This window comes from Corynebacterium choanae (assembly GCF_003813965.1).
GTDB classification, from domain to species: domain Bacteria; phylum Actinomycetota; class Actinomycetes; order Mycobacteriales; family Mycobacteriaceae; genus Corynebacterium; species Corynebacterium choanae.
Genome location: NZ_CP033896.1, coordinates 2479878 through 2595220 on the forward strand (window position 1 = coordinate 2479878; position 115343 = coordinate 2595220).

Here is a 115343-nt window from a genome sequence, read left to right on the forward strand (position 1 = left end):
ATGCTTGAAAAAATGCAAACACTTACTTGATGTCGACGTCGACGCTAGCCGGAAGATCGATGCGCATCAGGGCGTCAACGGTCTTCGGGCTCGGATCGAGGATGTCGATGAGACGCTTGTGGGTGCGCATCTCGAAGTGCTCGCGCGAGTCCTTGTACTTGTGGGGGGAACGAATAACTGCGTACACGTTCTTCTCAGTGGGCAACGGCACCGGGCCAACAACGCGCGACCCTGCACGGGTCACGGTTTCAACGATCTTCTTTGCCGAAGCGTCGATAGCTTCGTGATCGTAGGCTTTGAGCCTGATGCGGATTTTTTGTTCCGCCACGTTTTCCTCTTTCCAGCATCTCCACATCTTCCATCACATCACTGAAGCTTCGATGATCTCAGCAAGGCTTTTCGCTGCTGTGTCATCTTTCGAAGTTATGGTGATGCGCTGTGAGCGGTGGGGATAGCTCGCTTTCGCATTCTCTATAACGTTGTCCGAACCCGCAGGGACGCGGTGGATGCCGGTTGCAACGCCAGTTGTGATATCAAATTCACCTCAAGAGGAATTCCGACTGCCACCGAACCCGATTGCGGGAATAGTATTTCCCGCGGGTTTGGCAGGGCGCCCATCAGTGAAGGGTAACAAGCTTCACGGGGCGACCACATCGCGGTTTCGGAACGAGCCGATTCACACGATGACGGATGAGGTTGTTGTGAACAAACGCCACCAGCTAGCGCTGATGTGGAGCGGTTGTGCTCCGGACCGTTTTTCTACCTACTGCCGCTGTGTACTTGCCATCCACCTGATTCATTGCGTCCACTACCGTGGGGTCGATCCTTGCTGAACAGAACGTCGCCGCTCTCTTCACCGAGGACGTATCGGATGATGGGGTCATCTTCCGATGAGGTGTGATGTTCGCTAAGCCAGCGTCGATGCCTGCAGTACAGGCAACAACAGCGAACCGGTTGAGACCAGTTCAACGAGGCTGCACTACTTCATGACGTGTCAAAGCAACCCGGCAATTAAAACACACGACGTGGGAAAATTCAAACCGTTCCGACCGCAGACGTGTGAAAGATCACACCAGTTGCATATCTCACGAAACCCAACCAAAAACTGTGCGCTTCTGCGGCCGCATCGCAGGAATCAGCGCCCGATAACCGAGTTGGTCGGCACCGCTACTCAGCAGGCGTTGAGCAAGGGTTTACGGAAAAGCGTTGCCGCCACCGACAGCGGCGTACTCCCGCCACCTCGAGTGGACCTGAAAAGATCTGGGGAGACCTGAGGGAATCAGGGGATCTACCAATGATCGCCAGGCTGCCTCCCACTAGGAACTGTTCCAGCCGCTGGAGGTTGCGTGCAAGAGATATGGTATCCCGCTAGCGTGAGCAACCAGCAGACAGCTTGGCTTATCTCGCATGCAAGCGATATGCAGCGATTGCCAGCGCGTTTGCCGAGGATTGGTCACGGGTGGGGCCAAATGCCGCAACCCAGCACTGCTTCCGGTTATGGCGCACCTGCAGGAACGTCACAGTGGCCTCGAAGAGATCGTGTTGATGGAATGAGGTGATCTCGACGCTGCGCCCCAATGCAGCAAGGGTTTGCGTGATTGCCTGAACTGGACCGGTTCCCGTGAAACTATGCGAGCTATGAGTCCGTCCGTGTGGGGTGGGGATCGCAATGTCCATCGAATAAGCGATCCGTGCACCACGCAACGGCGTGGCTGCGATTTGGGTTATCCGCCAATCCGGAGTTGGCGAATACACGGTTTGAAAGGTGTGCCAGTCCATGCCGATCGCTTCTTGCCGAAAGTCTCGCGGCAGGCGAATCCCATAGGTTGCCTCGAAGGGATCGTGAGCAGGCGACGCAGCGCGATAGCGGTGCGGATCGGTGAAGGTGCGGGGCTGGTAGCCGACAGTGTCGGCAACTTCCGTCCACAGTTTGGTGAATTCACCATTGATATCGAAGCCAACTTCGATTGGTGTGGAGGGACGATGTTCGCGAGTGGGGGTTGCGGTGTTTGCGGTGTGCATGGTGAAGACGAAACGCTTTCGGTTCAATTGCCGCCGCCGGCCGCTGCAGGATGCGGCTGGGCGTGACTACCTGGGTTTGGATTGTGAACCGACCGGCTTCTCCACGGCGTTGTGCTGCCCGCTCAACCCGGTGTGGGGAGCTGCTGGGCTTGACCGCCATGGTGTTACTTGTCTTACCGACTACTGCCCCAGTGGAGGGGTCAGTTCGGATTAACCTCCACAGGGGTACGTAGCCTTGAGCACTCGTTGTAGTGCCCGCTTCCTAAGTCGCGTCATGGCAGCAAGTGTAAAGTGACCTACGTCGCATTAGCAAGCGTTAATGTGATGAAGTTTTGCTTGTGGGGGTAGCGCCGGCGCCCGCGGCACAGTAGCTAAAGTTCCCAATATATGGAATTGCACTGCATATTTGACACGACCGCCACCAGCAGCGTCCCGCCATTATCCCGGATAGTGGAATTTCTATCCCTGTCGGCGGGGGTAGACGCTCCCTGCTTGATGTGAACCATATTGCCTTGTTTTTCCCACAATGACCTCAATCACCGTTGCACCCTGGTGAGCGCATCGGCGATGCAACCTAGGCATTCCACCTTGACCACCGCGGCGGCGTCCTGGGCAAGTCAGACTGATTACTCCAAGCAGCTTTCCCCTTTTGTCACTTAAGACACCGACGAGCTTCAGTAGCGCTGCACAGTTCCCGAGGGCGGCGTTCCCAAGTGAGCGCCCAAGTTGATAGCGCGGCGCACACCACCGACCGTCAACCACCCGTTGGCAACAATTAGGTCACAATTTCTTTCCTGCCCGTGTTTACACCGGGTGGAATTGTCCACACCCCCATGCGATCGCGACCAACCCCCACAGCAGCTACCGCATCCGCGCAGCACAGCGGGGCTATTACAGCAGGATATTTCATGCTTTCAGCAAGCCAGAGGGTGCGTACACAGACTGGCAGAAGTGTTGGTTAATTCTTGCAATCTTGTAACAGTGTTCGGCGTCACGCACATCGAAGGCAAAACTGGCCTACTATCGGTTTAGTGCCTGCGGAATGCGTTCCTGCATTTCGACCCCTGGCAAGCCATACGGCTTCCGATAGCGGAAGCAGATGTCCTTGGCCGCAGGGGGTGTGCCGTATCTGGTTGAACGCAACCTTTCACTGTGGAGCGATCGACCGCCGCTGGTGTGCATACTTGATGAACACTTGCGGCGTTGGTTATTACCCGGCAGGTTGTGTCGTTGCAATCTTTAGCCTTGCTGTTGCAGGGACGCATTGCAGCCGACGATCGGCAGACGCATCAATCGTCGTATATCACGAATCTTTCCAACGAGGAGAAAAACACATGAGCGAAAACACCACCGCCAAGGGCAAGGATCTCGCTGTTGATTCGGCTTTGAACACCGATCATGGCCGCACCCACATCGAGGACGTTGTCGTTTCCAAGATTGCTGGCATGGCGGCTCGCGAAGTGTCCGGCGTGCACGCACTCGGCGGCTCCGGCGCCCGTATGGCTGGCGCTATCCGTGACGCATTGGGCACCCGCACCAATGTGCAGCAGGGTGTCTCCGTAGAGGTTGGCGAAACCCAGGCTGCAGTCGACGTTGCCATCGTTGCTGAATACGGTGTTGCCATCCACGAGCTGGCTGAAGCAATCCGCAAGAACATCATCAACGCTATCGAGCGGATGACCGGTCTGGAAGTCACCGAAGTCAACGTTACCGTGCACGACGTGTACCTGGATCTTGACGACAACGACGACGAAGAGGATCGCCCAGAGCCACGTGCAATCGAGGCTGAAAAGGCTGAACTTCCAGCTCGCGTCAAGTAGTAAAGGATTACCCTCGTGCGCGATGACCTGCTCAACCGCGAACAAGCCGAAGCCCTCCGCGACGATATTGTCGCCCTCGACGGGGTAGCTGGTTTGTACGGGGGACAATTTGGCGAGATTGCGATGCTGTTTGCCGGCGCTCGTGTCCGCGGCCTGCATATCACCGACGATGACCAGGACAATCCACGTCTCGCGGTGTATGTCATAGCCGACTCGAAGCATCTGCAACCAGTACAACAACTTGGCGAAACGGTGCGTACCGTCGCAGGGAAGCATTGTGATCTTCCCATCGATGTCACCATCAGCGACGTGGTGTAACGCATCGCAGCTACAGGCAGTGCCGATCCCCGTCAGCGGATTAATGAATACAGCAGCTGTGCCGTAAAGGTTGGCTGCTGTGTGCAGCTTCCACCGACGGGGTCGTGTCACGCTCGCCTCCCGCACTGCCGCATCATGTTGTGCATCCTTCAGGTTTCACCGCAGCGGGAATGCTCCAAGCCAGTGCGGGATTTATCCTTTTCCATCTTCCTACCCCCTAGCCGTGGTAGTGCTGCCGCGGCCACCGTGGAAGGTGCCAACCTTCATGGATGCGGTGTGTATCAAGCGGGGATAGACACCAACCGACCACCTGGATATTGCTCACTGTTTTCGTGGGCATCATCCAATTCGAGGCGTATTTCAGTGCGCCCCGCCGGTCTCTTCATCATCCACCCCATACCATCTGGTTTTTCCGCAGTAGTAAAGAGAAGAGTGTCATGAACAACTACACTGCAATCGGCTTAACAGTCGGCATTGCCCTAGCCTTCGCTGTGATCTTAGGTGGCCTGCCAGGGTTCCTGTGGCTGCTGCTGTTCACCGTTATTGGTGGACTGATCGGTGCACACTTTGACGGCCGTCTGGATCTCGGATCCATTATCGGCGGTACTGGTCGCGGCGGCAAAGGATAGGCCTTAACACACAATGACATCTCAACGCGATCGCGGGACGCGCAAGCAACCGCCATCGAAGGGATCACCGTCGGCTGGCGCAAAGAAGCTGGAAAAGCTGATTGATAGCGCCGCTGAGCCACAAGGGCCGAAAGCCCCGAAGGCGACGCAACCGTCGTCGTCGAGTGCAGGACTTGTGACCACCGGTGAATCCCTCGAATTCGGCAATGCTGCCGTGCCCCCTATTACAGCTGCCACTGCGAGGAAGAATACCGACCCGAATACGAAGGTGCCTGCTACCCCGCAAGCATCCTCGTTCAGCGGGCATGTTGACCCGAAAACAACTGGAGCTGCCCCGGCCACGGATAAAGCAACTCAGCATGCCTCGACGAAAACTCAGCCGGCTGCGGGAGTAAGCGGCGACACCGCTGCCCGCCCGGCACCGGCAAAGTCGGCTATACAACCTGCACCGAAACCGGAAGTTTTCGAACAGAAGACAGTGAGCAAACAGGCACCGGCCGCCGCAGCAGATAACGCTGCCAAGCCGGAGCCGAAACCAGGCGTCTTTGCACAGAAAACTGTGGTTCCACCGGTGAACGACTCCAAGGCTGCACGCCCTGCTGAGAAGGCTGCAAACTCTTCTGCCAAGGCGGGTCGGGCTGCTGCAGTACCGGCGGCGCAAGGTTCCGCGGAACCGGCGCCGAAGCCGCACGTGTTCGAGCAGAAAACTGTGGTGTCTGAGCAAGCTGGCCGAGCTGCCGTGGACAAGACTCCCCCGCAGCCGGCTGCGAAACCTGCAGCATTCCAGCCGCAAACTACGCTTCCACCGGCCGCTAAAACCGAGACTCCGGCAGTCACACCGGTGAAAGCTGTGCAACCTGCGGCACAGATCACCCCACCGGCAGCCGACGGCGCTGTCGATTTCCCGGCGTTTAGTAGCCAGGACGTCGACACCTCCAATCGGCAGATCAAAATCTCTGAGCGAACCATGGGCAAAGTGGTTGCTGCTGCAGTGCGGTCTGTACCAGGCACGATCACTCGGGAAGCCGGAATCGATAAACTTACCGGCCGGGCGTTGCCACGCTACGACATCAAACTTGATGACGACGGCGACGCTATTGCAATCGATGCGTTTATTGCTGTCGGCTGGCCGGCACCAGTTGCCAAGGTTGCCGAGAAAACCCGGGAAACCATTATCAACTGGGTTGCGGATATGACCGATGTGCCAGTGGTACATGCCAATGTCACCGTCGCCCATGTGGAACCTGGTCATGATCGGGTCACTGTCGCCGAACTAGAAGCGATGAACACCCATCCGCAGCTCACCCCGGTGACAGTGGAACACCAGCGACCAGCAGTGCCGGTAGTGACCCAGCCTTGGGATATCACCCCGATTGCGGTTAGTGGTAACGCCGCCGACAGTGTGCGTAGCATTGCCCAGCTGCCCGCACCGGAACTGTTACCGTTTAGCGCCGGCAATGAGCCGGTGGTCGTCTCGCCGACGGTGCGCAACACCGCCCCGCAGGTGCCGGTGACCACCCAGCCCGCTGCTCCCCTGCGGCCAATTGTTGTGGCAGACACCGGCGACTTGTCACCTGTGACTGTCGCCGCCGAGCAGCCATTGAAACCGGTGGTTACTGCCCCGCAGCAACCGTTGAAGCGGGTGTCCCGGAAACCAACAATGCGCAGTGTCGCTGTCACAGTGAAACCGGCGATCCCGCTGGCGGAGGTACGCACCCACCCCACCCCACTGCGTCGGGTAGTGCAGCCTGCTGCCACTCCGGTGCGCAAAGTTGCTGATCCAACCCCGCATCGGCTGCAAGAGGTGAACCTTCCAACACCTATTCGTCCCGCAGAGATCACGGTAGCGAAAACACCGAAGTTGCGGACTCCTGCCGCTGCCCCGCTGCGCATGGCGCAAATCAGTGTGCCTGATGGGCACAAAGTCGCCCATCCGCAGGCACCAAAGGCACGGAAAACCCGTCCCGTGGCTGTGCACGAAACACCGTTGAAAACTGTTGCGGTGGTCTCGAAGGCACGCCCAGTGACCCCGGAGGTGCCACCACCGCTGCCGCTGAAGCCGATCACTATTGATTCGCATGCTGCTCGTCGCAACCGTGCACTGCGGCGCAAAGGAGGAAACCGATGAGTACCCCTGCGAAGCCAGAACCCATCGGCCAGCAGCAGGTCGGTGCCCCGGCTGCCCGCTGGCTGGTGCTGTGTCTAGGTATTGTGCTGCTCGCGCTCGCCGGTGTCGCCGGTCGGGAATTGTGGGTGCGCTACAGCGACACCACCCAGCCGTCCTGGGCACGTCCAGTAACCGACTATATTGGCAATCTCACCTATCAGCAGTGGATGCTGTACGCCGGCATTGCTTGCCTCGTCGTGGCACTGCTGCTGCTCATTGCGGTGTTTAAGCCACGTCCGAAAACCCACCGGCCGCTCGTTGATGCCAACCAGTCGGTGTGGATGCGGCCAGTTGATATCGCCCGAATGTGCTCTGCTGCAGCGGAGCATGTTCCCGGAGTTGAGGCTGCCACCACCACGGTGAAGCCACGTTCAATTACTGTTGCGCTCACCGCGGATGCGAACGATCAAACTCTCACCGATCGTGTCGGCCGGGTACTCAGCCCGCTGGTGAAACAAGTCGCTGGCGAACCAGAGTTGAAACTTTCCGTCACCCACAATGAGGAGGCTCAGTCATGAGTCGTGCACTTGCAGCCGTTGACCGGCTCATTGTTCTGCTGGTCGCCCTCGGGTTGGCATTCCTCGGCGGCTGGTCGATTCTCTACTATCTCGGTAATCCTTACGCGATTCAACTCGCCGAATTCAATAACCAACGCATTTGGCGGGAAGCCCCCGACCAGGAATGGTTCAAGTGGGTTCTGCTTGGCATTGTGATTGGGGGGCTGCTGCTCGGCGGCTGGATGGTGTTGGCGAACATTCGCCGTAAGCGTATCGCCCAAGTCAACAGTGACGATGCTTCCACGGCAGAGGGTCGTATCCGGTTTAATATCACCGATATTGCCTCTGCAGTGGCCGGCCAGCTGGAACGCGATCCGAAGGTGAACAAGGTGAAAGACGTCGTGTTGTTCGATCGGGGCCGTCCGACGATGCAGTTTACGATCTCCGCCGAGCCGGATGTGCCGATTGCAGCGTTGCGCAGCCAGATTGATCAAGCTGAGCGCGATATCCGGGAGGCTATTGGCACCGCCGACATCGACAGTGTGTATCGGATCCATCTCGAACCGGTCGCCCGCTAGTCGAACTCCTGCGAAATCTCACAGAAAACCGAATAAGACCCCGGTTCGTTTCGGTGACACCCCGCCCGTTTGGCTTTCCCTGCTCTTCACTCTTCTAGCAGGGCTGCAGCCTCCTCGGGCGGGGTGTTTGTCTATCCATCCGACTTGGTGGCCGCCTGCCTGCTTTCGCCCAGGTTTGGCGTGAGCGCAGCACCACACCTGTGTGTTGCTGTCTTTAGCGCCGGCTGGAATGATGACATCCGTTCGCTATCCTTCCCAAAAGCACCGTTTTCCCATTTGGTTATGAGCCTTCCACTATCCCCGTTTCCTGTGGCAGCAATCAGCCGCGGCTTACCGATTGCTGACGCCTACGACGACATAGCGCAAGCCTTGAGCACGCAGCGCGGCTGCATTATTCAGGCGCCACCAGGGACAGGCAAAACGACGGTGGTGCCTCTTCTGGTTGCGAACTGTGTCGCCGAACAGCATACTTCCGGCAAAGTGGTGGTGGTTGCCCCGAAACGGGTCGCGGTAACTACTGCTGCCCGTCATGTCACCGATCTTTGCTGCAGCGCCGCCACCGAAGCCACGACCGCATATCCATCTATGGTTGGTTATGCGGTACGTGGCGATAGCCGCCGCGGCACGCATATTGAGTTTGTTACCCCTGGGGTGCTGCTGCAGATGCTGGCCGCTGATCCGTCACTGACCGGCATTGCCGCTGTTATCGTCGACGAGGTACATGAACGCACCCTGGCCATTGATCTGATTGTGGCGATGCTCAGTGATCTGTTTCAGCTGCGCGACGATCTGCTGCTGGTGGCAATGTCTGCCACCGTGGATACGTCGGCGTTGGCGAGTCTGCTGGGGCTGCCGGTGGTGGTCACCACTGCACCTATCCACGAGCTCACCATCACTTATGCGCCGCCACCGGCACATATTATTCGCACCGCACTGTCCCGGGAGATGCTTGCCCATATGGTGGACGTTACGGTGCAAGCAGTGGCCACCTATCCTGGATCGGTGCTGGTGTTTCTGCCGAGTCGCGCCGCTGTGACAACCGTTGCAGCGATGCTGCGCGAACGGGTTGCCGCCACCTTACCGGTGTATTCGTTGCACGGCGGTATGACCGCCGCGGAGCAGGACGCTGCCCTGCACGACGCGCAGCGTCGTATTGTGGTGGCCACCAATATTGCCGAGTCGTCGATCACGGTGCCGGGGGTGCGCACGGTTGTCGACTCTGGTCTGGTGCGGGTTCCGAAACGGGATCATTTGCGTGGCATGAATGGTTTGGTGACCACGACCGCCGCAAAGGAAGAAATCACCCAACGGGCTGGTCGTGCCGGGCGGGAAGCTGCCGGCCAGGTGATTCGCTGCTGGCCCGCACGGGAGACCGCCAGCCTGCCGGCGACCCGTCCCCCGGAGATTCTCGCCTGTGATCTTTCCGCGGCCATGTTGCAAGCCGCCTGTTGGTCTAATCAGGGTTTGGCAGGGCTTTCTTTACTTGATCCGCCACCGGTTCGTGCCGCTGAGCAGGCAATCGCTACCCTGCGGGATCTCGGTGCCGTGCAACAGTCCGCTAACGGTACCTTGACGGTTACTCCGCTTGGCCGCCGGTTAAGCCAACTTCCCGTCGATCCCCATTTGGGTTGTGCACTGCTGCGCTATGGTGCTGCCGCTGCCCCGATGGTTGCCGCGCTACTGCTTGATATCAGTGGGGAACTACCACCCCACAGCCACCAACATTCTGCTGCAGTCGCCAAAGAACACAGCAGGGAAACTCACCGACTAGCCCGGCTTGCCGGAAAACAGCAATCCGGCACACCAACCCCGGGTGCTGTGGTGGCCACCGCGTTTCCTGCCTTGGTGGGCTATCGGGTCGATGATGAGCAGTATTTGCTTGCTTCCGGCACGCGCGCCAGATGCACGATTGTGCCCGGCAGTCAGTGGATTGCTGCCGGCAGTGTGCGCCTGGTGCAGGGAGGTGATCGTCGACAGCCGGCGGGGGAAGTCGTTGTCGACAGTGCTAGCCCCTTGACTAAGGAAATCCTCGACGATCTGGGGATGGTCACCACTGAAGACCGCCTCATCATTGACGGCACCACTATTCGTGCTGTTCGTGAGCAGCGCGTTGGTGCAATCGTGCTGCAAACAACCCCGATCAGTGTCGACGAGCAACAGTGTGCAGCATTACTGCGGGAACAGGTTGCCACCCACGGTTTGTCAATCTTCCCCTTTGACGATACGGCCACCGCATTACGAGACCGGATGCAGTTTGCCCACGACCACTATGGTTCACCTTGGCCGGATCTGCGGCGCGGGGTGGATCCGGCCTATGTTGAACAGGAAATCGCAGCCATTGCCGCCGGTGCTGCCCTTAGCGGAATACCCATGCGGGAGATCCTCACCCGCTTGTTACCGTGGCCGGAGGCGCAACAGTTTGACACGCTCGTCCCACCAACGGTGACGGTGGCCTCCGGGCGGAAGATTCCGGTGGATTATCACGGTGATCGACCGATTTGCCGTGTGAAACTCCAAGAGTGTTTCGGCATGACCGAAACGCCGCTGATTGGTGACATGCCGCTGCAGTTTCATTTGCTGTCCCCGGCGGGCCGCCCGGTAGCGATCACCGATAATCTGCAGCGGTTCTTCCAAGGACCCTACACCGAGGTTCGTAAAGAACTGCGCGGCCGGTATCCGAAACATCCCTGGCCCGAACATCCTACGGTCGCTGATGCAACAGCGTTGACGAAGCAACAGTTGCAGCGACGTTCCACACCACACTAGTCGCGAGCAGCGGAACACCGCTTGCCACGGGCCCCGTGACGCTCCTTGGCCATCCCAGCCGAAGGGCAGCACGCCCTGCCCTGTTGGGCAACGGTCACAATCCTGGCCAGCTGGCCGAATCAAGGGCGATGAGATGTGCATCTGGACATCCAACGCACGATCAACTCGACAACCGGCTATGCCTGCCATTGCCGTGGGTTTCGGTAGCAGGGAAAGCCGAAGCGTTTATGATCGTGAACAACGAGGATACGCCCCCTAACCCGGAAATACACCAAAACCCCGAGTCCTGTACGGATTCGGGGTTTTGATATAAGCGTTTACGTCGCCCAACTCATGTTGGTGACGATCACTGGGTAATCAGATGATTACTTGGTGATCTTGGTAACGCGACCAGCGCCAACGGTGCGGCCACCTTCGCGGATAGCGAAGCGCAGACCTTCGTCCATGGCGACCGGCTGGATCAGGGTGACGGACATGTCGACGTTGTCGCCAGGCATAACCATCTCGGTGCCCTCAGGCAGCTTCACAACACCGGTAACGTCGGTGGTGCGGAAGTAGAACTGCGGACGGTAGTTGTCGAAGAACGGGGTGTGGCGGCCACCTTCATCCTTGGACAGGATGTAGACGGAGCCTTCGAACTCGGTGTGAGGGGTGTAAGCGCCAGGCTTAGCAACAATCTGACCACGCTCAACATCGTCACGCTTCAGGCCACGGAGCAGCAGAGCAGCGTTGTCGCCAGCTTCTGCGGAGTCCAGGAACTTGTTGAACATTTCGATGGAGGTAACGGTGGTCTTCTGGGACTTCTCACGGATACCGAGGATTTCAACTTCCTCGTTCACGTTGAGCTGACCGCGCTCCACACGACCGGTAACCACGGTACCGCGGCCGGTGATGGTGAAGATGTCCTCGATAGGCATGAGGAATGGCTTGTCGGTTTCGCGAACTGGATCCGGGATGGAGTCGTCGCAAGCCTGCATGAGGTCAACGATGGACTGAACCCACTTCTCGTCGCCTTCGAGAGCCTTCAGAGCGGAGATCTGGATGATAGGAGCATCCTCGTCGAAGTCCTGGTCAGCCAGGAGTTCACGGACTTCCATTTCAACGAGCTCGATGATCTCGTCGTCAACGTCCGGGGAGTCACACTTGTTCAGTGCAACGAGGATGTAAGGAACGCCAACCTGGCGAGCAAGAAGCACGTGCTCACGGGTCTGCGGCATCGGGCCGTCGGTGGCGGCAACAACGAGGATTGCGCCGTCCATCTGAGCAGCACCGGTGATCATGTTCTTGATGTAGTCAGCGTGACCCGGGGCGTCCACGTGTGCATAGTGACGCTTTTCGGTCTGGTACTCGACGTGCGCGATGTTAATGGTAATACCGCGCTCTTTCTCCTCAGGAGCCTTGTCGATGGAGTCGAACGCAGTTGCTTTGTTCAGATCCGGGTACTTCTCAGCCAGAACCTTGGTGATGGCTGCAGTCGTGGTGGTCTTGCCGTGGTCGACGTGACCGATGGTACCGATGTTGACGTGCGGCTTTGTACGCTCGAACTTCGCCTTTGCCACTGTTTGTCCTCCTGGACGTTCAGGTGGCTACGACTTTCGCAGCCACATAGGTGGTTGTTCCGCGCTCCAGACGAATTTTGGCACACTGGATGCGCGGTATTAAAGATAATGCCAATTAGTGCATACTAGGAGCAGCGTCGCGAAATTTCAAGCCACCCTGCTCCAACACAGTACATGCTGCACAAATAGGCCACAGCACGGCAGTAATCCTGCTCTGAGCTACCCCCGTCGGTGATGCGTCGACGTTTGGGCAGTGTTCATGCGCTATGGCGGCACATCACCAGCCTAGCGCCCAGTGCAGACAAGCACCAACTACCACCGTTTTTCCACCCGTAGCGCAGTCACGTTCCCAGGACTGCGCCAATCACATCACCCGACTGCGCACATGAGGAATACAACAGCGATGTTCAGCTTCCCCGCGTATTGGGCGCTACAGGCAACAACACCGTGCGCTTTCGCTTCGTTTTCGGCGCGGCTCGTTAGCCCTCCCTGGGTTGGGATCCCCAAACAGCTGCCACCTCCCCACAAGGCGCAAATGGGCAAGCCTGCGACAACGACTCCAAATCCATGTCGGCTCGCCAGGGATGGGGGCGACAAATACGGCACCATCAACCGGTTGCTATACAGCAAGCAGAAAGCGACTTCTGCTCTTGTGTAGGTTCACATCCACAAACCTGCATCGGGCCACCCCTGCACCACAGCACACCAGCCTGCACCACCAGACAGGTAAAGCGCACAATGAACGACCAGCCACTTGACAGTGAACACTTTTGTTATGGCACCAGTAAAGAAGTGCCCTTTCCAGCAGCGTCAAGCCATGAGGGTGCTGCGCGAGCCATCAAGAGATAGTTCGCTGCCGCAGGACAATCGGGAACCCGTGTCGGATGATGAACACGAACACCATGAAGGTTCACCACTACCCAACTGTGTGGCGGCACTGGGGTAAAGAACTACGAGGTGATCTTTCTGGCCGGAAAGCTGGTTGTATGTGATAGTTCGGGGCGAACCGGGGAAGGTTCGGTGATCTCTGAGCGACCACCAATTGATGACGAACACATGAGCTTTTCCCTAAGCACCCTTACCTTTTGTTGCAGAAATCACAAGGTAGACGGAACCAGAATACTGCCGTGCGAGCGGCACGAATATTTCGACAATGCTCTCCTGGTTCCGTTGAATCGACTGACAACCAAACAAACAGCGACTGATTATTGAAGAACATGTCACGATAAACACCACACCGTCAGGGATAAATCTCGCGATGGCAACACACTGCGCTGCTGTGTCTGTTTCGCAACAGACGAGGCTGTGTTCGCCACCAATGAGAGGACAGTTCGCCGCATCATCCACGCAAAAGACGCTGCCTCTACCGACGCGCGGAAACAACAGCCTCAAACCAGCACCACTGCAGGCAGCAACGCTGCGCCATGGCTTCTCCTCTTTTCCCTAACCACAACCCCGTTAGCATCCACCGCGGTTATGCACATGTGGTGCTGAACGTGCCCTGTCGGCTATAGTCTTGTTCTCAGTGCAGTCGTGCACCGGGGTCAGTGAAAGTCTGAACCGGCGGTTATAGTCCGCGACCCGAGACACATGTCGAGGTGGAGCCTGGTGAAATTCCAGCACCGACGGTAAAAGTCCGGATGGTAGGAGCACGACAATGTGCAAGTGTTGTTGAACTTCATGACAGATTGATGGTTATCACCTCTTGTGGCAAGCAAACCTCTTGCGAACCTGGGAGGTGTTATCACCGCCATCGCCTAGCGATCATCACTGCGAGTAAACCCTGTTGTCGGTGCTGGTATCAACCATGCACCGGTTGCGGCAAACTCACCTGTGTGGTGCGACAGACGTCTGCGCAGCAGTGAGCTGCAGGTCGTCACCGCCGCCACTGGGCGTGCGATGAGCACTGGTAAGGCAAGTATCCTACTGAGTGCGCATCTTGCAACGCGCCGGATCGATGATGGGCACGCTGGGTCACTCGGATTATGTTCATGAGCGATCAATTCAACAACGATTGTGCATTTGTTCCCGGTGCCAATGATGAACGAGTGAATCGTAAGCTAGGCATGCAGGAACTTTACGGAATTCGACGACACGTTGTGTCAGCATTGGGGGTGCTGACACTCGTTGTCGTGTGGGCAATCCTCGCCGCCGTGGTTGGCAACCATGCTCTGCTGCCCACCCCACAGGCCGTTGCAGGACGCCTTGTCCGCGATATGACAAATCCGGTGTTTCTTTCCGCGGTGCGCACCACCGTGGTGGAGGCAACCGTGGGCTGTGTGGTGGGATCTTTCTTCGCGCTCATCTTGGCGTATGTCATTTTCAAAAACGAGTATGTGGCCGCCGCGTTCGCGCCAATCGTCGCTATCTCTCAGGCAATCCCGAGTGTGGCCATCGCCCCACTATTAGTGATTTGGCTGGGCTATGGGGTGTTTGCGATCAGTGTGCTCTGCGCGCTCATGGTGTTTTTCCCGATTCTGGTGACCGCCGTCTTAGGGTTCGAATCCATGCCGCGCGACGTCCTGGAGGCGGCGATGCTCGACGGGGCGAGCGGCTGGTCCATGCTCCGATTTATGGAGGCACCACTTGCCCTCCCAGCACTACTCGCGGGACTTCGTACCGGTTTTACTCTTTCAGTAATCGGTGCCGTGGTTGGCGAATTTGTGATGGGCGGCAGGGGTCTTGGCGCCCGGCTGTCATTGCAGTCGGCTGCCGCTGACATGACCGGGTTATTTTCCACTGTCACAGTGTTGTGTTCACTGGCTGCGCTAGCCTTCGCCACAATCGCGATGATTGAACGGCGAAGTGCAATTGTCCAATCTCTCAGCCAGAAAGTGAAGTAACCGCATAATGGTTTTCCCACGTTATTCTCAATCTTCCAACCGCCGCACCACCCTTGGTGTCCTGCTGTGCGCCGCCGCCCTCGTGGCAAGCGGCTGTTCCGCAAGTGACGAACCAGCAGCGCAGACCACTGCTGACACGGCAGCCGCTGCGACTTCGACGAGTTCGAACACTGCCACCAAGGCGACCACTGGTGAACAAACAGCGACGATTGGCCTGACCTATATTCCGAATGTGCAATTCTCCCCGGTGTATGTTGCCGATGAACGCAACTACCTGCCAGCAGGGGTCGACTATCGCCACCATGGTCAAAATGAGGGGCTGTTTACTGCACTGTTAGCCGGTCAGGAACAATTCGTTGTCGCCGGCGCTGATGAGGCGGCCGCTGCGGATAGTGATGAACTGCAGGTCATCGCCCCCTACTATGAACAGTTCCCGGTGGTGGTGATCGTCCCTGGCGACTCACCAATTCACACCATGGCTGATCTAAAGGGCAAAAAAGTTGGTATCGCCGGATTCTATGGGGAAACCTGGTATGGCCTCGTCGCAGGTCTCAAGCAGGTGGGACTGACCCCTGACGATATTGATATCCAAGAAATCGGCTACACCCAGCAGGCGGCACTGTCGACCGGCAAGGTTGATGCTGTTGTCGGGTTCTCGAATAATGACTCGGTGCGGTTTGCGCTGGCCGGGTTTGCCACCCGGGATCTCACCCCGGAGGTGCAGTCGCTGCGCGCCGCATCCTTGATTACCACCAAGAAGTTTGCGGCCGAACATCCTGAACTCACCGCCAAAACGGTCGCCGCATTGTTCCATGCCTACGAGGATCTCATTGCCGATCCGAACCTCGGTGTTGCTGCCGCGGAAAAGCTCATTCCTGAACTCAACGAGCCAGAGCAGAAGGAAGCCGCCGCACAAACCATGGATGCGACTGCCCCACTGCTGCCAAGCAAAACAGTGGGTTGCTCTGGCCTCACCGCGACGCAAGGTGAGGCGCTTGTGGCCGAGCTCAACACAATCGGGGTGGACACGCCGAAGGTGGTCCCCCAAGAGCTGCTCACCGATGCCTACTGCGGTGATGTCTAGTACCCGTCGCCACGGGCCCGTGTCCTGACAATAGGCTTGTTTCAATACCTACTTACGCCTCAACGCCGCCTCCCAGAAGATTGCTCGATCGCAGTTTCACAGGAGGCGGCGTTGCACGATATGGTCGCTCGTTGCTGATTCAGCCGAACGTCCACGGAAGATATTCGCTTCGCTTGCACGGGCTACATTGCATACCAATCCAGCCCAAAGTGATTCAGTAACGGTTCAATGGACTGCACGCCCGCAATTTGCTTCTCAACATTCCAATAAGTAACGACACCAACAGAACGCCAAGTCCCGTCGCTGTGCAGACTAATCACGGGCGCCCCGTAGTTCTCTTTAGCTCGGGCGGCGGCAAATTCGAAATACTCCGTGTCAAGATCGGCCCAATTGGGAATCCCACATGACAAAGCTTCCGCACCGAAATAGCAAGTGTAAAGCCCACCTTGATAGACACTGCGGATCGAAATGGACCTTTTCACTTCCGGTTCAATCCCTAAGTCTGAACTAATCTGAACCCGGGTATTGCTAATTTCGAGCAGATTTAGGCGATGGTAGCTTTCCCCAAAGCCATCAACCACACGTCCAACGGGAACGAAAGTCCCATCGTAGAGTTGAATGGAAAGTTCATCCCCAATTTTGCCGCACAGTTCTGGGATTACCACGAATTCCCGCTGCGGATCATCTTTGAGATAAGTGAAAATACCTGCTGTGCAACCACCGGAAAGCCCGTAAAGCGCTACCCCAGGGCGCAACTGGTCAGTACGAGTCTGGTCTCGATCTTCGACGCGAGTCGGACGGGGCTCTGGCTGTGGATGTGGCTGAGGTTTCGGCTTGGGCTTCGGCTGTGGTTCTGGCTCCGGTTGCGGCTGTGGTTGGGGTTGAGGCTTCGGCTTGGGCTTCGGCTGTGGCTGAGGTTTCGGCTGTGGCTCGGGTTTAGGTTGCGGTTGGGGCTCGGGCTGCGGTTGCGGCTGTGGTTGTGGCCGTACCTTGACCGGATCACCTGCCACATATCCACCGGTATCAGCAGACATTGAAGAAAAAGCAACTGCTGGACTTGCAGCTGAAAGACTTAACGTCACCGCACTGACAGTCGCCGTGACAAGCCGAACCCAGCGAGGGGCGCGGGAATCTAGATCCTGAGTAAACAATATTCTTCCTTCAATCAAGTACGAAAACGGAACGTGTGTGGCTACGCGGTTGGCAGACAACTACCCCGTATAGAAGACGAGATTCCAAGCTTTCACCAACTGGGCTATTTCCGCGGCAGAACCAATATCAGGTTCCGAATCCCAACCACCGGAAACCACACCGACGGGATACCACGTAGTTCCTTTCAAAATGAACACCGGACCGCCGGAGTCGCCATGATCAGCCGGGGCATACGAAGTAAACTTCCTGCTATTTTGGTACACCCCGTCAAAGTCGCCACAGGAAATGCCAGTGCGATAGCCGAGTCGGCAAATTAAGAGGTCATCCGTATGAAGACCCTCTTGACGCAGATTCACCACACCGCCGAATCTATCGTCGACAAGCTGGATATTCGGACGGATTGGTGCACGGGTATGAGTGATATCGACGAGTGCCAGATCATCCGTGTCGTCGTTTTTGCTCCAGACCGTCTCCCCGAGCAGGACCTCTGTGCCCTCCGGATTGCGCCAATAGACTTGTTCACCGACATCTGCACAATGCCCAGCCCAGATCATGTAGGCACGACCGTTCGCCGTGACAAAGAAGCCTGCGGAACAACTTCCTGTATCGGTGTGCAGCTTGGATCCTGGCGTGACAAAATCACCACGCTCGAGGAACCGCCAGTCGGAACTGTTGTGATACCGGAATCGTTTTTCTTTCTTCGGTGGTGTCTGGCCACCATCCGCTGGTGGACTGTACGGATCACCGGGTTGGTAGTCACTACCGGCTGACATGGACGATAAGGAGACAAGTGCCTGCCCAGCAGCCTCATAGTCGGCGGCTTCTTGGGCGCTTGCAGTCGGGTGGGCTACTGTTGTGACGGCGGTGGCTGTGGCAAGGATCAGTCCAGCCACCCTGCTAACAACGCGATATTGACGCATGAATACTCTTCCCAAATCTTCGGTGTAGAACATGTTGAGCAAAACCACCCCGCAACAGGTGCAACAGCCACAGCTTCTGCGTGCACGTGGAATACCGGGCACTTCGAGTGTTGGCGGGATGGGTGTTGACGGATTGAGCTGGCACAGCCGCCATGCTTCCCTCATGGCGGATTGCGGCACGACCTGGGAGAACTTCTTCGTCCCGCAGGCCAAAACGAGCCAATCCTGCACTATGTTCGACGGTCTACACCCCCTGCAGGTGACCAGTAATGACACAGGTGTGATTTAGTTCATGTCTATACTGCACTTAGAGTTTCTTCAGTACTGCAATCCTTAGCAATGTCATCCCCCGCGGGTCAACTAACCCTTAGGACGTGACACAGCAAAGGCCCCACGCAACGAGGTTGCATGGGGCTTATCCGCTTGCGCACTTTGCACTTTTTTAGCGTTTTCGGCGGGTGTGTTTGGCTGCTGTGTCTATTGAGCGGGCAAGATAGCGAACGCTCGTGCCGGGAATCCGGTACCGCGCGCCGGCTTCGGCCACGTGGCGACAATTATCGCACCAGTAGCTGGAACTTGGTCGAGGTTGGTGAGCAATTCGATTTGCCACTTATCCTGCTGCAGCAGATACAGCTCGGTGGGAAGTGATCCGCCAGCGACCACCTTCCCCAAATCAGTGTCCGTAGTCTCGTGGCCGATTGCGGCAATACCTCGCTGTTCAACGAGCCAGGTTACTACCTCAACATTCCACGCCGGATAGTGAAAGACCCCATCCGCATCGGGGTTAAAGACTGCCTGTTCATCCGGCCAGCGCTTTGACCAGTCGGTGCGCAGCGCAACAAAGGACTGTTCAGGAATCGTGCCGTGCTGCTCTTCCCACGCCTCAAGGTCAGCAATGCTCGGGGTGAAATCAGGGTCTGCGGCTGCCTGCTTATGAAAATCTAAGACCACCAGCGGCAACACCATCTCATCGACTGGAATCTCGTCCAGTGTGCGAGCACCGGCAACAAAATGCACTGGCGGATCAACGTGGGTACCCCATTGCCCAACCACGGTGTATTGGTCGACGGTAAATCCGTGTTCCTCGACAGTAAACAGGGTGGTTCGCTGCTCATCGGGCAGCATGTGGAACTTGGGTTGTCCGGCATGGAAGGTGTGCGTTAAGTCGACGCGTCGGTTATTACGAATTTCCGCTAGCAGCGGCCACAGTGATTGTTGCGACATAATAGACAGCTTAGTCTATCGTCCTGTACAGTATCAACTCTAACTATTGAACCGCTTAGTGCACTTGTATTTTCTGCTGACTGTTGGAGGGAGGGTTTCCTGCCGCTGATCTTTATTACGCTGAAAATCCCCATCGGCATACCCGATTGTGGTCACCTGGTGAACAACAGCAAGCCGCACCAGGTGGTAAACACCAGGTGCGGCCTCTGCCGTGAAAGGCTTATGGAATTGTGGGTGTAGAGCTCGTGATGAGGCGCGTTGAAAAACGCACCACATCACCAAGGGTTAGCTGTTGCGGCGCTTCCGGGCGAAGACCAACAGACCACCCAGCACCATCGCCAGCAGACCGGCCACACCAACACCTGTGACGTTGGCACCAGTGACCGCGAGCACAGCATTCGACGCACCGTCACGAGCAGGCTGCTTGACAAGCCCCTTAGACGGACCTGGTACCTGATCAGCAGGTGCAGGAGCCGGAGCAGGTTCCACCGCGGGTGCTGGTGCACCAGGCAAGAACTGGCCATTGACCATGGCCACCAAATCAGGATTGTTGGCAATCAGGCCAATGATCCCAGCCAGGGCACCCAATCCGAGCACGACCGGCAGAATCGAACCGGCGGACGAACCACCAGCAGAACCCAGCGATCCCTTGATCTTGGAGGAAAGGCCACCATCTTCTTCCGGTTCCCCGTCAGCAATCGCCTTCACCGAATCCTTATCAACGAGATCTGCGATACCGTTGCCGTTTTGATCGGTGATCCCTGGATCAGCGATCCCGTCACCGTCTATATCTTCAACAGATCCGGCAGGAACATACGATTCCGAATCGTTGTTCAGGCCATCTTCGTCATTATCCTTGTCACCATCGGTCTTCCCGGTGTTACCGGTGTCCTTATCGAACGGATCTAAACCAGCTGCGATCTCATCGGAGTTATTCACCCCATCGCCATCAATATCCGGATCCTGCGCATTCGGAATACCGTCACCATCAAGATCACCCTCCGGTGCAACAGCTGCCGCATCGTAGATGATGAAGTCTGCCGTGACATTCGAAACACGACCATACGTGAAGGTGACGATCACCGGTACCTGCAGCGGTGCGGCCTCATCGTAAAGATCAGCATCGTTGGTCACAGTCAACACCACGTCGCCATCAGCGTCCACCGTGGCAGTAACCCCTTGTGGCGCGGTCCACGACGGATCGATGACCACATTAGACACCGTTTCAGGCAGTGCCCGAGTAACTGACTTCTTCTCGACAACCAGCACGTTCTTTGCTGAGGTGTTCGCCCCCGTAGCTGGACGGGCTACCGCGATCAGACCGTAGTGGACCTGAGCTTGCACCACATCAGAGACACCATTGCCATCCTTATCGGTGATCCCTGGATCACCCATGCCATCACCATCGGTATCGGTAACAGGAATGTCCTTGCCAGTATCGTCCTGCTTGACCTCGGACTCGGTAGCGTTGTCAATTCCGTCACCGTCGGTGTCTTTCTTGCCATCATCAGAAGGCTGACCAGTTTCCCGATCATTCGTGGTCGGATCATAAGGATCAAGACCCGCAGCCTGCTCATCGGAGTTATTCACCCCGTCACCATCAATGTCGGGATCCTGCGAGTTCGGAATCCCGTCACCATCAATATCACCGTCACCGGTGGTATCAACCGTGTCGTTCAGATCAGTGATATCCGGATTGCCATCGTTGTCACGATCAGTGACACCTGGATCAGCCATCCCGTCACCATCAGTGTCCGTTACCGGCAGATCCTCACCATCCTCGCCCTTCGGCACGAACGACTCCTCGGCATTGGACTTGTCGTCACCGTCAGCGTCTTTCTTACCATCATCAGAAGGCTGACCAGTTTCCCGATCATTCGTGGTCGGATCATACGGATCAAGACCCGCAGCCTGCTCATCGGAGTTATTCACCCCGTCACCATCAATATCCGGATCCTGCGAGTTCGGAATCCCGTCACCATCAATATCACCGTCACCGGTGGTATCGACCGTGTCGTTCGGATCAGTGATATCCGGCTTGCCATCGTTGTCACGATCAGTGACGCCAGGATCAGCAATACCGTCACCATCGGTGTTCGTTACCGGCAGATCCTTACCAGTTTCCGGATCCTCCGGCACGAACGACTCATCAGAGTTCTTCTTACCGTCACCGTCGGCGTCTTCATCACCATCACGGGTGCCGTCACCATCGGTGTCCGGGTTAAACGGGTCAAGACCCGCTTCTTTCTCATCGGAGTTGTTCACCCCGTCGCCATCAATGTCGGGATCCTGCGAGTTCGGAATCCCGTCACCATCAATATCACCATCGGGACCTAAGTTGTCGATGATATCTGGCACGCCATCTTCCGGATCAGTATCGGTGACATCAACATCCCCCATACCGTCATTGTTTTCATCAGTGACTTCTATATCAGAACCGTCCGGATTCTGTGGCACCTCGGACTCTTCGGTATTGGTTTTACCATCGTGATCAGTGTCTTCTTCACCGTCAGTCTGGCCATCGCCATCGGTATCCGGATTTGTCGGGTCGAGGTCTGCTGCGATCTCATCGGCATTGTTTACCCCGTCACCGTCGATGTCAGGATCTTTGGCATTCGGTATGCCATCATCATCAAGATCCGCTGCCGGGTCGATGACTACGACCTTCACCGGAACCTCGTCCTCGGTGCCGTCAGGGTAGGTCACCACAATGATCGCATCCTTGGTTCCCGGGGAATCAGTATCAACCGGTGTTGCGAAATCGAAGGATGTACCGTCGGGCAGCTCGTCACTGTTGCCGATACCGCTCGCGGCATCAGGGCTTCCCCCGAGCTCAGTGGCGATGGTTTTTCCAGTAGGCGCATACTTGTCAGCATCCGTGACAGGGGTAACGGTGACGGTAACGTCACTGGTCGTGGTGTTGCCAGCCTTGTCCGTCACCGTGATCGTGACCGTATAGTCGGTGGATTCCTCCACATCAGCTGACTTGCCGGTGAGTTTAATCTCACCGGTTTGCGGATCAACCGTCGCCGTTACCTCACTGGGCAGACCTTCAATGGTGACGTCAAGATCAGCGATGCTTGTGACATCGTCACTGACCTTGCCGATTACCGTTCCTTCAGGAACCGGCTGGCCGCCGGCTAGCGTGACATTGTTGGTCTCAGAAATTGTCGGAGCAATTTTGTCTGCGACAACCGACACCGGGACGACAATGTGATCCTTCGAGCCATCCGGGTATGTCACGATGACTTCGGCGCTGAATTCACCAGCCTCCGAGGTGTCTACCGGCTTGGCGAATTGCGCCGTCGTACCTTCGGGAAGCTCAGTAAAGTTGGCTATGCCATCTTTTGCCTCCGGGGTGCCACCAACAGGAACCTCGATTTTTTGAGCCGTCGGTTCGTTGCTGTCATTGAGCTGCTTTGTGACGTTCACCGTAACTGTTGCAGTTGCCTCGTTGCTGTTACCAGCTTCGTCAGTAACCGTAATCGTTACTTTGTAGTCCGTGGTCTCCTTTAATCCGGTTGGTGTTCCGTAGAGGGATACTGCACCGGTTTCTGGATGAACCTTAAAGCCCACACCATCGGGTAACCCTTGCACAGTGACCTGTAACTTGTCGTTGGCGGTGACATCGTCGCCTACTGTGGCAATGACAGCATCGTCGCCGATGGAGCTCCCTGCGGTGACTGAGACATCGGTGACGTCCGTGATGGTCGGGGGTTCATAATCCCGAGTATCCGAAGACTTCGGGTTTACAGTGACTTTGACCGTTTTTTCAGTAGTGTTTCCAGCCTTATCCGTCACCTTGATCGTGACCGTATAGTCGGTGGATTCCTCCACATCAGCTGGCTTGCCGGCGAGTTTGATCTCGCCGGTTTCCTCGTCGACAGTGAAATCGACCCCCTTGGGCAGGCCGGTGACTTCGACTGTGAGATCCTTCGGATCAGTCGTGTCGTCACTCACCGTGGCAATCACGGTATCGGCGGGTACATCGCGATCACCGGTTAACTCGATCCCAGGTTGCGAATCAATCGTTGGCGGTTGGGTATCGACTTTTGCACCCTCGGTGCTCGGATCGGTGCCGTTATCGACCGGATCGGTCTTGCCATCAGGCCCATCGACGTCAGAAGTGCCACTATCGGTGTAGCCATCCCCACCAACTTCTTTATCACCGTCTGCGGCATCCCCCACAACCGTGGCTGGAATCTTCGTGGTGATCACCGTGCCGTCGGTCAGCGGTTCTTTGAACGTGATAGTGATCGAGCCGTCATCGTTGGTAACAACAGAGTAGTCCTCATCGACGGTGAGCGGCTGCCCGTCCTTGGTGAGCTGCGGGACTGCATCCTTATCGAAAGGCGCATCCGGATCGGGTTTGATGGTCACCGTCGCACCAGCGGCCGTATCGCCGTTACTTACCGTCGAGGTTGCCTCGTAGGTCACCTTTGTATCAGGGGTAACGGTGTCATCCAGCGCGGATCCATCCGGCTTGGTGATCTTCACCTGCGTGTCGATGGTGCCATATTGGGAGACATGGAAGGTCGCACCAGCAGGGCTTGCAGGCTTGCGTCCCGCTACTGGTTCAGACGAGCCGTCGGCATAGGTGATGGTTACTGGGATCGTGACATCGCCAGCGGGGAAGTCCGCACCTGGTTGGAAGGTCACTTCCCCGGTGGTCTCATCGAGCGTAACCAGTGCTAGCTGCGGATTTTTCGCGGCCGCATCCGCATCGGCGGTCACCCCGTCAGGCAGCTCCCCTAAGGTGTAGCCGGTGATGTCGTCCGCGGGTGCAGGTTCGCCATTGGCGTCGACAACCTGTGGGGTTGCAGCGGCTTGCCCACCAGGTTTGACGGCCGCATTAGCGTCCATCGTGTCAGCAATTTTGCCAGTGTAGGCCGGGATATACGCCTGCACCATACCACTGATAGCGATGGCAACTTCGCACGACGGCAAACCGAAATCATTTTGTGCCACCACAGCCAGCACATACTTGTCCGGGGTGATGCCGAGCTTCGAGAGCGTGTCGTCGAAGTTGACAGTGAACTTACCGTTTTCATCCGCTTCACCGGTGCCGATGACAATAGTGTCAACCGCCGCATCGGAACCATCCTCTGGGACGGCGTCCGGCTTCGGGTTTGCGACGATGGTGATCTTTGCACTTGGCGCCGAGGTGCCGCTGAGAGCAGTATCGGTGTATTGAATCGACGCAGGATTACCGTCGGCGTCAACCGAGGTAATCGTCGGCGGCGGAGAGGAAGGCACTGCATAGAACGCATTCGACTCACCAAAGCGGAGGGTCTTTTCCGTGCCGTCTCGATCGATGCCGGTGATCCACGTGTAGGCACCACCGTTGACCATCTCAGGACCGCCACAGGCAATCTGCCCGAGCTTCTCCATACTCAGCGGGGCATCAATAACAGTTGCGTCACCAAAGGCGTTGAGCGAGTTCGCCTCGAACACGCGCGTGTTCGCCTTGTCGAAAATATTCTTCGGCGGATAGTAGTAAACGCCAGGCTGTCCTTCTTTTTCCTGGCGGATGGTGATGACCACTTCACCGTTATTTTCCTTGAACAGCTCTGGGTCGAGGATAATTGGCTCCGCCAACGTGGTCTGATCATTGTTCACGGAACCGCCGTATGGCACTGTCGTCTGCCAGACAATCACCGGACCGGTGAGCGCGTTAATGGTGTTTTCGTCGAGCTTGACGTGGAAGTCGAGCGGCTTCAACCGGCTACCGAACCCCATTGTGTTCAAGCTGAAGGTACCGTGTGAGCGAATCTGTGCGATGCGCAGCTGCGTGGTTTGCGGCGTTTGCTGCTTTCGTTGCTTGCCATCTGGATACATGGTGTAGCCCATGTAGTCGAAGTTGAGCGTGTTAAACGACGGAGCAACCAGCCAGTCGTTGTAGGCATAATTGCTGTTCGCATCATCCAAATCGATGGTGGTGGAGCGGTTGATCGAGTTCGGGTCAACAACGCTTGCAACCTCAAACGACGAGTTGCCCTGCCACCGGGCCTGCGCCCAGAAGGCGTTATCGCCGGTCTCGGCGATAACTTCGTCGATCGGCTTCTTTAAGGTAACGACCACGTCCGCGGTGTACTTTGCCTGCTCACCTGGCGCGAAGGGGAACACGCCCCAGTTCCCGCCGAGGCGCCAGCGCTGATCAGGTTGCGCATCGAAGGTGGCGTAGTCATTGTGGGCGTCGTTGACGAAACGCCACACGTTATCTTCGTTGGCGTAGGGGTCTTTGACATCTCCCTCCGGCTCACCGCTTTCCCAGTTAATATTCGCTGGAGTCTCAGGGGTGATTTTCTCACCAAGCCGCTCATAGGCGATGACAACACCAGTACCAGCGTTCGCCTCGTTTTGCTCTTTCATCGTGATGGTGTCGATGTAGGGAGCAATGCGCGGATCGAACCGTAAATAGATCCATTTCACGCCTTTTTGGAAGGTACCAAACGGAGAGAACGCGGCACGGTAGTTCACCAGCATGTTGAAGCTGTTATCGCTTAACTTGCGGTCATAGGAGATACCGGAGGCCATCAGGCTCCTGTTTGTAGAGATTTCCGTGTTGGGCGGCAGTGGCCAATAGCTGGCGTTGGGATTGTCCGTCGGGAAGGCATTGTCCTCGGCGGCGGCAACAGCTGTACCGAAGGGGTTCAGCGATAGCGGCCCTGGCGCAACAGGGGCGACAACAGAGAACGCCAGCGCCACCGAAGAGGTAGCTGCAGCGAGGCGTACCCGTCGCATACTGTGCGCCGTCAGACCGACTCGGGCTTGTCGTGGTGCGTGCTTCATAGCGATTCAGAGAACCTTTCACATGGGAACGTCACCTTCCCGCACCTTGCATCCAACTTGGGTTGGGAAGGTCGCCGCACTGGCCAGTGTCTCGGCGAGCTAAGTTTCCAAAGCATCTCGAATACTCACGCAGCCGTGACCAGCACAGCAGCTATCTATAGGCTAAGACAAAATGGTTTCTATATCCGCTCACATTCCTAGCCGAATCCCCTTAAGTAATATCCTGATCAAACATATTTTGCCCCCAAAAGAACGTTGCGCCCTCCATCCACGCAGGTGACACCGAGGAGTTGTGATGTTCATCAAAGTCGAGAGCCCGGCAGCAGGCGGGGGTGGAAAAAGTTCAGGAAATCCTTACTCAAGCATAAGGAAACGGGTCGCGAGCTCGCACAAGCGCATACGATCTCAGCAAACTAGCCGACAATCCGGAACCACTACCGGAAGTGGACACCATGGCAACATGACTGGAATAGCCGTGGCAAGCAACCTCACAGCAAGCAGTCAGCAAGCGCCAAACCATGCTCCCGCGTCGACCACGGGACGACAAGGCAGCGTGGCTGTTTGTTTGACCCATCTTGGGGTGAAATGAGGATTGCTGCCGGTTCAAGTCGGCCGTGATGCCTGCGACTGCGACCCCGGTTAGTGCGGTACTAGCCAACGGCGTCACCAACCACCGGGGTCACAAGGACGCGAATAGAGTGCTACCAGAGCTAGAACAACCTCTTCCGCAGGAAGATGAAGGGCAGACCCGTGCCCCCTCGGCTTCGTACCCCAAACGAATTGGAAGTGAAGGTGTCTGGCCGTCGTTGCTACTATCTCGATTGCGTTAAAGGTGCTGGCCGGCTGCGGCACCCATACACATCACCTGGTATCACTGTTGCGACTCTTGCCACCGATGGGCAGGCAAGATGAGAATGCACTGTGGAGACAAGAAAGCCGCAGCGCCCATTGGCTTGCAAAAGAACAAGCAAATGGGCGCTGCGGCCTGCTATTGAGTTGTTTGATCCACTTCGCCGGGTAGCGCACCCGGTCGGAGGTTATCCTCGCGCCGTTACCAGTTTCCGGTGTGCACCAGCTGGTGCCGGTGCACACACGCTGTTATTCGACTGCGAGTTACAACTACTTGCCGGTGCGTTCTGCGATGATCTCCGCAGACACGGAGGAAGGCACCTCAGCGTAGGAGTCGAAGAACATCGAGTAGTTGGCGCGACCCTGGGTCTTGGAACGCAGGTCACCAACATAGCCGAACATCGAGGACAGCGGCACCTTCGCCTTGACCAGCTTGGCACCAGCGCGGTCTTCCATGGAGTGAACCTGGCCACGGCGAGCGTTGATGTCGCCGATCACTTCACCCATGTACTCTTCAGGGGTGATGACCTCAACGAGCATCACTGGCTCGAGCAGGACTGGCTTTGCCTTGGCAACAGCTTCCTTGAGCGCCTGGGTACCGGCGATCTTGAAGGCCATTTCCGAGGAGTCCACTTCGTGGTACTGGCCGTCGAGCAGGGTGGCCTTGATGTTCACCAGCGGGAAGCCAGCGAGGTAGCCGTACTGCATTGCGTCCTGGATACCAGCGTCGACGGAAGGAATGTATTCCTTCGGCACGCGACCACCGGTAACGGCGTTCTCGAACTTGTAGATTGCCGACTCGCCTTCCTCAAGGGTCTCGAGATCGGGCTCGTATGGCTCGATGGCGATGATGACCTTTGCGAACTGACCCGAACCACCGGTCTGCTTCTTGTGGGTGTATTCGAGCTTTTCGACCGGCTTGCGGATGGTCTCGCGGTAAGCCACCTGCGGTGCACCAACGTTTGCTTCGACCTTGAATTCCCGCTTCATACGGTCGACGAGCACGTCGAGGTGCAGCTCGCCCATACCGCCGATCACGGTCTGGCCGGTTTCTTCGTCCAGCTTCACGGTGAAGGTTGGGTCTTCTTCAGCGAGCTTCTGGATAGCCAGGGACAGCTTCTCCTGGTCAGCCTTCGACTTCGGCTCGATCGCAACCTGGATCACCGGATCCGGGAAGTCCATCGATTCGAGGATGATTGGCTTCTGGATGTCGCAGAGGGTGTCACCGGTGGTGGTGTCCTTCAGACCGATGAACGCGTAGATGTGACCGGCGCGTGCTTCGTCGACCGGGTTCTCCTTGTTCGCGTGCATCTGGAAGAGCTTACCGATGCGTTCTTTCTTGTCCTTGGTGGAGTTTTGCACCTGGGCACCAGGGGTAACCACACCGGAGTAGACGCGCACGAAGGTGAGCTTGCCGAAGAATGGGTGGGCGGCAATCTTGAAGGCCAGCGCGGAGAATGGCTCGTCAGACGAAGGCTTACGAGTCATGTCTTCGCTCTCGTTGCCGACAGCGTGACCGTGCACCTCGCCGACGTCCATTGGGGTCGGCAGGTAGTCGATGACCGCGTCGAGCAGCGGCTGGATGCCCTTGTTCTTGTAGGCGGAGCCACACAGTACCGGGTAGACCTCAGAGGCGACGGTCATCTTGCGGATGGCGGTCTTGATCTCTTCGACGGTGAGTTCTTCGCCACCGAAGTACTTGTCCATGAGTTCTTCATCAGACTCTGCGACAGTTTCCAGCAGCTTTTCGCGATATTCTGCAGCCTTGTCAGCGAGATCTGCAGGGATTTCTTCGTAGGTTGGTTCTGCACCGACGTCAACCTTGCCGCGCCAGGTGATGGCCTGCATGTTGATCAGGTCAACAACGCCGTCGAAGTCGTCTTCAGCGCCGATTGGCAGCTGCAGTACCAACGGCTTGGCGCCGAGGCGGTCGATGATGGTGCCAACGGTGTAGTAGAAGTCTGCACCCAGCTTGTCCATCTTGTTGACGAAGCAGATACGTGGCACGTCATACTTGGTGGCCTGACGCCACACCTGCTCGGACTGCGGCTCCACACCTTCTTTACCGTCGAAGACGGCGACAGCACCGTCGAGCACACGCAGGGAGCGCTCCACCTCAACGGTGAAGTCGACGTGACCTGGGGTGTCGATGATGTTGATCTGGTTGCCGTTCCAGAAACAGGTCACGGCAGCGGAGGTAATGGTGATACCGCGTTCTTTTTCCTGCTCCATCCAGTCGGTGGTCGACTGGCCGTCGTGGGTTTCGCCCACTTTCCGGTTGATACCGGTGTAGAACAAGATACGTTCGGTTGCGGTGGTCTTGCCGGCATCGATGTGCGCCATGATGCCGATATTGCGGACCTTATTCAGGTCTGTAAGCACTTCTTGTGCCACGGTGTACCCCAAACATGTTGGTAGTCAAACAGCGCCGGGGCGCTATTTGTAAGGTTTAACGATTGTTGTGTTTGCCACGTCTTGTTCCCCGCACTGTCAACAGCTGCTCCGCAGGATCTCCGCTTGGTGATGCAGTCGAAGCTGGGTGCGAAACATTGTGGGGGTGGAAGGCTGTGGCGCTCACACTGCAGTGGTCGCTACTGCGCGCCCCGCGTGTGATAGACCTTCGTGCATATGGACTAAAAGGGGCGTTCGTCGCCGCGGGCATGCGCGGTGAAACGACGCTGGGTGTGGACGGTTTTCTACCCGTTCACAGCCTACCGTTTCCCGCGGCTGATATGCCACCACGTGACGAAGCCCCCTTTGAGCGAAAAGTGTGGTACTTCGGCTCCCCTGGTTGCAGCCCTGTGCCGGAACACACCGGCTAACAGTGCGGGTTCCGCACCAGTTATCTGGGTGTTCTCTCAGCCTGCTGTGTCGGCTGCCACCGAGGGGAATGTCCATACGCGTCGGCGCTACTACCAGCGGTAGTGCGCGAATGCGCGGTTGGCTTCTGCCATCTTGTGGGTGTCTTCGCGACGCTTCACGGAAGCACCAAGACCGTTCGACGCATCCAGGATCTCGTTGGCGAGACGCTCAACCATGGTCTTTTCCCGACGCTGCCGGGTGAAGGTGACCAGCCAGCGCAGTGCCAAGGTGTTTGCGCGACCCGGGCGAACCTGCACCGGCACCTGGTAGGTGGCGCCACCGACACGGCGGGAGCGAACTTCGAGTTCTGGCTTAACATTGCCGAGAGCCTTCTCCAAGGTGCCAACCGGATCGGTACCGGTCTTTTCCTTGCAGATCTCGAGTGCCTGGTAGACGATCCGCTCAGCGGTGGACTTCTTGCCGTCCAGGAGAACCTTGTTTACCAGCTGCGAAACAATTTCGGAACCGTACACCGGATCTTTAACGATCGGGCGCTGGGGAGCTCTGCTCTTACGCATTGGTTACTTCTCCTTCTTTGCGCCGTAACGGGAACGTGCCTGCTTGCGGTCCTTGACACCCTGGGTGTCGAGGGAACCACGGATGATCTTGTAGCGAACACCCGGAAGGTCCTTCACACGACCACCACGCACCAGCACCATGGAGTGCTCCTGCAGGTTGTGGCCTTCACCTGGGATATAGGCCGAAACCTCGATACCGGAGGTCAGGCGCACACGGGCAACCTTACGAAGCGCCGAGTTCGGCTTCTTCGGGCTGGTGGTGTACACACGGGTGCACACACCACGACGCTGCGGGGAACCCTTCAGCGCGGCGGTTTTCACCTTCGCGGTCTTGTCATGGCGGCCCTTGCGGACCAGCTGCTGAATTGTTGGCATTAAACCATCTTTCATGTTTGGACAGCCCACTCTTTTCAGCCAGGTAGCGCGGGGCAGCTTTGCTGCCCTGGCATACCTCGCGCTAAGCGGATGCTGTCGTTGAAACCTGGTACGAGCTTTCCGTTCCAGCCACACCAGCAGACGATGCTCGTCGCGGTGACGCTCACCCTGCAGTGCAGGTAGAACGGGCGGAGCTCTAGCAAAGGACTGCGAGCAACAATGATCCCGCTGGGGCAAGCCTCCAGCGGGAAACTTTATCTGCCGCGTCCACCACGGATTCCGTGTCTATGAACTGCCGAAAGTCTCGAAGAAAATAAATGTCCACGGTGCGCGCCACCTGCACCAGCTCTCAAAGAAGCTTGCGCTATGTGCCACACTGCGGATCTCATGCGCACCCGGAACTGGGTGGACACCCAGTAAGTAGTGCGCAACCTTGGTCTATGGAAGTGTTTCCAGCTACAAAACCGGTAACGGTTTATAGAAAACACCTTCCAGCTCATCGACCCACAAATTGCGGTGCCCATAAGCCAACGTCAAAGATTACACGATTGCCCCGCCACGCAGCAAGCATGTACTTCTCGACACCCACAGCCTGTGCTACCCCTGCCCCACCCATCACAGCCCGCACCCCTTACCCGCACGCCTTCCGCACGAGCGAACAAGCGGCAACGGGTTGGGCTCACCGCGGCTTGAAGCAATGCCGCAAAACACTACAACCATCAACACCTCCGGGACGCCGATTGTCAGTGCACATCCTTCAAAACGGCAATGCCAACCACCGCAGCAAGCAGCCACATCCCCAGCCTTGCCACCGGCGGGCAGGCTGCTTGCCGGGAGCGTTATTCCAGGCCATCACGTGCCACATCCCCTTACCAGCAGGCAGCACTAATTCGGGCGACTGCCAGCTAGGGTAACACGGCACCGAGTGCGCCGACGCGATTTTTCAATCTGCAGGGCACCGCGCAGTTTCCGCACTTGCCATGCTGTGTGGATTGATTGGTCGACACTGGAAGGCCGTTCTGTCGACACGGGAAGGTAGAGCTTTTAGATGTAACAAGCCAACTTCGGGTGAGGTTGCTTGCTTACCGATTGCTGGAGTGGATTAAGTATGGAAGCCAACGAAACTCAATAAATCGTTGCTTTTGACACAACACTCACCCTTCCCAATGGCGGCCACGAACCCAAGACACCACCAGACGATGGGAACATATGTAAAACATCACATTGACAATTGTTCGCTTTCGCGCCACGATGAAGTGGCAATGTGATCCGCCGGACATCACTGTTCGGTCGGTGATAGAAGTCATAAGTAGTTACAGGTGTAATCCACCCGAGAGCTGAAGGAGAGCTGATGAGCACCACTTCCACCCCACACATCAAGCCGGAAGGCGCCCCGATTGCAAAAACCATCCTGCTGCCCGGCGATCCACTGCGTGCCAAATTTATCGCCGAGACCTACTTGGAAGATGCAGTCCAATTCAATGCTGTGCGTGGCGCCCTCGGATTCACCGGCACCTATCAGGGTCACGAGGTCTCGGTAATGGGCTCAGGCATGGGTATTCCTTCCATTTCCCTCTACGCCTATGAACTCATCCACACCTTCGGTGTGGAAAAACTCATCCGGGTTGGCTCCTGCGGCAGCCTGCAAGCAGACCTCGACCTCTACGATGTGGTGGTTGCACAGGCAGCATCGACTGACTCAAACTTCCTCTCCCAGTACGGCCTGCCCGGCACATTTGCCCCGACCGGCTCCTACAAGCTGCTTGCCGCATTTATGGAACAAGCCAAAGCTCACAACGTCACCCCAACGGTTGGCAACGTGCTGAGCTCAGATGTGTTCTACAACGCCAACGATCAGGCTAATGACCTCTGGGCGAAGATGGGTGTTTTGGCCGTTGAAATGGAAACCGCCGGCCTGTATGCCGTGGCCGCTGCCGCTGGGGTTGACGCCCTTGGTGTCTTTACCGTTTCCGACAATATTGTCACCGGCAAGCAAACCACCCCGGAAGAGCGCCAAACCGCGTTTACCACCATGATGGAGCTGGCCCTGCCGCTGGCAGCCCTCTAAGTACCGCCAGCTCCCTACCGAATACCCGCGAAGCCGTACTGCTGTCACCGCCCACCACCGAAAACGGTGACCGCCAGCAGTTCACAACCATGGGTATCTGATCGATTCAGCCTAACCCGGAACCAGCATGCCTGTTCCGGCGAGCCGCAGTTGAGTGCACACCTACCCCACTCCCGCTGAACGCTTGTCGGAACATGGGCTGCCGAATTCCGTAGCCCTATGAACGCTGATCTTTTAAAAGTTTTTCAATCTCCGTCAGCTGCGACGCGCCCGACCCTGACCGCCTGCCGGAAGTGTTCCTTTGCACCCTCAGGAGTCGACTTATTGGTGTTTGCTGCCCGCAGACCTGCCCTCCGGCAAGGAGCAGCACCCCGTCACCTGTACGGCACGTCGCACACCGTATTCCCTGCAAAGGAAGTGTCTACACATGTCAACGACACGCCGCACAGCCACGCCGAGCCGCGCCGCAGCAGACATGCTCAACCCCAAGGCAGCCGTACCTGTGCTGCTTGTGAGCTTCGTATTCTGCCTCGTTGTCGACAATGGTTTTAAGTTCATGTCGAAGCCAATCGCCGACGATCTGGGGCTGACTGCAGCAACGGTGAGCCTGCAAGCTACCCTTGCCGGCATTGTTATCGGCATCGGTGCGGTGGTGTATGCCGCGCTCGCGGATGCCATCAGCATTAAAAAACTGCTCTATGTCGGTATTGGGTTTATCGTCGCCGGTTCCCTGCTCGGGTTTCTCTTTCGCGACAACTGGCCACTGGTGTTAACTGGCCGCATCGTGCAAACCTGCGGCCTCGCGGCTGCCGAAACGCTCTACGTCATCTATGTGACGAAGTATTTATCGAAGAAGGATCAAAAGACCTACCTCGGTTTCTCGACGTCCGCTTTTCAAGCAGCACTGTTGATAGGGGCGCTCACCAGTGGGTTCATTGCCACCTATGTGTCCTGGACGGCAATGTTTTTAGTTCCGCTCTTGCTCGTTGTCACGGTCCCCTTCATCCATAAGACCATCCCAGAGACTGCAGTCTCCAAGACGAGCCTCGATGTCATCGGGCTGTTTCTCATCGCTGCTGTGGCAACCTGCGTGATTTTATACACCCAAGCATGGAATCCTGTCTGGCTTGTGCCGATCGTCGTCGGCATTGCCCTGTTTGTCCTCCATATTCGCCGCAATCCGAAAGCGCTCGTCCGCCCAGAGTTTTTCACCAATGGCCGCTACGTGTGGGCATTGATCCTCGTACTCATTGTCTACTCGGTGCAGCTCGCCTACATTTTCCTTTTCCCATTTGCGGTCTCAACCCTGCACGGCCTCGAGCTTGACCAGGCATCACTGCTCATCGCCCCCGGCTATGCGGCAGCCGCGATCGTCGGCGCACTCAGCGGCAAGATCGGCAACTATCTCACCAGTCGACAAACCATTATGGTGGCACTCGGACTCATCATCGCTTCGCTGATTCTTGGTGCCCTCTTCGTCGAGACCTCAAAGACGATGCTGATCATCTCGATTGTCTTCTTTGCGGTCTCCTTTGCCCTGCTCTACGCACCACTTGTCTCGACCGCGATCGGGAATATCCCAGCTGAAAAATCCGGTATCGCTATCGGCTTCTATAACCTCACTATCAACCTCGCCATCCCGGTGGGTATCGCCTACACCGCAAAACTCATGGATATGAAGGTTGCATTTTTCCAGGGGCTCTCGTTGGCCACCACCGCGGAGGGCGGCCACTTCGCCACGGTTCTGTGGATCATCGCACTGGTTGCCATCGCCGGCACCAGCGCCTATGTCGTCGCAGATCAAAAAATGAAAGCCGGCGAAAAGCGCACTGCGGTAGCCGGTCGTTAACCCTGCAACGCCACAGGTATATCGGGAAAGAGTGTCACGAACTCTTCACACGTGGTTGCGCGGAGACTATCTTGCAGGCCAGCATCACTGTGATGCTGGCCTCTTGCCATTTCGTAGCCTGCGCCTTACCGCAAGAACGCTATCTTGAACTGACAATATGAGCACCAACCCCGGCGGATACTCCCACCCAGCGCAGCCTGCCGGGAACTACAATGTCGAGGTAGCTGCACTGGCGCACCGTTACACTGTTGCACTTTCGCGCAGTTGCTCAGTTACTCAGCGCCAGATTACATGCCTTCTGCGATCGCACCTGCGAACTAGCGCCTTACCAATGGCCTCCCCACCGGACTGGCGCCAGGCAACCGCACAGTGCCGCTCCCGCCACCACACCCGAACCCTGTATCCCGCTGGAAATACGATGTGCACTGCCCTCTGCTTGACCGTTGATAATGCGTTCTACTTTGGCCGGAACTTAGATCTCGACATTGATTATCATCCACAACTCGTCGTCACTCCGCGCGGCACCGAATTTTCCTTCCAAGATGGATCGACCAGGACACTTCCCACTGCCTTGGTTGGTATGGCCATCGTTGAGCACGATCAGCCGCTCTACTTTGAAGCCAGCAACGAGCACGGCCTCTCGATGGCGGGATTGAACTTTCCCGGCAATGCGGTCTTCCACCCCAAGGCGGAAGACTTGACCAATATCGCCCCGTACGAGTTCATCCCTTGGGTGCTCACCCGCTGCCGAAGTGTCGCTGAGTTTACAGCGCAGTCGAAGCATCTCAACCTTATCGACAAACAGTTCTCCGACCAGCTTCCCAACGCCCCACTGCACTGGATTATCGCCGACCGGAAACAAGCAGTCGTCGTGGAGAGCACGGCCGATGGACTACACCTATACGACAACCCCTTCGGGGTGCTTACCAACAACCCACCATTTCCCTTCCATCGGGATAACCTTGCTCTTTACCAGCAGTTGACCACTGCCTGGCCAACCAACACGCTTAGCCCAAATGTTGCACTTCCCCCGCCGGGAGTTGGCGTCGGATCTTTTGGCCTGCCCGGGGACACCACCGGCCCTTCCCGATTTATCAAAGCTGCATTTCTCAAGGCCGCCTCTGAATCCGCGCCGATCGTGACGAAAGACTCTGCGATCCAACAATTCTTCAGCATCCTCAACCAGGTGGCGATGGTGCCAGGCGCAACACAGACCGCCACCGGCCAGTATGAGTACACCTTGTACTCGACCTGCTTTGACGCAGCAACGAGCACTTTGTATTACACCACCGCCACCGGCAGTCAGATTTGCGCGTTACGCCTTGCCGATCTTCCCCTTGATGGCGCCAACCTCCTGTGTTTCCCCCAGCAGCGCACACCCCGCTTTGCCATGCACACCATGCTAGATGCTTCTTTGCAAAAAACAGTGAAACAGTAGCGTTTATCTGCATTATTCTATACGGAACAGTTTTGGGTAATCGAATAGCGTTGGAGCAATGTTTGTACCCCTCAGCCGAGGTCGAGCACACCTCCACCTTCGGGATGCCAGAAAATCTCCATTGCCTTGGAAAAGGCCTCGACACACTGGCGAAACACGGAACCCACAGGGGATTGACAATCACGAAGGCCGAGCGTTTCATTTTGCGCGCCTTGAGAAAATTAATGCACCCCACGCAGCACGTCACAGGCAGCCCAATGTTCGCCACCCAATGGATGACGAATACTCAGCCTCCCGGGCTTACCTGCAAGCCATCCGAGGGGTTTGCCCTCCGTCAAGCGGAAGGTTTCGCAGCAATTTAACGTTGGCCTGGGCAATTAGCGCATATCAGCGAGGGTGCGCTGCTGTGCCGCTACCACGGAAGGAATCCGCCAAGCTTGGAATCATCATCGACATTGACTCGTGGGTGTTTGCTTTCAATAGGATTGAGCACATCCCTGACCTCAGCGGAAGTGTATTTAACTTACTGCCAGTCCTTCAAGCGTCCTCATAGGACTGGTCTCAATCAGGTCAGGCCTCTTCAATCCCCGACATCGTCGAAGCGTTCATGCCCGATTTCTGCCCGATCGGGTATGTCACAGTTAGCGACTTTTCCGATGAAAACAGCGCGGTAAAGCAGCAAGTCCCTGTACCGGAGTGGTACAGGGACTTCGTGTTGTAACGAGTACGCCGTGCAGTTCGCTCCACACCGAGCATAGACGGGGTGTATTGATCTACCTCGGCAACAAACCTGAGGAACCGGCAAACACCTCCGGCAGCGGTGGCAAGGCGAACGGCACAATAATCGGATGTGCCGGATCTAATGGGTTATGTAGCACGGTTTGCTGTGGTGCTGGTGCAGGTGCGGGTTGTACAGGTGCAGGTGCCGGTTGTGCGGGTGCTGGTGCAGGTTGCACCGGCGCAGGAGCATTGTTGACTGGCGCCTGTGCAGCCTCAGTGACTGCACCACTGCCGTTGACCACACCACATGCGACAGCCCGAGCAATTGCCTGCTGTGCACCATGTTGCAGGGCTGCTTGATATTGTTGGCGCTGCGCAGGAGTTAAACCGCCCGCGCGACGCTCCAGTGTTGCGATCTGCCCCGCAATGACTGAGCCCGATCGCGCTTCGAGATCACCCCGGGTTTTCGCAACACCCCCACCACCGTAGGAAGCGAACTTTTCACGCACAGTCGAGCACGGTGCAAATGATGCCAGACTTGCCAAGTTATTGACCTTGTTGACGGCTTCATTGACTTTCGCCTGATCCCCGGCGTGTGCGGCCGGCAATCCACCAAGCAGTAGTGTCGAAACACTCACGGCCACAGCGGCCACTCGTAACGATGCTCGCATATGTCTTCTCAGTCCTTACGTGTTACTTGTTTATCTTCTGCAGCCTGATGACAGCAGTATGAATTTGTCGGCGACCTGGAAAACCTCGTCGGTCACCGGTCGCACCAGCCTACCGGCGTTGCATACTGATTACTAGTGTCACTATCAGCACGCCAGGTCGTCGGAAAAGAATCGCACCTGCACCGCGGGATGAAGGAATCGACCAGGTCGGAATTGCCACCGAATGGCGACACTGCTACCAGCCACGTTCATATTGCGGCGGAATCGGAAGTTCACTGGGATGTAATCCCAGCGTCATACCGGCGTGGATTGGCCAGGTTGGTTCACGGAGCAGGACTCGCCCAAGGCTGACTGCGTCAATGTGGTCGTCATCAACCAGTATTGCGGCTTGGTGCGGATCGGTAATCATCCCCACCGCGGAGACAACAATATCCTCCTCTGCCAAGGCTGCACCGATCGCTTGCGCGAAGGGAACCTGATAGTTTTTCGCAGCGGGTATCGGCTGATCAATGGGGATCCCCCCGCTTGAGACATCAACCCACGCGAGTGCGCAAGCATCATCAACAGCACGAACACAATCGATGACTGTTTCGAGGCTGACCCCTTCTGGCACCCAGTCACTAGCAGAAACCCGCAAACCGATGGGGCCGGTAAACGTCTCGCGCACCGCTGCTGCCACCTCACAGTGGATGCGGTATCGGCTTGCGGGACTATCCCCATAACCGTCGGTGCGCGTATTCGTCAGTGGGGAAAGGAATTCGTGTAGCAGATATCCGTGAGCACCATGGATCTGTACGATATCGTATCCTGCAGCTTCGGCTAGTTCTGCAGCCCGCGCAAAATCCGCTACCACCCCACGGATACCATCGCTCGTCAACGGCTGCGGCAAGCCAAGATTGGCTGCAAGTGGAGTATCACCAGGGCCGACAACTGTCCACCCACCTTGGTCTAACGGCATAACCCCTGTGCCATTGCCAGGATGCGGTGGATAGGTGCTCGCCTTCGCCCCCGCGTGGGCGAGCTGCACGCCAGCTAGTGCGCCATGGGCGTGAATAGCATCAACGAGTCGCCGGTGCCCCTCCACGAGGGCTGCTGTTGCGACTGGATCTTCGCACTCCCACAGTCCAAGATCCGCCGGGGAGATCCTGCCGACTGGATTGACTGCAGTCGCCTCCACTAGCACCAATGACGCCCCACCGGCCGCCAGCGTTCCATAGTGCTGAATATGAAACGGCTGCACTTGGCCATCTTGGCCGGTAGCCGAATACATACACATCGGGGCGACGAATATCCGGTTGCGGGCTTCCAAAGCCGGAATACCAGGCTGAGTACGAAACGTGAGTGGCTCAAACAGTGTAGTCATGACTGCCACGTTACCTTGGCTCCTGCGCGACGCTGGTGGTGTGTTCGAAGCGAGACAGATGCAACAAGCAGCTAGCTGATGCCATGGCCTTTATGCTTCCTGCAGAGCACCCGTGATACGCACATACTCGGCAGGCCGTCTTGTGAGCGCTACGTGAGAGTCTGTGCGGCGCGTTCAATAGCCGTGATCTGCTGTTGCAAACCTGCGAGATCAGCCACCGTGGTCGTGTGTTGTAACGTAGCGGCCAGGTCACGCAACTGACCAAGAGCATCTTCGCCGCGAGTCACAGATCGACTCACCGACGCGACGACGCGCTCCACCGCCGGGTCGAGGGTGCGTGCAGTATCACCAGTAAACTCATCCCGCCAGCCAGTCATGAGCTGCTGCGGGATGGCCATAAGCTTGGCAACATAGGTGATGTGCTCAATCAGTGCAGCTTGTTGGCTGCTAAATCCTTGTGCCGCTACCTGCACCTTTTCCAAGATCGCATCCAAACACTGTGCCAAGGTGACAAGAGCTACCGCCTGCCGATCAAATTGTCCGCCGCCGGCAGCAAGTTCATGAATAAACCGGGTAATCATCTCCATTTGGAGGCGGATCAGCGACAGCGAGACTTTCATCTCCCGGGTGAGCGCATCGAATTGCTCGAGGCTGACATAAAACTTCTCCAGGCGCGGCGTCACCGAAGCCCGCATATGTGACCACACCTCCAAGGGCATGAGATCATCCGGGGACAGACCACTACCGGCGGTGGCATGGCGCTGAAGTTCGCTGGCAAACTCGGTGGCCTGTTCCACCTCGGTGCGTAAGCTGCGGACTGCCTTATGTAACAGCCGGGAGACTTCATCCGCCCCGGAGAGCGCAGTAGACCAGTCACTTAACGCATCCACAATGGCTGGCACCTGCTCGGCGATGACAACCGCACTGCCGGAAAGCTCACTGGTGTCAATTTCGGCGGCAAGAGTAGACACCGCACTGCGGGCAGCAACCTCCCCTGGAAGGATCTCTGCCTGGAACGCCGCATAGGAATCAAATCCTAATTCGGCTAGCTCGTCACCGAGCTGCTGAAAACCTGCGATCGCCGCGTTTGCTTTGCTGGTACCCGCCGCCCGCAGCTGCTGTTCGGTTGCTGAAACCCGGTCGTACACCTCGCGCACCGCCGCAAACACATCCTCCATCATCGGGCGGGTTCGCACCGATAAATAGCCACCCCCAGGCATCGGTGTGACGGTCGCAAACACATCATATTCACTCCCGTCTTTGGCCAAGTTTCGCACATAGGCGGCAAACGGCTGGCCGGCTTGCAGGGTTGTCCACATTCCTAAGAATGCCGCCCCCGGCATTGCCGGATGCCGAATAATGTTATGCGGTGCACCGACGAGTTCTGCCAGCGGGAACCGGGACAACCGGACGAACACCGAGTTGGATTCCCCAATGATCCCTTTCTCATCGGTGGTTGAGAAAAACATCTCATCAGCGCGCACTTCATGTTGTGCACCAGTGGGGGTGGTCATTGCAGCCATCCAAAAACAGTCAGGGAAGGATCAAAAAAGGGGGAACGCCGCACGTCAGCATGATGCATTGGTGTTGTGCGAAAATATGCGGTGACCACGACAGTAACCTGGGGCATCTGTGTTCACACACAGTGCACCCACGAATACCCCCGAATCACCGGTTCGCACATATTCTACTCCCCGCTGAGCGCTCATATTCCAACCTCCCCGGGGTGTGTATCTGCGGATGGACGGGGGTGGGTGGGACTGTTGCTTGGGCTCGTCGTGCAGGGGCATTGAGCAGGCGAACCATGATCGAACTGTTGCCGCACCCTGAACTGTTTGCCAATGCCAACAACCCAGGTACCCGTCCGCAGCAGCGAGGCTGCTCCAGCAGTGGGTACCTGGGTTGTGAATTGCACGGTGATAGGTATTGTTCGCCGTGCTGCAAAGCAGGTTTCAAATGCATTGAAACCATGGTGTGTTTGCTGCTACATCTCATTGCCCTTCCTGCGGCGGGCTGCTACCAGCACTAGGCCGATAACCATGAGCAGGACTGCGAGCAAGGACAATGTCCCCACATTTGCACCGGTTTGCGCCAACAGTCCAGAGCGGCGCGGTTCTGGGCGATCAGGACGAGGCTCCGGCTGCTCGACTTCTGCTTCCGGGGTGGGCACAGCAGTCGACACAATCGGTGGCACCGGCACACCAGGTAGCTGTGCCAGCACTGGAAGCATGCCGACAACTGGAACCAACACAACCCACCACGGGCTTTTCGAAGATGAGGCACTGGATACAGGTGGCTCACCTGGTGTGGACGGCTCGAGTGGTTCTGTCGGCTCCGTCGGTTTCGTCGGCTCAGATGGTTCCGGCGACGGATCGACTGGTTTGCCGGTCATCACATACAGCGGATCATTGTCGGACAGTGCATTATGTTGCGAATCGGTAGCGGAAACCGTTCCTGCCACATGATCCGTATTCCCCGGCGCGACGGTGATAGTTAGCGCTGCGGTGACCTGTTGGCCGGGGGCAAGCAGCAATGGCAGATTGTGTTCATCATCGCTGAACACAATTTCGCCGTCGCCGGTGACCCGCAGCATCAGCCCTGGTTTCGCTGCAGCCATCTCCGGTGTTGCCGGGTTGCCGTCGCCGTCGCGCAGGATAAATACTTGCCCGGGTTTCAGGTCTATACCGGCCCCGGTGATGGTCGGCACAATGCCTGAGATACCTGTTTGTCCAGTGTTGGTGATCTGCAGGGTGACGTCCACTGGGGTGTCGGCTGGTATTTGCACCGCAGTGTCGTCGGTTTGGCCGTCACCGTGGCCGTCGGTGTCCGCCGTTGGCTCCCCGATATAGAGCTTCGTGGTAATGCCGGCTGGGGCGGCAGGACGCTGCTTGGTAAAGAAGTCATCCCGAGCAGTGACTGTTTCCCCGGTGCGCGGATCGGCTGCTTCCACTGTGATGGGGGTGTTGTGGCCGATTTGGGCACTGTCGACGCGCAGGTTGCCAGATAGTTCATAGCGTGGCGGAAGTGCGAGAGCCGGCAGGGTTTCCTCCGCGGAGAGGATAATGTTGCCGTCATCGGCTACCCGCAGAACCAGTCCGGTCACCGGGGTTTGCGCAGTGGGGATTGCAGTCACCGGCTGACCGGTGTCGTCAAGAATCGTCAATGCAAGGGTGTCAAAGTTCGCACCGGGCACTTCCACGGTGATTGCCGTGAGGGGGCCTTCGCCGGTGTTCGTCAGCTTGAAGTCGACGGTGAAGTCTTCCCCGGGGGCTAGTTCCACAGCGGTTGCCGGTGTTTGCCCGTCGCCGTCGCTGATTGATCCGTCGAAGATTTTCGCCGTCAGCTGTGGTTTCGGGGCGTTGAGAGCCACAGTGGCTGTGGACTCGATTTTGGTGACTTTCGCATTGCGGTAAGAGCCTTGCACCGTGGCAGTGTTGTGCAGTTGCAAACTGCCATCCTCTGGGAGGCTGGCGATCTCGGAGGCGACACAGGTGGTTGTTGCTCCCACTGGGAGTACTCCTTCGCCGCTCAGCATCGCCGGATCGTCACAGGTGAACTTTCCGCCGCGATCCAAGATTTGATCGTCGCTGATGCGGATCTTCTCTACCGGGGTGGTGCCGATATTGCGCACCGTGATGGTGTAGCGAACGGTCTCCCCGGGGGACACCTGCTGGGTTGCGGCAACCTTTTCGATACTCAGTGCCGGGGTGCCGGTGCTGATGCTGTGCTGCGACTCGTTCGAGATGACAGGTGGCTGTACCACCCCTTCGCGGCCATCTTCGTTCGAGATCGCCCGGCGCGGCACATTGGCCACCACTGTGGCAGTGTTGTCCACCCGACCGGTGGCCACATCGTCATCGGTGACGGTCAGTGGCGCGGATTCACACACCATGGTTGCCCCGACTGCCAGGTCGGTGGCAGGACAAGTGATTGCAATACTGCGCGATGCGAGTAGCGCATCGTTGATCGTTACGTCGGTGACATCCACCGTGCCTTCATTGGTGATCGTGAAGGTATAGACCACCGCATCGCCGGCCAGGTACACCGTTTGCGGGTCTTTGACCTGTTTGACGAGGGAGATCTTCGGCTCACTGGCCACCGGTGCGGTGGCGGTAGCACTGACCGGGGTAGCCTGTTTCGACCCGAAGGTGGCTTCAGCGGTGGCAGTATTGGCAATCGCATCAAACCGGTTCACATCATCTGCACTCACTTTGCGGACAAGCGTGCAGTTCACTGCGTCATTCGGCTGAGCCAGGGTAGCACCTGGGCCGTCCCCGTAGACGGCAGGGTCACTGCAGTGCAGCTGATCTTCACCAACCTCGGCGACCATGGGATCAATGAGTTTCACCGCGGTGGCCGGGGTGGTGCCGGTATTGACGATCTCAATGGTGTAGGTGATCGTGTCACCGGCTACCAGCTGGGTGCCGGGGGCGATATCACTGGTTTTCGTAATCGTGATCGCCGGATAGCCGGTGACGACTTGGGCGGTAGCGCTGGCGGTTGGCCGCTGGTCTACCGGGGTGGTGTCGTCTTGGGCAGGGCTCAGCCCGGTCACTGTGGCGGTGTTGGCGACAGCCTGCCGGGTGACATCGTCCGCGGTGATGGTGTAGCGCAACACCGGGCAGGTGGCCTGCTCCCCCGGCGCGAGACGATCCGGGGTGCAGGAGTGCACCGTATCGTCGATGAGCGGATCGGTCAGGGTGACATCATGGATGGTGACATCACCGGTATTCGTCACCACAAACTGGTAGGCGACTTCATCACCTTCGGCGTAGATCGACTGTTTGTCTTGCACGGTCTTTTCCAGGGTGAGCGCGGCCTTAGTGCTGGGGGTGACCCTAGCGGTCGCTGTCGCCTCTACTGAAACTGGCTGCCCGGTTTCGACGGTGGTTGCAGTGGCAATGCCGTCGCTTTCCGCGGTGACAGTCGCCGTGTTTTCCACTGGTGTTCCAGCATCTACCTCATCTTGGGTGAGCAGTCGGCTTGCCGTACAGGTGATCATTTCACCGACGGCTAGATCCGCGCCGGTTGCCGGATCGGTTGCCGCCGCCGCAGAGCAGGAAAGCTCATCGGCGCTAAACCACGGATCGGTGACGTGTACCTTGTACAGGTCGGTGTTGCCGCTGTTGGTGGCGATGATGGTGTAGGTGACCATGTCGTCAGCGCTCACACCGGTTTGTGGTGTCGCGGTTTTCGTCAGACTGATTGCCGGGGTGCCGACAGTGACCGTGACCTCACTGCTGTCGGTGACTTGTCCTTGCTCGTTGACACCGTCGAGATTTGTGCGATCAGTCGGGGTGGTGGCGGTGACGACTGCCTCGTTGAGCAGTGCACCATGTTCCCGCTCCGCGTCAGCGGCAGTAACCGTATATACCGGGGAGGTGCAGGTGGTGTGCTCCCCGGGGGCGAGCGTGGTGCGCTGGCAAACAATGCCAGCAGCGGCGGCAGCAAACAGCTCATCGGTGATGGCAATATCATGCAAGCTCACCAAGCCGGTGTTGGTGACGGTGAAGGTGTAGACGATCTCGTCACCGGCCACATACTGCTGTTTCGCTGATTCCGGCGCCACTTCCTTGGTGAGGCTAATCCCCGCCTTGGTGGCGTTGTCCACCTTTGCGGTGGCTTGCACCGCAGTGGTGCGGGCAGGATCATCCGTGCCCGGATTATCCACGGCGCGGGTCACTGCAGCAGTGTTGACTGTCTGATTATCCACCCCACCATCAACCTGGGCTTGGGTGATCGTTGTCGACGCGAAACATGTCACTGTGGAACCGGCGGCAATATCGCCGATGGCATCCAATGCGGTGCCACCCGCAGCGGGACGCTTCCCGGCCTGCCGGTCGGCTTCGCTGACATTGGCATAGCAGGCCGCATCAGCTGCATCAGCAAGCAGCGCATCAGTGACCTGCACATCGTGGGCTGTCGCATTGCCGCTGTTGGTCACCACCATCGACCATTCCACCACACTGCCCGCCTGCACCTGTGGATGCTCCAGGTCACCGGTAGCACCAGCAACAATCCGAGCAAATTTCGCAATGCTCATCGCCGGGCTGCCAGCCTGGAAGGAAACCTCGGCCGGCGGTGAAGTGACGACTTCCCCACGAACCGGCTGGCCTTTCGCAGTTGCCGTATTGGTCACCGTGTGCGTGGCTGCGGCGGCAGCAGCATCCGCCGCCGTCACCACATAGTCGGCGCGGCATTGCGCCGACTCACCGGCAGCTAACCCAGGCTTGGTGAGCTGCTTATCACAAGTAATCGTTGTGCCAGCTTCAGCCAGCATTGGATCATCAATGGTGATATCCCGCACCGTAAGCTGACCGGTGTTTTCCACCGTGAACACATAATGCACCACGTCACCTTCGGTGTACACCGGCTGTGCAGCGTCGATGGCTTTCGTCAAGGCAAGTTCCGCGGTTTGCACAAAGTTCACCACCGCAGTCGACCGATCCGTTGCCGTCGCCTGCCGGGTTTCCGCCGCCGAATATGCCTCGTTGACCACGTTCGGGCCGGCATCCACATCCGCCTGCGTCACCATCATGCCGATATAGCAGGTGGCCGACTCCTCCGGGGCAAGCGAAGCACCCGCCGGGGTGAGAATATCTTCATGATCCGGACAGTAAGCACGGCTTGCCGTCGCCTTTTCCGGATCACTATCCATTCGTGCCTCGAGCATCTGATCTTCCAAATACACGCCCGTCACCGGCACTAAACCAGTGTTGGTCACGGTCAACTTGTAAATCACCTGATCCCCTATGGCAAACCCGCCGGTTTTCTCGTTGACCACCGACTTATCCAGGCTGATTTCTGGTTTCGTCACCAGGTGACGCACCTCATTCGAAGAACCAGCTGGTGGCGCCGCAGTAAAGGAGCTAGTTGGCCACTCCGAGCTAAACGTTGCTGTATTCGCAATCGTGGTATCAACATCGGCATCAGTTACTGACATCACCGGGGATTGGCAGGTGTGCACTGCTGCCGGCGCTAAATCAAACGGCGGACAGAACGTCGCCGGATCAATCCCTCGCCCGCTAAGCAGCTCATCGGCCAAGGTGATGTTGTGTAACGTCACTTTGCCGGTGTTGGTGAACTTGAAGTGATAATTAATCTCATCGCCGACAACCAGCGGACCGTCCACGGTGGCAGAGCTGGATTTCTCCAGGGTAAGGCCACCTTCCTGGGTGCCGGTAACCTTTGCGCTTGCCTGCGGCGATTCATACTCAGTTCCGACTGCATCGACACCGACTGCGGTTGCCGTGTTCACATGCTCCACGCCTTGATCAATCGCTGCCTGCGGGAATGCAAAACTCACCAAACATACCGCTTGCGCATCTTCCGGGTTTGCCTGCGAAGCAAGCCAACCAATCGACTGCTCGGTGTCGGTGTCTGCCAGCAGGAAACCGTTGACACCATTGTCATAGTCGACCACATCGTGGCCAAGCCGCGGCACAATCGGGCACACCAGTTTCTTGGCGCCCCACTGCTGCGCGATCGGATCCTTGATTGCAACCTTGTCAATCGGGGCGGAACCAACATTGGTCACCGTCATGCGGAAGGTCACCACATCATCTGGCTGCACATTGTTCAGATCCACCCCTTCGGTAGGCACGACAACCTTCTCCAACTGCAGCTTTGGGCGACCGGTGGGAAGTGTCACCGTGGACGATGCACTGCGTACTGCATTATTCGTTGGGCTTTTCCCAGTTGCCACAGCCGTGTTGACCAGCTGACCAACCTTTTCCGCTACCGCATCAGTGTCGGTTACCGTGTACGTGCCAGTACAGGTCAGCGACTCCTGCGGCTGCAGCACCCGAGTGTCACCGGCACACGTAATACCGTTACCGCCGGGGAATTTTTCATCTTCCACGGCAACATCGTGCACAGTCTGATTCCCGTTGTTGGTGATCACAAAGGTGTATGGCACGGTGTCACCCGGCAGCAGAATCGCTCGTGGCGCAGCCGCGGTTTTCTGCATCTCCAGGCTGGGCGCCGGCGCCGGCGGAGTGACCGTTGCCGCATTATCATCTGTGCGATCTTCCGCTTCAGTGACGGTGACTAGCTGCTCTTTGTCATCGACCAGCTGTTTCGCCTGAGCGGTGACAGACACCGTATTCACCAGCGGGTGCTGGGCATCAATATCATCCTGGGTATAGGTTATTGTCGCCGAACAGATCACCTGTTCGCCGGCCGCCAGACTGATCTTGCCATTACCACCAACAGCTCCCTGGCTGGCCGCATCAACGCAGCGCTGCACTTCCAAATGCTGCGCACCCGCATCCCGCCCGGTGAGCTCATCGGTGATGGTCACCTGCGTCAGGCGCACATCCCCGGTGTTGGTGAGCGTAATCCTAAACGGTATGACCCCACCGTTTTCCAACGAGCCTTGCGTCGTGTGACCAAAGGAATCAGCACCAGTTGCTACTTCCTTTTTCACTTCGATCGCTGGCTGGGATGGGCGGGGCTGCACTGCGGCTTCCGCGGTTGCGCTCTGCAGCAGAGTGGGCACCAGGTCGCCGTTGTCATCACGCCGCATATAGCTGGGCACGGCTGCGGCAACATTGACTTCCTTGGTTTGGTTTTCCAAAAACTCTTTCGAAGCAATGAACTGGCCGCGACAATAGATGACCCCATTCGGTGCCACGGTCGGGATGGTCACCACCGCATCGGTGGCTTTCGTCGCATCCAACCCGTCCTTGTTCTCCGCGCACACCAGGTTGATCACAGTTTCCGCGGCGCTGAACTTGTCACTAATCGCCACATTGTGCAAAGTCACATTGCCGGTGTTGGTGAAGGTGATAAGGAATACTGCCGCATCCCCCACATGCAGATCAGTGGAGTTTTCCAGCTGCTTGTCCAGTGTGAAACTGGGATCAGCAGTGTGCACCGGTATTGCTGCCGACGAGGTTTCCTCTAGTGGGGTTTTGCCGAACATGCCAGTGATTTTCGCCGTATTGTGCAACGGCTCCTGGTTGTCAATATCGGCTTGGGCGACGGTATAGGTGACGGTACAGGAATACTGTTCTCCCACTGCCAAGGTTGTCCCATCAGTGGTCAGCAGTTGCGTGCCGCTGCGCTGTTTCCCGGTCTGATCAGTAATCACACACACCGGGGTGACGTTGCGGCTGCTCGCCCATTCGTCGTGCAGGCGCACCCCGGTTAACGGCACATTGCCGTTATTCGAACCGTTGATGGTGAACTCTGCTTGATCGTTCAGATTTCGCGGGGTGTCTGTTGTTGGCGACTTGGTGATCGTCAGCGAAGGGTTTGTTTGGATGACCGCAAAATCCACATGTGGCACATTTTGCTGTCCGCCAGGTGCTTCCGGCCCGGGGACGGTAAACGTCTTTGTAACAGCAGTAAAAGGATCCTTGTCGTCTACTGCCCCGTCGATCAAACCGGATGCTGCTATCGGCTGGTCAGCGACAGTGGCCGGGGTGAACATGAATGCTTGCTGGAATCGTTCCCGGGCTGCCGGATCATCCTTGACTGTCATCTGCACCTGATAGTTCCCGGGGCGCACCTTCGGGAAACGATATGTGCCATCACTTCCCAGATTGACAATCAGTGGTGAACCTTCGCGGTCGGGCTTTCCCGTGGTTGGATTCACCAGCAGCGGACTGCCATCTGCAGCGAGCAGCTGCACTTGCACATCACCCGGCTGCAAGGTGGTGACTTTCGCGGTCGAGTCATCAAGTTCAGCATCAGCTGCTGCACTGTCTGGCAGCGAAAACAGGGCGCCGCTGATCGCGGAGGCCACGTTGATCGACTGCCGGTCACAGTTGTTGTCGGTGCGACCCGCCGCAATATCGTCGGGAGTTTTTTCCGCACACGAATCCCCCGATGGCACCGACGCCTGCTCCCGGGTGGTGCCGAAGGCAACATTGTGCAGCACCCCTACCGGGTCGCCGGTGACCCGCAGCTTTAAAGTTACTTGTGCCGGTATCCGGGAACCGTCCGGAGCTTGTGGATTGACCACACCCTGATCGTCCATTGGACCTGGGAACCAGGCAACTTTCGCAGTCGGGGTTTGCGGAATGACTCCATCGTCGGCGGCGGCAGCTACTGCCGCATCAGCAACCGGATCGTGATAGTCGGAATACACTTCGCCGACAGTGTTCAACGCCCCAGTTTCATCCGTGCCTGTCATCACTTCGACAAGCTCTAATCCAGGGGGAATAAAGTCACGAATCATCGGCGACTCCAGCATCACTCCGGGTACTTTCCCGGTTACGGTGATCCGGAACAGAACATTATCGCCCACCCCGACAAGATAGCTATCGGAATCGGCGCCGTCGATTGCGTTTTTCGCAGCAGAAAAGGTTCCATCAACATCGGGCAGCAGCAGCGACTTGTTGATTTTGTATTCGGGCACATATTTCACCCGTGCCGCAGCCGGGCTTAACGTGCCCAGATCGGTGTTGGTTTTGCCGTTACTTGCCCGGAAGGCAACCCGGTTGATGGCAATGTCGCTATCGCCGATCCCGTTGCCGGAGACATCATTGGTGGGCATTGTCATCGGCACGGGAATATCGAACAGCCCTGAGATTGGTTCCTCGAACGCAATACGGAAATAGCGGATCTTCGACCAGCCGTCAGCAGTAGCATTCACTTCCTCGGCGGTGAGCCACTCCCCTTCCCGGGCATTAAAGGCGGTGCATTCTTGGGCTTCAGCTGGGAAAGGACCTTGCTTGGCTTCCGCCATCTCCGGGCGGCAAGGGTTACTTGAGGTCGAATAGTGGATTGTTGCCCGCGGTGCGCGCCGTTCCCACTTTTGTAGGTCTTCGTTAAATAGCGACTGCACCGGTATTGCAATCGGCCCGGTGAGAGTTGGCACCAGCGTGTTGTCGTTGACGGCGGTGGATGTCACCTTCCCCGTTTCCTGGTCGTAAATTTTGTGTGTGCCGGCGGTTGCTTCCTGGGTGGCGGCTTTGCTGTTGATCGGCACCCATGACTCTTCGGTCGGCAGCGCATCGTAGAGCACATAGTCGGTGTATGGCACCGAACCGTCAGTCCCCACCCGCAGGAAGAAGGTTGCCTGCTGTGTTGCCCACGACGTGTCGGCCACCCCTTCTTGTGGGGCAAGTGCAGTGGTGCGGGTGTCCCGCGTCGGGTCTTTATCACCCCAGGCATATTTTTCAATCCGCGACTCGGCAAAGTCGAGCACCGTCAACGAACCATCAGCCTGCACCCAGCGTTTGCGTTTCGTATAGGCGCTGCGGGCATCCTCACATGCTTGCGAATCAGGATCTTCAACACAAAGCTGAGTTTGCTGCTGGCAGTTCGCCGGATTGTCGCGGCATGCAGCAACCAGTTCCTGCCAGCCGATGCCATAAGGGTTCGCTTGGAAGGTGGAAGATTTTGCCAGCCCCTGGTTCGGGTTGGCGGTGGTGACCATAATGCGGAATGCCGGGAATTGGGATTCCAAATCGGGATTGCTATATGTTCCACCCAATGCGCCCGTGCTGGTGACCGGAATGGTGAATTGGCAGGGGCGGTTTTCTGACTTGCCTGGCACCACCACATTGTCCGGGGCGGTAAATCGCCACAGTTGCCCACCGGAAGGGGATCCTTCCGCCAACAGTTCCCACTGCAGCAAGCCCGGATTGTAGGCAACCTTGCCCGGCTCCAGTGTCGCCTGATCGTTGCATTCTTGCCAATTTTGATCGGCAAGCACCGACGGATCCAGCGAAAAACCCTTCGGCACACTGATATAGCCCAACGGCGGGAAGGCTTCTTCGCTGAGGTTATACAACGCATAGCGAATATTCGAACTCACCTCAGGTCCGGTGATCGTGGGATTATCTACCACGACGAGCCCTGTTTTCGGATCTGGCAGATTCTCATAAATATTGAGCATCGTGCCAGCCTGCAACTTGGTGTCCGTGCCATCTGCTTCCTTGTAGGTGATGGTCACATCGTTGGCTGCGTCAACATAATCCAGCCGAGTATCATCGTTTTGCACATACAGTTCGTCGGGGATTGTCACCCGGTGATACGACCGCACGGTGAGATATTCATCCGATGGCACGCCCTGGACGACGGCGGTAAAGTGCACCGGTGCAAACCCAAGATCATCCGGGATTTTCAGGGTGGCGTTGCCGGCATTGCTAGTCTCCCCGGCAAGGACAGGCAACTGTTTCGATTGGCTGCGGTCTGCGTTAAAAACCGTAAACGTCACTGTGGGGCGGGAATTCGACTGCATCCACTGCGGCTGCCCATTATCGCTGGCTACCTGCTGAAAGTTGGTCACTGCGTCGACTTGGAACTTCGTCAACGCTAAGTGTTGTTTGTTGTCGCCGCCGGGAACTGTGCATTTATCCGATTGGAAGGCGCGCTCCTTATATTGCAGACACTGCTGAATGCGGGCCTGGTCATCGATGAAAATATCATTCGTGCCGGGGCGCTTCGCCCGAATATAGAACTGGATGTCAGTGTTGTTTTTATTTTGCTGTCCCGTGCCACCTTTGCCGACACTGCCTTGCGCAGTGCGCACAGTGATGTAGCGTTCAACGGGCTGCGCAACCCCGGGTGCGTCACTGGCCAGCTTGGTGCCGTCAAGATTATGCAATGAATCCGGATCAAGCTTCACCGTATTGGTAATGCGTGTTGCATTAGCTACCGTGTCGTTGACTTTGGCGGTGTAGGTAATTTTGGCGACCCGCTCACGGCTGAGCGCCGCATCGACTGATTTATCAATGTCGATGGTGATTTTTCGGGTTTCCGGATCATAGTGAATATAGTCGGCCGACAGCTCCCGGGCTTTGATAACTTTGCTGTACTCTCTTGCATCCACCGCCTGCTCATAGGTAGCAGTCGTGCCCGGGGTGAGATCCTGGTTGACGATGGTGATCTCTTCTAAGCCTGCCGGGATTTCATCAACAATTGTGCCGGTGTAGCCGGTCACCCCCAGCCCATGTTCGCGCACATATTCGATGGTGTACACCACCCGCTGGCCGGGTACGGGGATCTGATTCGACACACCCTTTTTCAGCGACGTTTTGGGTTTCCCGGTAATCGCGGTGTGGATCGTGCCTTGGGTAGTGTTCCCGTTTAACGTGGCAGTCCACGGAATATCCGCTTTAGCGGCGAAACCTGGATGGTCGACGGTTTCCCACGCCGCTGAGGCGGTGACCAGCCCATCGGTACCAGACTTGGTATAGACCAGCACCGGATGGTCACTGTCGGCATTTTCCACGGTGAAGCCGCTACTAACCAGTGGTTTACCCCCAACACCTTCGGGTCGCTGCAATTGAATTCGTAAGCCTTGACAGCTCACCGAACAGTTCAGGTTAAAAGTCACCGCCAGTTGGGATCCAAGTTCGGCAGTGGCGTCGCCGGTGGTGATCTTCACCCCGTCAATATCGGCATGAGCCACCGGCGGCTCGGCGACTATTTGAATGCCGGCGACTGCAAGCACCAAACTACAGAGCAGGGCGAGCAGGCGCCGCCCGGCGAATGCCGGGGGCGATTGCAATGGTTGCGAAGACCGGGTGAGGGGAAACATACCAGGTTGGCTTTCTAACAAACAGGGTTATGGAAATGGAAAACCTGTGTGTACATATCACCTATTTCGCAGTGCCACCAAGATGACCGCAATATCCCCTGCTTACCTTGGGAAATATTGGAATGTGGTGCGGCGAATGTACACACAGTGCTTCAGCTGTGATTCACCCCTGACATTACGCCGCACACGGGTTTTTCTCAGGTGTTTTAAATCATTTGCAACCCCTGGCAGGTGAGGTACAAATCGTTATACCCCTTTAGTTTCTATGCTGTATTTGTTTCCTTCCACCATTCCATACTGTGAAACTATTAGTGCGAATCGGCAAACTTATCGCCGGTGATATTGGTGGTGGGTGATAGCGCCCGCCACCCTGGTGGTGCAGGACATAAAAAACCACCCGGGGCGGCACGTCGAATAGTGTTCGACCTGCCGCCCCGGGTGGGATGTGATGCAGTTATTGGTTATTGCCAGCAATCGCACCGTCCGCGGTGGAGGTGCAATGCCCCCACCGCGGGCGAATGATGCGGTGTGTGGCTGTGCTAGCTGTAGTCATCCAACGGCACCGCAGCCCCGGTGAAGTCGTGGGTGAAATCATCACCGTAGACCGAGTCACCGAACGATGGCACCGTGTAGGAGGCGTTGCGGGCACGCTCGGTGGGCTTGACCATAATGTTGCGATACTGGGAGATACCAGTACCGGCTGGGATCAGCTTACCGATGATGACGTTTTCCTTCAGACCAATGAGCTGATCCGAGCGGCGGTTAATCGCCGCATCGGTAAGCACGCGGGTGGTCTCCTGGAAGGAGGCCGCCGACAGCCACGACTCGGTTGCCAGCGATGCCTTGGTGATACCCATGATCTCGCTGCGAAGCTCGGCGATCTCCAAACCAGCCTTGCGGGCTTCCGCATTGGCCTGCTTAGCGACAGCCAAATCGACCAACGTGCCCGGCAGGAACTCGGTGGAACCGGATTCGATGACGGTACCGCGCCGCAGCATCTGGCGGATAATGATTTCGATGTGCTTGTCGTGAATCGCCACACCCTGTGCCCGGTACACGGCCTGCACTTCGTCGATGAGGTGCTGTTCCACACCGCGACGGCCTTGAATTTCCAGCACGTCATGCGGATCAGCAGGGCCGCGCAGCAGCCGTTCACCAAGTTCCACATGGTCGCCGTCTTGCAGATGCCGTTCGATCATGGCCTCCGGGTTGGATTCCATCGGCACCCGTTTCATCGCCAGACCCTGCCGCTTCGACAGCTTCTCGTAGACAACATCGTCGCCACCATCATCAGGGGTGATAGTCAGCGTCCAGAAGTTGCCTTCATCTTCCAGCTTCACCGTGCCCGGAACAGAGGCGATCGGTGCCTTGTTCTTCGGCACACGAGCTTCGAAGAGTTCCTGCACACGCGGCAGACCACCGGTAATGTCACCACCGACACCACCCTGGTGGAAGGTACGCATGGTCAGCTGGGTACCCGGCTCACCAATGGACTGGGCGGCCACAATACCGACAGCTTCGCCGATATCAACCTGCTTACCGGTTGCCATGGAGCGGCCGTAGCACTTCGCGCACACACCCGTAGCAGTCTGACAGGTGAGCACACTGCGCAGCTTCACCGTCTCCGCACCGGCCTTGACCAGCACATCGACTTCTTCTTCACCCAGCTCGGTACCAGCGGCAAGCACCACTTCACCGTCGCTGTTGGTGTAGTCAACTGCCAGCACCCGACCATGCACTGAGGTTTCAATAAGGTCGTGGCGACGGTAGCCGACGGTGACCCCGCTGGCATCTTGTACCGGTACCGCGACTGGCACCTTGACACCCTGGCGGGTTTCGCAGTCCTCCTCGCGGACAATAACATCCTGCGCGACGTCGACCAGACGACGGGTGAGGTAACCCGAGTCGGCGGTACGCAGCGCCGTATCGGCCAGACCCTTACGGGAACCGTGCGAGTTGTTGAAGTACTCGAGCACCGACAGGCCTTCCCGGAAGGAGGTCTTAATCGGGCGGGTGATGTAGTCACCCTTCGAGTTCACAACCATGCCCTTCATACCGGCCAGCGTCCAGATCTGACGCATGTTACCGGCCGCACCAGACTTCACGATCATCGGAATCGGGTTGTCATCCGGATACAGGTCTTCCACAGCCTTACCGACCTTGTCGGTGGCGTTCTTCCACAGTTCCACCAGACGGTCGTAGCGCTCCTGCTTGGTGAGCTTGCCCTCCTGGTAGTACTTGCGTTCAATCGCCCGGGCTTCCGCCTCATACTCGTCCAAGATCTCCGACTTGTTCGGCAGCACGAGCACGTCCGACATAGAGATCGTCACACCGGAACGGGTTGCCCAATAGAAGCCGGCATCCTTCATCTTGTCCATGGTTTGTGCCACGGTGATCATCGGATAGCGGGCAGCGAGATCGTTAATGACATCGCCGAGCATGATCTTGTCGGTGCCACCGCCCTTACGGACCATCACACCTTCCAGATATGGATAGTTCCACGGCAGCAGATCATTAAACATGATCCGACCCAAGGTGGTCGACGCCAGCCAGGTTTGGCCGCGCTGCCAGCCATGCTCAAACAGCTCTGCCTCGATCTCTGCAGGTGGGCGCAGATGCGAGATCCGCACCTTAATCGGGGCTTGCAAACCAAGCACACCCCGGTCATAGGCCATGATTGCCTCAGCAACAGACGAGTACACGCCTTGGGCAGGGGCGGTGTCGGTTGCCGGCTGGTAGGCACCCTGGCCACCAACCTCATCAGGCTGCTTTTCCAAGGTGAGGAAGTACAACCCAGTGACCATGTCCAGACGTGGCATCGCCAGCGGCTTACCGGAAGCAGGCGACAGAATATTATTCGAAGCCAGCATCAAAATACGGGCTTCAGCCTGCGCTTCGGCGCTAAGCGGCAGGTGGACTGCCATCTGGTCACCGTCGAAGTCGGCGTTGAACGCTTCGCAGGCCAGCGGGTGCAGCTGGATCGCTTTACCTTCCACCAGCACCGGCTCGAAAGCCTGAATACCCAGGCGGTGCAGGGTAGGTGCACGGTTGAGCATCACCGGATGCTGGGAGATCACTTCTTCCAGCACCGACCACACCTCAGGATGGTGACGTTCCACCATCCGCTTGGCGGACTTAATATTCTGTGCAGCAGCTTTTTGCACCAAGCCCTTCATCACGAAAGGCTTGAACAGCTCGAGGGCCATCAGCTTCGGCAAACCACATTCGTGCAGCCGCAGCTGCGGGCCGACAATAATCACCGAACGGCCAGAATAGTCGACACGCTTACCGAGCAGGTTCTGACGGAAACGACCCTGCTTACCCTTGAGCAGATCCGACAGCGACTTCAGGCTGCGGTTACCAGGACCGGTCACCGGACGGCCACGACGACCATTGTCAAACAGCGCGTCCACTGCTTCCTGCAGCATGCGCTTTTCGTTATTAACAATGATCTCCGGGGCGCCGAGATCAATCATCCGCTTGAGACGGTTATTGCGGTTGATAACGCGACGATACAGATCGTTCAAGTCCGAGGTCGCAAAACGACCACCGTCAAGCTGCACCATCGGACGCAGCTCTGGCGGGATCACCGGAATACAATCCAGCACCATAGCTTCAGGCTGGTTTTCCGACCGCTGGAATGCAGCCACCACCTTCAGCCGCTTCAGGGCACGGGTTTTCCGCTGCCCGGCACGACCTTCCCGGATGACCCGGCGCAGCTCTTCCGCTTCCGCATCGAGGTCAAAGTTCTTAATGAGCGTCTGGATTGCTTCCGCACCCATACCGCCGGTGAAATAATCCTCGTAGCGGTCAATAAGCTCAGCGTAGATCGTCTCATCGGGGATCATCTGCTTCGGTGCCAGGTTGACGAAGGTGTTCCACACCTCGTCCAGACGGTCAATCTCCCGACCGGCACGCTCCCGAATATGCTGCATTTCTTTCTCGGCAGCATTTTGCACCTTGCGGCGGGCGTCAGCTTTCGCCCCGGCGGCCTCCAACTCGGCTAAATCCTGCTCGAGTTTCTGGGCACGCTCGGCGATCTGGTTTTCCGCCTCAGCCTCCACATCCTTCTTCTCCAGCAGCATTTCTGCTTCCAGAGTCGTCAGATCATTGTGGCGGGCTTCCTCGTCAACACTGGTAATAATGTTCGCCGAGAAGTAGATGATCCGGTCAAGATCCTTCGGAGCCAAATCCAGCAGATACCCCAACCGGGAGGGCACACCCTTGAAGTACCAGATATGGGTTACCGGGGCGGCAAGCTCAATATGGCCCATCCGCTCACGGCGCACCTTCGACTTGGTGACTTCCACACCACAGCGTTCACAAATAATGCCCTTATAGCGCACCCGCTTGTAGCGGCCACAGGCACATTCCCAGTCGCGGGTAGGACCGAAGATCCGTTCACAGAACAGACCGTCCTTTTCCGGCTTCAAAGTACGGTAGTTGATGGTCTCCGGCTTTTTCACTTCGCCTTTCGACCAGCGGCGAATATCGTCCGCGGTGGCCAGGCCAATCCGGAGTGCGTCGAAGAAGTTGACGTCGAGCACAGTAGTGTACATTCCCTTCCCCCGTGTTCACTGCGCTGCCGCATAGTGTGCGCAAACACATTGTTGCGGCAGCATCCGTGATACGGGAGTATCGGTGCTTCCACCCAGCGAACTGTTACCTATGCACGGGAGAGATTCTCTCGTGCTGGCAGCTGTGCTGGGGAAAGCATCATTTCTTAAAACCGAAGGTTTTTCAGCAATATTGAAAACAACTTGAGGTTGAAACAGCGACAAATATCGCCTGGTGTTCGCTTGCCCGCCACCCGGGAGTGGTGTCCTCGAACCGAGGGAGTGTTCCGCCTTGCGTTGCAAGGACACCGATCCCTGTTAAGGGGCAGCAGCCACAGTGTTAAGCGATATCTGTGTCAGCGCGCTCATCGCGGGAAAGGTTAATCCCCATCGACGCGCCCTGATCGTAGTCATCTTCATCCGTGCCCAACTCCATTGGCGTGCCGTCAGCTGAAAGCACTTCCACGTTGAGACACAGCGACTGCAATTCTTTCAGCAGCACCTTAAACGATTCCGGAATACCCGGATCCGGGATGTTTTCACCCTTGACGATCGCCTCATAGACCTTCACACGACCAACCACGTCGTCGGACTTGATGGTGAGCAGCTCCTGCAGGGTGTAGGCAGCGCCATAAGCCTGCATTGCCCACACCTCCATCTCGCCGAAACGCTGGCCACCGAACTGGGCTTTACCACCAAGCGGCTGCTGGGTGATCATCGAGTACGGACCAGTTGAACGGGCGTGAATCTTCTCATCGACCAGGTGGTGCAGCTTCAGGATGTACATGTAGCCAACCGACACCGGGAAGGGGAACGGCTCGCCGGAACGACCATCCATCAACGTGGCTTTACCGTCAGCGTTGACCATGACATCGCCGTCCCGGTTCGGCAGCGAATTCGCCAACAGGCCAGCCAGCTCTTCATTGGAGGCACCGTCGAACACCGGGGTGGCGGTCAGCGAACCGGCCGGCACATCGTAGAGCTCTTCGGGGAGGGTTTCGATCAGCTTGGCGTTTTCCGCCACAGCCGGATCGACATGCCAACCAGCCGCAGCCAGCCAGCCCAAGTGAGTCTCCAACACCTGGCCGATATTCATACGACGCGGCACACCGTGGGTGTTCAAAATAATGTCCACCGGAGTACCGTCCGGCAGGAACGGCATATCTTCCTGCGGCAGGATCTTACCGACCACACCCTTGTTACCGTGGCGGCCAGCGAGCTTGTCACCGTCTTGGATCTTGCGCTTCTGCGCCACATAGACCCGGATCATCTCGTTGACGCCAGCTGGCAGATCATCCTCGTCGCGGGTAAAGCGACGCACCCCGATCACCTTGCCGGTTTCACCGTGCGGCACCTTCATCGAGGTGTCACGCACTTCGCGGGACTTCTCGCCGAAAATTGCGCGCAGCAGACGCTCTTCTGGGGTGAGCTCTGTTTCACCCTTCGGGGTGACCTTACCGACGAGAATATCGCCGTCACGCACATCCGCGCCGATACGCACAATACCGCGCTCGTCGAGGTCTTTGAGCACCTCTTCGGAAACGTTCGGGATCTCCCGGGTGATCTCTTCAGCACCAAGCTTCGTATCGCGAGCATCGATTTCGTGCTCTTCGATATGAATCGAGGTCAAAATATCTTCTTCGACCAGCCGCTGGTTGAGGATAATAGCGTCCTCATAGTTGTGGCCTTCCCATGGCATAAACGCCACGAGCAGGTTGCGACCCAGCGCCATTTCGCCGTCTTTCGTACCCGGACCATCCGCGATGACCTGGCCGGCCTCAACCCGCTGCCCGATCTCCACCAGCGGAACCTGGTTGTAGCAGGTGCCCTGGTTGGTACGTTCAAACTTGCGCAGCTGATAGGTTTCCCGCTTGCCCTCATCACCCATGATGGTGATCTTGTCAGCGGAAACATCCTCCACCGCACCGGCAAACTTCGAGATAATCATGTCGCCGGCATCATAGGCGGCACGCAACTCCATACCGGTACCCACATAGGGCGACTCGGAGCGCACCAGCGGCACAGCCTGCTTCTGCATATTCGCACCCATGAGGGCACGGTTCGCGTCGTCGTGCTCGAGGAACGGAATCATCGCGGTACCCACCGACACCATCTGGCGCGGAGAGATATCCATATAGTCGATGCGGGAGGCGTCAACCACCTCAATGTTGCCGCCCTTCATCCGGACAACAACCCGATCCTCGGTGATGTGACCATCCTTGTCGTACGGCGTATTCGCCTGTGCAACAATGTGCCGATCTTCCTCGTCAGCAGTGAGATAGTCAATCTGGTCAGTGAGCTGACGATTCTCCACGCGACGATACGGCGTTTCAATGAACCCGAAGGCATTGACCCGAGCATAGCTCGACAGCGAACCGATCAGACCAATGTTTGGCCCTTCTGGGGTTTCAATCGGGCACATACGGCCATAGTGCGACGGGTGCACGTCACGCACCTCAATACCGGCACGTTCACGAGACAAACCACCAGGACCCAGCGCGGAAAGACGACGCTTGTGGGTCAACCCCGACAGGGAGTTGTTTTGATCCATAAACTGCGACAGCTGCGACGTACCAAAGAATTCACGGATAGCCGCCGACACCGGACGCACGTTGATCAAGGAGGTAGGAGTGATCGACTCAGCATCCTGGGTGGTCATCCGCTCGCGAACAACCCGCTCCATACGGGACAGACCGACTCGCACCTGGTTTTGAATCAACTCACCAACCGTGCGCAGACGACGATTACCAAAGTGGTCAATATCGTCGGTTTCCACCGGAATGGTCACCCCTGCAGGCGAAACCATCTCGGTTTCACCATCGTGCAGACGCACCAAATATTCAATAGTGGTAGCGATATCTTCCTCAGTGAGGGTCATCAAACCGTCATGATCGCCCCCCAAGCCCAGCTTGCGGTTGATCTTATAGCGGCCAACCTTCGCCAAGTCATAACGCTTGGCTTTAAAGAAGGAGTTATCCAGCAGCGACTGTGCCAGATCACGGGTCGGCTGCTCACCTGGGCGCTGCTTGCGGTAAATCTCCAGCAACGCCTCATCGGTGTTGGCAACCCCGTCATCTTCCAGGGTCGACATCAAAATTGGGGAGAACCCGAAGCGTTCCTTAATCTGCTCGGTCGTCCAACCCAACGCCTTGAGCAGCACCGTCACCGGCTGGCGACGTTTCCGGTCGATACGCACACCGACGGTGTCGCGGCGGTCGATATCGAATTCCAGCCAAGCACCACGCGACGGAATCACCTTCACCGCGTGCAGCGGACGCTCGGTCGCCTTATCGATCGTCTCATCGAAATACACACCCGGGGAACGCACCAACTGGGAGACAACGACACGCTCGGTGCCGTTGACAATGAAGGTGCCCTTGTCCGTCATCATCGGGAAATCACCGATGAAGACCGTCTGGGATTTGATCTCTTGGGTCTCGTTGTTAATAAACTCGGCGGTCACATACAGCGGTGCCGAGTAGTTAATGTCTTTATCTTTACATTCGTCAATCGAGTATTTGACGTCCTCGAACCGCGGCTCAGACAGCGTGAGCTGCATGTTATTGGAATAGTCTTGGATCGGCGAAAGCTCATCCAAGATATCTTCCAAACCGCTGGTAATGCGGGCGTCGTCGCCTTTTTCAGCGCGCTGCTTCTCACGCCACTCCGGCGTGCCGATCAGCCAGGCGAATGATTCTAATTGGAGATCAAGCAGCCCCGGAACCTCAATCGGCTCGGTAATCTTTGCAAAAGAGTACCGATGCGGAGCTCCGGGGATGTCGTGCTTTGACTTGGTCTGGCGGGAGACTGCCAAGATGCGTCCTTCCAGCACCTCAGGCGGCGCGAAGGTTCCCTGCCAATCACACTAATGAGGTTACCGGCGACAACATCGTGTCATCGAAGGAAACTAGCGAGTGCGACCTGCAACGAACCACCGAACAACCGCTGCGAGTGATTAGTGGTCTACATACTGCTGCGCATCCCGTTGGTAAGGCTTGCAGATCTCTACAAACACTCGCCCCACTGCAAGTAGTATCACTTCGCCAGCGTACTGGTTGCCACCTCATGCAATATTGGCTTGGCAACAATGCCAAGAAGGTGGGTGTCTAAAACGAAGTGAAACATCATGCTCACTTCAACCGACACCGCACACAAACCACCCGCATACAACAACCGTCATGGTCGACTAGAGTCTTACAAAAATGGCTATTGCCTGCGGGTTTTTATCACATTACGGGGCAATCAACAACTTTGGCCTTCAGCAGGGCGCACCGGGATTACAGCGCAAACTAGCAGCATATAGCCCCTGCACCTGCCAGTCAAATACTTAAACCCTGTTGCCCCCGCACGGGTTAGCGTCCTGCACGTTGCGGCGAGTATCTGCTGGGTACCTGCACAGGCGACGACGCTGTAATCCCTCACGCATCCCTTGTGCTGTGTGCCTAGCTTCCTTGTGCTGTGTGCATAGCGAACATCCCCGATACACGGCCAACTCCTGATTGCTCACCGATGCAAGCGACACCGCGTTGCGGCATACAGACTATCGTGCGCTTGCCTGAAGCAACCCTACCGTATGGATGCTGCCCGGCGGTGACAACCCACGCCCGTTAAATTACACATCGGTTATTCCCCCGTCCACTTCCCCGCCGCCACCCAGCAGGCACCAGCTGCCGTTTCCACCCTGACCAGGACAGAGAAACTTGCAGCTCAACTGCAAAAAGCGGCTAATAATTCAGGGCTGTGCCGGGTGGCCGGGCGCTGGGCAGGTTCGCGGCCTCACATTAGTGCAAGTTGCGCGTCGCTTGTTTCCGCCCAAACAATCCAAACACCCCGATTAGTCCTAGAATCACGGCAAGCGCACCGCCGGCAGCCAGCAGAATACGGATAGCCAGCAACCCCGCCCCGGTGGGGAGGGTTGCGGCGAAGTCGAGCAGCTCCTGCTGTGACTGGTCACTATTGATCCCGTCGAAGCGCAGCGTCGGGAAACGTTCCTCGCCGTCCACGGTCACATAGGACAGCTGTACCTGCTCCCGCTGGGCGATAATGATGCCGGTTCGATGATCCACGTGCAGCTCCCGCTTCGCCGCATAGTGCTTCAGCACGGGACGAGTCACCCCCGCTGCGGTGGTAACCTGCCCAGTGTTGGTGGGGGAAGCGTAAAACTCGCCCACAATCGAATCAGGGATCGTCTGCGTCCACACATCAATATCTCGCCCGTCGCGGGTAAAGGCATCGGTGCGATTCATCGGGAAGGTGGCACGCAGCGTCGGATCCACATATTGCACTGTGGTTTGTTCAATATCGGCTGGGAATTTGATCGTCAACCCGTGCAATTCCACTTTGGCCGGTGGCATTCCCGGCAGCGAACTGACCACTGTCGGGGAGATCTGCAGGCCAGTGATCCGATTGATGCGATACCCCCAAATGCTGGCATCGATAAGCCCTGCCGGGTCGCCATCGTCAGCCACCCACGCATAGCCGATCCGAACACCGGCCTGATCGGCGGCGAAAGGATCAGCAATAGTGAGATGCCGCTGCATCGTGACCGGTTTGGTGACAAGCTCCTCACCTGCTGCCGACGCTACTTCCGCGGCAGGATCCACAATCGCTAACGTTGCGATCTCTTGCGCCGCCGGCAGCCGGGCGTCCCGGTGTACAAATGCGCCACCTAGGACAGCTGCCGTAATCATGGCAATGCCCAGGCCGAGAACAAACACCGATACCAGTCGGGATTTAGGAAGCATGCGCCATAGTCTACCGGGCAAGGAACCTCTGGGACGATTAGGCAAGCGATCACCGCTTCAGCGAAGGCACCACCATGTACTAGCCCGCATACCGCGCCCGCCGACCGCTGAGGGGGTTGCCCATGCACACCGGATACCAACAGCCATTGCGAAGATGCAGCAATCAAGTCTCGCGACGGTAACGTGGGCAATATGGGGATGCAGCAATGAAGTCTTAAACAGTGTTCGCCAGGTCAGTGGGCTACTGGCGGGCAAGATAGGGAACAAAGCCGGGCACTGCCCGAGTGGGAAACACCATCGGGGTTGCCCGCACTGCTTCCTCCACAGCTTGCACCGACATTGTGGAAGGACCAAGCAGTTGCTGCCAGGCGGAAACATGGTGGGCTAGTCGTGGTGCACGATCAGCAGCCGGCAGTTGCCCAACCCGCAGACAGGCCTCGAGGAGCACCGCCGCCTTATCGTGACGACTATCGTCTGGATGGTCAGCTAAAAAAGCCTCAATATCGCTGCCTAACGCCTCCGCCACCTGACGTATAGCTTGTTCATCGCCGCGCTCAAGATCAGCGATCCCCGTCAAATAGTGGGCGAAGGCCTCCGCTGCGATGCGCGGCGGTACCCCTTCCACATGGCGACTAAACCGTTTGGTGGGGCGAATATGATCTAACGCCGCACGGCGCGCAGCCAAATCTTCAGGCGCAAACACTGCCGTTGCGAGCGTTTCCACCTGCCGGTCGATCGTAGCTAATAATGCTGGGCTGGCGACTTCTGCTGTGTCGTGCCGGGATTCCGTCCAGTTGAGTTTGCCCTGTTCCACCCAAATGAGGAAGGTTAACGCCACCAAAATCACCCCAAGGAGCGCACCAACCGACCACAGCACTGGCGCCAACGGATCAGGTGGCATCTCGGCGGCAGCTACCGTGAACGTCACCGGTGGGCACAGGGTTGCAAGCACAACAGCCTCAATTCTTCTACGGCGAGGAAAACTTCGAGAAAACAGCTACCACCATCATGACTGAAGGGAAAGCAAAAATCACAGTTTGCTCCCCACCCCCACCGGACGAAGTTCCAACTAACGCGCCGAGCTTCATCCCGACCGTCGCCCAATCTGACGCACCGTCCGCATACAAACCAATGGTAGCCACCCACCGGGCAGTACTACTGTGCTGCAGCTAGCAGCAAGCGACAACCCAGACCTTGCAACAACCAGGGTGAAAAAGGCAACACCCCAAGCCCTCCCGAGGAGAACTTGGGGTGAAAGCAACAAGCTTCGCAACTGTATTGCACGCTGTGTTGTCTAGCAACACCAGTGGCAATACTGCGGAAAGAATGCGCAGATTACTTGAGGGAAACCTTAGCGCCAGCTTCTTCCAGCTTGGTCTTAGCAGCTTCAGCGTCGTCCTTGGAAGCACCTTCCAGAACAGCCTTAGGAGCGCCTTCAACCATTTCCTTAGCTTCCTTCAGGCCGAGGGAAGGAACGAGCTCGCGGACAACCTTGATCACGCCGATCTTCTTGGAGCCAGCGTCTTCGAGAACGACGTCGAATTCGTCCTTCTCTTCTTCAGCAGCACCAGCAGCGCCCGGAGCAGCAGCAGCAACAGCAGCAACCGGAGCAGCAGCGGTAACGTCGAAGGTCTCTTCGAAGAGCTTCACGAACTCGGAGAGCTCGATGAGGGTCATTTCCTTGAACGCTTCGATGAGTTCATCGTTGGTGAACTTAGCCATGGTGGCAGTCCTTTCGTGGGTGATATCCGCTGCCGCCGGCTCAAGCCGGTAAACAGAAGATGCTCTTTGCGCGCAACACTCGTGTGCGCCGATGCAGCGGATGAAAGTATATGGGGGGTTTGGGATGGAACAGCATGGTCGCTGTTCCAGGCGACGGTATTAGGCCGCGTCCTTCTTTTCCTGCAGTGCAGCCGCAAGGCGTGCAACCTGCGAGGCAGGAGCGTTGAACAGACCGGCAGCCTTGGCAAGCGATCCCTGCATTGCACCAGCCAGCTTGGCGAGAGTGGTCTCGCGGTTGTCCAGCTCGGCGATTGCACTGACCTGTTCAGGCGTCAGGACGTTACCGTCCATGTAACCGCCCTTGATCACAAAAGCCTTGTTCTCTTTGCCAAATTCCTTCAGTGCCTTCGCTGCGTCTACAGCTTCGCCACCGACGAACGCCACTGCGGTCGGGCCGGTGAGCTGATCGTCGAGTCCTTCGACGCCAGATTCCTTAGCCGCGATCCGAATCATGGTGTTCTTGGCGACGGCGTAGGTCACATCGGCGCCGAGTGCGCGACGCAGCTGCGTCATCTGCGCAACTGACAGGCCACGATATTCGGTGAGCAGCACGGTGCCGTTCTGTGCGAACAGCTCCTTGAGCTCTGCCAAAGACTGTTGATTCTTCGGATTTGCCATGGTTGAACCTCGCCTCCTTCCTTGAACCAATTCGTGTGTGTACTTTGTCCGCCGGGGTTTTCACTCGCGCGTAACGAACGTCGTAACAACGACCCACGACACGAAAAACCCCGTGCAAGAGCACGGGGGCATGTTCTTCCACGAAAGTGGGGTTCTAATGCGCCAAGTAACTCCTGCGTAGGCCGCCTTTCTTGCTTGCAAAAGCAAGGAAAGATCCTTCGACCAAACTTGAGATCAGCAACATCCTTGGCGGTTGCCCACCAATTGCTGGTCTCTTGAGTGGTGACCGACGGTCTTCGGTGATCTTGGACAGCAGGGAATATTCCCTGCCTACAAGTTCAACGAGCAACCATAAACGAGGCAGGCAAGAAAAGCAAACTTCAGCAGCTGGGGTGGACTCGCCGGATCCCCCTCCCTGTTGTTGCACCCCACCCAGTCCGCCGTTGCGCACTGCACTTCCACTCAGCCAAGTAAGGCCTTTACTCTTACTTTGAGAACCGGCACACCTGTCGGTGTTTGCGGCGCACGGGCATAAGCATGTGCATCCTTGACTAGGATGAGTAGTCATGTCTGACAATATTCGTCTTGCTGTCGGCGATGCCGCCCCCGAACTTTCCTTGCCCACCCACGACGGGAACACCTTCACCCTCTCCGAGCACCAGGGAACGCCGGTGATCGTCTACTTCTATCCACGTGCGGAAACACCCGGTTGCACCACGCAGGCCTGCGACTTTCGCGATAATATCGCCCGTTTCCAAGCCGACGGCTATCTCGTCGTTGGGGTAAGCCCCGACAAGCCCGAAAAGCTGGCCGCTTTTGTCGACAACCATGGGTTACCGTTTACCATGCTCTCTGATCCGACAAAGGAAACCATGCGTCAATGGGGTGCCTTTGGCGAAAAGCAAAACTATGGCAAAACTGTGCAAGGCGTTATCCGCTCTACCGTGGTTATCGGCGCCGATGGCACCGTGTCCCATGCTCTCTACAACGTGAAAGCCAAAGGTCACGTCGAGCGCTTGGCAAAGACACTTAAGCTAAGCAGCTAGCAAAACCTCCGGTGGGTGTGCGTTCCACCGCCCACACAGTGCCGCCACTGCAATGTTGCGCACAGCCTCCGGCACCACCACGCACCAACAACCTGGCTGGCAAGCACCTATGTTCCCCTGACGGTTATCCATCAACGCCCACTGGCTGCGCCCAAGTGGAGCAGTGCTGCGAGTCGGCTCCACCTTGCGTCTGCATCCATGGGGAGGCGTTGCTGAAGCAGTGTCAGCCCTGCGCAATGCAGCTGGTCGCCTAAGCCCGCATACCCGGTGAGCAGCATACCGGCGAGCCCCTCGCGGTGATCGAAAAACAGATTTTCTGCAACACTTGGCGCACAGGTTGCAACAAACGATGCAACACCTGCCTATTGCCATCAGTTGCAGCAGCGACGCCGTGGCACAAGTTGCACTGGCCACACTAGCCTGCAGTGTTCAGGCTCGCGCGCAGCGTAGCGAGAAGTCACGACCTACCTGAAGTTCTTGCACCCTCCTGCGGCTTGAAAATGCTATCCGATTGCACCCTTCACCCGTGCAGCGGTCACGAGCTCACAAGCCCCTGCCCCGCCAGCCCTAGTCCCCGATTTGGGACGCACTCCCGATCCGCCGATCAGCGTTGCGTTTGCGCGGCAGCTCCGCACGGAAGTTCATGTGTTTCGACCGCGCCAGCCATCACTGTCGCGCCGAGATAAACTTGCAGCAACAATGCGCCGTCCCACCGCTGCTGGCAGCCATAACAAGTCATTCCACAGCATTGTTTCATTGCTGATCGGTGCACCATCACGTTTTTGCGGCCACGCCGGTAACCGTGTGTTCTTGATAGCCCTGCCGTCTCGGCGGAAAATACTGACCCGGGCAGCATGGTTGCACCGTTTCGTATCAACTGCCGCAAGGGGGGAAAGTTTTGCGAGCATCCACCTGAAAAAAGCGTGCCGAGCAGCGTTTTCTCTTCCGCGGTGGCTGGATGGATACCGATGGTTCACCGCAGTCGCAATGGTTTGCAACCGCAGCTCAGCATCATGTAGCGCAGCAGGTTGTATTCTCCGTGGCACGCATACATCTTGGTTGGGGTGAAGAAAATCCCCACCTTCGCCAATACGGCGGAGATGGGGATCATCGCGAGCTTTGTGTAAAGCCCTATGTGCTTGATGCTACAACTGAGATTTACTCGTCTTCGCTCACAGCAGCCTTCGGATCAACCTGAATACCAGGGCCGGAGGTAGCAGCGAAGGTAACCTTCTTGATGTAGGAACCCTTGGAGGAAGAAGGCTTCAGACGCAGCAGCTCTTCGATGAGTGCCTGGTAGTTTTCAGCGATCTTCTTCGCGTCGAAGGACACCTTGCCGAGGATAGCGTGCAGGTTAGCAGCCTTGTCGACACGGAAGGCGATTTTACCGCCCTTGATCTCCTGGACAGCTTTCGCAACATCCATGGTGACCGTACCGGTCTTCGGGTTTGGCATGAGGCCACGTGGACCAAGCACGCGGGCAACGCGACCAACCTTTGCCATCTGATCCGGGGTGGCGATAGCGGCGTCGAAGTCAGTCCAGCCGCCCTGGATCTTTTCGATCAGTTCGTCGGTGCCAACCATGTCAGCGCCAGCTTCTTCAGCCTGGGTGGCCTTTTCACCAGCGGCGAACACGATCACGCGGACTTCTTTACCGGTGCCGTGCGGCAGGGAGACGGTACCGCGCACAAGCTGGTCAGCTTTGCGAGGGTCAACCCCGAGGCGGATAGCCACATCGACGGTGCCGTCATAGGAGGTGTAGGAGGTTTCCTTCACCAGTTTGGCAGCTTGCATTGGGGTGTAGAGACGACCTGCATCAACCTTTTCGGCTGCTGCAAGGTACTTGCGCGAACGCTTGCTCATCGTATGTTTCCTTCGGTTGTTTTCAATGTGCTGTTACTCCTGCAGCACCGCCAACTATCGCAATGCCGCATCGTTGCTAGACACTGCGGTCGGCGCGGGTTACTTCTGCAGGAGATAACAAGGAAATTGTGGTGTGGGTGAAAAGCGACCCCTCCCACGATGTGCCGCAGATCCCTGCGGCTCATTGGTGAAGTCTTACTTGACCTCAATACCCATCGAGCGGGCGGTACCAGCAATAATGCGTGCACCTGCTTCAACGTCGTTGGCGTTCAAGTCTTCCAGCTTGGTCTGGGCGATTTCACGGCACTGATCCATGGTGACGGTGCCGACTTTTTGGGTGTGTGGAACACCAGAGCCCTTCGGGATACCCGCAGCCTTCAGCAGCAGCTTCGCTGCCGGCGGGGTCTTCAGTTTGAAGTCGAAGGAGCGGTCTTCATAGACCGTGATTTCCACTGGCACAACGTTGCCGCGCTGGTTTTCCGTTGCAGCGTTGTAGGCCTTACAGAATTCCATGATGTTGACACCATGGGCACCAAGAGCCGGACCAACCGGTGGAGCCGGGTTAGCCTGTCCAGCTTGGATCTGCAGCTTGATTAAGCCTGTGACCTTCTTTTTCTTCTTCGGAGGCATCGAAGTGTTTCCTTTTCCTGGTTACCGGTAACCGCATCCTTGTGTGAAGCAAACCCAGCCAAGATTCACCACCCTGTTGCCGCGACACACCATCCCTTACCGGGGAAGGTTCATCGTGGCTGCTGTGCGGGTCACTATGTGTATAGGGCTGTGTTTGCGGCAGTTACCGTCCGGATGCCGGGATGACAGCAATCAACTGACTGCTGTGGCCTGGCCACCGGGGATGATGGTTAACGTAAGTGTTTTACAGTTACCGCCAAGCCGGCGATAACCGTACCGTTGATGCACCATGATGGCAGTGCGTTTCCGCGCTTCCACCAGCTGCACACGGCACGATCTGCCAGGATACCAGGTTTAGCGAGGTGTACAAACTCCCGACCAGTAGGTGACGGTCGACCAAAACGCTGACATCACAGGTGGCACCGGTGGGATTACGGGTGCTGGTAGCGCTTCCTGAGAAGCTGCACCGCAATGCTGGGGCGGGAGCTGGAGGCGATCATTGTTCGATGGGATGGTGGCAAGCCAGTGGCCGATCGTCACCAGCAGTGGCACGCTGAGCAGAAGCGCAATTTCGGCGAAGGTGTCACCGGTGACCACCCCCACCCCAGTCGAGCTGTGGGCGGCTGGCTGCGGATCAGGTTGTATCGGTTGGCGGGGCGGGTAACTGTCAGGGGTTGGAGGCGGCGGACTCGTGGGTACTGGGTTTGCCGGGTCGGCGGGGGGATTCGCAGGGGTTGGCACCACCGTAACTGGGTGGCTTGTTGTGGTGGTCCGCTGCGGGCGGGAGTTTTCCACAATGATGGTGTCGCCGACAACGAGTGCTACTGGCAGATAGATCTGTGCCAGGTTGTCTGCGGCTTCCGTTGCCCGCACAGTGTGCTGGTAGCGATAGTTGCCGGTGTACACGGTCAGCGTGTCACCAGGGTTGAACGGTTGTCCACTGGTGGTGACTTGCAGCATGGTGAGCGCCGGATGGGCGGGGTTGACAATGCGCGGGGTGGCCAGCATGTCAGGGATGGCAAGCGGCACCCCGACCTGGTTGCCGCGCTGCGGGGGCGCCCCGTCGCGGTAAGCCGTCGCATAGGCAACAATGCCGTTGCTCATCGGATGGTCAAGGGCAATGTCGATAAATCCGCTGGCGGCTTCTTCCGCATTGACCTGGTGGCTGATCACCCGGGAGCCGACGGTGAGATCGATCCGGTCGCCGACTTCGAAATGTTGCCGGCCGGCACTGGTGATCATCAGCCGATCGGTGCCCACCCGTGGCCGGGTAATAATTCGTGGGGACGGCGGGGCAATCGTGGAAATTGTGGCCGGTATTCCTGGCTGCGGTAGGCGACCTATCCGCCGGATGGCCGGCTGCAGCACACTGCCGGCAGCAAGCGGAGCTACCGCAAAAGTCACTGCACCAGTGTCAATATCGGCCTGGATGATTTCATGCCGATAATGGTTGTGCCCAATGTCGAGCAAAATCTCGTCGTGAAGCCGCAACGGGGTTTGCGGATCGGCAACCACAGTGACTTGATGGGCACCCATGTGCGGCGGTGGATCGATGCGCAGATGTGCCAACGCTTCGGGTGCGACAACTACCGGGCTGCCGGTGACGGATTCATTGCCGCGGGATATCGCCACCTCGACTGGCATGAGTTCCTGCAGCGGATCCACAGTGACCACAATTGGCATGCTGGGGGAATCGTCCGGGATGGTGGTGTGATAGCGGCTGGTGCCCACCGCCACGGTGACCACATCACCAGCCTGCAGGGGCTGCGTACCAACCGTGTGTACCGCCACTGTGGTGGCACCGTATTGGGGCACCGGGTCAATTACGGGGATCGGTAGTGGCCGTTGCTGGGTTGTTTGGTGGCCGGTGAAATATTGCGCCGTCCCGTCCGGATAGTGAACCTGAACAGCACCGTCATCATCGACGGTGAATGTGACATCGGCCGGCAGCTGCGGATTGGCAGCGACAATAGCAGCAATGATCGCATTCCGTGCACTGGCTGTGATCGGCAACCGATCAATCGGGGTTTGCTGCGGCGCCTGTAACGGTCGAGCAGAATCAACCGCCGTATTCAACACCACCTTCGCTGCACTGTCGACGGTACGTGCCGCGGGGAGCGGCGCATCAGCTAGTCCTTCAGCCGGTTGATCGGCAGGATCCACCGCGACCCGCACCGTTGCCGCTGCCCGATCAAGGCTTGTCCATGCATCGCCCACAAATTCCAAAAGGAGTGTCTCTGCCGCGGCAGGAGCAGTCGGCGGGGTGGAACCGGTTGGGCTGGAGTCTGGTGGGGTATCCGATGGTGCGGTCTGGCTACTCACCTGTACCTGAAACAGTTCGGCAGCATTCCCCGTTTGCTGCCAACCGTTTACCGTGCGCCGCAACGCCACAGTCACCGGTTCTTGCCCCGTATCTTGCCGTGCAGAATCGAAGAATCCCGGTGGGGTGATTGTCAATGTCAGCCGGGTCGCCCGTGGATCAATCCCCGCAACCACTACCCCGGTTGTTTTCGGGTGTTCCCCAGTTGGCAGCGGAGTGTCAGACGTGGCCGCGACAAGATTCGGGGTGGCCAGTGGGGCGGCGGCGATAGTGACCGCACAGTCGATAAAGGCCGAGCCAGCTGGCTGCGACACCAGCCACGCCCCTGCGGTGGCATCCTTACCCGCCTGCGGATCCACTGTTGCGGGCAGGGGGCTGCGCCGAACCCCTGCCGGGGCCGTCGCATCCAGCTGCACCGCCGCACATGCAGCAGTCGGGATCCCAAACCGACTAGCTGATGTGTCCCCGGTAGCCATGACACGCACCATCTCCCCAGGGGCAGGCAGCATATCAGCAGCCGGTTCACCAAATGTCACGGTAAACATTTCACTAGCAACAGGAGCACTGCCGGCAGCACTGCCACTAACAGCAAAACCTACCGAGTCATCCCACTGCACAGTCGCGTTTGGCACTCCAAGCAGCAGCCCAAACGCTAACGCGTTCGGGGAACCAGCCGCCTGCAACGTCGTCGTCACTTCAGTGGTGCCGCTGGCGAGCAGCAGCTGTGCCCCAGCATCCGCCACCCCAGTGCAACGCAGCGTTGGCGTTCCCTCCCCGCTACAAGCCAACGGATGCACAGCCGGATGCGCCGCGGCACCCTGCTGCTGCGGATCAGCTTCTTGCGCAGTCAACACCGTCAGCCGCGTGACAGTACCGCCAGCTGCAGCCACCGTCACCACATCGGTTTCATCACTGAGCTGCTCCGCATCAGCAACCACCACCGCCGGGGTGACTTGTGCCCCCGAAGGGAATTTCACTACCAGATCACGCAACGTCACCCGCAACTCGTAGGGGCTAGCGGTAGCTTGTGCAATCCCCACAGCTGGCTCCCCAACCAGCGGATACTGCTGCTCACCGGTGGGACTCATCGCCCCAAATGCACCCCACGTCGGTACCGATTGCGCAGTAATAGGTGCCCCATCGGAAGTACCGGCCAGCGACAAGGTGGCCTGCACTAGCGACCCGCCAGCCAACGGAAACGACAATTGTTGCGGCTGCCCCTGGATCAACCCCGCCCACTCATCGTCGCTGAACGCCGCAAAATCAAGCCAATGAATCTGTGGGGCTAAATATCCAGCCGTGGCACGCTCTAAGTGGACCAGGCTCGCCGTATCGGTGGCGACCACAGCTGCCGGTGCGACCGCCGGTGACGCGGTAGTAACAAGAACTGCCGACACCACAGCAGCACACCACCGTCGACAGTTGACTGCCCACGAGTTAGCAATGATTCTCCTGGCGGAACGCTTCACCCTTTCTATCCAACCATCCCCACTGCACAATCGGCGGCACAATCCCCCCAAAACGGCGACACCACCAAGGAGTGCCCGGTCATGCTCACCGCACAACAACACCCCACCGCTGCTCGACATAGGGCAGCTCAACCCTGCAACAGGGAAGCTGCCACATCGTGGTTCAGCAGGTGGGGTGGGTCAGTGTACGGTGCGGCAGACAGTTGCCGCACAACCCATTCCACAGGGAATGCGTCCAATAGTCCACAAGGAACTAGTTGATTTTTTCAACCTGGTCGAAGTTGAGATCCACCGGGGTCTCCCGGCCAAAGATCGACACCAGCACCCGCAGCTTGCCGGTGGCCGGATCGATTTCGCTGATTGTTGCCGGAACGGTAGCAAACGCACCGTCGAGGATCGTCACCGCTTCGCCAACCTCAAAATCAACCTGCACCGGTGCACGGTTGGACACTGTTGGCTGTGCCACAACCTGCTCGCCGGACTTGTTCACCGGGGTAGCAGCAGCTTCCTCGCCTTCCTGGGCAGGGGTTTCCTGCGGCATGAGGAATTTCGCCACATCGCGTGCCTTCACTGGGGTTGGATGACCCTCGTTGCCGACAAAAGAAGTCACACCCGGGGTATCCCGTACCACCGACCAGGAGCGGTCATTGATCTCCATACGAACAAGCACATAGCCAGGCAGCAGCTTGCGCTTGACTAGCTTCCGCTTGCCGTCTTTAAGCTCCATGACTTCTTCAATTGGCACAACCACGTCATAGATGGAATCTTCCACCTCGAGGGTTTGGACACGCATGTCCAAGTTGGTTTTCACCTTATTTTCGTAGCCGGAATAGCACTGGATGATATACCACTTGCCCGGCAGGCGACGAAGCTCCCGCATAAACGCCCGCAGCCGAGTTTTGTACTCTTCCATTGCTTTATCTTCATCGGAACCTTCAGTGTCACCGAGCGCCGCTGCAGCCTTCGACACTTCGTCTTCGCTAGCAGGCGCCGACTCAACCTCAGTGTCAACAGCTTCCCCGGCGTCGATCGCGGCAAACTCGTCAGCAACTTCTTGCGCTGCTTCGACTTCCGGGTGATCTGCGGCAGCAATTGCCACATCTGCGTCTTGCACCGACTGCTCGTCCACAGTCACCTCGACGTCATTGGCGGTGAGGTCCAAAGATTTGTCGTCACTCATTGATTCATCGCTTTCCACCCGAAACCCGGGACGTCTCATAGCGTTGCCATGCAGCCACCTACCAGCAGCCACAACCTATCGCTGTGGCTTCCTAGCAAAGGCAGCACACCTGTCAAACTTCACAGGTTGTTTAGCAACGCTCACTTTTACCGCCCAGTGTAGACCAGGCTGGGGCAAAAATTTTCCCGCCGTGCTCTTGCAGTGAAGAACAGGGCGGGAATGTTGTTTTTTAAATTCTAAACAGCTGACAGTGGAAACTGCAACTAGCTTAGCGCGGGGTGAGCACCTTCTCGACGCCGATACCGGTTAACGTATCAACACCCCAAACCAGTGCGGTGAGCACGATAAGGAAGGCGAACACAATCGAGGTGTACACCACCATCTGCTTACCAGTTGGCCAAATTACTTTTTTCAGTTCTTGTACCGTCTCGGGCACGTAGTCTACGACCCGTTTACCCAGCGACTTTTCTTTTTCCTCTTCAGCTGCATTAGCTGCAGGAACCGCGTTCTTCGCGGCATACACTTCGCTGGAAGTGGTGGATACACCGGAGACCTGGCGCTTACCAGCTGGGCGCGCAGCACCCACAAGCTCAGGGTTGTGTTCGTCGGACACGGCTCTCCTTTGCGAAAACTACTCGCAGCGTAATTTCCCACTCGGTAAAAGAATGCGCAGGGGCGACAGGACTCGAACCTGCAACCTTCGGTTTTGGAGACCGATGCTCTACCAATTGAGCCACGCCCCTATGCGGTTGTCATTGCGGAATCTCGATACTCAGCAATGAAACCAGAAAGCCACTCTAGCAAACGATTCCACCTTGCGGCGAATCGCAGCATCACCCAGCCAAAGCTGCTGTGACTTTCTCGTCTGATATGAAACAAACGCCGCCCGCCGGTGAAGCGGTCGCGACGCTGAGTTTCTCGTAGCGATGGAGAGAATTGAACTCTCGACACAACGATTATGAGTCGTTTGCTCTACCACTGAGCTACACCGCCATCTGCTATTCAAGCTACCGGAATCGGTGCCATCATAGCAAGAGAGCCCCCTGACAGAATCGAACTGTCGACCTTTTCCTTACCATGGAAACGCTCTGCCGACTGAGCTAAGGGGGCCTAGCTGCAACTTGGAACCTGTCACCTTTTCGGTGACCGCTTTCCGTTGAAGCCTTGAAAAGATTAACCCACAACCGTTAATGAACACAAATCAGCAGGACAAGGCCGCTTTTTAGGGCTTTTATACGGCAAAGAACAGCATACGGTGGATCACATGTCGTGTGGCTTGCCCACTTCGCCAGGAAATTCGCGGGCAAGCAACCGCAAACACTCAAAAAAGTCCGGCAAACGCCGCTAGTGGAGGCATGTGCGCCAACACAGCCACTGACGCCGCCCGCCGCCAAGGCTTGCAATGAGCAGACAGCGAGTACTTCGTGTCCCACCGGCCACTGCACCCCGGAATAGGAGCACGCAGCGATCAGAGAGCAATAGTGTGCAAATTCGACGCAGGTGACTTCCCGGCTCGAAGGTTGGACGCTGCAGCAGGCTCACTGTCAAACACTGACAAACTCGCGTGCGACAGCCCCGCAGAGGCGATGTGACACTCCCCCAACGCCTTCCTTGACGCGCCCTTTCCGATTTTTCGCCTAGACACTCACCAGGCGCACCGGAGACAGGTTTGGCATGTCGGTGATACCACCTACCGTGCCAAGCGTGTTTCGGGCTCGTTCGCTGCAACGCAATGGATTCCCTACAGGTTCACAGAGACTGCAGACGCAGCAAAGCCCGGTTGCTTCTTTTCTTAAGGAAAAGATGCAACCGGGCTTGGTACTGTGCCAGGTGAAGGATTCGAACCTACGTAGGCGAAGCCGACGGATTTACAATCCGCTCCCTTTGGCCGCTCGGGCAACCTGGCGGTGCAACACACATTGTGCGGTGCGGTTACCTACTCTACTATGCCCGCCATGGGATTTTGCAAACCGGCAGGACAAGCCAGGTTTTAGCCGACTCGCGCAACGGTGTATTCCATGACTGATCGCAGCGCTTGCGTGGCTGGGATCGCCGGCAATTTCGCTAATTGTTCCTGTGCGATCTGCATATTGTGCTCAACGACTTGCAACGCCTGTTCACGACCGGTGGACTGATGCAACAATTCCAACACGGTCGCCACCTGCTGTTCGTCGGTAACCGGTCCGGTGAGTATTTGCCGCAGCTGCTCCCCAACCGGGGTGTCTTCCCGCAGCGCATAGAGCACCGGCAAGGTGAAGATCCCTTCCCGTAAATCTGTTCCCGGAATCTTCCCCGACTGGGAGGTGTCGGAGAAAATATCGATGATGTCATCAACTATTTGGAAAATCGTGCCGATAGCAAAACCCAGTTTCTGCAGGGCGGCAGTAGTTGCTTGATCTGCCCCAGCATGCAGCGCACCTAAATAGCCGGCTGAGCCGATCAGCACCCCTGTTTTCTCGTGGATGACATGCATATAGTGCTCTATTTTGTCGCCTTCGCCAGGACCTACGGTTTCCCGCATTTGCCCAGTGACCAGTTGGCCGAAGGTTTCGGCAAAGTGGGCAACAGTCTCCGTCCCCAAGCCGGCCATGACGTGGGAGGCGCGTGCCAGCAAATAATCGCCGGCCAAGATCGCAATCGAATTATCCCAGCGGGCATTCGCCGAGATCACTCCCCGCCGCTTATCTGCTTCGTCCATCACATCGTCGTGATACAACGTCGCCAAATGGGTCATCTCCACCACGCAGGCCGCCTGCAGGACTTTGTCACATCCTGGATTAGGGCCATATTGGCTGGCGAGCATGGCAAACATGGGACGGAAGCGTTTGCCGCCCGCCGCCAGAAGATGAGAAGTTTTCTCGGTGATAAACGGTTCCTGGCCGCGCACATGCTCTTCCAGGAGGGCTTCCACCTGCGCCACACCGGTGTCGATTTGTTGGGCTAGTTGTGGGTCGCCAAAGTCGATGTGGGGGTGGCGTACACCCTGCGGCTCCGGGTTCGCCTGCTGCTGCCTCCCGGCGAGATGGCCGTGTGTCATTGGCGTGGTCGACCTCACTGTGAATGTTGAGCGTTGTCTAAAAAACGTCGTATCTACCGTGTTACTGCCCCTCATCAGCTAGGCCTGCGGCAAGACTGCTGGCCAGCGTTGTATGCCATCGCACCGGGTGTTCGTCGGCTGCTTGAAGGACGGTGCCTCGAAGCAGCCGATATGCCTGGCGAATGACTGCTGCAAGCTGTGGTGATTGCTGCGATGATAGCGGGCAGACTTTTCAACGGTAGACGCGCGCTGTGTTTACCTTACAAGCCCGGTCTAGGTTGGTGCACACTTTGGGTCACCGGCGTGCCCGAATCAAGAACACATCTGGGACAATGAAGGGGTGAGTGGATCTATGTGGCAAGCCGATGTGGTGATTGTTGGATTTGGCCCGGCAGGGGCGGCGGCAGCGATTGCCGCCAGTCGGGCGGGGCTTTCGGTGATCGCTGTAGAGCGCGGGGAATATGGCCGTGATAAAACCTGCGGTGACGGGTTAACCCCGCGGGCAATGACCCAACTTGCCCATCTTGGCCTGGGGGAAAGCATTGGCGACGGTTACCGCAATTACGGGTTGAAACTCCACGGATTTGGCGGCGACGTCACCGTCGCGTGGCCGGACACCGGCCAGTTTCGGGCGGTGGGATCGGCGATGCGCCGCACGCGACTTGATGCGCTCCTTGCTGATCTTGCTGCCGCCCAGCCCGGGGTGACTGTGCACTATGGCACCACCGTGAAAGACGTCACGGTGGTTGATGGGACTTTGGTGGCGGTGAGCTGTATTGCATCGGATGCTGGTGACCACGCTCCCATTACGGTGCGCGGATCGCGGTTTATCATCGCCGATGGGGTGCGTTCCACTGTCGGGAAACTTCTGGGGCGCCAGTGGCATCAGCAGGAGGTGTATGGGATTGCCGCCCGCGGCTATGCGCAAACTCCATGCGCGGATGAGCCGTGGATTCATTCCCATGTGGAGCTTTCCGACGAATTTGGCACCACCCAGCCGGGCTATGGGTGGATTTTTCCGCTGGGGGCAAGCGACGGTTGCGTCAATGTGGGCTGCGGGGCGCTGTCGATTGCGACCCGGAAAGCAACTGTGAACACCAAACAGCTCCTGCGCCACTATCACCAGCAGGTGGCAGCAGATTTTCTCCTGCAACCGGTCACCCAGGTGACGTCGGCGCTGCTGCCGATGGGTGGGGCGGTAAGCAATGTGGCCGGGGCGAACTGGATGCTCATTGGGGATGCGGCGGCCTGTGTGAATCCGCTGAATGGGGAAGGGATCGACTACGGCCTGGAGACTGCCCAGCTCGCCATCGACTTGGCGACCTCCACCAGCGGGCCGCTGACGTACGCGTGGCCGGCGCTGCTGCGCGACACCTACGGCGATGCGTTCGCTATCGCCCGGCGTGCCGCCCGGCTGCTGTGCTATCCGGAGCTGTTGCCGGCGGTAGGACCGATGGGGATGCGTGGTCGGCAAGCCCAGCTGGTGATGCCGATTGCTGCCCGGTTGATGGGCAATCTTGTTTCCGCCGCCGATCGGGATGTGACCAGCTGGTTGTGGCGGCGCAGTGGTCGGCTGGTGCGGCTGGCTACCGCTGATCGGCAGTTGTGGTCAGTCGATCCGGGGTCTGCCCGCAGCTAGTTGGGTCGCGATGTTGTTGTAGCGCAGTGGTCTACTGGGGGGCTGGGGGTACTTCGCCGGCGTGAATGGCAACGATTCCGCCGGTGAGGTTGCGCCAGCCGACGTCAACAAAGCCGGCATCCCACATTTTTTTCGCTAAGGTTTCCTGATTTGGCCAGGCCAGAATCGATTCGACGAGGTAGAGGTAGGCTTCCGGGTCGGAAGAGACGAGTTTCGCGACGCTGGTGAGCACATATTTCAGGTATACGTCGTAGGCGGTGGCGAACCAGCGCTGGGTGGGGGTGGAAAACTCGGTGATGACAAGCCGGCCGCCAGGTTTGATGACACGACGAATCTCGGCGAGGGCTTTGTCTAAGTGTTGAAAGTTCCGGAGTCCGAAGCTGATGGTGACCGCATCGAAGGTAGCGTCAGCGAAGGGCAGGTTCATGCCGTCGCCGCAGACTTTCACCACGTCACGTTTCGCCCCGGCGCGCAGCATCCCTTTGGAGAAGTCACAGGCCACCGGCCAGGCGCCGGCTTGTTGTAGGGCGAGGGTGGATACGGCGGTGCCGGCTGCCAGGTCGAGGATGTCTTCCCCGGGTTGGGCAGCGAGTCGGGCTGCGCTGGTGTTTCGCCACAGCCGGTCGATGCCTAAGGACAGCACCGTGTTGGTGATGTCGTAGCGTTGCCCGACTTCGTCGAACATGCTGGATACTTCGGTTGGGTTTTTCTCTAGGTTCGCCTTTGCCACAGTGTGCGATCCTAGCGAAGGTTGGCGCGAAACGTGGTGTTGGTGGGTCGATGATTGTGTGGCGGGTGTGGTTGCTTAGGTGGTGCGGTGGGGGTGTTGGCGGCGGCGTTTCCACCGTTGGAGGAGGAAAAATGTGAGTATGGTGCCGATGGTGGTGATGCTGGTGGCGGTGGCGGCAACAGGGAGGGTTTGGAGCCAGGAGCGGCCGCTGATTTTTGCCCGCCACGGATAGTCTTTGTCGTAGACTACGCGGACTCGTTGCCCGACGCGGAGACCTTTGGGGTACAGCAGGCCGCCGGGTGGGGATTGGCTGCGTCCTGCTTCGTCGATGAAACGGCCGGTGGTGCGGGTGGGGCTGACACCGGTGATCACCGCTACAGCGGTCGCCGGATTGTTGTTGATGCTGCGGTCGGTGTTGTAGGCGCCGATGACGACTGCGGCCGCCCCGAGCAGGGAGGCGATCCAGAGGGCGACGACGAGTTGTTGACTGCGGTGAATGATCCGCAGTGTGACGTCGCTGCTGTGGTAGGCAATTCCGCCGTTGGCATACATGCGCCGCACCAGAGACAACCTCCTTCTTTGTGTTCGGCAGCTGCTGGCAGGCAACTCATCACAGTCTGCTGAACGGTGTGCTGTGATCGGCTGCATGTGGCAGCTGAGTCGCTAGTAGGCAGCTTATCTGATCGGCTGGCGCACAAGGTTGTTGCTTGCCGGGGGCGAATGCACCGGGAGGCAACTTCCCGGCGTGGCCGGGATTTGGTGGGGGGTGTGACAGGCCGGGTTCGAATTAGGCAGGCCGCATACCCGGATGTGTGCCGAGGGTGCTTGGTTTAGCGGCCGGGGTTGCCGGCGAGCAGCGCATGCAGTTCCCGGCGGCTGTGGCGATCAACCTGGGCTTCAATTACGGTGATCCCAAGTCCGGTGTCGGTGACCTCGTCTAAGGTTTCGATGAGTGCTGTGACGGAGCTGACCTGCCGGTAGTCGTGGCCGAATCCGGCGACAATGGGGGCGAAGTCGATGTCGTGGGCGCAGGCGGCTACTTTTTCAAAGTGTGGCCGGTGTTCGTCAGCACCGACTTCTAATGCTTCGAAGATTGCCCCACCGTGATCGTTGGCCACCACAATGATGAGCTGTTCGATGGGATATTCGTCAAAACCGGTGGCGAGTCCACCGATGTCGTGGAGCATGGTGAGATCACCCAGCAGCGCTATGGTGCGGGGTGCGCGGGGTTCACCGGGGGCGGTGGCTTGCACAGCTTGGGCAATACCGATGGCGTGGGAGACGTTCCCGTCGATGCCAGCTACACCGCGCTGCGCAAAGCAGGCCACTGATTCGAATGGCAGTCCGACGAGGGCTGCGTCACGGATAGGGCTTGATGATCCAAGAAACAGTGTGTCGCCCATGGCCAGCTGGTCGGCGACCGCAGCAGCAACATGGAGCCCGGTGAATTCGGTGGATTTCGCCAGTGTTTCTTTCACCTGCTCGGCAGCAACCGACGAAGCAGCTTGGGTGTGCCGAATCCAGGTGGGGTCGCAGGTGCCGGTGACGCTGAGGGTGCTGCAATATGTGACGTTGTTGCCGTCCGGCTGCAGGGGATGCTTGTCGCTGGTAACTACCACCACCGGGATGGTGTGCTCGGCGATGAGTGCCATCACTGGGCGGTGGAGTGTGGGGCGGCCGACCACCACGATCACCTCGGGGGCAAGGTTGATGGTGTGTTCCCCGTCGCTGATGGGGGTGCTGGCGAAATAGGGTGCGGCAAGCGGATGCACGGGATGCTCCGGGGCGGTCGCGGTGGGTTCCGCGATTGTTGGCAGGATTTCCAACCCGGCTACAGCAGGTGCCCCGTCGCCGGCGATGACCAGCACCCGCTTCGACACGTCCAGCGTGTAGTGGCCATAGTTGTTGGTGTGGTGGGCTACCGTCACCGGTGCCGGCGTGGTGGTTTCCACCGGCGTAGTGCCAAGCAGCGGCAGGTCGAAGCGCACGTTGAGATGCCCAATGCGGGCACCAAGTAACGTGGCAATCACCGCTTGGGCGGCGGTGACACCGCCGGCGGCGATGGCTTCCGCACTGGTGGAAAGAGTGGTTGCAACATCCCCAAACAGATGCTGCTGGTCGATGGTTTGGGACGCGCCCCGCCCCTGCAGGCGGGCAGGCCGGTCGGCGGTGATAATCAGCAGCGGGATGCTGCTCATTGCGGCTTCAATGACGGCCGGGTAACAGTTCGCACCAGCTGTCCCGGAGGTCACCACCACCGGCACGACTTCCCCGCTGACTTGTGCCATGCCGAGGGCGAAAAACGCGGCGGAACGTTCATCGGCACGCACATGAACCCGCACCCGACCTTCCGCTTCAGCAGCGGCAAACGCCAGGTTCAGGGGGGCGTTCCGGGAACCGGGGCACACCACCACATCGCGGATACCTGCGGCTAGCAGCGCATCACATAAATATGCGGCAGCCTGCGGCGAAGAAGCAGTAGACATCATGTGTTTGTAAATCCTTGAACTGTATATAAGAACACTGCGGGCAAGACTGCCCGGCCAAGGTGCCGAGCTGACGAATAGTACTCAGGCGGGTAAGGTTGCCGAACCGGTTGCGGTTGCCCACCCGGCGGGAAGGCCAGGCCACGGTTGCGCGAAGCACCCCAACAGCAGCGATCCACCAGGGGGTAAATCGTGTTGCACGATACCGGGTGTACCGCCAAAACCGGTATCCCCACAGCGATCTGTCGGCAATAACTCTAGTGATCGGCTGGGGGCGTGGCCGCTGCGGCAAGTTGCTGCTGCAACGAAGATAGTGTTGCAGCCACATGTGACCGCCACCAGCTGGTGGTGTCCTTTGCTGCTGCGGTGCGCGCCACGGCAGCGGCCAGCACCTGCGGTGGGGTCACTGGCAAACAGCCCCCCTCAATCATGGTTGGTGCGGTGAGATCGGTAGTAAACATTGTTTGGGTGGCCAGGCCGGCAGCCCGGGAAGGAAGCAGGCTTGCTGCGACAAGTCCGCTATACATTCCCACCCCGGACTCCAGGGCAGAAGCGATTGTCACCGCGATCCCCTGCGCCGCACACAGCTGTGCCAGCGCTAACGTGCGGCGCACACCTCCCAGCGGGGCGACTTTTAACACCACCGCATCCACTCCCCCGGAGCGCACCATCGCCGTCGGATCGTCTTCTAACCGAATTGATTCATCAGCTGCAACAGGTGTGTGAATTCCCAGTTCGCGCAGCCGCTGACGCAGGCGAATCAAATCACTGCTCGCCCGGCAGGGCTGTTCCATATATTCCAATTCGCCGAATGCTTCGGCTGCTTTGACTGCTTCGTCCACAGTCCAGCCGCCGTTTGCATCCACCCGCAGCCGGGCATCAGGTCGCAATTGACGAATCACCGCCAGCCGGGCACAGTCGTCCTGCAGGGTTTGCCCAGGTTCGCTGACTTTCACTTTCAACGTGCCCACATCCCGGTAGCGGTCAAGCAGGGATCGGACTGCGCCAGGTTCCACTGCCGGAATAGTGCCGTTGACTGCAACCTTGTCCCGTCCAGCAGCCGGCAGACCAAGGTAGGCGGCCTCAATTGCGCTGGCCAGCCAGGTGGCTGCCTGGGCTGGGGAATATTCCGGAAATGGACAAAACTCGCCGATCCCTGCATCCCCGGTGATCAGCGCAACAGTGCGGGTGGTGATTCCCCGAAATTTCACCCGCATGGGAAGTTGCGCCACCTGCATGGTGTCGACCAAGTCGACAGGCCGCAGCCCCATGATGCGGTGTGTAAGTTCTTCCGGTAACGGCAGATGAGCAAACTTCATATCTGTGATCCTAGAAGGCTGCACCACATTGTGCGGCAACCCAGCATTGCTGTCTTCAGCAAGCGGCCTGGCACATTGGCACCTGCTGATGCAGACTCATCCCCCGGTTGCCGGCAACAACACCAGTTGGCCGGCTGTTGCTGTATTCCTGCGAACTAGTGCCCGGTGTTGGCCGGCAGGTGCACGGTCTCGGCTAGGGTATGGAGGCATGGATAACGACACAACATCACAGCCGTTTCGCCCAGAATTGTGGCAGCCAGTCGCCGGTTTTAGCGATTTAACCGATATCACCTATCACCGGCTGCGGGGGGAAGGCCGCCAAAGCGGGGTGGTGCGGGTAGCGTTCGACCGCCCCGAGGTGCGCAACGCGTTTCGGCCCCACACCGTCGATGAACTGTATCGGGTGTTGGATCATGCCCGCCGCAGTGCCGATGTCGGCTGTGTGCTGCTAACCGGTAATGGTCCGTCAGCCAAAGATGGCGGCTGGGCGTTTTGCTCTGGCGGGGATCAGCGGATTCGGGGACGGTCAGGATACCGCTACGCGGAGGGGGAAACCGTCGATACGGTAGACACTGCCCGGGAGCAGGCAGAAGGCGGCCGGCTCCACATTCTGGAGGTGCAGCGACTCATCCGCACCATGCCGAAAGTGGTGATCTGTTTGGTCAACGGCTGGGCAGCGGGCGGCGGCCATTCGCTGCATGTGGTGTGTGACCTCACCTTGGCGTCCCGGGAACATGCCCGGTTTAAACAAACTGATGCCGATGTGGGTTCGTTTGATGCCGGCTACGGTTCAGCGTTGTTGGCTCGCCAAGTAGGGCAAAAATTTGCCCGCGAAATCTTCTTTTTAGGCCGCACCTACGATGCGCAAACCATGTATGAGATGGGGGCGGTCAACGAGGTGGTTGACCATGCTGAGCTGGAAAATGTGGGCATTGAGTGGGCAAAAATGATTCTCGGGAAGTCCCCGACGGCGCAGCGCATGTTGAAGTTTGCGTTCAATTTGGCTGACGATGGGATCGCCGGTCAGCAGGTGTTTGCCGGGGAGGCAACCCGCCTTGCCTATATGACTGACGAGGCTGTGGAAGGCCGGGATTCCTTTTTAGAGAAACGCGACCCTGACTGGTCGGCGTTCCCCTACTACTACTAGGTTGTTGCATGCTTGCCGCAGCGAAAACCTGGAAGGTGAATATGTCATGACTCGGATTCTTCGCACCCTGCCGTGCGATCCGCAGCAGATTGCCGACTTGTGTCGGGCTGTGGAGCAGGTGCTCTCAGGCGAATTGTCGGTGGTACCGGTTCCGGCCGGGTTGGATCGGGTAAGTGTGGAGCGAGGGGTAGTGCTGCGGCAGGCGCTAGGTATCGGCCAGCCGATCGATCCAGCCATCGGGTTGGTGATTCCAACTTCTGGTTCGACAGGTACCCCGAAAGGGGCACAGTTGACAGCAGCGAATGTGCAGGCTGCAGTGGCAGCACAGGCCGCCTGGTGTGGCGGCCATAGTCACTGGTTGGCGTGTTTGCCGCTGTATCACATTGCCGGGTTTGGGATTGTGCAGCGCACTGTGGTGGGGGGTACCGCTCTCGAAGTGATGGATGTCAGCGACGGGTTTGATCCGCACCGGTTTGTCACCCACACGCAGGCGCTACAGCAGCGGATTGCCGGCTGCACGAATCAGCGAATGATGGTTTCGGTAGTGCCGCTGCAGTTAGCGAAACTGCTCACCTCGGTGGCGACGATTGATGCATTGCGTGAGTATTCGGCGGTGCTGGTTGGCGGTGGCCGGATTGATCCGGCGTTATTGGAGACTTGCCGGAAGCTGCACATCACTGTGGTGAGCACCTATGGTTCCTCGGAGACCACCGGCGGGGTGGTGTATAACGGGTTTGCGTTGCCGGGGGTTTCCCTCGAGATCGACGATGATGAACAGATTTGGGTGAGTGGACCGACTGTGGCCAACGGCTGGCGGGGGGTTGCCGATGCGGCAGCGTTTCACAGTCGGCCGGGCTGGTATGCCACCGGTGATCGGGGATATTTCGACGACGACGGTGCCCTGGTGGTCACCGGCAGGTTGGATAATGTCATTGATACCGGGGGGTTAAAAATTCAGCCGGAGCTCCTTGAGCAGCAGCTTCTTACCTGCACCGGGGTGGATGCGGCCGCTATTGTGGGGTTGCCGGATGCGAAATTTGGGCATGTGTTGGCGTGTGCCTATCACGGTGACGCGCATCCTTTGTCGCTGGTTGCCGCGTTTGAGGATCTTCCCCGCTGGCAGCTGCCAAAGGTGATGGTGCCGGTCGATCCATGGCCGGTGACCGGTCCGGGGAAAACTGATCGGGCGGCAATAACCCGGCTGCTTGCCGAAGAATATGCCCGTGTGCAGAACCAGCAACGATAAACAACGATAAACAACTATCAGTGCCCATCATTTCCCTATCAGCAAGTTGTTCCGCTAAGAAGTAGCCACCAGAAGACCCTGGTTACAGGGTTACCTCGTGGAGTTACCTCGTGGGGTGGCCTTGTGGAGTTGCCTTGTTAGCTTTGCTGCGTGTGGCCTTGGCTACCCAAGCTGCGGCGGGCGTGATCCCTTCGGCAAGAACACGTTGGGGGCAGCGTTGTTTACACTATCTGGCATGGAATCACCGCAGTCGTCATCCACAAGTTCCTCTGCTGCTGCCCGCATTGCCACATCCTCCGGCGGGGGCTCGTCGGCGTCGGCTGCTGACTGGTGGCAGGCCGCCCGGCCACACACGTGGCCGAATGCGTTCGCTCCGGTGATCGCCGGGCTGGGTGCGGCGGCCGCTATCACTGGCGGGGTGGATCTGGTTCGTGCCGTATTAGCACTGGTTGTTGCGTTGGCACTGATTATCGGGGTGAACTTTGCTAATGATTACTCCGACGGGATTCGTGGCACCGACGGGGCTGATCGTACCGGCCCGGGACGGCTTGTTGGCAGCGGCAAAGCTGCTCCGGGGGCGGTGCGTAACGCTGCGTTTGTCGCGTTTGGGGTGGCTGGTGTCGCCGGGTTCTTGTTAAGTGCAATCACCAGTTTTTGGCTTGTTTTGATCGGGCTGTGTTGTGTGGCGGCGGCATGGGGATATACCGGCGGCAAGAACCCGTATGGTTATCGCGGCTTCGGGGAATTTGCAGTGTTTGTGTTCTTCGGTTTGGTGGCGGTGCTTGGCACCGAGTTCACCCAGGCACATACGCTCAGCTGGGCGGGAGTTGCGTTAGCCACCACAGTGGGGGCAATGAGTGCATCGGTGAATTTGGTGAATAATCTGCGGGATATTCCCACCGATGCGGCAAGTGGAAAAATCACCTTAGCGGTTCGTCTGGGGGATGCCCGCACCCGGCTGCTGTACGTCGCTTTCCAGGTGATCGCCTATGTCGGTGTGGTGGTGGCCGCAAGCCAGCACGGGGTGGGTGTGTTAGCTGCTTTCGCAGCCCTGCCGGTGTCGTTTGCTGCTGCCCTGCCGGTGGTTCGGGGGGCGAAAGGCAAAGCGCTTATTCCGGTGTTGGGGCTTACCGGCAAGGCGATGCTTGGAGTGGCTGTGATTGCTGCGATAGCGCTGTATCTCAGCTAGGCGCTGTTCCCCCCGGTGGTGAAAAATAAGCACAGCGGCAAGCAACGACGGCACCTGCTGCCCCCAATAGGTGAGCGCCAAACACTGCTGTGCCGTGCAACGATATGTGCGCACGCCTGGGCGGCTTTCACAGGTGTTCACACGGCTGTCGTGTTCACCCGGATGCGATTACTGCCGGCCGCCCACGGTTTTAGCTTGTGCACACCGGTTGCTTGGCGGATTATTCCTCGCGGCCGGCGATCTGTTGCTGTACCCAGGCACGATGGGCTTTACGCTGCTCCCCCCACGTCGCCAACTCTTGGGTGACCCGGGCTCGCAATGATTGGAACACAAAAAACGACAACGGGAACGTGACGATCAGGGCAAGGAGCGCCGACATGAGCAGCGGCACCGGGGTGCCGAACAGGCCGGCGAGCACAGCAATGATGAGCCAAAGCCCAAGAAACAACCCGATTCGGGCGACAGTGTAGAGGGCAAGATCCCGCCAGGGGCGTCGCCCCGGATCAGCAACTGGTGCAACTACTTCGTTGTTTTCCACAACGGTTAAGCGTACCTGCGATCGGCAAATGAGCAACTACCCGCAGCTATCCTGCACTGCCCGCATCCCGTTTCGCCTATTGCCCGCCGCGCCGCAACCACCACACGACGATTCGCCGGCCGCTATACTTCCACGGTAACTCGTGTTGCATCCCTGCCGCCGAGAAGCACTTAAGAACATTCCCCTCATCGCAAAGATAAGGCACCATGGGTCGTCTCCTGCTTGTTTTGCTCATCGTTGTCACAGTGATTGTGCTGTATCGGGCGTTTGGCCCCCACACCTTCCAACGCAACGCCATACACACTGCTGAACCGGTGATTAAAGGCCCCGACGATGACGGCGAGTTTATTTGGAAACTCGAAAAAGAACGTTTCAAGCAGCAGCGTGCCCGTGAGCTTGCCGAACAGCAAGCGCAAGAGCGCAAACTTCGCCAGCAACGCCTTGCTGAGTTGCGTCGCCAGCAAGCAACCGGCAGCACCCCACCGGGGGCGAAACCCGGCGACACCCCCTCACCCAAATCAAGTGACACTCCACCGGCGAAACCTGGGAACACACCGAACACCACTCCCGGGGACACAACTGACTCTTCGGCCACCCCGCAGGAGTAGCCACCAAAATCGGCAAACAATCTCCGGGGGATAGCGACAGCGCTGTCCCCTCGACTGTGGCGCTGCTGTGGTGGCTGTCGCACACGGGGATGCACTGGCTGCTGCACAGCATGCTGCAGTAGCAGGCGAGGAAGCGAACACGCCATCACCCCATCGCCCCACCGAACCCGGCTGTTTCCTAGTCTCTGCGACTTCCGGCAGGTAAAAACCACACTCAACCACACGTGCAGCCCTAACAAACCGTGTTTTTCGCCAGTGGCGGACAAACCATGGTGCGGCAGCAACCAATACTCACCAACAAGTCTGGTTAGGTTTGCCTTATTTTTACGGTATTGTAGTGGGCATGAGTGAGATGCCCCACGAGCCGCGTACGGTTGCCGCCACCAACCAGCTGGGACCAAACCCGGCCTGCCGGATTGAAGACATCGGCGACCATGCAGTTGAGATGTTTAAAACCCTGGGCGACCCCACCCGCCTGCAGCTGCTTTATACCATTGCCGCGGCCGCCGACACCGGGATCTGCTCCCACGGCCTTGCAGAGTCGTTAAACATTACTGCACCGACGGTCACCCACCACATGAAAAAACTTATCAACGTCGGCCTTGTGCATCGGGAACCGCGCGGCAAATGGGCGTACTACACAGTCAATACCGAAGACTTCCAGCGGATCCACAACCTGATCGCCCAAATCTGACGGCTGCCACCGATCCTTGCGGCGGCTTGCCACAGTCGCAGCATTAACCACCACGCACATCCAGCAGGCGCCACAAGTTAGCACCGACCGATTACTGCACCAGCTGGGACGTACCAGGGTTTAGTGACGCCCCCGCTGCAGCAACCCCAGCAGATAATCCCCATATCCCGATTTGGTTAACGCTTCCGCCTGCGCCCGTAGCGCCGCATCGTCAATAAACCCCATTCGCCAGGCCACCTCCTCAGGGCAGCCAATCTTCAACCCTTGCCGCTGCTCAATTGTGCGCACAAAATCACCAGCTGCCAGCAGCAAATCAACCGTTCCCGTATCCAACCAGGCGGTGCCCCGCGGCAACACATCAACCCGAAGTTTGCCGCGGCGTAAATATTCCGAATTCACATCGGTGATCTCAAGCTCACCCCGCGCCGAAGGGGTGAGCTGTTTTGCAATATCAACCACCGCATTGTCGTAAAAATACAGCCCCGGCACCGCATAGTGGGTGCGCGGCGACTCGGGTTTTTCCACCAGCGAAGTAACAATCCCCTCATCGTTGAAATCCACCACCCCGTAAGCGGTCGGATCAGCAACCCAATAGGCAAAAATCGCCGCCCCATCAATCGTGGTGAACTGCCGCAGCTGCGTACCAAGACCGGCACCATAGAAAATATTGTCCCCCAGCACCAACGCCACAGCATCGTCCCCAATATGCTCTTCGGCAAGAAGGAACGCCTCTGCTAACCCATTCGGTGACTCCTGCACAAGAAACGTCAGCCGCACCCCAAATTGGGAGCCATCCCCCAGCAGCCGACGAAATTGGTCAGCATCCTTAGGGGTGGTGATCACCGCAATATCGGTGATACCAGCAAGCATCAGGGTGGACAGCGGATAATAAATCATCGGCTTGTCATAGATAGGCACCAGCTGTTTACTCACCCCAAGCGTGATCGGATACAGTCTGCTCCCCGTTCCGCCCGCTAAAATAATGCCTTTCAACAGCGCTTCCTTTTCTCCTACCAGCGATCATCCACAAACTCGCCGGAATGTCACCTGCTCCTGCCTGCTAGGCGTTGTCTTCCGCGTCAGCCCACAATGCCCGCATCTCAGCGGCGGTTTCAACCGCAGTTTCGTAATCAGGCAACAATTCCCGTTCGACAAAATCTTGAAACGCTGGCGCGAAACGATCCTTTTCGCTCAAAATATCCATTCCTGCCGGCCACGCAATGTTGAGCGTGGGGTCGAACGGATTGATCCCATGCTCCACGACGGGATTGTATTCCGCAGTCGTCAGATACATCACCGTGGCGTCGGTGATAGCAGCGAAACCGTGGGCAAACCCGTCGGGCACAAACACACTCTTGCGATTTTCGGCGCTTAACTCGACTGTGGTGTGCTTGCCAAAGGTAGGTGAACCGCTGCGAATGTCAACAATAACGTCAAGAATGGTTCCTGCGGCACAATGCACCCATTTTGCTTGGCCTGGGGGAAGCTCAGCAAAGTGCAGCCCGCGAATAACACCTTCCCGGGAGACGCTGACATTGGCCTGTTCAACACCGAAGGGATAGCCGGTGAGTTCAATAAACTCGCTGGTTTTAAACCATTCAGCGAAACTTCCGCGTTCGTCAGGATGCACCTGGGGGGTGCTGATCAGCACATCGGGCAGGATGGTATCTCGTGCAAGCATGCCCTTGAGTCTACTGGGGTGAACCTGTCAGTGACAGGCCGACACGATCCAAAGCACCCTGTTGGCCAGGTTTGTGTGCTCGACTGGATTGTGCTGATCCTGCCAGGTGCCCTGTCCAGCACAACACGGGCAACGATTCCCTGCCCCGCCCCTGTTGCAGGTTTGTTGCAAACAGACTAGCTGCCGGTGGCATCGCCACCGTTGCCGGTGATCGTTTCGGATTGTTGATAAAACGCCTCAGCCTGCTGCCGGGAATTCGCCCACCACTGCGGATTTTCCCGATACCAGGCAACAGTTTCAGCAAGCCCGGCACGAAAATCCCGATGCTGCGGCTCCCACCCGAGCGCCAGCGTGGACGAGGCATCGATCGCATAGCGTCGGTCGTGACCCGCCCGGTCGGTGACGTGCACATAATCATGGGGATCCGCCCCAACAATCTCCAACAGATAGGCGATCACCTGCGCATTAGTGTGCTCACCATCGGCGCCGATGAGATAGGTTTCACCGAGCTGGCCGGATTCTATAATTTTCCACACCGCATCATTGTGGTCGTCGACATGAATCCAGTCACGCACATGCTGCCCGCTGCCATACAGCCGCGGCTGCTGCCCGGAGAGCAGCGCAGTGATCTGGCGGGGAATAAACTTTTCTGGATGCTGGCGCGGACCGTAATTATTTGAACAGTTACTGATGGTGGCAGCCAGGCCAAAGGAGCGAATATAGGCGCGCACAAAATGGTCTGCGGAGGCTTTCGACGCCGAATACGGCGACGATGGCCGATAGCAGGTGTCCGGGGTGAATTTGTGCGGATCGTCGAAGGCTAAATCCCCAAACACTTCATCCGTAGAGATGTGGTGAAGCCGTTTGCTGTGTCGCACAGCCGCCTCACACACCCCGATCGTTCCTAAAACATTGGTGGTGGCAAACCGCAGCGGATCGCGAAGCGACTGGTCGTTGTGGCTTTCCGCGGCGAAATGCACCACCACATCATGCTCGGCAACCAGCTTATCGACTAACGGTTTGTCGCAAATATCGCCGACTACCAGATCAAAGCGGGAGGGATAGTTATCCGCTAATCCGGCTAAAGATTGCGGATTGGCTGCATAGCCCATGATGTCCAACACCGTGATGGTGCAATCATGCTGGGCAAGACTGCGGTGGACAAAGTTCGAGCCGATAAACCCGGCTCCGCCGGTGACGAGCAGACGCATGGGTTGTATTGTAGGCGGTGGCCACACTGCCCCGGACAACAGCACCGTCCCTGCCGTGTGGAGCACGGTTTTTTTACTAGGCCAGCCGCCCCGTGAATGTTGCGATGGCCAGCAGAATAAGAATAATCCCGCCGGCTCGGGTGATGCGGCCGATGACAGGGGAATCGGCGGCAAGTTTACCGCGCACCAGATGCGCTGCCTGAATCCAGGCTGAATCGCTGATGATGCCAATAATGGTGGGCACGAGAGCCAAAATGATCAGCCCAGGTAACGGTTGCACATCTTGCGGAAGGAAGGTGGGCACGATCGTGGTGTAGGCGATCACCACTTTGATGTTGGTTGCGCCAAGCACAAAACCTGCCAACAATGGCTGCTGCTGTGGGGATGGCCGGTTGCCTGTTGGCTGCTGAGGGTTGGGCTGCGGGTCAAGGTGATGCTTGCTGGTGAGATAACTCAACCCGAGAAGCAGCAGCACCACTGCCCCGGCGATGCGGATTATGAGATGAATAATCGGATAGGTGGAAACCAAACTGCCCAGGAGCACCACCAACACCAGCCCGAGGACGGTTGCCCCCAGCATATGTCCCCACATGGAGGCGAATGCGGCCCGGCGGGATTGGGTCAGTGTCTGGTTGACCAGAAACACAATCGCCGGACCAGGCATAGCGATCAGCACGGTGACTGCAAGCGCCAACGAAAGGCAGGCGGCAAGCAAGGAAGAAGAAAGCAGCATGCGTCTTTCCTTTCGATGGATAAAGATCCGGGATGGTTGGCCGGGCTGGTAGGGGGAATGCGGCAAGCAGACATCTTGCAGCTAGACAACCCTGCTGGTTTTGCCATGTGGGCAGTGTGATGGTTTGCAAGGTGACGGTTGTTCCACTCGCACCTGCCACAGTATGGACCTGGTGCCGCGGCAGGCACCAGATCGGCGAGCCGGTGCCGTCTACACAATAAGGCGGGAATCATCGACTGCAGCCGACGATTCCCGCAAAAGAAAAACGCTAGAGGAACACCACCAGGTGGGGGTGGTAACTAGTTCAATCCGGCGTAGGAGTGCAGCGAACTGACCACCAGGTTAACGAAGAACAAATTAAACACCATCGTGGCGAAAGCCACAATATTGATCCATGCCGCTTTTTGATCCCGCCAGCCGGTGGTTGCCCGGGCGTGCAGGTAGGCAGCATACAGCAGCCAGGTGATAAGGGATACGGTTTCTTTCGCATCCCAGTTCCAGAACCGGCCCCAGGCGGATTCCGCCCACAGTGCCCCCAACACAATCCCCAACCCAAAAATGGGCAGCGCCCAAATTGCGCACTTGTAGGCAATCTCGTCGAGGGTTTGCGCACTCGGCAACGGTTTCACCAGCCGACCGAAGAAGCCGTGTTCCTTGCCGGGGGCTTGCCGAAGCCGAACCAAATACATCAGGCTAGCCACCCCAGAGATCATGCCCACACCGGCCCCAATAGACACCACAGAAACATGGAATGGAAACCAGTAGGATTTCAGCGCCGGGTTCAGCGGTCCTGCGGCGACGGCAAGTTTGGTTCCCCCATAGAACAGCAAAGCAACCACCGGGGTAAGTACCCACGGCCACATGACCAGCAGATTCTTTCGGGCGATCGCTACGGCGGCGATCACCATCGCGATCAGGGTGGTCAACGAAATATATTCGTACAGGTTCCCCCATGGGAAACGGGCAGTTGCCAGGCCGCGCAGCACCACTGATGCACCGTGAATCAGCAGGGCTAGCCACACCAGGCTTTGAGACATTGCGCCAAGCTTGTGGGCTGTCTTCCCGCCGGTGCTAGCACCATTGGTGGTGGCATCCGGTGTGGGACTGTCCAAGACTGTTGTGGTGTGTGCGGCCTGCCGAGTATTGCCCACAGTAGCGGCAGCGGGGCTGCGGCGGACACGGGAAGCAACAGTGTTAGCTTGCTTGCCGTAGTAGATGGCAGCTAAGGCGAGCGCCAGCAGATAGATGACCACCGCGGTTTGATAGGCGAGGTCGGAAAAATGGGCCAGGTTTGTATCAACAGGCATAGACGGTCTTTCTTACGGGTGGTTGTCAGCAACAGCATAGTCGCACTTTCGGGTGCTGTGGCAGTTCGCCACCATTCCCGTCGCACCGTTGCTGTATCGGTGCGCCCCTCTGTGAAACCGATTGGTTCACCTGTTGGGCGAACAGGCTGCGTCAAAATTGTGCGCGACACAAGGTGGTTACTCGTCGTCCTCGATGCGAAGCAAGCGATGCGCCGCCTGTGTGAATTCGCTTCCCCAGCCGGCACGGTCGGTGCGTGCCATACCCCCCATAGTGACAATGGTGGTGCCATCGGTTCCAGGGGTGAGCCGCACCCAGATTCGCCGCCGTTTAATAGATAGCGAACCGACCAGCCCCGCCAAGGTTATCAGGGTGGCGATAAGCACCCAGATCTCGGTGGGGTCGTGACTTATCTGCAGGTTGACGAATTCTTTTGCACCGTTAAAGCGGATCGTTGTCCCGTCATCCAAGGTGACTTCTTCCCCGGCAAGCAAGTTGACTCGTTGAATTTTTTGCAGCGCACCACTGTGAACTTGCCCCATGTCGAGGGCGAAGATGGATTGGCCGCGCCCGGTGTCTAATCCGGTGTCGCCCCGATAAATATCGACCGCAACTGCCGGGTTGCGTAGCGCAGGGAAGGAGGACAGCAAAATATTGCCTTCGTCGCCGGTAAACGCGGCGGTGGGTGCGAACAGTCCTTGAATGGCTAGCTGATGCTGTCGCCGGTCGTACAGATCCGGATACATGCCGGCCGGTGGATCAAATCGTTGCACCCCGGAGGATAAAAAGTAGGTGAGATCGTCGGGTCGAAATTGCACTGTTTGGGTGCGGGTTTCCCCATCCGGCCAAGTGACCGTGAAGGTGGGGGCGAAACCGTGGCCTTGCAAATACACCCGGTTGCCGTCGATTCGCAGCGGATGGTTCACCCGCAGCAGATAAGGCTGCCAGGTGGTGATGTCGCTAAAGACGGCATCCCCGGTGGCGTAGCGGACTTCCGCCCGGAAATCGTCGGCTTGCCCGGTGGCATGATATTCGGCGGTGAAACTGTCGACTTGAACACAAAACGTGTCTAGGTTGGTGCCGTCGACCAGCGCACCCCACCGGTAGTCGTCAAAGTTCGCAAACGCAGTATTACAGAATTGACTGGTGGGATTGTCTTTGTCGGCGATAACAATGACTTGGCCTTCATAGGAGACAAGTTTGCCTAGGCAAACCCCGACGAGCACCCCTACCAGTCCAAGGTGGAACACCAGGTTGGCGACTTCCCGCAGGAACCCTTTTTCCGCCGCAAACGACCATTGCCCGGCGCGGTCTTCTGCGGGGGTGTAGCTGGCGGTGCGCCACTTCGCAAAGAGGTGACGTACTTCGTCTTGTGCTGCGGCCAGATCCGCATCGATAGTGCCTTGCTGATAGTGCGGCAGCCGGGACAGGTTTTTAGGGGCGCGCACCGGCGGCTGCTGATAGGCCTGCCAGGCTTGCACAGTCCGCGGGATGATACAGCCGATGAGGGAGAAAAACAGCAGCACATAGATGGCGGTAAACCACGTGGAGCCGAAAACATCAAACAGCTGGAGTCGATCATAGACTTCGCCAAGCCGGCCGTTGGCGGCGATATAGTCGGCGACTTTCGTTTCATTGACGTTGCGTTGCGGCAGCAGCACACCGGGGATTGCGCCAACTGCCAGGAGGAAGAGCAGCATCAAGGCGGTGCGCATGCTGGTGAGCCATCGCCACGCCCGTCCACTGAAGTGGGAAACCTTGTTCATGTCTGATCTGCTGTTCTTGTTCTATTGAATCGTTGTGTGAATTGTTGGGTTGAAGATTGTTGCCGCTGCGGCACCCCGCCCTCGTAGCAGACGAGTGCATGGAAGGCGATGCCACCGAATGCTGTGTACTGCACTGTGTAGCTGTGCTGTGCTGTGTTGGGCTTATGCTGGGCTGTACTTGTACTGTGCGGAATTAGATTGCCGCATAGGACGCGGAAACTGTCCAGTTCCGGACAATGGCGATGAATTCTGCCCACATGCCGGTCACCAGTGCCACACCGACCAACATCAAAGTGATGCCGCCGATAAGTTGAATGGTGCGTGAGTGTCGACGCAGCAGGTCGACGCCGCGCACCGCCCACAATGATCCTAGTGCGAGCAGCACAAACGGCAGGCCTAGGCCTACACAGTAGCCGATAATCAGCAGGGTGCCTTTCGCGGCGGTGACCCCGGCGGTGCCTGCCGCCACAGAGATGATCGCGGCTAGGGTCGGCCCTAAACATGGTGTCCAGCCAAGGGCAAACACCGCCCCCAACAGTGGGGCACCAATAATGGTGGATAGCCGGCGCGGATGGAACCGCCGTTCCTGCTGCAGGGCGGGGATCCAGCCGATAAATGCCAACCCCATAATGATGGTGATAATCCCGCCGATGCGTTGCAGCAGCTCGGTTTGGACTTGGATGGCGGCGATCGCCCCAAAGACTGTGACTGTTGCTAGCACAAACACGACGGTGAATCCGGCTACGAACAGCAGGGCGGCGGCAGCAACTTTTCGCCGATGGTTGTTGGCCACGGTGAGATTACCGGCAGAGTCGTAGGTTACTTCCGCCCCAACAACCCCGGCCAAATAGGATAAATAGCCAGGCACCAGCGGTATCACACACGGGGAGGCGAAGGACACCAGTCCGGCGATGAGCGCTGCCGCCATCCCCACCAGTAGGCTTCCTGAGATCACCTGGTCAGCAAGCAGCTGGCCGGCGGCAGCAACAACCATCATCAGGCGGTCTCGCTTTCCAATTCGTTAGTGACAGCAAGCACTTCATCGGCGGTGATGGCACGCAAAAATACGGCGGCGACGCGCTGCTGTTTGTCCAACACGATGGTGGTGGGGATCACCGATGCGGGTACCCCGCCGAGGGCGGCCGCGGTTTTAAACGGCGGATCATAGATCGACGGATAGGTTGCCCCATTGTCAGTGATGAAGTCTTGGGCGATGGCACGGGAATTGTCGCGCACATTAATGCCAAGCACACTGCCGCCGTGGCGTTGCAGGGTTTCGTGGATTTCTTGAAGATCATCAATTTCGGTGCGGCACGGCCCGCACCACTGCCCCCAGGCGGAAAGCACAGTGACCCCGCCGGCGAAGTCTTCACTGGCAATGGTGTGTCCGGGATCCATAAGGGATTCGCCGCTAAATGGGGCGATGGGTTTGCGTTCCGCCGGACTGTAGCGGATTTCCAGCTGACCACCGGGGGATGCGAATTGGAATGTTTCCGCGGCGATCACCCCCTCATCGGCTGCTGGTTGACTGCTGCAGCCGGCAAGCAGCAGCAGGGCGGCAGCGGGAGTGATCAATACCCGGCGCGCAAACGTGTGTGGTTGGGGTTGCACCAGCAATCCTGCTCCTTTTTCTACCTGGGGTGACGTGTTCTACCTGGGGTGAGGTGCGCTTGCCTGCCGCAGTGTGCAGGACGGGTGGGGATGGGTGGGTGCCCGCGCCGACAGCGACTTTCCACCATAGCGGATGTTGCTGAGGTGGGGGGTAACGGCGACTGGTGGCAGGCAGCTTTGGCGGGCGGGCTAAATGTGTTGGGCGGGGGCAGAGTAGTACATGTCGCTGATCTGGTCGCCGTCGAAAACAAGGGAGGTCACTGACGCTAGATCGCATTGCCGCAGCGCCGGATTGTGGGCAAGCGGCAGGCCGCGGACGGCGCGTTGCATCATCACAATGGGCAGCTGGTGGGATACACAGATCGCTTCGTGGCCTTCGGCTTTCGCCCGGGCATGGGCGACGGCCTGCTGCATGCGGTGATGAATTTGGGTGTAGGACTCGCCCCAGGAGGGTTCAAGCGGGTTGTACAGCAGTGGCCACAGCCGCGGATTGGTGAGGAGTTCAGTATTCCAGCCGCGGATGCGATGGCCTTGCAGATTGTTGCCGGCTTCGATGAGATTGTCGTCGGTGTCGATGTCAAGACCGGTGATCTCTGCGATGGGGGCGGCAGTTTCTTGTGCCCGCTGCAGCGGGGATGCAGCTAAATAGGTGACGTCAGCACCGGTGAAGGCGCGGGCGGTGCGGGCAGCTTGGCTGATGCCGCGGGAGGAAAGATGATAGCCGGGCAGCTGCCCGTAGAGGATTTTCTCCGGGTTGAACACTTCCCCGTGGCGAACGAGGTGGACGATGGTGATAGCCACGATGTGGATGCTCCTTTTCACGGCTGTGTGTTTGCAAGGGACAACGATGCTGGTGCACTGCTGTGGGAAACCCGCGGGCTGGTGCCCGCAGGTTTGGTGCCGCAGGCTATGGCCGGCGGGCTTGGGCGGCAGCTGCGGCTGCCGCATCCATCGCAGTTTCGATGCGTTGGAAGTCGTCGTCGGTTAATACCGCGGAGACAAACCAGGTTTCAAACACCGACGGGGAGATAAACACACCCCGGTCGAGCAGGGCATGGAAGAAGGCGGGGAAACGCCACGTGTCGGCGGCTTGCATGTCGGCAAAATTGTGGCCGGCACCTTCAGCGAACCGCACCGACAGCATGGTGGCTGCCCGCTGCACATGGTGGGCTACCCCATGTTTGTTCAACGCGGTGGTGACAATATCGGCCAACAGGTCGGCGTTGCGCCGCACCGTGTCATACACCGCTTCGGTGGCGAGCCGCAGCGACGCGGCACCGGCAGCCATCGCCACCGGATTCCCGGAAAGTGTACCGGCCTGATACACCGGCCCGTTGGGGGAGAGTTTTTCCATAATGTCGCGGCGTCCGCCAAAGGCGGCGGCCGGCAGACCCCCGGAGATCACTTTCCCGAAGGTGGTGAGATCCCCAGCCACCCCGTCGACGCCATACCAGCCCTGATAGGAGGTGCGGAAACCGGTCATCACCTCGTCGATGATCAGCAGCGCCCCATGATTGTGGCAGAGTTGTTTCAAAGCGGCATTGAAACCGTCGCGGGGCGCGACTGTTCCCATATTGCCAGGTGCAGCTTCGGTGATCACACACGCGATCGCATCCGGATATTCGGCAAATGCAGCCTCAACGGCGGCAAGATCGTTGTAGGGCAGCACAATCGTGTCAGCAGCTGTCGCCCCGGTCACCCCTGGGCTGTCCGGGTGGCTAAATGTAGCCACCCCAGAACCGGCGGCAACGAGTAGTGCATCCACATGGCCGTGATAGCAGCCGGCAAATTTGATGATTTTCGACCGGCCGGTGAAGCCGCGGGCAAGCCGTACCGCGGACATGGTGGCTTCAGTACCAGAGTTGACGAAGCGCACCTCTTCCACTGAAGTGCGGGCAACAACAGTTTCGGCAAGTTCCACCTCGGCGGCGGTCGGTGCCCCATAGGACAGTCCTTTCGCAGCGGCCTGCGTGACCGCGGCAACAATCTCCGGGTGGGCATGCCCGAGCAGCATCGGCCCCCAAGAGCAGAACAAATCCACATAGTCGTTGCCGTCCACATCGAAGAGATGGGAGCCTTGCGCATGGTCGATAAACCTGGTTTGGCCACCGACCGAACCGAAGGCACGCACCGGCGAATTCACCCCACCTGGGGTGACTGCTTGTGCCCGGCGCAGCAGCTGCGCGCTGCCGTCCACTGTCGCAGAAGTAGGTTTGTTATTCATCACAGTATCCGTCCATTCCCTTGACTTAGTATCCCTTGCTTGACCTGCCACGCCAGAGTGCTGGCATCAGCACACTCTTGCCTCCACTGGCGATACACACTCTTGCCTCCACCGGTAACACGCACCCTGGTGGCGACTACTGCTGATCGATCAACCGGTCGGCTGCCGCCCGGGCATCCGCGATCACCGCCGGTACCCCTACCCCGTGCACCCATGCACCGGTGACCGCCACACCAGGCAGCTCCGCCAGCTCGGCGAGGGCTGCCGCCACAATCTCACCGTGGCCTGGACCATATTGGGGAATACCCCCAAACCAGCGTTGCACAAAAATCTCTTCCACCCCGTCGGCAACCCCATCAAACCCGGTCATGGTCTGCAAATCGGCAAGCGCCCAATCCACCAGCGTATCCTCATCGACCTGCAGCGCTGTTGTATCCCCCAGCCGGCCGAAGGAGGCACGCACCAGCACCCCGTCCCGCTGCCCTAGATGCGGCCATTTCATCGACGAGAAGGTAAACGCTTTGGCGTGCAGCGGCTCGTCGGTGGCCACCAAAATCCCGGAATTATTGGGCAGGCCTGCACCGGTAGCAAACCGCATCGCCACCACCACCGAGGAAGCCAGTTGAATCTGGCGAATATGTTCCACTGCCGCCGGGGCAACCTGTTTCAGCAGCGACGCAGTCATTGGTGCCGGGGTCGCCACCAGCAGCCGGTCATAGCGTCCATCGGTGGGGGCGCCCTGCAGCACATACTGCTCGCCGTCGACGCGAATCCCGGTGATAAACGTATCAAGATAAATATCGCCCCGGATCGCATCCGCCAACGCCTCATACACCATCGTATAGCCGCCGGTAAACGAACCAAACACTGGCCGGGTTTGCGGGGTGGTGTGGGTTTGTTGGGTGCTGCTTGCCCGCCGCATCTCGTCGACAAGTTTGCAGCCAGCCGTCAACGTCACCGGTTTGCCCTGCTCAACCAGGGTGTCAAAAGCTTTCGCTAACTGGGGCACAGTTGCCCGCAGCCCCAAATCGTCAGCATGTGCCGAATACACCCCACCAAGGAATGCGCACACCACATGCTCGACAACCTGCTCACCAAACCGGTCACGCACCAGCTGGCCAACCGAGCAATCCTGGCCAATCTGCCAGTCGATTGGGTCACGCTGCGCTTCGCTGTCAATCTGCGCTGCAGTGTGCTCATCCACCAGCCCGCCAAGTGCGGCCGACGCCGACGGAATCCCCATCATGGTTTGCTGCGGCATCGGATGCAGCTTCCCACCGGAATAAATCAACGAACCTGCCGTTGACGGCGACACCATTGCATCAGCTAGCCCTAGGTCGGTGAAATATTCCACCGCATCTTCCCGGAACGCTAAATATGCTTCCGCCCCCACATCCACCGGACCGGTTTGAAACGGCACCGTCAACAGTTTCCCGCCGATACGCTCATCGGCTTCAAACACGTCAATAGTCGCCGCCGGATCCCGGTCGGTGATCTCTTTGGCGGCTACCAGCCCGGCAAGCCCTGCCCCAATCACTGCATATTTCATTTCATTCTCCATCCCGTTCGCTGCTTGACTTCCCACCGCGTGCGGCATCTACTGCTGGTGAATCATCGCCACCGCATCAGTGATCGCCTGCGGATCAGTTGAGGGCAACACCCCATGACCAAGATTAAAAATATGTCCAGTTGCGTGACCTGCCGCAATCGCGGTGCGTGCCTGTTGGGTAATGAGATTAATCTCTGCCTGTAACGGTTCGGCGCCAGCAAATAACAGTGCCGGATCCAAATTTCCCTGCAACACTTTCGGACCTGCCGCCGCCGCAATCCGGCTTGCCGCCACATCCAACGGGGTGCGCCAATCCACCCCCATCACTTCGCTGCCGGCAGTGGCCATAGCAGGCAAAAGTTCACCGGTCGCCACCCCGAAATGAATCCGTGGAATCATTCCAGCCACCGAATCAAGAATCTGTTTCGAATACGGCAACACATGGGCGCGATAGTCCCGCTCTGTTAAGAAACCAGCCCACGAATCAAACAGTTGCATCGCATCAATACCGGCGCTCACCTGGGTGTGCAAGAACCGAATCACCGTGGTGGTGATCCGCTCCATAAGGGCATGCCACACGCTCGGATCGGAGTGCATCAACGCTTTGGTGCGTTCATGATTCTTCGACGGTCCGCCCTCGACCAGATAGCTCGCCAACGTAAACGGCGCACCCACAAACCCGATCAACGCCTGCGTATCGCTAAGCTCCTCCAAAATCAGGGCAATACCTTGCGCCACCTCGTCAATTTCATGGTCGAGCACCGGCAGCGCGGCAACATCGGCAGCAGTTGTCACCGGATTGGCGATCACCGGACCGCGGCCGGGCACAATATCCACCGCAATCCCGGCGGCTTTCAACGGCACCACAATGTCAGAGAACAAAATTGCGGCATCCACATCGTGGCGGCGAACCGGCTGCATAGTGATCTCGGCAAGCAGCGCCGGATCAAAACACGAATCCAGCATCGCAATGCCCTCCCGCACCCGTCGATATTCCGGCAGCGACCGGCCAGCTTGCCGCATAAACCACACTGGGGTGCGGCTTGGGGTGCGGCCAGCAGCAGCCTCAAGGAACGGGGCGGCAGATAAATTTCGGCGACGGGACTGATCAAGCATACTCACCATAGTGCCTTGGATAGGCACGAAAATGAAACCGGCAATCCCCACTATTCACCCGCCACCATCCCCACATTTCGACGCGACCAGCGTCAACCTTTTGATTGATGCGGCATGAAGGCGGCAGCACACCCGGTCGCTAGCAGCCACCTCACTGCCCGATACGGTCACGAAAACAGTCACGCCAACACCGGGCAGCCACCCCACCAATGCAAGCTTTTATCCAATCCGGCTAGAAGCCCCGCAAAATCCAATTCGGCTAAAAACCCCGCACCCGGTTGGAATGCACCTCAATAATTAGCGAGGAGGCGATCATTGCGACCGTAGCTGCCATCGGATGCAAAATACCGGCGACACTCGCGGTAATCGCAACCCCGTTATAAATCCAAGAAATACCAATGTTGCGATCAACCACCGTCGACACCCGACGAGCCAGCGTCATCAACTCTTGCACCGCGGTGGGATCCGGTCGCAGCAGCACCACATCTGCTTCAGCCACATCAACCACCGTGGTGGAGTTCATCAACACCCCCACATCGGCAACCCGCAAACAATCCAACACCGACTCGTCACCGACAAACGCTAAGGTTTCCCCACCAGCATGCAAACTACGCACCGTCGATGCTTTCTTATCTGGGGCGATACCAGCCAACACCCGATCAATTCCGAGATTGTCGGCGAAGCGGCGCGCCACCGGATAGGTGTCCCGTGACAGCATCACCGTGTCATAGCCGGCCGCAACCAGCCCACTAATGGTGTCTTGGGCATCATCTTTCAACCGGTCAAACAAGGTGATCACCCCCCGCACCTTGCCCTGCCAATTCACCACAATAGGGGTGCCGCCGGCAACCGCCGCAGCAGCAATCCGCCCGTCCAAATCGGACAAATCCCGGGGACGCCACAGCTGTGCCTCTACTGTTTTCAGCGGCTGGCTGCCATCGGGTTGCGGAATCGGAATAGTCACTTTGCCAACATAGTTGCCGTGTTCATCAAAATGGACGTCAGCAACATCAATCCAATGCGGAGTGGTGTCACTACCGGTGGATCGATCGCGCGCCTCCCGGGCGGCTTTCACCAACGCCTTCGATGCAGGATGCTGCGATTCGACCGCTAAAGCACCTGCCACAGCGAGCACAAGTTCAGGGTTTTCCCCCGGGGCTGCCGTGATTGTTTCCACGGCCATCTCCCCGGCGGCAAGGGTACCAACCCGGTTGAAAATAATGGTTTCCACCTCGTTGAGTTGCCGCATGGTTTCCCCATCCCGGATGAAAAATCCATGCTTGACCCCTGATTCGATACCCAACCTGGTGGCGATCGACGTCGATAAGGCAAGTGCCACCGGACCTACACAGCACAACACTGCCAAGGCGGTGGCAAACGCCGAGTTGAGATTGCCGCCGATAAGCCACCACAGCACAAAATCAATCACCGACACACTGATCGCCCCAGGAACCAGCAGGGAGGCGGAACGGGTCGCCAACTGGGCGCTGCGGTTGCCGTAATTATTTGATTCCACCAGCCAGCGGCGAATTGCGGCCAGACGGGTTTGGGAGCCGGTGGCGGACACCCGAATTTTCAACGGTCCACCTTCGACCACCGATCCGGCAAACACTTGCGAGTTCACCTTCACCGGCCCTGATTCCATCCCTGCCATCACCGGACCTGGATGCACCGTTGCTGCGCCACCGATGACCCGCCCATCGGAAGGGATAGTCTCCCCGGTGCCGACAATAATGTCATCACCCACCCGGATCTCTTGGATTGGCCGCATCATCGGCTGGGCGACTTGCGCATTCGTTTCCCGCCGCACCACATTGACTGTGGTATGTGGATCAAACGCCGGCCAATGCTCTTCGTCAAGCAGTGACGCCGCAGAAATCCGGGTCACTAACCGACCAAACAGCAGCAGCACCGTACAGCCGCAGGCAACATCAAGAAACAACTCCCCGGAGGCAAACACGGAGTGTTTCACCGCAAACCATTCCGGGGAGGATTTCCACCCCATCTCCCCGGCAGGGGTGGCGGTCAGCAAAATAATCGACCACAGATACGAGATGATAATCGCCGCCGACGACGCCGCATCCAGCGCAGACATGCCGCGCCGTAAACCAGCAGCAGCCGCCCGGTGAAATGGCCAGGCGCCCCACAACACCACCGGGGTTGCAAGCCCCAGCGACACCCACTGCCAATAGTCGAATTGAAATTGTCGATTATAGGCCATGAGCAGCACCGGAATGGTCAACGCCAGCGACACAATCAACCGGGTTGGGGTGATGAGCGCCCGGGCGGTAAACAACACATCGGTGGGTTCTTGTTCTTTCGGCAGCACCCGCACATCGGGGCGCAAAATACCTTGCTGCCGATCGGCGTGATGCTTTTGCAGCGCGGCCTGCTGCTTCCTGGAAAGGGAACGCATATTCCAGCCGGGGGCGCGTTTATTCGACAACATGTGCCGGCGGGCAGAAGACTCTAACTGTTGCGCCCGACGGCGCAGCGATGAACCAGTCAACCAGGCCCGCACCCCGATGGCATCTAACGCATCAATCAGCGAATTCGGATCAACTGTGTCAGGGGCGGAAATCCACGCAGTTCTCGTGGGATACACCACACTGGCCTGCACCCCATCAATGCTGGTGAGGGCTTGTTCAATCGCCGGGATTTGGCTGGCGCCGTCGATGGTTTCAATCTCTAAAGCAAACGAAGTCCATTCGCGGGGAATGATTTTGCCTTCATCATCAACATCAACAACCCGGGAGGAACCGAGTCCTGCTTGTGCAGCAGCAGCTTTCGCATCGGCGATTGCCTGTTCCACAGCGCTCGCCGCCTGTGTTTGCTCCCCTAGTTCAGCCATGATCGATATCCTTCAACCCGTTTCTCGCCCCTGCCTATACCGCACCCGGCACGGCACTGTAGGTGGTGGGGAATGTTCCTGTTGGAACTTTACTGCAGCGCCGGCTGTCACTTCGAACCGAAGATCCTGCCTGCTGCAGGCCAGTCATAAGTGTTCGAATGATCGGCGGGGGTTTTTCAGCCCCTGGCAGCAACATCCCTGATTGTAGAACCAGCCTGAAACAAAACCAGCTGATCAGGAAAACATAGACAGCGTAAACACCGTCTTACCCTTGCGGCCCTGCCGCGGATCCACCGGGTTGCGGCGACGCACCGGCCGCGGTTCGACGAGGTTGCAGCCCCCTGCTGCGGCTGCGTTGTTCATCTTCGGCAGTAGCGAGTGCTGCTGGACCACAACGTGCCCGAACCCCGGCAGCGGCTACCGCTGATGTGGTGACGTGCCGTGGCTGGCGTCGGTGGTGCCATCTTCCCCATCGATATACGCGGTGACTTCTTTGCGATACAGCAAAATCGCACCGGTGACAGCCAATACACCGACCAGGATCTCGAGGGCGCCTTGCACCACTGTGTATTGCAGCGGCACCAGACTTACCGCAGCAGCTGGGGAGGCAAATTGCAGCATGCCACGGAACGCGAAGAAGCCGGCAAAATATCCGAGCAGCAGTCGATAATTTCGGCTTTTCTTCCCCGGAATACGGATGCGTTGCAGCGCAAATGCCGCAAATCCGAGGATTGCCAAGCTCACCAACGTCGCGACAATAACTGCGAAACGAGCAGCCCACAGTTGGGCGTTTTCACTGAGTTCACCGGCTTGGTTCGACTCTTGCACCAATGTTGCCAACACCGCCGGATGGGTGAGCTGCACTGTGAGGGTAAACAGTTGGCTGAGCACTTCCACAAGCAACACCACCAGCCACACTTGTCGGCCGAGCCGCAACGGCTCGGGTAAGGATGATGGGGGAAGGTGGTGAGACATACAAATCCTTACAACGTCACACTGGTTTCGACACGAACAACGCGAGTCTGTGAACAATACCTAGCAACACCTGTGACCGGAAAGCAGCAAGCCGGCAGCCGCATAGGTTCCGGCTCGCCGGTGCCCAATGGTTTGCTAGTAGGCAGCTCTCAAGGCGGTTACCGGCATCTATCCGGGCACAGGTTGATGGTTATCCTTGCAGGCTGCGGGCAGCAGCAAGAGCAAAATAGGTGAGGATCAAATCAGCACCAGCTCGTTTGATGCCCAGCAAGGATTCCATCATCACTGCCTGCTGATCAATCCACCCGTTGGCACCGGCGGCATGAATCATCGAATACTCGCCGGAAACCTGATAGGCAGCTACCGGCACCGGGGAGATCGCTTTCGCTTGGGCGACAATGTCTAAAGCCGGACCGGCCGGTTTCACCATGACAAAATCGGCGCCTTCGGCAATATCTTGCTCAATTTCTTGCAATGATTCCCGGGCGTTCGCCGGATCCTGTTGATAGGTGCGCCGGTCACCTTCCAAACTCGAGCCGACTGCTTCCCGGAACGGCCCGTAGAATGCGGAGGCGTATTTCGCCGAATATGCCATAATCGCCACATCGTGATGCCCAGCCTCGTCGAGGGCACGCCGAATCGCTGCGATTTGCCCATCCATCATCCCTGACGGGGAAACAATATGGGCACCAGCATCGGCTTGGGCGACCGCCATCTGCTCATATAGCGGCAGCGTGGCGTCGTTATCGACGACAGTTTGCCCAAACCGGTCAGTGTTCAACACGCCACAGTGACCGTGGTCGGTGAACTCGTCCAAACAGGTGTCGGCCATGATCTGAATCTGGTTGCCGTAGGTTTCCCGCAGGGCGGTGATCGCCCGGTTTAAGATGCCTTCTGGATCCCAGGCGATCGACCCGTCGGCGGTTTTATCGTCGTCACGGGGCACCCCGAACAGATCAACACAGGCAATCCCTGCTTCGATCGATTCGCCCACAATATCCACCAGGCTGCTGATGGTGTGCTGATATTGGCCAGGCATTGCCCCGATTTCGCGTGGTGCAGTAATGCCGTCGGCGACAAACAGTGGATAGATAAAGTCTGTCGGGTGCAGATGGGTTTCGGCTACCAGTGACCGCATAGATGGACTGGTGCGCAGCCGGCGGGGACGAAACATGGGATATGGTGCAGAAAAAGCCATGGTGGGGGTCACCAATCTTTCGCAAAACGACGAGTGGACGAGTTGTCACTGGAAACGAGTTATCACTAGGTGAGGCAGGTTCGCATTAGACAAGCACTGCGAACCGCATCCGTATTCACAATACCGGCGTTTGCTCACTAGCCTGTGGCGTTGCCGGGCAACCGGGTGCCGTGCGCGCGCGGGTTGCACACTGCTACCTTCGCAGCAGTACTGCGGTGGAATGTTCGCGATGAGCACCCGGTAGCAGGACAGCACCCGGTACCGCCGAAGACCGATGGCGGCCGGGCACCGACTGGCAACCAGCTTGTGATGTGCCGACCAGTTGGTGGACTGCCGGCTTTTTACCCACCCTGGTGTTCCCGTTTTCACCCCAGCGTGTTTCCCGCTGCGAAACTTGTGTTCCTGGTTGTCGCAGGCAGGAAAAAGAAACGGGTTTAGCTGGCGGTTTTGCGGCGGGCACGCCGTTTTTTCTTCGGTGGTGGCAGCTGTCCGGCGGCGCGCAGTGCGGCGACATGATCGGCGAGTGCGTCAACCAAACCGATCACCGAGGCATGTTCGGGGATCACATCAACACGAAGTCCTAATTCTTCGGCGGCGGCCGCCGTCGACGGGCCGATACAGGCGTTGATGGTGCGCTGATGGGGTTTGCCGGCGATACCGATGAGGTTTTTCACCGTCGACGGCGAGGTGAAACACACCGCATCAAATCCGCCAGATTTGATCATTTCCCGGATCTCTGCGGAAGGTGGGGCGGCGCGCACTGTCCGATAGGCGGTGACATCGTCACAATCCCATCCGAGTTCGATCAGTCCATCGATGAGCGTGTCGCCGGCAATATCAGCCCGTGGCAACAGCACCCGGGAAACAGGGTCAAGCTCTTCGTCATATTCAGGAAATACGGCAACCAGGCCGGTGGCGTTTTGCTGTTTCGGATTCGGGGTGAGCTCCGGGGAGATACCTTTATCCCGGATTGCAGCAGCAGTCTTGTGGCCGACGGCTGCGATTTTCACACCGGCAAGGTCACGGGCATCCAAACCGAATTCGGCCATTTTGTCCCACAGGGCGTTTACTGCGTTGACGCTGGTTAACACAATCCACCGGTAGCGGCCTTCGACCACACCTTTGACGGCTCGTTCCATTTGGGCCGGATTGCGGGGTGGTTCCACACTGATAGTGGGTACTTCCTGTGGGATAGCACCGTGGGTGAGCAGTTTCGTCGACATCGGTCCTGCTTGTTCTTTGGCACGCGGGACAAGTACCCGCCACCCGTAGAGCGCCCGGTTTTCCCACCAGGAATATTTACTGCGGCTATCGACCGACACTCCAACGACGACGAGGAGGGTGCCGGGAAGTTCGGCGTCGAGTTTCCCCAGTGTCGCCAAGGTGACGTCAAAGGTGCGCTGCAGGCGGGTTGCCCCGTGCACGGTGACCGACGCCGGGGTGGTGGTTGATAGTCCACAGCTGGTGAGTTGTTTGGCGATGTGTGGCAGCTGTTCGGCGGTGGCTTGCAGCATCATCGGCTGCGGTCCGCTGGCTAACTGTTCCCAGTCAACTTCCCCATGGGTGAGGTCTGTTTCGGTGAAGGTTGATCCAAGCGCAATACCGGCGAAGGCGGGTACGGTGGCCGGCACCGGCATGCCAGGGACGATCTGAAAATCGATCCCAGCTTCGGCGACGGCGTTGATTTCTGCGAGGACCCGATCGTTGGTCAGCGGGTTTCCGGTGACGAGCCGTACAACATCTTCGCCGCTTTCCACCATGGGGCGAACAGCGGTGACGATCCACGCCGGGTCGGCGACCACGGTGCACTCTTCCACATAGGTGATGTGGGCGGCTGTCGGCAGGGGTGGGCGGGCGGGTTTTTTCCGGCTGCCGCCGTCGGCTGCCTGTTCACAGGCTTGTTGATATTCGCTTTCGACTTGATCGATGAGTGCTTGAGGTACTGCGAGTTCTTCGGCAAGCAGGTCGGTGATGGCGTCGTGGACGGTGTCATCGACGAAGGCGGTCGCCGTGTTGGCCAGTACTTCCCGGGCGCGTACTGTCAGCAAATCCGGGTTGCCGGGGCCGGCGCCGACAATAATGAGGGTCCCGGGGGCTGGCGGCGCAGCAGAGACCAATCGGTCGGAAGTCATATATCAGATCGATCCTTGGGAATTATTGGTATATATCGCTATGTGGCGTCATGCCGGAACGGTGTGCGGCACCACACCCGCACGGGGCTGTGTGCTGCGTGCACATTCGACTCGCCTTTTCCTTGTCACACATCCGCCGGGAGGTGGCGCGAGCTGGGGCAATGATGCTGTTGCTCAGGGTGTGCGCAGGAGGCTGGCCGGAAAAAACGCACCCGGTGACCGGGTGCGCTACGGGCATATGCTATTAGTCACGATAAACGACACTGGCAGCGAATGAAAATCGAACCCGTTCCACTTGGGGGCAACCGCCGTGCCGAACAGCGCTATTGCTGGCGGCGCAGGAACTGTTGCAGATCCCTGCTAGAGCAGGGCTTTCGCACCCAGGCCAAGCAGGTCGGCGGCGAGAATGCGGCCCGCGTCGGCGGGACGGTCAATGGGTGCGCTGGCTTCCCCGGTGAGCTGTTGTGACCCGTCGAGGGCGAACACGCCGCCGCGAAGATGCACATGGGTGCCGTCGTCGGACAGGGTTGCTGTCGCGGCGACCGGGGAGGTGCAGCCGGCGGCGAGTGCCGACAGCAGGGATCGTTCACTGATGGCAGTAATCGTGGCGGTGGGATCAACCATGCTGTTGAGCACAGTAACGAGTGCATCGTCGTCGCTGCGGCATTCCATGGCGAGGGCGCCTTGTGCCGGCGCCGGCAGCAGGGTGGTTTCGTCAAAGATTTCGGTGATAACTTCAGCGAAGCCGGCACGTTGAAGTCCGGCGACCGCCAAAATGACCGCATCCATGTTGCCGCTGGTGACTTGCCCGATCCGGGTATCCACATTGCCACGTAACGGCACAATGGTGAGATCATCGCGCAATGCCCGCAGCTGGGCGATACGGCGCGGCGCAGAGGTGCCCACCACAGCACCTGCTGGTAATTCGGCAAACGTTAATCCGTCGCGGGCGACAAGCGCCTCCCGGCGGTCGACACGCTGCGGAACGACAAGATGGAACCGGGGATCTAACGCGGTGGGCAGATCCTTCATCGAATGCACGGCAATGTCGGCCCGGTCGTCGGCCATGGCCTCCCGCAACGCTTGGGTAAACACCCCTACCCCGATGCGTTCCACCGGCGCTTGGGACACATCCCCGGGGGTGGTGATAATGGTTGCCTCCGCGTCGAGTCCGTGATCCTGCAGACGGCGAACCATATGTCCGGTTTGGGTGAGGGCAAGTCGGGATCCACGAGTACCAACCCGGATCCGGCGCTGCGTCGGGTGATGTTCGTCAACTGTCTGCACGGGAAGACCTTCCTGTTGTTGTCAGCGTGCGCGGTAAACGCAATTCGAAATAGATGGGGCGAATATGTGCCATGAAGCAATGGGGCAATTGCACCGGTGGGGAGATGTAGCCAGACACGAATTTTGTGGAGCTGCACCGCGCCGTCGCCCACTGGCTCGCAGTGTCTTGCAGCAGCTTCACCTGGCAACCCACATCCTGCAATCTGGCCACTGTTACTGACCTATTTGGCGATACGGTGCGCGGTCATCGTGTGCCGATGCTGGTTGCCAATATCACCCGGATTCACACTGGTGGTGAGCTGTACTGCTTCCGCGGCGGCTACGGCTTCGGCCACACTGATCTGCTCGCCGCGCGCTATCCGTCCACCGACAAGGACCTGTTCTGGAGGGATTTTCACCACCGCAGAACCAGAGCGCGTCCGATGGTCGTTTTCTTCCAGCCCGAAGAGTTCTTGCAAAGCCGACCGATAGGACACTGTCCCGGAGTGGGCGGCAAGTTCTTTTACCCGCACGGTCGGCTGGTGCAGCAGCTTGTCCACAACTCGGCGAACAGTGCGTTCCACCTCCACATGTTGGGCTTCGCTCAAATCAGGGGATTTTTTATCAAGCCGGGCAAGCTCTTCGGCGACTACTGCCGCGGCGTGTCGGCGCAGCGCCGACACCGCCGGCACCACGTCGCGAACCCGCTGTGCGGAAGCATAGAGCCCCAGTTCTTCCCCGACGATCGCTAACGCTTTGCGTTCTGCTGCCCGCGACGAGTCAGAGCGAACCGCCCGAAGATAGGCAATGTTGACAACCCGCACCCCGGGGAGTTGTTCAATGGTTTCATCAATATCGCGGGGCATGGACAGATCCACAGCCACCAAGGGGGTGCTGGTGCTGCGCTGGTTGCGCAGGGCTTGTTGGGTCACGGTAAACATTCCCGCCCCGCAGGCTGAAACCAACACATCAATATCGTTGTAGGCTTCTTCCCTACTGTCCCACGGCAGCACAATCGTGGGCAGGCCGGCTTCCCGCGACCGTTGAGCAAGCACATCAGCGCGCTGTTTCGTGCGGTTGCTGACAATTAAGGATTTCGCCCCAAGGCGGCCAACATGGGTTGCAGCAAGGGTAGCCATCGCCCCGGCCCCTAAGATCATCACTGTTTTCCCGGCGAGCGGGTGAGCCGCAGCAGTGTCCACATCCAGCAGGCGGAGGGCTTCGGCGAAGGCAACAGAAACCATCGACGGACCGGATTCGTCAATACCGGTTTCGCTGTGCACCCGTTTCCCGGCGTGCAGCGCCGACTGGGCGAGCAGATGCAAACTTTGCCCGGCAGTGCCGAGCTCGTGGGCCTGTGCATAGGCGCTGCGCACCTGGCCGATGATTTGTTGTTCCCCCGGTACGAGAGAATCCATGCCGGCAGTCACAGCAAATAAATGTTCCGCTGCAGCTTCCGCATAGCGCACGTAGAGATGCTGGCGCAGCAGGTTTGCCGCAATACCGGTGACCGAAACCAACACTTCCACCACATCGGTGACCCCGGCATGGAATGCGTTCGTTACGGCATAGACTTCCATCCGGTTACAGGTGGAGATCACCATCGCTTCACTCACCGACGGCTGCGCAGCGATAAGACGAGCCACTTCGCCGCGTTGTGTTTCGCTAAATACGGCCTGTTCAAGCAAGGTGACTGGCGCGGAATGGTGCGACATGCCAACGATGAGAACACTCATGGGGTGCGCACCTTTCTGTTCACAACGACGGGATGGTCTCCGGGGTTTCGCGGTTGGTTCCACAAGTATCGACAAAACCTAAGGCAACATCCCCGCTTGGGCGGCGACCGCCGGGGATGATGCATCGTCCAAGATACCGCAGTATCCATCGAAAGTTGTAGCTTTGTCTCAAACTCGTCGACAACCTAGGGTATCGACTTCTCCCCCCGTTTCACAACAAAGCCTTGGCTAACTCCTCCGGGTCGCATTCCCAGGTGCCAATCACTTCATCATCGACGAGCACCACCGGTACGAGATCCCCGAATTCTGCCGCGAGCGCCGCATCATCGGCCACATCGATCACCTGGAGTTCACAGCCGGCGGCAGCCACAAGAGGACGGATTTCTTGCTCTACTCGTTGACAAGAGCCGCAGCCTTGCCGAATAAGCAGTTCCACCACATGGGGGCGTTGCAGCAAAGACATGAGGGTGTACTCCTTGCAAGATTCGGTTGCGTGGCCGGTTTCGTCTGCTGCCATCGCAGCACCACTGGGGCTTCGGTTTTTCAACCACCAGCCGCAGGCTAACGTGCGGGACCTGCTGTGGCGACAGTTGCCTAGTCTAGGCATGCCTATTGGCGATGCATAGCGTTTTGCGGCAGAAAATGGAAAACAACGCACCCCAGCGCCTTGCATTGGACGAACCGGCACAGCACGGCACGGCACGGCACAGCACAGCACAGCATAGGGGGAACACTACTGGTGGTAATACTCCAAGCAGGTGACCGGGCGGGTGTTGCCCGCCGGTTCCCTCACCGGGTATAGAGTAAATCGGGACACCGGTTACCCGCCGTTCCGCAGTGTGGTGTGTGTCTGTTTCCCGCCCGCGTCCAGCCGTCTGACGAAGTTGTTGCTTTTATGGTTTCTCCCGCACAGTTTTCCCCGTTTGACCCGTCCGGCGAGCCGTTTTCGTTAAGCCCTGAGGAACTTCTCGCCCACTGGACGGTCAATCGTGGTGGTTTACGGCGCTTCCTTGAGGATGTCGCAATGCCGCCAATTGACGACTCGACTCAGCAGCAGGCCGGTGAGGCGGCTGCCGCCGCCGCAGTCGCGGACGCCTTTGATCTTGAACTGAAAGATTATGCGGCCGGCATCGATACGGTGCGTGGCGCCTATGAGGCTGCCGGGAAAGCCCACGTCTCCGCGCCGGATCCCGATATTGTGCCCGAAGATGGGGCAGCAGCATTCTTCGACGTTGACAACACCCTTATTCAGGGCGCCTCCATCATCGTGTTCGCAATGGGGTTGGCGAAGAAAAAATATTTCACCTTCCGACAAATCGCACCGGTGGCGTTGAAACAGTTGAAATTCCGGATCACCGGCAACGAAAACGCCGACGATGTGGCGGAAGGCCGCCAACAGGCGCTGGAGTTTATTCAAGGGCGCCGCGTCGAGGAGCTTGTCGAACTCTGTGAAGCCATTGTCGACGAGCATATGAATGAAAAAATTTGGCCAGACACCCGGCATGCGGCGGAACAGCATTTGGCGCAAGGCCACCAGGTGTGGCTGGTGTCGGCAACACCGGTGCAATTGGCACAGATTTTAGCGCGTCGCCTAGGGTTCACCGGTGCGCTGGGAACGGTCGCCGAAGTGAAAGATGGCCGCTTCACTGGCCGTCTGGTTGGCGATATTTTGCATGGACCGGGCAAAGCCCATGCGGTGGCGGCGCTCGCCACGGTGGAAGGCCTCGATCTTTCCCGCTGCACCGCCTATTCTGATTCGGTCAATGATGTACCAATGCTGTCCATGGTCGGGACAGCGGTGGCGATTAATCCGGATAATCGACTGCGGAAAGTGGCCGCCCAGCGCGGCTGGGAGATCCGGGATTATCGATCCTTACGCAAAGCCATCCACAACTATGGCCTCCCCGCGTTGGCTACAGCAGTGTTCACCCTTGGCGGATGGCGCTGGTGGCGTCGCCGCTAATTCCAGCCACTGGTGTTCCGCACCATCGCTGATTGGGCAGCTGGATGCCCTGCACCGCTTGGGGCAAACAGCTGTCAAGCGGAAACCAACAGGAAGCTTCCGCTGCGGGCAGTTTAAGACTCTCTCGGGTAGGCGCTGCGGCGAACGCTTTGGCTGCAACGAAGCATCTGCGGTGAGCAGATTCGGGAAATCGTCAAAACCCTGTATTGATTCCTGCCGGAGGGCAGGCAATACAGGGTTGTTGAACAGTAACGATCGTCGCAAAAACGAAGCGGCGGATTATTTGCCGAGTTTACGACGCTGCACCCGGGTGCGACGCAGCATCTTGCGGTGCTTCTTCTTCGACATGCGCTTGCGGCGCTTCTTAATCACTGAACCCATGGGGTTTCCTCGCTTCGTTAATACTGTAGTTTTACTGTTTTCTCGCTCAGCTGCCTGCAACCAGCGTCTGAGAAGTAGCGTAGAGCTATCCTCGCATTGGCGTTAACTGTCGAGCACTCCAGCACCATGCGGCTTCACTACTTCGGCCAGGTGTCTGGAAGACGGTGGTTAACTGTATTCCCTGCGCCACTTGGACGCGTGACGCAGCAGGTAAAGGGAGATCCTTACCTATTGCGCTGGGAGTGATTGCGGCAGGCAATGCAAGCCATCATACCGGGGTGGCGGTAACTGGCCAAACCTTGCCCCGGCCGGAGCAGGTTTGCGGGCAGCTGGCGCTATGCGCACCACCGTCGCTTGTGACGATTAGCCCACCTGAAAATAGGAGGAGCTCAAATAGTCGTTGACGGCCTTTTCGTGCACCCGGAATGAGCGACCAACCCGGACGGCCGGCAATTCACCGGAGTGCAGCAGCCGGTACACCGTCATTTTCGAGACGCGCATAATTTCGGCGACTTCGGCGACAGTAAGGAATGTTCCTTGATCTTCATGTGCCATTGTGTGTTTTAACCCTTCAGCACGTTCGCGCTGCAGGCTTCCCCTCCCGCAGATGAAACACGCGCGTGCGTCGTAGTGATCTTACCGTGAATTGTGTGACAGATGCGACCGTTGGGATCACATGAGTTACACCCTGTTCCAGGATGCCGGTCAAACTGCGACGATTGGGCGGGTTTTCCACCCCATCCAATACCCCTATTTGGGGCAGGTGCGGGTGAGGGGTGCACACTCCTGCGACGGATGTGACAGCGGGGAACGCTTACGCGCCGAGTTCTTTGGAGCGTTGCGCACACGCATCGACAGCGCGGTAGCAGGCTGCCCGAATGCCATGTTCTTCTAAGGCGCGAACCGCCGCCACTGTGGTGCCCCCTGGCGAGCTCACATCGGCACGCAGACTCGCTGGTTCTTCTTCCGATTCCCGTAGCATCGTGCCGGCGCCTTCTAGGGTGGTGACGACGAGTTCCCGGGCAAGTTCCCGGGTGAGTCCGTGGCTTACCCCGGCTTCGATGAGGGATTCAGCGAAGAGGAAAAAATAGGCTGGGGAGGATCCACTCAGGGCGGTGACGACATCCATCTCGGATTCTTCTACCACCGCAACCTGGCCGACGGTCTCTAGCATGGTGGTGATCGTGTCGAGTTGTTCCTCGGTGACGAACCGGCCTGGGGC

74 protein-coding genes, 4 tRNA genes and 1 riboswitch (1 of these 79 only partly in view) are annotated in these 115343 nt (G+C 58.1%); of the genes, 20 read left to right on the top strand and 58 right to left on the bottom strand.

Annotated elements, in window-relative coordinates; genetic code table 11:
• Positions 1-22 precede the first annotated feature (22 nt).
• The 3 genes from rpsJ to CCHOA_RS09030 form a co-directional block, all read right to left on the bottom strand.
• Positions 23-328: a 30S ribosomal protein S10 gene (gene rpsJ / locus CCHOA_RS09025; RefSeq protein WP_123929722.1), complete on the bottom strand. Its 306-nt coding sequence runs from the start codon at positions 326-328 to the stop codon at positions 23-25.
• 666 nt (positions 329-994) lie between these two features.
• Positions 995-1102 (bottom strand): Kazal-type serine protease inhibitor domain-containing protein, encoded by a 108-nt coding sequence (locus CCHOA_RS11225; protein ID WP_164472455.1) that lies wholly within the window; start codon positions 1100-1102, stop codon positions 995-997.
• Between the two features lie 296 nt (positions 1103-1398).
• Positions 1399-2022: a 2-isopropylmalate synthase gene (locus CCHOA_RS09030; protein ID WP_123929726.1), complete on the bottom strand. Its 624-nt coding sequence runs from the start codon at positions 2020-2022 to the stop codon at positions 1399-1401.
• 1334 nt (positions 2023-3356) lie between these two features.
• On the opposite strand from CCHOA_RS09030, the gene CCHOA_RS09035 reads away from it, so the two are divergent.
• From CCHOA_RS09035 to CCHOA_RS09065, 7 genes are all read left to right on the top strand, one after another.
• Positions 3357-3842, top strand: coding sequence for an Asp23/Gls24 family envelope stress response protein (locus CCHOA_RS09035; RefSeq protein WP_123929730.1), 486 nt, complete (start codon positions 3357-3359; stop codon positions 3840-3842).
• 15 nt (positions 3843-3857) lie between these two features.
• Positions 3858-4160, top strand: coding sequence for a hypothetical protein (locus CCHOA_RS09040; protein ID WP_123929734.1), 303 nt, complete (start codon positions 3858-3860; stop codon positions 4158-4160).
• A gap of 437 nt (positions 4161-4597) precedes the next feature.
• Complete coding sequence (locus CCHOA_RS09045; protein WP_123929737.1) at positions 4598-4789, top strand: hypothetical protein; 192 nt, start codon at positions 4598-4600, stop codon at positions 4787-4789.
• 13 nt (positions 4790-4802) lie between these two features.
• Entirely contained in the window at positions 4803-6917 is a 2115-nt protein-coding gene (locus CCHOA_RS09050; protein WP_123929740.1) for an Asp23/Gls24 family envelope stress response protein, read from the top strand.
• Positions 6914-7474: a DUF6286 domain-containing protein gene (locus CCHOA_RS09055; RefSeq protein ID WP_123929742.1), complete on the top strand. Its 561-nt coding sequence runs from the start codon at positions 6914-6916 to the stop codon at positions 7472-7474. The genes CCHOA_RS09050 and CCHOA_RS09055 overlap by 4 nt, the downstream gene beginning before the upstream one ends.
• Positions 7471-8031 carry an Asp23/Gls24 family envelope stress response protein gene (locus CCHOA_RS09060; RefSeq protein WP_123929745.1) on the top strand — a complete coding sequence of 187 codons (561 nt, stop codon included), beginning with the start codon at positions 7471-7473 and terminating at the stop codon, positions 8029-8031. The genes CCHOA_RS09055 and CCHOA_RS09060 overlap by 4 nt, the downstream gene beginning before the upstream one ends.
• A gap of 282 nt (positions 8032-8313) precedes the next feature.
• Positions 8314-10797, top strand: a complete 2484-nt coding sequence (locus CCHOA_RS09065; RefSeq protein ID WP_123929748.1) for an ATP-dependent RNA helicase — start codon at positions 8314-8316, stop codon at positions 10795-10797.
• Positions 10798-11162: 365 nt separating this feature from the next.
• Here CCHOA_RS09065 and tuf read toward each other — a convergent pair whose 3' ends face one another.
• Positions 11163-12356, bottom strand: coding sequence for an elongation factor Tu (tuf, locus tag CCHOA_RS09070; protein ID WP_123929751.1), 1194 nt, complete (start codon positions 12354-12356; stop codon positions 11163-11165).
• A gap of 1530 nt (positions 12357-13886) precedes the next feature.
• Positions 13887-14012, top strand: a riboswitch (FMN riboswitch).
• Between the two features lie 335 nt (positions 14013-14347).
• On the opposite strand from tuf, the gene CCHOA_RS09075 reads away from it, so the two are divergent.
• A complete protein-coding gene (locus tag CCHOA_RS09075; RefSeq protein WP_164472456.1) occupies positions 14348-15199 on the top strand; it encodes an ABC transporter permease in 852 nt (283 codons plus the stop codon).
• Between the two features lie 7 nt (positions 15200-15206).
• Positions 15207-16283, top strand: coding sequence for an ABC transporter substrate-binding protein (locus CCHOA_RS09080; RefSeq protein WP_123929756.1), 1077 nt, complete (start codon positions 15207-15209; stop codon positions 16281-16283).
• A gap of 182 nt (positions 16284-16465) precedes the next feature.
• On the opposite strand, the gene CCHOA_RS10820 is transcribed toward CCHOA_RS09080, so the two are convergent.
• The 7 genes from CCHOA_RS10820 to rpsL all read right to left on the bottom strand — a co-directional run bounded on the left by CCHOA_RS10820 (position 16466) and on the right by rpsL (position 30975).
• Positions 16466-17434: a hypothetical protein gene (locus CCHOA_RS10820; RefSeq protein ID WP_206425788.1), complete on the bottom strand. Its 969-nt coding sequence runs from the start codon at positions 17432-17434 to the stop codon at positions 16466-16468.
• 60 nt (positions 17435-17494) lie between these two features.
• Positions 17495-18355: a chymotrypsin family serine protease gene (locus CCHOA_RS09090; RefSeq protein ID WP_123929759.1), complete on the bottom strand. Its 861-nt coding sequence runs from the start codon at positions 18353-18355 to the stop codon at positions 17495-17497.
• Between the two features lie 477 nt (positions 18356-18832).
• A complete protein-coding gene (locus CCHOA_RS09095; protein ID WP_123929762.1) occupies positions 18833-19579 on the bottom strand; it encodes a cyclase family protein in 747 nt (248 codons plus the stop codon).
• Between the two features lie 285 nt (positions 19580-19864).
• A complete protein-coding gene (locus CCHOA_RS09100) occupies positions 19865-26371 on the bottom strand; it encodes a Rib/alpha-like domain-containing protein (RefSeq protein WP_123929765.1) in 6507 nt (2168 codons plus the stop codon).
• A 1119-nt stretch (positions 26372-27490) separates the two neighbouring features.
• Positions 27491-29614, bottom strand: a complete 2124-nt coding sequence (fusA, locus tag CCHOA_RS09105; protein ID WP_123929768.1) for an elongation factor G — start codon at positions 29612-29614, stop codon at positions 27491-27493.
• Positions 29615-30132: 518 nt separating this feature from the next.
• Positions 30133-30600, bottom strand: coding sequence for a 30S ribosomal protein S7 (gene rpsG / locus CCHOA_RS09110; protein ID WP_123929771.1), 468 nt, complete (start codon positions 30598-30600; stop codon positions 30133-30135).
• A gap of 3 nt (positions 30601-30603) precedes the next feature.
• Complete coding sequence (gene rpsL, locus CCHOA_RS09115; RefSeq protein ID WP_123931116.1) at positions 30604-30975, bottom strand: 30S ribosomal protein S12; 372 nt, start codon at positions 30973-30975, stop codon at positions 30604-30606.
• 1351 nt (positions 30976-32326) lie between these two features.
• On the opposite strand from rpsL, the gene deoD reads away from it, so the two are divergent.
• The 3 genes from deoD to bsh all read left to right on the top strand — a co-directional run bounded on the left by deoD (position 32327) and on the right by bsh (position 36330).
• Positions 32327-33043, top strand: a complete 717-nt coding sequence (gene deoD, locus CCHOA_RS09120) for a purine-nucleoside phosphorylase (RefSeq protein WP_123929774.1) — start codon at positions 32327-32329, stop codon at positions 33041-33043.
• Between the two features lie 475 nt (positions 33044-33518).
• The gene (locus tag CCHOA_RS09125) at positions 33519-34892 is read left to right on the top strand and encodes an MFS transporter (RefSeq protein ID WP_377739642.1); all 1374 of its coding nucleotides are present in this window, start codon (positions 33519-33521) and stop codon (positions 34890-34892) included.
• 418 nt (positions 34893-35310) lie between these two features.
• Positions 35311-36330, top strand: coding sequence for a choloylglycine hydrolase (bsh, locus tag CCHOA_RS09130; RefSeq protein ID WP_281273272.1), 1020 nt, complete (start codon positions 35311-35313; stop codon positions 36328-36330).
• Between the two features lie 773 nt (positions 36331-37103).
• Here the strand turns inward: bsh and CCHOA_RS09135 are convergent.
• The 10 genes from CCHOA_RS09135 to rplJ all read right to left on the bottom strand — a co-directional run bounded on the left by CCHOA_RS09135 (position 37104) and on the right by rplJ (position 65282).
• Positions 37104-37721, bottom strand: a complete 618-nt coding sequence (locus CCHOA_RS09135; protein ID WP_123929783.1) for a hypothetical protein — start codon at positions 37719-37721, stop codon at positions 37104-37106.
• Positions 37722-37956: 235 nt separating this feature from the next.
• The gene (locus tag CCHOA_RS09140; RefSeq protein WP_123929786.1) at positions 37957-39084 is read right to left on the bottom strand and encodes an oxidoreductase; all 1128 of its coding nucleotides are present in this window, start codon (positions 39082-39084) and stop codon (positions 37957-37959) included.
• A 149-nt stretch (positions 39085-39233) separates the two neighbouring features.
• The gene (locus CCHOA_RS09145; RefSeq protein ID WP_123929789.1) at positions 39234-40607 is read right to left on the bottom strand and encodes a PAS domain-containing protein; all 1374 of its coding nucleotides are present in this window, start codon (positions 40605-40607) and stop codon (positions 39234-39236) included.
• 461 nt (positions 40608-41068) lie between these two features.
• Positions 41069-52582 (bottom strand): DUF7507 domain-containing protein, encoded by an 11514-nt coding sequence (locus CCHOA_RS09150; RefSeq protein WP_123929792.1) that lies wholly within the window; start codon positions 52580-52582, stop codon positions 41069-41071.
• A 539-nt stretch (positions 52583-53121) separates the two neighbouring features.
• Positions 53122-57129: a DNA-directed RNA polymerase subunit beta' gene (locus CCHOA_RS09155; protein WP_123931119.1), complete on the bottom strand. Its 4008-nt coding sequence runs from the start codon at positions 57127-57129 to the stop codon at positions 53122-53124.
• 349 nt (positions 57130-57478) lie between these two features.
• Complete coding sequence (gene rpoB, locus CCHOA_RS09160) at positions 57479-60970, bottom strand: DNA-directed RNA polymerase subunit beta (RefSeq protein ID WP_123929795.1); 3492 nt, start codon at positions 60968-60970, stop codon at positions 57479-57481.
• Between the two features lie 949 nt (positions 60971-61919).
• Positions 61920-62882 carry a porin PorA family protein gene (locus tag CCHOA_RS09165; protein ID WP_123929798.1) on the bottom strand — a complete coding sequence of 321 codons (963 nt, stop codon included), beginning with the start codon at positions 62880-62882 and terminating at the stop codon, positions 61920-61922.
• Between the two features lie 241 nt (positions 62883-63123).
• Positions 63124-63834 carry a hypothetical protein gene (locus CCHOA_RS09170; protein ID WP_123929801.1) on the bottom strand — a complete coding sequence of 237 codons (711 nt, stop codon included), beginning with the start codon at positions 63832-63834 and terminating at the stop codon, positions 63124-63126.
• A 383-nt stretch (positions 63835-64217) separates the two neighbouring features.
• Complete coding sequence (rplL, locus tag CCHOA_RS09175) at positions 64218-64604, bottom strand: 50S ribosomal protein L7/L12 (RefSeq protein WP_123929803.1); 387 nt, start codon at positions 64602-64604, stop codon at positions 64218-64220.
• A gap of 159 nt (positions 64605-64763) precedes the next feature.
• On the bottom strand, positions 64764-65282 hold the full coding sequence (rplJ, locus tag CCHOA_RS09180) for a 50S ribosomal protein L10 (protein ID WP_123929806.1): 519 nt from the start codon (positions 65280-65282) through the stop codon (positions 64764-64766).
• Between the two features lie 566 nt (positions 65283-65848).
• Between rplJ and bcp the strand changes: the two genes are divergently transcribed.
• Positions 65849-66328, top strand: a complete 480-nt coding sequence (gene bcp, locus CCHOA_RS09185; RefSeq protein ID WP_123929809.1) for a thioredoxin-dependent thiol peroxidase — start codon at positions 65849-65851, stop codon at positions 66326-66328.
• A gap of 1158 nt (positions 66329-67486) precedes the next feature.
• On the opposite strand, the gene rplA is transcribed toward bcp, so the two are convergent.
• From rplA to CCHOA_RS09235, 10 genes are all read right to left on the bottom strand, one after another.
• Complete coding sequence (gene rplA / locus CCHOA_RS09190) at positions 67487-68191, bottom strand: 50S ribosomal protein L1 (protein ID WP_123929811.1); 705 nt, start codon at positions 68189-68191, stop codon at positions 67487-67489.
• A 195-nt stretch (positions 68192-68386) separates the two neighbouring features.
• Positions 68387-68821: a 50S ribosomal protein L11 gene (gene rplK, locus CCHOA_RS09195; RefSeq protein ID WP_123929813.1), complete on the bottom strand. Its 435-nt coding sequence runs from the start codon at positions 68819-68821 to the stop codon at positions 68387-68389.
• 354 nt (positions 68822-69175) lie between these two features.
• The gene (locus tag CCHOA_RS09200; RefSeq protein WP_123929816.1) at positions 69176-72610 is read right to left on the bottom strand and encodes a CshA/CshB family fibrillar adhesin-related protein; all 3435 of its coding nucleotides are present in this window, start codon (positions 72608-72610) and stop codon (positions 69176-69178) included.
• A 253-nt stretch (positions 72611-72863) separates the two neighbouring features.
• Positions 72864-73790 carry a transcription termination/antitermination protein NusG gene (nusG, locus tag CCHOA_RS09205; RefSeq protein WP_123931122.1) on the bottom strand — a complete coding sequence of 309 codons (927 nt, stop codon included), beginning with the start codon at positions 73788-73790 and terminating at the stop codon, positions 72864-72866.
• A 268-nt stretch (positions 73791-74058) separates the two neighbouring features.
• Positions 74059-74403: a preprotein translocase subunit SecE gene (gene secE, locus CCHOA_RS09210; protein ID WP_123929819.1), complete on the bottom strand. Its 345-nt coding sequence runs from the start codon at positions 74401-74403 to the stop codon at positions 74059-74061.
• 57 nt (positions 74404-74460) lie between these two features.
• Positions 74461-74533 (bottom strand) — tRNA-Trp (locus CCHOA_RS09215).
• A 178-nt stretch (positions 74534-74711) separates the two neighbouring features.
• Positions 74712-74783 (bottom strand) — tRNA-Met (locus tag CCHOA_RS09220).
• 44 nt (positions 74784-74827) lie between these two features.
• A tRNA-Thr gene (locus tag CCHOA_RS09225) sits at positions 74828-74900 on the bottom strand.
• 714 nt (positions 74901-75614) lie between these two features.
• Positions 75615-75696: transfer RNA gene (locus CCHOA_RS09230), tRNA-Tyr, on the bottom strand.
• An 84-nt stretch (positions 75697-75780) separates the two neighbouring features.
• Positions 75781-76827 carry a polyprenyl synthetase family protein gene (locus CCHOA_RS09235; protein WP_123929822.1) on the bottom strand — a complete coding sequence of 349 codons (1047 nt, stop codon included), beginning with the start codon at positions 76825-76827 and terminating at the stop codon, positions 75781-75783.
• Positions 76828-77179: 352 nt separating this feature from the next.
• On the opposite strand from CCHOA_RS09235, the gene CCHOA_RS09240 reads away from it, so the two are divergent.
• Entirely contained in the window at positions 77180-78466 is a 1287-nt protein-coding gene (locus CCHOA_RS09240; RefSeq protein WP_123931125.1) for a geranylgeranyl reductase family protein, read from the top strand.
• 31 nt (positions 78467-78497) lie between these two features.
• On the opposite strand, the gene CCHOA_RS09245 is transcribed toward CCHOA_RS09240, so the two are convergent.
• From CCHOA_RS09245 to CCHOA_RS09260, 4 genes are all read right to left on the bottom strand, one after another.
• Entirely contained in the window at positions 78498-79196 is a 699-nt protein-coding gene (locus tag CCHOA_RS09245) for a demethylmenaquinone methyltransferase (RefSeq protein WP_123929825.1), read from the bottom strand.
• A 75-nt stretch (positions 79197-79271) separates the two neighbouring features.
• The gene (locus tag CCHOA_RS09250; RefSeq protein ID WP_123929828.1) at positions 79272-79757 is read right to left on the bottom strand and encodes a DUF3592 domain-containing protein; all 486 of its coding nucleotides are present in this window, start codon (positions 79755-79757) and stop codon (positions 79272-79274) included.
• Positions 79758-80026: 269 nt separating this feature from the next.
• A complete protein-coding gene (gene menD, locus CCHOA_RS09255; protein ID WP_123929831.1) occupies positions 80027-81685 on the bottom strand; it encodes a 2-succinyl-5-enolpyruvyl-6-hydroxy-3-cyclohexene-1-carboxylic-acid synthase in 1659 nt (552 codons plus the stop codon).
• Between the two features lie 254 nt (positions 81686-81939).
• Positions 81940-83001 carry an o-succinylbenzoate synthase gene (locus tag CCHOA_RS09260; RefSeq protein WP_123929834.1) on the bottom strand — a complete coding sequence of 354 codons (1062 nt, stop codon included), beginning with the start codon at positions 82999-83001 and terminating at the stop codon, positions 81940-81942.
• A gap of 208 nt (positions 83002-83209) precedes the next feature.
• Between CCHOA_RS09260 and CCHOA_RS09265 the strand changes: the two genes are divergently transcribed.
• The 3 genes from CCHOA_RS09265 to CCHOA_RS09275 all read left to right on the top strand — a co-directional run bounded on the left by CCHOA_RS09265 (position 83210) and on the right by CCHOA_RS09275 (position 86583).
• Positions 83210-84148, top strand: a complete 939-nt coding sequence (locus CCHOA_RS09265; RefSeq protein WP_123929837.1) for a 1,4-dihydroxy-2-naphthoyl-CoA synthase — start codon at positions 83210-83212, stop codon at positions 84146-84148.
• Positions 84149-84194: 46 nt separating this feature from the next.
• Positions 84195-85394: an o-succinylbenzoate--CoA ligase gene (menE, locus tag CCHOA_RS09270; RefSeq protein ID WP_123929840.1), complete on the top strand. Its 1200-nt coding sequence runs from the start codon at positions 84195-84197 to the stop codon at positions 85392-85394.
• 235 nt (positions 85395-85629) lie between these two features.
• Positions 85630-86583 (top strand): 1,4-dihydroxy-2-naphthoate polyprenyltransferase, encoded by a 954-nt coding sequence (locus tag CCHOA_RS09275; RefSeq protein ID WP_123929843.1) that lies wholly within the window; start codon positions 85630-85632, stop codon positions 86581-86583.
• 220 nt (positions 86584-86803) lie between these two features.
• On the opposite strand, the gene CCHOA_RS09280 is transcribed toward CCHOA_RS09275, so the two are convergent.
• Positions 86804-87121 carry a DUF4229 domain-containing protein gene (locus tag CCHOA_RS09280; RefSeq protein WP_123929845.1) on the bottom strand — a complete coding sequence of 106 codons (318 nt, stop codon included), beginning with the start codon at positions 87119-87121 and terminating at the stop codon, positions 86804-86806.
• 206 nt (positions 87122-87327) lie between these two features.
• Here CCHOA_RS09280 and CCHOA_RS10970 point away from each other — a divergent pair, with 206 nt between their 5' ends.
• Positions 87328-87729, top strand: coding sequence for a hypothetical protein (locus CCHOA_RS10970; protein WP_245992125.1), 402 nt, complete (start codon positions 87328-87330; stop codon positions 87727-87729).
• A 343-nt stretch (positions 87730-88072) separates the two neighbouring features.
• Positions 88073-88423 (top strand): ArsR/SmtB family transcription factor, encoded by a 351-nt coding sequence (locus CCHOA_RS09290; RefSeq protein WP_245992126.1) that lies wholly within the window; start codon positions 88073-88075, stop codon positions 88421-88423.
• Between the two features lie 120 nt (positions 88424-88543).
• Here CCHOA_RS09290 and rfbA read toward each other — a convergent pair whose 3' ends face one another.
• The 19 genes from rfbA to CCHOA_RS09385 all read right to left on the bottom strand — a co-directional run bounded on the left by rfbA (position 88544) and on the right by CCHOA_RS09385 (position 112240).
• Positions 88544-89416, bottom strand: coding sequence for a glucose-1-phosphate thymidylyltransferase RfbA (gene rfbA, locus CCHOA_RS09295; protein ID WP_123929848.1), 873 nt, complete (start codon positions 89414-89416; stop codon positions 88544-88546).
• Positions 89417-89483: 67 nt separating this feature from the next.
• On the bottom strand, positions 89484-90104 hold the full coding sequence (gene rfbC / locus CCHOA_RS09300) for a dTDP-4-dehydrorhamnose 3,5-epimerase (protein WP_123929851.1): 621 nt from the start codon (positions 90102-90104) through the stop codon (positions 89484-89486).
• Between the two features lie 176 nt (positions 90105-90280).
• Positions 90281-91315 (bottom strand): dTDP-glucose 4,6-dehydratase, encoded by a 1035-nt coding sequence (rfbB, locus tag CCHOA_RS09305; RefSeq protein WP_123929854.1) that lies wholly within the window; start codon positions 91313-91315, stop codon positions 90281-90283.
• 76 nt (positions 91316-91391) lie between these two features.
• Positions 91392-92048, bottom strand: a complete 657-nt coding sequence (locus tag CCHOA_RS09310) for a LysE family translocator (protein ID WP_123929857.1) — start codon at positions 92046-92048, stop codon at positions 91392-91394.
• Positions 92049-92347: 299 nt separating this feature from the next.
• A complete protein-coding gene (ccsB, locus tag CCHOA_RS09315; RefSeq protein WP_123929861.1) occupies positions 92348-93355 on the bottom strand; it encodes a c-type cytochrome biogenesis protein CcsB in 1008 nt (335 codons plus the stop codon).
• A gap of 177 nt (positions 93356-93532) precedes the next feature.
• Positions 93533-95119 carry a cytochrome c biogenesis protein ResB gene (locus CCHOA_RS09320; RefSeq protein WP_123929864.1) on the bottom strand — a complete coding sequence of 529 codons (1587 nt, stop codon included), beginning with the start codon at positions 95117-95119 and terminating at the stop codon, positions 93533-93535.
• Positions 95120-95312: 193 nt separating this feature from the next.
• Positions 95313-96113: a cytochrome c biogenesis CcdA family protein gene (locus tag CCHOA_RS09325; protein WP_123931130.1), complete on the bottom strand. Its 801-nt coding sequence runs from the start codon at positions 96111-96113 to the stop codon at positions 95313-95315.
• A gap of 2 nt (positions 96114-96115) precedes the next feature.
• Positions 96116-96730, bottom strand: coding sequence for a TlpA disulfide reductase family protein (locus CCHOA_RS09330; protein ID WP_377739600.1), 615 nt, complete (start codon positions 96728-96730; stop codon positions 96116-96118).
• A 189-nt stretch (positions 96731-96919) separates the two neighbouring features.
• Positions 96920-97531: a histidine phosphatase family protein gene (locus CCHOA_RS09335; protein ID WP_123929867.1), complete on the bottom strand. Its 612-nt coding sequence runs from the start codon at positions 97529-97531 to the stop codon at positions 96920-96922.
• A gap of 106 nt (positions 97532-97637) precedes the next feature.
• The gene (gene hemL / locus CCHOA_RS09340) at positions 97638-98954 is read right to left on the bottom strand and encodes a glutamate-1-semialdehyde 2,1-aminomutase (protein ID WP_123929870.1); all 1317 of its coding nucleotides are present in this window, start codon (positions 98952-98954) and stop codon (positions 97638-97640) included.
• Positions 98955-99090: 136 nt separating this feature from the next.
• On the bottom strand, positions 99091-100503 hold the full coding sequence (locus tag CCHOA_RS09345) for a protoporphyrinogen oxidase (protein WP_123929873.1): 1413 nt from the start codon (positions 100501-100503) through the stop codon (positions 99091-99093).
• Positions 100504-100551: 48 nt separating this feature from the next.
• Positions 100552-101628, bottom strand: coding sequence for a uroporphyrinogen decarboxylase (hemE, locus tag CCHOA_RS09350; protein ID WP_123929876.1), 1077 nt, complete (start codon positions 101626-101628; stop codon positions 100552-100554).
• A 250-nt stretch (positions 101629-101878) separates the two neighbouring features.
• Positions 101879-104470, bottom strand: a complete 2592-nt coding sequence (locus tag CCHOA_RS09355) for a heavy metal translocating P-type ATPase (protein WP_123929879.1) — start codon at positions 104468-104470, stop codon at positions 101879-101881.
• Positions 104471-104887: 417 nt separating this feature from the next.
• Positions 104888-105445 carry a hypothetical protein gene (locus CCHOA_RS09360; protein WP_123929881.1) on the bottom strand — a complete coding sequence of 186 codons (558 nt, stop codon included), beginning with the start codon at positions 105443-105445 and terminating at the stop codon, positions 104888-104890.
• Positions 105446-105635: 190 nt separating this feature from the next.
• Entirely contained in the window at positions 105636-106643 is a 1008-nt protein-coding gene (gene hemB / locus CCHOA_RS09365; protein WP_123929884.1) for a porphobilinogen synthase, read from the bottom strand.
• A gap of 434 nt (positions 106644-107077) precedes the next feature.
• Complete coding sequence (locus CCHOA_RS09370; RefSeq protein ID WP_123929886.1) at positions 107078-108775, bottom strand: bifunctional uroporphyrinogen-III C-methyltransferase/uroporphyrinogen-III synthase; 1698 nt, start codon at positions 108773-108775, stop codon at positions 107078-107080.
• 360 nt (positions 108776-109135) lie between these two features.
• Positions 109136-110023, bottom strand: coding sequence for a hydroxymethylbilane synthase (gene hemC / locus CCHOA_RS09375; RefSeq protein WP_123931136.1), 888 nt, complete (start codon positions 110021-110023; stop codon positions 109136-109138).
• 260 nt (positions 110024-110283) lie between these two features.
• Positions 110284-111777, bottom strand: coding sequence for a glutamyl-tRNA reductase (locus CCHOA_RS09380; protein WP_123929889.1), 1494 nt, complete (start codon positions 111775-111777; stop codon positions 110284-110286).
• Positions 111778-111988: 211 nt separating this feature from the next.
• Positions 111989-112240, bottom strand: a complete 252-nt coding sequence (locus tag CCHOA_RS09385; protein WP_123929892.1) for a glutaredoxin family protein — start codon at positions 112238-112240, stop codon at positions 111989-111991.
• 432 nt (positions 112241-112672) lie between these two features.
• On the opposite strand from CCHOA_RS09385, the gene CCHOA_RS09390 reads away from it, so the two are divergent.
• The gene (locus tag CCHOA_RS09390) at positions 112673-113740 is read left to right on the top strand and encodes an HAD-IB family hydrolase (RefSeq protein ID WP_123929895.1); all 1068 of its coding nucleotides are present in this window, start codon (positions 112673-112675) and stop codon (positions 113738-113740) included.
• A 279-nt stretch (positions 113741-114019) separates the two neighbouring features.
• Here the strand turns inward: CCHOA_RS09390 and CCHOA_RS09395 are convergent, their stop codons facing one another.
• The 3 genes from CCHOA_RS09395 to proC form a co-directional block, all read right to left on the bottom strand.
• The gene (locus CCHOA_RS09395; RefSeq protein ID WP_003855542.1) at positions 114020-114121 is read right to left on the bottom strand and encodes a 30S ribosomal protein bS22; all 102 of its coding nucleotides are present in this window, start codon (positions 114119-114121) and stop codon (positions 114020-114022) included.
• Between the two features lie 363 nt (positions 114122-114484).
• A complete protein-coding gene (locus CCHOA_RS09400) occupies positions 114485-114676 on the bottom strand; it encodes a helix-turn-helix domain-containing protein (RefSeq protein ID WP_123929898.1) in 192 nt (63 codons plus the stop codon).
• 259 nt (positions 114677-114935) lie between these two features.
• On the bottom strand, positions 114936-115343 hold the 3' portion of the coding sequence (gene proC, locus CCHOA_RS09405; protein ID WP_123929901.1) for a pyrroline-5-carboxylate reductase. 405 nt of this gene lie beyond the right edge of the window; 408 of the gene's 813 nt are visible here — the last part of the coding sequence; its start codon lies off the right edge, out of view — the gene reads right to left on this strand; its stop codon occupies positions 114936-114938.

What these genes read in the sequence shown, in the direction of transcription:
- hemL (WP_123929870.1), bottom strand. Translation starts at nt 98,954, where the DNA reads ATGAATAACAAACCTACTTCTGCGACAGTGGACGGCAGCGCGCAGCTG.
- CCHOA_RS09075 (WP_164472456.1), top strand. Translation starts at nt 14,348, where the DNA reads ATGAGCGATCAATTCAACAACGATTGTGCATTTGTTCCCGGTGCCAAT.
- CCHOA_RS09360 (WP_123929881.1), bottom strand. Translation starts at nt 105,445, where the DNA reads ATGTCTCACCACCTTCCCCCATCATCCTTACCCGAGCCGTTGCGGCTC.
- bsh (WP_281273272.1), top strand. Translation starts at nt 35,311, where the DNA reads ATGTGCACTGCCCTCTGCTTGACCGTTGATAATGCGTTCTACTTTGGC.
- CCHOA_RS09380 (WP_123929889.1), bottom strand. Translation starts at nt 111,777, where the DNA reads ATGAGTGTTCTCATCGTTGGCATGTCGCACCATTCCGCGCCAGTCACC.
- CCHOA_RS09370 (WP_123929886.1), bottom strand. Translation starts at nt 108,775, where the DNA reads ATGACTTCCGACCGATTGGTCTCTGCTGCGCCGCCAGCCCCCGGGACC.
- CCHOA_RS09235 (WP_123929822.1), bottom strand. Translation starts at nt 76,827, where the DNA reads ATGACACACGGCCATCTCGCCGGGAGGCAGCAGCAGGCGAACCCGGAG.
- CCHOA_RS09260 (WP_123929834.1), bottom strand. Translation starts at nt 83,001, where the DNA reads ATGAAGTTTGCTCATCTGCCGTTACCGGAAGAACTTACACACCGCATC.
- CCHOA_RS09345 (WP_123929873.1), bottom strand. Translation starts at nt 100,503, where the DNA reads ATGAAATATGCAGTGATTGGGGCAGGGCTTGCCGGGCTGGTAGCCGCC.
- CCHOA_RS09030 (WP_123929726.1), bottom strand. Translation starts at nt 2,022, where the DNA reads ATGCACACCGCAAACACCGCAACCCCCACTCGCGAACATCGTCCCTCC.
- nusG (WP_123931122.1), bottom strand. Translation starts at nt 73,790, where the DNA reads ATGAGTGACGACAAATCTTTGGACCTCACCGCCAATGACGTCGAGGTG.
- rplL (WP_123929803.1), bottom strand. Translation starts at nt 64,604, where the DNA reads ATGGCTAAGTTCACCAACGATGAACTCATCGAAGCGTTCAAGGAAATG.
- CCHOA_RS09150 (WP_123929792.1), bottom strand. Translation starts at nt 52,582, where the DNA reads ATGTTTCCCCTCACCCGGTCTTCGCAACCATTGCAATCGCCCCCGGCA.
- CCHOA_RS09385 (WP_123929892.1), bottom strand. Translation starts at nt 112,240, where the DNA reads ATGTCTTTGCTGCAACGCCCCCATGTGGTGGAACTGCTTATTCGGCAA.
- CCHOA_RS09045 (WP_123929737.1), top strand. Translation starts at nt 4,598, where the DNA reads ATGAACAACTACACTGCAATCGGCTTAACAGTCGGCATTGCCCTAGCC.
- CCHOA_RS09325 (WP_123931130.1), bottom strand. Translation starts at nt 96,113, where the DNA reads ATGGTTGTTGCTGCCGCCGGCCAGCTGCTTGCTGACCAGGTGATCTCA.
- CCHOA_RS09095 (WP_123929762.1), bottom strand. Translation starts at nt 19,579, where the DNA reads ATGTCGCAACAATCACTGTGGCCGCTGCTAGCGGAAATTCGTAATAAC.
- menE (WP_123929840.1), top strand. Translation starts at nt 84,195, where the DNA reads ATGACTCGGATTCTTCGCACCCTGCCGTGCGATCCGCAGCAGATTGCC.
- CCHOA_RS09395 (WP_003855542.1), bottom strand. Translation starts at nt 114,121, where the DNA reads ATGGGTTCAGTGATTAAGAAGCGCCGCAAGCGCATGTCGAAGAAGAAG.
- CCHOA_RS09290 (WP_245992126.1), top strand. Translation starts at nt 88,073, where the DNA reads ATGAGTGAGATGCCCCACGAGCCGCGTACGGTTGCCGCCACCAACCAG.
- rplJ (WP_123929806.1), bottom strand. Translation starts at nt 65,282, where the DNA reads ATGGCAAATCCGAAGAATCAACAGTCTTTGGCAGAGCTCAAGGAGCTG.
- hemB (WP_123929884.1), bottom strand. Translation starts at nt 106,643, where the DNA reads ATGGCTTTTTCTGCACCATATCCCATGTTTCGTCCCCGCCGGCTGCGC.
- ccsB (WP_123929861.1), bottom strand. Translation starts at nt 93,355, where the DNA reads ATGCCTGTTGATACAAACCTGGCCCATTTTTCCGACCTCGCCTATCAA.
- CCHOA_RS09135 (WP_123929783.1), bottom strand. Translation starts at nt 37,721, where the DNA reads ATGCGAGCATCGTTACGAGTGGCCGCTGTGGCCGTGAGTGTTTCGACA.
- CCHOA_RS10970 (WP_245992125.1), top strand. Translation starts at nt 87,328, where the DNA reads ATGGGTCGTCTCCTGCTTGTTTTGCTCATCGTTGTCACAGTGATTGTG.
- rpsL (WP_123931116.1), bottom strand. Translation starts at nt 30,975, where the DNA reads ATGCCAACAATTCAGCAGCTGGTCCGCAAGGGCCGCCATGACAAGACC.
- CCHOA_RS09165 (WP_123929798.1), bottom strand. Translation starts at nt 62,882, where the DNA reads ATGCTTCCTAAATCCCGACTGGTATCGGTGTTTGTTCTCGGCCTGGGC.
- menD (WP_123929831.1), bottom strand. Translation starts at nt 81,685, where the DNA reads ATGATGTCTACTGCTTCTTCGCCGCAGGCTGCCGCATATTTATGTGAT.
- CCHOA_RS09310 (WP_123929857.1), bottom strand. Translation starts at nt 92,048, where the DNA reads ATGCTGCTTTCTTCTTCCTTGCTTGCCGCCTGCCTTTCGTTGGCGCTT.
- CCHOA_RS09100 (WP_123929765.1), bottom strand. Translation starts at nt 26,371, where the DNA reads ATGAAGCACGCACCACGACAAGCCCGAGTCGGTCTGACGGCGCACAGT.
- CCHOA_RS09080 (WP_123929756.1), top strand. Translation starts at nt 15,207, where the DNA reads ATGGTTTTCCCACGTTATTCTCAATCTTCCAACCGCCGCACCACCCTT.
- CCHOA_RS09240 (WP_123931125.1), top strand. Translation starts at nt 77,180, where the DNA reads ATGTGGCAAGCCGATGTGGTGATTGTTGGATTTGGCCCGGCAGGGGCG.
- CCHOA_RS09145 (WP_123929789.1), bottom strand. Translation starts at nt 40,607, where the DNA reads ATGGCTGCAATGACCACCCCCACTGGTGCACAACATGAAGTGCGCGCT.
- deoD (WP_123929774.1), top strand. Translation starts at nt 32,327, where the DNA reads ATGAGCACCACTTCCACCCCACACATCAAGCCGGAAGGCGCCCCGATT.
- CCHOA_RS09390 (WP_123929895.1), top strand. Translation starts at nt 112,673, where the DNA reads ATGGTTTCTCCCGCACAGTTTTCCCCGTTTGACCCGTCCGGCGAGCCG.
- rfbC (WP_123929851.1), bottom strand. Translation starts at nt 90,104, where the DNA reads ATGCTTGCACGAGATACCATCCTGCCCGATGTGCTGATCAGCACCCCC.
- CCHOA_RS09400 (WP_123929898.1), bottom strand. Translation starts at nt 114,676, where the DNA reads ATGGCACATGAAGATCAAGGAACATTCCTTACTGTCGCCGAAGTCGCC.
- CCHOA_RS09140 (WP_123929786.1), bottom strand. Translation starts at nt 39,084, where the DNA reads ATGACTACACTGTTTGAGCCACTCACGTTTCGTACTCAGCCTGGTATT.
- rplA (WP_123929811.1), bottom strand. Translation starts at nt 68,191, where the DNA reads ATGAGCAAGCGTTCGCGCAAGTACCTTGCAGCAGCCGAAAAGGTTGAT.
- CCHOA_RS09275 (WP_123929843.1), top strand. Translation starts at nt 85,630, where the DNA reads ATGGAATCACCGCAGTCGTCATCCACAAGTTCCTCTGCTGCTGCCCGC.
- CCHOA_RS09060 (WP_123929745.1), top strand. Translation starts at nt 7,471, where the DNA reads ATGAGTCGTGCACTTGCAGCCGTTGACCGGCTCATTGTTCTGCTGGTC.
- CCHOA_RS09125 (WP_377739642.1), top strand. Translation starts at nt 33,519, where the DNA reads ATGCTCAACCCCAAGGCAGCCGTACCTGTGCTGCTTGTGAGCTTCGTA.
- bcp (WP_123929809.1), top strand. Translation starts at nt 65,849, where the DNA reads ATGTCTGACAATATTCGTCTTGCTGTCGGCGATGCCGCCCCCGAACTT.
- CCHOA_RS09090 (WP_123929759.1), bottom strand. Translation starts at nt 18,355, where the DNA reads ATGCGTCAATATCGCGTTGTTAGCAGGGTGGCTGGACTGATCCTTGCC.
- rpsG (WP_123929771.1), bottom strand. Translation starts at nt 30,600, where the DNA reads ATGCGTAAGAGCAGAGCTCCCCAGCGCCCGATCGTTAAAGATCCGGTG.
- CCHOA_RS09355 (WP_123929879.1), bottom strand. Translation starts at nt 104,470, where the DNA reads ATGGCTGAACTAGGGGAGCAAACACAGGCGGCGAGCGCTGTGGAACAG.
- rplK (WP_123929813.1), bottom strand. Translation starts at nt 68,821, where the DNA reads ATGCCTCCGAAGAAGAAAAAGAAGGTCACAGGCTTAATCAAGCTGCAG.
- CCHOA_RS09055 (WP_123929742.1), top strand. Translation starts at nt 6,914, where the DNA reads ATGAGTACCCCTGCGAAGCCAGAACCCATCGGCCAGCAGCAGGTCGGT.
- CCHOA_RS09265 (WP_123929837.1), top strand. Translation starts at nt 83,210, where the DNA reads ATGGATAACGACACAACATCACAGCCGTTTCGCCCAGAATTGTGGCAG.
- CCHOA_RS09065 (WP_123929748.1), top strand. Translation starts at nt 8,314, where the DNA reads ATGAGCCTTCCACTATCCCCGTTTCCTGTGGCAGCAATCAGCCGCGGC.
- CCHOA_RS09320 (WP_123929864.1), bottom strand. Translation starts at nt 95,119, where the DNA reads ATGAACAAGGTTTCCCACTTCAGTGGACGGGCGTGGCGATGGCTCACC.
- hemE (WP_123929876.1), bottom strand. Translation starts at nt 101,628, where the DNA reads ATGGTGAGTATGCTTGATCAGTCCCGTCGCCGAAATTTATCTGCCGCC.
- rfbB (WP_123929854.1), bottom strand. Translation starts at nt 91,315, where the DNA reads ATGCGTCTGCTCGTCACCGGCGGAGCCGGGTTTATCGGCTCGAACTTT.
- CCHOA_RS09050 (WP_123929740.1), top strand. Translation starts at nt 4,803, where the DNA reads ATGACATCTCAACGCGATCGCGGGACGCGCAAGCAACCGCCATCGAAG.
- CCHOA_RS09035 (WP_123929730.1), top strand. Translation starts at nt 3,357, where the DNA reads ATGAGCGAAAACACCACCGCCAAGGGCAAGGATCTCGCTGTTGATTCG.